The organism is Bartonella sp. MM73XJBT.G, from assembly GCF_028618435.1.
Taxonomy (GTDB): domain Bacteria; phylum Pseudomonadota; class Alphaproteobacteria; order Rhizobiales; family Rhizobiaceae; genus Bartonella.
The window spans coordinates 230,686-311,957 of the sequence record NZ_JAQISW010000001.1 but is presented as its reverse complement, the minus strand read 5'-3'; the positions used below and the strand labels follow the sequence as shown (position 1 = coordinate 311,957).

At 38.2% G+C, this 81,272-nt stretch carries 70 protein-coding genes, 1 tRNA gene and 2 pseudogenes (1 of these 73 running past the window's edge); 23 read left to right on the top strand and 50 right to left on the bottom strand.

Annotation, left to right across the window (positions count from 1 at the left end; all coding sequences use genetic code 11):
- From PVV59_RS01240 to virB11, 6 genes are all read left to right on the top strand, one after another.
- Positions 1-248, top strand: a 248-nt coding sequence (locus tag PVV59_RS01240) for a type IV secretion system protein (RefSeq protein ID WP_342753205.1), incomplete at its 5' end; no start/stop codon positions are given.
- 242 nt (positions 249-490) lie between these two features.
- Positions 491-634, top strand: coding sequence for a TrwH protein (locus PVV59_RS01235; protein ID WP_241439200.1), 144 nt, complete (start codon positions 491-493; stop codon positions 632-634).
- The gene (locus tag PVV59_RS01230; RefSeq protein ID WP_273754060.1) at positions 631-1,332 is read left to right on the top strand and encodes a virB8 family protein; all 702 of its coding nucleotides are present in this window, start codon (positions 631-633) and stop codon (positions 1,330-1,332) included. Before PVV59_RS01235 ends, PVV59_RS01230 begins: the two co-directional genes overlap by 4 nt.
- A 13-nt stretch (positions 1,333-1,345) precedes the next feature.
- On the top strand, positions 1,346-2,152 hold the full coding sequence (gene virB9 / locus PVV59_RS01225; RefSeq protein WP_273754058.1) for a P-type conjugative transfer protein VirB9: 807 nt from the start codon (positions 1,346-1,348) through the stop codon (positions 2,150-2,152).
- Positions 2,152-3,297, top strand: a complete 1,146-nt coding sequence (gene virB10, locus PVV59_RS01220; protein WP_273754057.1) for a type IV secretion system protein VirB10 — start codon at positions 2,152-2,154, stop codon at positions 3,295-3,297. The genes virB9 and virB10 overlap by 1 nt, the downstream gene beginning before the upstream one ends.
- A complete protein-coding gene (virB11, locus tag PVV59_RS01215) occupies positions 3,272-4,333 on the top strand; it encodes a P-type DNA transfer ATPase VirB11 (protein ID WP_273754055.1) in 1,062 nt (353 codons plus the stop codon). The genes virB10 and virB11 overlap by 26 nt, the downstream gene beginning before the upstream one ends.
- 2,649 nt (positions 4,334-6,982) lie before the next feature.
- Here the strand turns inward: virB11 and PVV59_RS01210 are convergent.
- From PVV59_RS01210 to rimM, 7 genes are all read right to left on the bottom strand, one after another.
- The gene (locus PVV59_RS01210; protein WP_273754054.1) at positions 6,983-7,762 is read right to left on the bottom strand and encodes a succinate dehydrogenase iron-sulfur subunit; all 780 of its coding nucleotides are present in this window, start codon (positions 7,760-7,762) and stop codon (positions 6,983-6,985) included.
- A 14-nt stretch (positions 7,763-7,776) separates the two neighbouring features.
- Positions 7,777-9,621: a succinate dehydrogenase flavoprotein subunit gene (gene sdhA, locus PVV59_RS01205; RefSeq protein ID WP_273754053.1), complete on the bottom strand. Its 1,845-nt coding sequence runs from the start codon at positions 9,619-9,621 to the stop codon at positions 7,777-7,779.
- 6 nt (positions 9,622-9,627) lie between these two features.
- The gene (sdhD, locus tag PVV59_RS01200) at positions 9,628-10,014 is read right to left on the bottom strand and encodes a succinate dehydrogenase, hydrophobic membrane anchor protein (RefSeq protein ID WP_273754052.1); all 387 of its coding nucleotides are present in this window, start codon (positions 10,012-10,014) and stop codon (positions 9,628-9,630) included.
- 18 nt (positions 10,015-10,032) lie between these two features.
- Positions 10,033-10,434, bottom strand: a complete 402-nt coding sequence (sdhC, locus tag PVV59_RS01195) for a succinate dehydrogenase, cytochrome b556 subunit (RefSeq protein WP_273754050.1) — start codon at positions 10,432-10,434, stop codon at positions 10,033-10,035.
- Between the two features lie 474 nt (positions 10,435-10,908).
- Positions 10,909-11,349, bottom strand: a complete 441-nt coding sequence (gene rplS / locus PVV59_RS01190; RefSeq protein WP_273754049.1) for a 50S ribosomal protein L19 — start codon at positions 11,347-11,349, stop codon at positions 10,909-10,911.
- 210 nt (positions 11,350-11,559) lie between these two features.
- The gene (gene trmD, locus PVV59_RS01185; protein WP_273754048.1) at positions 11,560-12,258 is read right to left on the bottom strand and encodes a tRNA (guanosine(37)-N1)-methyltransferase TrmD; all 699 of its coding nucleotides are present in this window, start codon (positions 12,256-12,258) and stop codon (positions 11,560-11,562) included.
- A 302-nt stretch (positions 12,259-12,560) separates the two neighbouring features.
- Complete coding sequence (gene rimM / locus PVV59_RS01180) at positions 12,561-13,106, bottom strand: ribosome maturation factor RimM (RefSeq protein ID WP_273754046.1); 546 nt, start codon at positions 13,104-13,106, stop codon at positions 12,561-12,563.
- 131 nt (positions 13,107-13,237) lie between these two features.
- Between rimM and PVV59_RS01175 the strand changes: the two genes are divergently transcribed.
- Both PVV59_RS01175 and PVV59_RS01170 read left to right on the top strand, forming a co-directional pair.
- The gene (locus PVV59_RS01175; protein WP_273754045.1) at positions 13,238-14,059 is read left to right on the top strand and encodes a SapC family protein; all 822 of its coding nucleotides are present in this window, start codon (positions 13,238-13,240) and stop codon (positions 14,057-14,059) included.
- A gap of 3 nt (positions 14,060-14,062) precedes the next feature.
- Positions 14,063-15,031: a tyrosine recombinase XerC gene (locus PVV59_RS01170; RefSeq protein WP_273754044.1), complete on the top strand. Its 969-nt coding sequence runs from the start codon at positions 14,063-14,065 to the stop codon at positions 15,029-15,031.
- A 33-nt stretch (positions 15,032-15,064) separates the two neighbouring features.
- Here the strand turns inward: PVV59_RS01170 and PVV59_RS01165 are convergent, their stop codons facing one another.
- Positions 15,065-15,337, bottom strand: a complete 273-nt coding sequence (locus tag PVV59_RS01165) for a BolA family transcriptional regulator (protein WP_273754043.1) — start codon at positions 15,335-15,337, stop codon at positions 15,065-15,067.
- Between the two features lie 123 nt (positions 15,338-15,460).
- Here PVV59_RS01165 and PVV59_RS01160 point away from each other — a divergent pair, with 123 nt between their 5' ends.
- The 3 genes from PVV59_RS01160 to cobT all read left to right on the top strand — a co-directional run bounded on the left by PVV59_RS01160 (position 15,461) and on the right by cobT (position 19,194).
- Complete coding sequence (locus PVV59_RS01160) at positions 15,461-16,081, top strand: J domain-containing protein (protein WP_273754042.1); 621 nt, start codon at positions 15,461-15,463, stop codon at positions 16,079-16,081.
- 218 nt (positions 16,082-16,299) lie between these two features.
- Positions 16,300-17,280 (top strand): cobaltochelatase subunit CobS, encoded by a 981-nt coding sequence (cobS, locus tag PVV59_RS01155; RefSeq protein ID WP_273754041.1) that lies wholly within the window; start codon positions 16,300-16,302, stop codon positions 17,278-17,280.
- 15 nt (positions 17,281-17,295) lie between these two features.
- Positions 17,296-19,194: a cobaltochelatase subunit CobT gene (gene cobT / locus PVV59_RS01150; protein ID WP_273754040.1), complete on the top strand. Its 1,899-nt coding sequence runs from the start codon at positions 17,296-17,298 to the stop codon at positions 19,192-19,194.
- Between the two features lie 49 nt (positions 19,195-19,243).
- Here cobT and PVV59_RS01145 read toward each other — a convergent pair whose 3' ends face one another.
- From PVV59_RS01145 to rpmB, 5 genes are all read right to left on the bottom strand, one after another.
- On the bottom strand, positions 19,244-19,690 hold the full coding sequence (locus PVV59_RS01145) for a HaeIII family restriction endonuclease (RefSeq protein ID WP_404978352.1): 447 nt from the start codon (positions 19,688-19,690) through the stop codon (positions 19,244-19,246).
- Positions 19,671-19,937 carry a HaeIII family restriction endonuclease gene (locus PVV59_RS09900; protein ID WP_404978351.1) on the bottom strand — a complete coding sequence of 89 codons (267 nt, stop codon included), beginning with the start codon at positions 19,935-19,937 and terminating at the stop codon, positions 19,671-19,673. The genes PVV59_RS01145 and PVV59_RS09900 overlap by 20 nt, the downstream gene beginning before the upstream one ends.
- A gap of 1,640 nt (positions 19,938-21,577) precedes the next feature.
- Complete coding sequence (locus tag PVV59_RS01140; protein ID WP_273754039.1) at positions 21,578-23,362, bottom strand: MFS transporter; 1,785 nt, start codon at positions 23,360-23,362, stop codon at positions 21,578-21,580.
- 1,083 nt (positions 23,363-24,445) lie between these two features.
- On the bottom strand, positions 24,446-25,129 hold the full coding sequence (locus PVV59_RS01135) for a VUT family protein (protein WP_273754038.1): 684 nt from the start codon (positions 25,127-25,129) through the stop codon (positions 24,446-24,448).
- A gap of 130 nt (positions 25,130-25,259) precedes the next feature.
- Positions 25,260-25,577, bottom strand: a complete 318-nt coding sequence (rpmB, locus tag PVV59_RS01130; RefSeq protein ID WP_120121428.1) for a 50S ribosomal protein L28 — start codon at positions 25,575-25,577, stop codon at positions 25,260-25,262.
- 311 nt (positions 25,578-25,888) lie between these two features.
- Between rpmB and PVV59_RS01125 the strand changes: the two genes are divergently transcribed.
- The 3 genes from PVV59_RS01125 (at position 25,889) to PVV59_RS01115 (ending at position 29,683) form a co-directional block, all read left to right on the top strand.
- Entirely contained in the window at positions 25,889-26,671 is a 783-nt protein-coding gene (locus tag PVV59_RS01125; RefSeq protein ID WP_273754037.1) for an SURF1 family protein, read from the top strand.
- Positions 26,672-27,553: 882 nt separating this feature from the next.
- Positions 27,554-29,173, top strand: a complete 1,620-nt coding sequence (gene purH / locus PVV59_RS01120; RefSeq protein WP_273754036.1) for a bifunctional phosphoribosylaminoimidazolecarboxamide formyltransferase/IMP cyclohydrolase — start codon at positions 27,554-27,556, stop codon at positions 29,171-29,173.
- 357 nt (positions 29,174-29,530) lie between these two features.
- A complete protein-coding gene (locus PVV59_RS01115; RefSeq protein ID WP_273754035.1) occupies positions 29,531-29,683 on the top strand; it encodes a DUF1127 domain-containing protein in 153 nt (50 codons plus the stop codon).
- Positions 29,684-30,511: 828 nt separating this feature from the next.
- Here the strand turns inward: PVV59_RS01115 and PVV59_RS01110 are convergent.
- The 3 genes from PVV59_RS01110 to htpX all read right to left on the bottom strand — a co-directional run bounded on the left by PVV59_RS01110 (position 30,512) and on the right by htpX (position 34,763).
- Complete coding sequence (locus PVV59_RS01110; protein ID WP_273754034.1) at positions 30,512-32,227, bottom strand: heparinase II/III family protein; 1,716 nt, start codon at positions 32,225-32,227, stop codon at positions 30,512-30,514.
- A 64-nt stretch (positions 32,228-32,291) separates the two neighbouring features.
- Positions 32,292-33,656: an RsmB/NOP family class I SAM-dependent RNA methyltransferase gene (locus tag PVV59_RS01105; RefSeq protein ID WP_273754033.1), complete on the bottom strand. Its 1,365-nt coding sequence runs from the start codon at positions 33,654-33,656 to the stop codon at positions 32,292-32,294.
- Positions 33,657-33,716: 60 nt separating this feature from the next.
- Positions 33,717-34,763, bottom strand: coding sequence for a zinc metalloprotease HtpX (htpX, locus tag PVV59_RS01100; protein ID WP_273754032.1), 1,047 nt, complete (start codon positions 34,761-34,763; stop codon positions 33,717-33,719).
- A gap of 83 nt (positions 34,764-34,846) precedes the next feature.
- Here htpX and PVV59_RS01095 point away from each other — a divergent pair, with 83 nt between their 5' ends.
- Positions 34,847-35,062: a DUF1674 domain-containing protein gene (locus PVV59_RS01095; protein ID WP_273754031.1), complete on the top strand. Its 216-nt coding sequence runs from the start codon at positions 34,847-34,849 to the stop codon at positions 35,060-35,062.
- Between the two features lie 153 nt (positions 35,063-35,215).
- Here the strand turns inward: PVV59_RS01095 and rpsP are convergent, their stop codons facing one another.
- The 4 genes from rpsP to PVV59_RS01075 all read right to left on the bottom strand — a co-directional run bounded on the left by rpsP (position 35,216) and on the right by PVV59_RS01075 (position 38,428).
- A complete protein-coding gene (gene rpsP, locus PVV59_RS01090) occupies positions 35,216-35,593 on the bottom strand; it encodes a 30S ribosomal protein S16 (RefSeq protein ID WP_273754030.1) in 378 nt (125 codons plus the stop codon).
- Between the two features lie 15 nt (positions 35,594-35,608).
- On the bottom strand, positions 35,609-35,938 hold the full coding sequence (locus tag PVV59_RS01085) for a chorismate mutase (protein WP_273754082.1): 330 nt from the start codon (positions 35,936-35,938) through the stop codon (positions 35,609-35,611).
- A gap of 24 nt (positions 35,939-35,962) precedes the next feature.
- Positions 35,963-37,525, bottom strand: coding sequence for a signal recognition particle protein (ffh, locus tag PVV59_RS01080; protein ID WP_273754029.1), 1,563 nt, complete (start codon positions 37,523-37,525; stop codon positions 35,963-35,965).
- A 246-nt stretch (positions 37,526-37,771) separates the two neighbouring features.
- On the bottom strand, positions 37,772-38,428 hold the full coding sequence (locus tag PVV59_RS01075) for a carbonic anhydrase (RefSeq protein ID WP_273754028.1): 657 nt from the start codon (positions 38,426-38,428) through the stop codon (positions 37,772-37,774).
- A 275-nt stretch (positions 38,429-38,703) separates the two neighbouring features.
- On the opposite strand from PVV59_RS01075, the gene PVV59_RS01070 reads away from it, so the two are divergent.
- Entirely contained in the window at positions 38,704-43,413 is a 4,710-nt protein-coding gene (locus tag PVV59_RS01070; RefSeq protein ID WP_273754027.1) for an NAD-glutamate dehydrogenase, read from the top strand.
- Positions 43,414-45,390: 1,977 nt separating this feature from the next.
- On the opposite strand, the gene PVV59_RS01065 is transcribed toward PVV59_RS01070, so the two are convergent.
- The 12 genes from PVV59_RS01065 to argH all read right to left on the bottom strand — a co-directional run bounded on the left by PVV59_RS01065 (position 45,391) and on the right by argH (position 62,328).
- Positions 45,391-46,365 carry a DUF2125 domain-containing protein gene (locus PVV59_RS01065; RefSeq protein WP_273754026.1) on the bottom strand — a complete coding sequence of 325 codons (975 nt, stop codon included), beginning with the start codon at positions 46,363-46,365 and terminating at the stop codon, positions 45,391-45,393.
- A 942-nt stretch (positions 46,366-47,307) separates the two neighbouring features.
- Positions 47,308-48,054: a glutamine amidotransferase gene (locus PVV59_RS01060; protein WP_273754025.1), complete on the bottom strand. Its 747-nt coding sequence runs from the start codon at positions 48,052-48,054 to the stop codon at positions 47,308-47,310.
- 157 nt (positions 48,055-48,211) lie between these two features.
- Positions 48,212-49,783 carry a heme biosynthesis protein HemY gene (locus tag PVV59_RS01055; protein ID WP_273754024.1) on the bottom strand — a complete coding sequence of 524 codons (1,572 nt, stop codon included), beginning with the start codon at positions 49,781-49,783 and terminating at the stop codon, positions 48,212-48,214.
- An 11-nt stretch (positions 49,784-49,794) separates the two neighbouring features.
- Positions 49,795-51,111 (bottom strand): COG4223 family protein, encoded by a 1,317-nt coding sequence (locus tag PVV59_RS01050; protein WP_273754023.1) that lies wholly within the window; start codon positions 51,109-51,111, stop codon positions 49,795-49,797.
- Positions 51,112-51,881: 770 nt separating this feature from the next.
- Entirely contained in the window at positions 51,882-52,562 is a 681-nt protein-coding gene (locus PVV59_RS01045; RefSeq protein ID WP_273754022.1) for a response regulator transcription factor, read from the bottom strand.
- 757 nt (positions 52,563-53,319) lie between these two features.
- Positions 53,320-53,754 (bottom strand): EVE domain-containing protein, encoded by a 435-nt coding sequence (locus PVV59_RS01040; RefSeq protein ID WP_273754021.1) that lies wholly within the window; start codon positions 53,752-53,754, stop codon positions 53,320-53,322.
- Positions 53,755-54,437: 683 nt separating this feature from the next.
- Entirely contained in the window at positions 54,438-55,532 is a 1,095-nt protein-coding gene (tsaD, locus tag PVV59_RS01035) for a tRNA (adenosine(37)-N6)-threonylcarbamoyltransferase complex transferase subunit TsaD (RefSeq protein WP_273754081.1), read from the bottom strand.
- Between the two features lie 399 nt (positions 55,533-55,931).
- On the bottom strand, positions 55,932-56,702 hold the full coding sequence (locus tag PVV59_RS01030) for a class I SAM-dependent methyltransferase (RefSeq protein WP_273754020.1): 771 nt from the start codon (positions 56,700-56,702) through the stop codon (positions 55,932-55,934).
- 165 nt (positions 56,703-56,867) lie between these two features.
- Positions 56,868-59,294: a TIGR02302 family protein gene (locus PVV59_RS01025; protein WP_273754019.1), complete on the bottom strand. Its 2,427-nt coding sequence runs from the start codon at positions 59,292-59,294 to the stop codon at positions 56,868-56,870.
- Between the two features lie 116 nt (positions 59,295-59,410).
- A complete protein-coding gene (lysA, locus tag PVV59_RS01020; protein ID WP_273754018.1) occupies positions 59,411-60,685 on the bottom strand; it encodes a diaminopimelate decarboxylase in 1,275 nt (424 codons plus the stop codon).
- A 9-nt stretch (positions 60,686-60,694) separates the two neighbouring features.
- Entirely contained in the window at positions 60,695-60,874 is a 180-nt protein-coding gene (locus PVV59_RS01015; protein ID WP_273754016.1) for an LPS translocon maturation chaperone LptM, read from the bottom strand.
- Positions 60,875-60,927: 53 nt separating this feature from the next.
- A complete protein-coding gene (argH, locus tag PVV59_RS01010; RefSeq protein ID WP_273754015.1) occupies positions 60,928-62,328 on the bottom strand; it encodes an argininosuccinate lyase in 1,401 nt (466 codons plus the stop codon).
- 32 nt (positions 62,329-62,360) lie between these two features.
- Between argH and PVV59_RS01005 the strand changes: the two genes are divergently transcribed.
- On the top strand, positions 62,361-63,059 hold the full coding sequence (locus PVV59_RS01005; RefSeq protein WP_273754014.1) for a TlpA disulfide reductase family protein: 699 nt from the start codon (positions 62,361-62,363) through the stop codon (positions 63,057-63,059).
- Between the two features lies 1 nt (position 63,060).
- On the opposite strand, the gene PVV59_RS01000 is transcribed toward PVV59_RS01005, so the two are convergent.
- The 7 genes from PVV59_RS01000 to PVV59_RS00970 form a co-directional block, all read right to left on the bottom strand.
- Positions 63,061-63,537: a YaiI/YqxD family protein gene (locus PVV59_RS01000; RefSeq protein ID WP_273754080.1), complete on the bottom strand. Its 477-nt coding sequence runs from the start codon at positions 63,535-63,537 to the stop codon at positions 63,061-63,063.
- Between the two features lie 33 nt (positions 63,538-63,570).
- The gene (locus PVV59_RS00995; RefSeq protein ID WP_273754013.1) at positions 63,571-64,422 is read right to left on the bottom strand and encodes a YihY/virulence factor BrkB family protein; all 852 of its coding nucleotides are present in this window, start codon (positions 64,420-64,422) and stop codon (positions 63,571-63,573) included.
- Positions 64,423-65,534: 1,112 nt separating this feature from the next.
- Positions 65,535-66,467, bottom strand: a complete 933-nt coding sequence (locus PVV59_RS00990) for a prephenate/arogenate dehydrogenase family protein (protein ID WP_273754012.1) — start codon at positions 66,465-66,467, stop codon at positions 65,535-65,537.
- Positions 66,468-67,416: 949 nt separating this feature from the next.
- Positions 67,417-68,457, bottom strand: a complete 1,041-nt coding sequence (holA, locus tag PVV59_RS00985) for a DNA polymerase III subunit delta (protein ID WP_273754011.1) — start codon at positions 68,455-68,457, stop codon at positions 67,417-67,419.
- Between the two features lie 4 nt (positions 68,458-68,461).
- The gene (locus PVV59_RS00980; protein ID WP_273754009.1) at positions 68,462-69,256 is read right to left on the bottom strand and encodes an ABC transporter ATP-binding protein; all 795 of its coding nucleotides are present in this window, start codon (positions 69,254-69,256) and stop codon (positions 68,462-68,464) included.
- Positions 69,249-70,145, bottom strand: coding sequence for an ABC transporter permease (locus tag PVV59_RS00975; protein WP_273754008.1), 897 nt, complete (start codon positions 70,143-70,145; stop codon positions 69,249-69,251). The genes PVV59_RS00980 and PVV59_RS00975 overlap by 8 nt, the downstream gene beginning before the upstream one ends.
- Positions 70,146-70,206: 61 nt before the next feature.
- On the bottom strand, positions 70,207-71,184 hold the full coding sequence (locus tag PVV59_RS00970) for an ABC transporter substrate-binding protein (RefSeq protein WP_273754007.1): 978 nt from the start codon (positions 71,182-71,184) through the stop codon (positions 70,207-70,209).
- Positions 71,185-71,362: 178 nt separating this feature from the next.
- Between PVV59_RS00970 and PVV59_RS00965 the strand changes: the two genes are divergently transcribed.
- Positions 71,363-71,437, top strand: a tRNA-Gly gene (locus PVV59_RS00965).
- Positions 71,438-72,054: 617 nt separating this feature from the next.
- Here the strand turns inward: PVV59_RS00965 and PVV59_RS00960 are convergent.
- Both PVV59_RS00960 and PVV59_RS00955 read right to left on the bottom strand, forming a co-directional pair.
- Positions 72,055-72,201 carry a hypothetical protein gene (locus PVV59_RS00960; RefSeq protein WP_273721122.1) on the bottom strand — a complete coding sequence of 49 codons (147 nt, stop codon included), beginning with the start codon at positions 72,199-72,201 and terminating at the stop codon, positions 72,055-72,057.
- Positions 72,202-72,241: 40 nt separating this feature from the next.
- Positions 72,242-73,180: a contractile injection system protein, VgrG/Pvc8 family gene (locus tag PVV59_RS00955; protein WP_273754079.1), complete on the bottom strand. Its 939-nt coding sequence runs from the start codon at positions 73,178-73,180 to the stop codon at positions 72,242-72,244.
- 139 nt (positions 73,181-73,319) lie between these two features.
- Between PVV59_RS00955 and PVV59_RS00950 the strand changes: the two are divergent.
- Positions 73,320-73,496 (top strand): annotated as a pseudogene (locus tag PVV59_RS00950) (Arm DNA-binding domain-containing protein); the annotation flags it as partial.
- A gap of 5 nt (positions 73,497-73,501) precedes the next feature.
- Here PVV59_RS00950 and PVV59_RS00945 read toward each other — a convergent pair.
- From PVV59_RS00945 to PVV59_RS00920, 6 genes and pseudogenes are all read right to left on the bottom strand, one after another.
- Positions 73,502-73,789 (bottom strand): annotated as a pseudogene (locus PVV59_RS00945) (DNA-binding protein); the annotation flags it as partial.
- Complete coding sequence (locus PVV59_RS00940; RefSeq protein WP_273754006.1) at positions 73,786-74,244, bottom strand: hypothetical protein; 459 nt, start codon at positions 74,242-74,244, stop codon at positions 73,786-73,788. The pseudogene PVV59_RS00945 and the gene PVV59_RS00940, both read right to left, overlap by 4 nt.
- Positions 74,241-75,188, bottom strand: coding sequence for a ParB/RepB/Spo0J family partition protein (locus PVV59_RS00935; RefSeq protein ID WP_273754004.1), 948 nt, complete (start codon positions 75,186-75,188; stop codon positions 74,241-74,243). The genes PVV59_RS00940 and PVV59_RS00935 overlap by 4 nt, the downstream gene beginning before the upstream one ends.
- Complete coding sequence (locus PVV59_RS00930) at positions 75,188-75,586, bottom strand: hypothetical protein (RefSeq protein ID WP_273754003.1); 399 nt, start codon at positions 75,584-75,586, stop codon at positions 75,188-75,190. Before PVV59_RS00930 ends, PVV59_RS00935 begins: the two co-directional genes overlap by 1 nt.
- Positions 75,570-75,707 carry a hypothetical protein gene (locus PVV59_RS00925; RefSeq protein WP_273754001.1) on the bottom strand — a complete coding sequence of 46 codons (138 nt, stop codon included), beginning with the start codon at positions 75,705-75,707 and terminating at the stop codon, positions 75,570-75,572. The genes PVV59_RS00930 and PVV59_RS00925 overlap by 17 nt, the downstream gene beginning before the upstream one ends.
- Before the next feature lie 73 nt (positions 75,708-75,780).
- On the bottom strand, positions 75,781-76,086 hold the full coding sequence (locus tag PVV59_RS00920; RefSeq protein ID WP_005864619.1) for a helix-turn-helix transcriptional regulator: 306 nt from the start codon (positions 76,084-76,086) through the stop codon (positions 75,781-75,783).
- A gap of 153 nt (positions 76,087-76,239) precedes the next feature.
- Here PVV59_RS00920 and PVV59_RS00915 point away from each other — a divergent pair, with 153 nt between their 5' ends.
- Entirely contained in the window at positions 76,240-76,770 is a 531-nt protein-coding gene (locus tag PVV59_RS00915) for a helix-turn-helix domain-containing protein (RefSeq protein WP_273754078.1), read from the top strand.
- Positions 76,771-76,853: 83 nt separating this feature from the next.
- Here the strand turns inward: PVV59_RS00915 and PVV59_RS00910 are convergent, their stop codons facing one another.
- Positions 76,854-77,012: a hypothetical protein gene (locus tag PVV59_RS00910; protein WP_273754000.1), complete on the bottom strand. Its 159-nt coding sequence runs from the start codon at positions 77,010-77,012 to the stop codon at positions 76,854-76,856.
- Between the two features lie 666 nt (positions 77,013-77,678).
- Between PVV59_RS00910 and PVV59_RS00905 the strand changes: the two genes are divergently transcribed.
- Positions 77,679-78,281 carry a GNAT family N-acetyltransferase gene (locus PVV59_RS00905; RefSeq protein WP_273753999.1) on the top strand — a complete coding sequence of 201 codons (603 nt, stop codon included), beginning with the start codon at positions 77,679-77,681 and terminating at the stop codon, positions 78,279-78,281.
- Positions 78,282-78,743: 462 nt separating this feature from the next.
- Here the strand turns inward: PVV59_RS00905 and thiD are convergent, their stop codons facing one another.
- Positions 78,744-79,598: a bifunctional hydroxymethylpyrimidine kinase/phosphomethylpyrimidine kinase gene (gene thiD, locus PVV59_RS00900; protein WP_273753998.1), complete on the bottom strand. Its 855-nt coding sequence runs from the start codon at positions 79,596-79,598 to the stop codon at positions 78,744-78,746.
- 131 nt (positions 79,599-79,729) lie between these two features.
- Between thiD and PVV59_RS00895 the strand changes: the two genes are divergently transcribed.
- The gene (locus PVV59_RS00895) at positions 79,730-80,539 is read left to right on the top strand and encodes a 1-acyl-sn-glycerol-3-phosphate acyltransferase (protein ID WP_273753997.1); all 810 of its coding nucleotides are present in this window, start codon (positions 79,730-79,732) and stop codon (positions 80,537-80,539) included.
- A gap of 359 nt (positions 80,540-80,898) precedes the next feature.
- Here the strand turns inward: PVV59_RS00895 and PVV59_RS00890 are convergent, their stop codons facing one another.
- Positions 80,899-81,075, bottom strand: coding sequence for a hypothetical protein (locus tag PVV59_RS00890; protein ID WP_273753996.1), 177 nt, complete (start codon positions 81,073-81,075; stop codon positions 80,899-80,901).
- Positions 81,076-81,172: 97 nt separating this feature from the next.
- On the opposite strand from PVV59_RS00890, the gene PVV59_RS00885 reads away from it, so the two are divergent.
- Positions 81,173-81,272, top strand: partial view of a D-alanyl-D-alanine carboxypeptidase family protein gene (locus PVV59_RS00885; protein WP_273753995.1) — the 5' end (the start) only. It continues 1,007 nt past the right edge of the window; only the first 100 of its 1,107 coding nucleotides appear in the window; its start codon is at positions 81,173-81,175; its stop codon lies beyond the right edge, outside the window.

Genomic DNA, 81,272 nt, shown 5'->3' with positions numbered 1-81,272 from the left:
TAGCGCAGATCTTGAGCTATACATTCCTCTTCATACTCTTAGCAACCGTGTTTAAGCTAATGATGAATATCTTCTCAAACTATTTGAGCGATATGCAGGTCGATGCCGCACAAAATATAGGCTATATGTTTGGTGGTGCTCTCATCCTGTCCATTATATCCATCATGCTGTTACTCAAACTGTCAAATATTGCCAATTCTCTCGCAAAAGGAATCACTGTCGCTCATCTATGGAGATATAGAGACTAGATAATATAAAAAGCAGTGATTCTCGTAACGGATATTCCTTAATATCCGTAGGACAAAACAACCAGCTATCCAATCCTACAGTAAAAAATATTTACACTGAAATTGAGCTATTTTCATAAATTTAAAAATGAAATTAAAAAAGTAAAATAATTATACACTATGCACTTTACTTTATCATTAAAATTATAATAATGATAAAAAATGTTGGACTTTATTTAATTATCAAAAAGAGTAATATTAAAATGAAAAATATCATTCTTATGATTTTGATTGTAAATATATTATCGGCTTGTGCATTAGCGCCAAAGCTAAAACAACCAAATGATAGAAACCGGGTGCCTATTAATAAAACAATCCCTGCCGAGATTAAGCGAGGAGACAGATGAAAACAAAACAAGCAAAACCAGTGAAAGCCGAACAGCTTAGCAGTTATTATGAAGAAAGCCGCGGTCTAGAGCGGGATCTCATAAACGAATTTATAAGGTCGCGTAGAACGGCATGGCGTGTAGCAGGTGCTGTTGGTCTTTTTGGCTTATTCGGTATGATATGTGGCGTCATTGGGTTTTCTCAACCAGCGCCTACACCTTTAGTGTTACGCGTTGATAACACAACAGGTGCTGTTGATGTTATCTCAATTATGCGTGAGAACGAAGAAAGCTATGGTGAAGTTGTAGATAGATATTGGCTCAACCAATATGTACTTAACCGCGAAACTTATGACTACGATACCATTCAACTAAACTATGACACAACAGCACTTTTAAGTGCAGCAGCGGTTCAACAAGAATATTATAAAATCTATGATGGGGAAAATGCACGGGATAAAGTGCTTTCCAATAAGGCACGTATCACAGTTAAAGTACGATCAATCCAGCCTAATGGACTAGGTCAAGCAACTGTACGTTTTACGACTCAACAACATGACAGCAGCGGTGCAGCTACTGGGCCAAAGCAGCACCAGATTGCAACAATTGGTTATACCTATGTCGGTGCGCCCATGAAGTCATCTGATCGATTGCTTAACCCCCTCGGTTTTCAAGTAACAAGTTATCGTTCTGACCCGGAAATACTGTTGAATGATTAAGGAATTGATTGTTATGAAAAAACTTGCATTCGTTGTTCTATTATCTTCATTTTCTTCTCTTTATACGATACCTGTGCAGGCACTCAAAAGTCCATCAAATTCACAATATGATCACCGTATTCGCTATATAACATATAACGAAGCCGATGTAGTTCAAATTGAAACAGTTCTTGGTGTAGCAACACATATCATTCTTGAAGAAGGTGAACAGTATATCACTCATGCCTTTGGCGATTCAGAAGCCTATGCCTTTGCTCATAAAGGGCGGCATATCTTTATTAAACCAAAAGCAGAACTTGCTAATACCAATCTTATCGTTGTAACTGACAAACGGAGTTACAAATTCCGGCTACAGTTTCGAAATGACCGTGCGGGATCAACCTATGAATTGGCTTTCCATTATCCCGATTCAACCGATGAAAAGTCAGAGGAAAACCTCAGACGTCTTGCGATTGAACGTGGTTTTCACCAAAGCGTAAAGGGCTATAATCTCAGTTACACCATGAGCGGTCATCAAGATATTGCTCCCATCAATGCTTGGGACAATGGACGTATTACTTACTTCAAGTTTCCCGCTAACATGGATATGCCATCGATTTATGTCGTAGATGCTGAAGGGAATGAAAGCTTAATACCACGCACCGTTATCGGTAGTTCTAATGATATTATCGCCGTCCATAAAGTTAATCCTAAATGGCTCATACGACTTGGTAAGCGCGCTCTCGCTGTTTTTAATGAAGCCTATGACCCCAATGGTATACCAAACACGACAGGAACAGTATCTTCGGTGGTTTATCGCATCAATAAAGGAGGAAAATAATGTTTGACAATAAGAAAGGAGATGAAAAAGGTAGAAAACTGGATAATATAGAGCAAAAACATATTGAAGATGCCTATGGAAGCTCTGAACTAGGTTCAGAACAACGTCCAAAAATTCCAGGTGCCCGTGCATTGTTAATCGTAGGACTTATTATCATAGTAACGATACCGATTGCTCTAACTTGGAAAGCTCTTAAAATGAGTAGTACCGTAGAAGTTGAGGAAGACAAATCTCAACAAACGGTGCAGCAAGTTATACCAAGCTATACCCCTCGGATTATAGAAGAGCCAAAACCTGTAGAAGAAGTAGAAAAACCAATACAAACAGAAGAATCAAGCCTAGATATTTCACCAGCCTTGGCTAAACTTCTCCAAACAACTGTTCCCCCACATATGCTCCAAGATTCTGAAGAATTAGCGCGCAAACGTATGCTCAGTTCTAGTCTTAACAGTGGTGGTAGTGAAGGATCTACAGAAACAAACAATAAAGCCTCCAATGATAACAGTGGGGCATTAAATCTCCAACCTGTACGTTTGGGCCAATCACATGCGATGCAACTTCGCAACCGTGACCTCTTAATTACGCAAGGAACGCAAATAGATTGTACATTGGAAACAAAAATCATCACGTCACAACCAGGAATGACGACATGTCATTTAACACGGGATATTTATTCTACAAGTGGTCGTGTTGTTTTACTTGATCGTGGTTCTAAAGTCGTTGGTTTTTACCAAAGTGGCTTACAGCAAGGACAAACACGTGTATTTGTGCAATGGTTACGTATTGAAACCCCTTCTGGAGTTATTGTCAATCTTGACTCACCCGGTACAGGTCCTCTTGGTGAAGCAGGTATCGGCGGCTGGGTTGATAAACACTTTTGGGAGCGATTTAGTGGCGCAATTATGGTGAGTATCATCGGTGATTTAGGAGAATGGGTAAGAGGTCAAATTAATAAAAGTAGCAAAGAGAATAAAGAGAACGCACAATCTCAAGGAGCTCATAATGCTGAATCAGTAGTAAGTGATGTTCTTCAAAGTTCCATCAATATCACACCAACTCTTTATAAACACCAAGGCGAACGAGTGAATATTTTTGTTGCTCGTGATCTGGATTTCAGCGATGTCTACAGTCTCGTCACACGTTAACCCGATACAAAAAGATCAAGCAGTTTCTCAACTTTTGCAACCGCTTGATCGTTTCTTAGAAGATCCGAAGATCACTGAAATATCGATCTGCCGCCCCTGTGAAGTATGGACAAAAAGCTTCAACGGGTGGCAGGTCCATAGCGCACCTGAGCTAACAACAGCTTTTTTACAAACGCTTATTACAGCTATTATCGTTTATAACGGTATGGCTCCCAGAAGTATTAATTACGTGCTCTTGCCTGGTGGACAACGTGGTACAATTATCCAAACGCCAGCTGTCGTTGATGGTACTCTTTCCTTTGTGATTCGTAAGCATTCTCTTATCGTTAAGACGTTAGAAGAACTCAAAGAAGAAGGAACATTTGATGATTTTTCCGATGTAAGTTTTAACAAGCCTTCAGCAAAAGAAGCCAATAACTTGTTATCGAAGCAGGACTTCACGCGATTAGAACCATTTGAAGTTCAGCTCTTAAAACGTAAACGTGAGGGAAAAATTCTTGAATTTTTGGAAGAATGCGTCCTTTACAAACGCAACATCATCATTGCAGGCAAGACAGGATCTGGTAAAACAACATTTGCCCGCTCCCTCATTGAAAAAGTCCCTGTAGAAGAGCGGATCATCACGATTGAAGATGTTCATGAGCTTTTTCTACCCAATCATCCTAATCACGTAAATATGATTTATGGTAACAATGTGGGGCGTGTTTCAGCTGAAGAATGCTTAGATGCCTGTATGCGTCAATCGCCTGACCGAATTTTTCTTGCTGAATTACGAGGCAATGAAGCATGGGAATATCTCAATTCACTCAACACAGGTCATCCTGGATCGATTACAACAACACATGCCAACAGTGCCTTGCAGACATTTGAACGATGTGCCACCTTGATTAAAAGATCAGAAGTTGGCCGCCAACTTGAGATAGAAATGATAAAGATTGTTCTTTACACAACAGTTGACGTCGTATTGTTCTTTAAAGATAGAAAACTTTCTGAAATCTTTTACGATCCAATTTTTGCTAAATCAAAAATCGCCTAACAGAGGCTATCTTTTCAATAATAGCATACAGACAAAAAAAGCCGTAACCAATTGTTACGGCTTTTTCATTGAGCATCGTTCTCTTTGCCTCTCCAATGTATTTTCTGCACTCTTCATGACAAAAAACAAAATCGCATATGAGATTCTATCAATCATTCTTTCTATTTATCTTTTGAAAAGATATATTTAATGCAAAAAAAATTTATTTGCCTATCAATAAGAGCTTCATGAAACAGATACCAATCAACACCAATAATTATCGTCATCAAGACAAAAACTTATTTTAAGTGAGCAATAAACATGTTTTTTACCCAAACAATCTTCAGAAACAGAAAGCCTCATAATACACGATCATTCTGATTGAGCATTTATAAATCACATTTTATTCAAGAATAGAACGTATAGCGGCCTATCGGTTTCCTTCCTTAAACAAAAAAAGATTCTTATTCTACATCAACTTGTAAACAATAAAATTTCTCTAAAGAAAGCTTTGCTAACCATATCAGATGAGGTTTCATATTCCCACCCTCAAAAACAATGTCTATAAGCTATATAGGTAAATCCTACGCACGAATACTACCCTTTTCTCAATAGTTCAAAGAGCAAAAGTTCCGACAAGTAAAGATCTATAATTACACTTCTTAAAGCACCTAACATTGATTTATAAAGAGTGTTCATTGTCTTGTAAGTTGGATAAAAGATCTTAATATTACAGGGTTTTCTCATCCCAAATCTGTTTATATTGAATTAACCAAAACAGCTTGCTTGAATGTTACAAGCGAGAAATTCTGCGTGGACAAAAACTGTATAAGAAAGCATTAAAAATACCTCTTATGAACTATCTCAAACGCTCAGGACTTTAACAAAGTGTGTGATAATGCTGACTTGCTCCTTCATAAGCCTAAAAATGGTGGTGCTCTATAAATTTTATACTATTTCCATGAGGGCTTTATCGTTATCCCATTCACTGGCACCACCGAGAAATGGCTAGTAACAAGTGTGAGCAGTGTCTTTTAAAAACAAGCCCGTGAATTGGCAACACAAATGCATTCCTTTTGAGTCATTCTGTGTTGCATGAGGACCAGCCCATCTTAAAGAATATAAGAAACAAGCAAGCTTGATTTTTCACAATGATTTCTTTTTTTGTAACTGATCCTAGTCATATTCATGTGAATTCTCTATCATAATATATAAAAGAAACGGAATTAAAAGTCTGTCCCCATGGATTTCATTCTAGTTTACGGGATTGTCTAGCAGGCTTCACCAAACACTATTTCAAAGGAGAAAGATTTTTAACCCGCGCCGATCTGTAATCCATCTCCTTTCCTAGCAGATTTCACCTTTTAAACACTTTATAACCACATCTCAAATGAATGGTGTTTTACGGAATAACAGCATAAACACCCAAGCAATGAAAAATTATACCGTTAATATGTGGCGAACTTTCTTTCATGTGCAGAAATATTTCTTATACCGAAAAATAAAAAAAGCGCTTTGACAGCTTAAACAAATTTATTTAACCATATATGTAAGCAGCAATGAAATTCAGTAACCTAAAAATAGAAGTTAAACTTAGAATATTCTATATTTTTTATGGATAAAAACATATAAAATGAGGCTCTACAAATTTCATCAAAATAAAACACATTTTTTTGATGATTGAATTCTTTCGGCTTCAAACAAATCTACAAACATCACTTATTTTATATACACAATACATTTTTTTAAAATTTCGACGACCGTTTTCTAAAATTTTAGAGAAACTATAAACTTGATATTTTCTTAAAAATCTTTTTAAGCTCCCTAATAAATTAAAATCGTTTGATATCACGATAGTTTTAAACCACAGCCTTCCTAATTATAGGACATCGCAATAAGAGAGAGTGATTTTACATTCTCTAATTTTGAGAACTATCAATTTTATTTTTTATGCGACTAACAATGGAATCTCTGAAATACAATATATTCTTTAAATACTTTTAAATATATGTGATGGTGATATCAAAGCGCCCAATCACTAAATATCAGCAGTATTTTCGATATTATAATAAACGTATCGTAAAATTATAGACTATCGTCACTCATTTGTATTTTATTTGAATGAGTTACATACATTATAACGTTGATAGTATTCCTTGTTTTTTTATGCTGTATTGATATAAGCTAGCCTTCTTTTATAAAAAACGATCAATCAAATCATGCATTAAAATAAGAACTTTAATACGAATTTAATGAAAACAAAAACACATGGCATAGTGTTTTTACATAGAAGGCTATTTTAAGTATTTATTTTACCCACAAAACTTATGCCTTTTTAAAACAATAATAAATAATAATTGTGTTAACTATTTTATGAAAACCCATAAACTTTTAGAGATTAAATCTCAAGAAGGATAAAAAACACTATTTGCTGTGTTTTACTTTACTTTTTATGAATTAATCAACGGGATAGTATTTAATCATGAGTTTTTTCCAGCCATTAGCAAGGATTGCTTCTAAAAGAATAACTTGTTTTTAAGACGATGACTTCGCTTTTAAAATGATTATCGTTACGGCCTCCTTATAAGAAATCCATGCGCTTTTAGAGATTAATCTCCAAAGGCTATAGCATTCTCGCCTTAACCTTTATTTTCATGAATGAGAAACTCTTTAAAGGCGGCGTTCAACCATGAGTTTTTTAATTTCAGCAATTGCTTTTGCTGGATTTAATCCCTTTGGACAAGTCTGTGTACAATTCATAATCGTATGGCATCGATAAAGGCGAAAAGGATCTTCTAAATTATCAAGACGCTCACCACACATCTCATCGCGTGAATCAGCAATCCAACGATAAGCTTGAAGCAGGATGGCTGGTCCCAAATAACGATCACCGTTCCACCAATAACTCGGGCATGATGTCTGACAACAAGCGCACAAAATACACTCATAAAGACCATCAATTTTTTGCCGGTCAGAGTGACTTTGTAACCATTCTTTAGCAGGTTCAGGTGAAACGGTTTGCAACCAAGGTTCAATCACACGATGTTGTGCATAAAAACGCTTCAAGTCAGGAACCAAATCTTTCACCACCGGCATGGAAGGCAAAGGATAGACCTTAATGGGGTGTTTTACATCATCCATACCTTTGGTACAAGCCAACGTATTGAACCCATCAATATTCATGGCACAGGAACCACAGATGCCTTCACGGCAAGAACGACGAAGTGTTAAAGTTGGATCAATATGGTTTTTAATAAACAAAAGCCCATCAAGAATCATAGGACCACAAGCAGAACGATCCACATAATAGGTATCCAAATGTGGATTTTCCTCATCATCAGGCGACCAACGATAAACATGAAATTCTGTCAGTTTTGTCGCACCTTCAGGTTTAGGCCAAACCTTTCCTGGTTTTACTTGAGAATTTTTGGGAAGTTTAATTTGTACCATATTTCATTCTCCCCTTAATAAACCCGTTTTTTAGGTGCAATGCGCTTTAAATCGATTCCACCATCAGCTTCAGATGTTAGTGGATTCACATGGACAGGTCGATATGATAACGTCACCTTACCTTCTTTTGTCAAATGTGAAAGCGTATGTTTTCGCCAATTTTTATCATCACGCTCTGGATAATCTTCACGGGCGTGAGCGCCGCGGCTTTCTAAACGTGCTGCCGCAGAATGAACAGTCATTATCGCATTTGCCATGAGATTTTGAAGCTCCAAAGTTTCAACCAAATCAGAATTCCATATCAAGGAACGATCTGTGACTTTAAGATCAGACAATTCCCCCCAAATTTTATTCATCCGTTGACATCCCTGTTGCAAAGAACCTTCTGTACGGAAGACAGCAGCATCTTCTTGCATTGTGCGTTGCATTTTTTCACGCAAGACAGCTGTTGGTATCGCTCCTTGCGCAAAACGTAAACGATCAAAACGCGCCATAATTTCGTCAACAGCTTCTTCATTCAAAGGCGGAACTTCTGTATTCCGATCAATAACTTCACCCGCACGAATAGCAGCAGCACGTCCAAACACAACAAGATCAATCAATGAATTTGATCCCAAGCGGTTAGCACCATGAACAGAAGCGCATCCCGCTTCACCTACCGCCATTAATCCTGGTTGAATACGATCAGGCGAATCAGCTGTTGGATTGAGAACTTCCCCGTAGTAGTTGGTAGGAATCCCGCCCATATTATAATGAACCGTTGGAAGGATGGGGATAGGTTCTTTTGTTACATCCACCCCTGCAAAGATTCGAGCAGACTCGGAAATTCCTGGTAAACGCTCATGCAAGATTGCAGGATCAATATGATTGAGAACCAAATGAATATGATCCTTCTTAGGTCCAACGCCACGCCCTTCACGAATTTCAAGCGTGATACAACGCGAAACCAGATCACGTGAGGCCAAATCTTTAAAGGAAGGTGCATAGCGCTCCATAAAGCGTTCACCTTCAGAATTGATTAAATAGCCCCCTTCTCCACGAGCACCTTCAGTAATAAGACAGCCAGAACCATAAATCCCTGTAGGATGGAATTGCACAAACTCCATATCCTGAAGGGGTAATCCAGCCCGTGTGATCATTCCACCCCCATCACCCGTACAGGTATGCGCCGATGTCGCAGAAAAATAAGCACGTCCATAACCGCCGGTTGCAAGAACAACCATTTTAGCAGAAAAACGGTGTATTGTACCATCATCGAGATTCCACGCCACAACCCCAGTACAAACCCCATCGGTCATGATGAGATCGAGTGCAAAATATTCAATAAAAAATTGCGCATTATGCTTTAAGCTTTGTCCATAAAGCGTATGCAAAATGGCATGTCCTGTACGATCCGCTGCTGCACAAGTCCTCTGCACAGGTGGACCCTCACCAAATTGTGTCGTATGTCCACCAAAGGGGCGTTGATAAATTTTTCCTTCTTGCGTTCGAGAAAAAGGAACGCCATAATGTTCTAATTCATACACAGCAGCAGGGGCATTACGCACCAAATATTCCATTGCATCGGTATCCCCCAACCAATCAGACCCCTTTACGGTATCATATAAATGCCACTGCCAATTGTCAGGTCCCATATTTGAAAGCGATGCGGCAATTCCCCCTTGTGCTGCAACGGTGTGTGAGCGCGTTGGAAAAACCTTCGTGATACAAGCTGTCTTTAATCCTTGTTCTGCCATACCCAATGTTGCACGTAATCCTGCACCACCTGCCCCAACAACAACAACATCAAATTTATGATCTACAGTGCGATAAGGGGCGTTACCTGCTTTAGCGCCCAAAGATGATCTTGTACCCGCCATATTTGTTTACCCCCCTAATGCAATTTTCAAAAGAGAAAAAATAATGACACCACCCATGAAAAAACAAAATAAAATATTTAATGTCAAAAAGAATAACCGGAAGCCTTCGCGTGGGATATAATCTTCAATCACCACCTGCATACCAAGTTTCATATGATAAAGAACTGAAAGAGTCATCAGTACCATCAAAATAGCAACAATAGGATGTGCAAGCCTTGCACGCACAATAGTATAGTCCTTGCCCACAAACGAAAGAATAAGAACAATAAAAAATATCAAAAGCGGTAGATTGATAAACCCTGTCAAACGTTCTCGCCAAAAATGCTCTGTTCCCTCATGCGCGCTCCCCCGCCCCCGTACTTTTCCAAGTTCCGTTCGAAAATCTTTTTTCATGGCTCTTTTCACCCCCAGCTAAACAACGATATACCCAATAATCCAAATCGCAAAAGTAACAATAAGAGAAATAAACACTGTCGCCCAAGCAGTGACTGTTGCCTTTTCTTTCGCCAAAAGGCAAGGTTTCAGATCCCAAACAATGTGGCGAACACCACCAACCATGTGATGAACCCCTGCCAAGGTATAAAGAAACAAAATACACAATCCAAACCAAGAACTATAAATCTCGTGAACTGTTCTAAATGCTTCCTCTCCACACGCAATAGCACCTAACCAAACAGCAAGAAAAACCGTTCCAACATAAAGTGCCATACCCGTAATGCGGTGTGCAATGGACATGGCCATAGTAATTGTCCAACGATAAATACTTATATGAGGGGAACGTGGGCGCTCTTTTATCCTAGTTGTCTCTGTCATAAAATATCCTGACCTGGTTTTTTGCAACCGCAATGAACGAGAAAACTCACACAAAATGACCAAATATATTTCTCATTTTTACTTGTTTGGCATCTGAAGATACCGATTACAGGTCGGTTGTCTCAAATAACGGATTAAAGGTCACGCATAAAAAAAACCGATTACTCCACGGATATGATCCGCAAAACTTGCCTTAATCTAATACACTTTTATCTTAACGTCAAAGGTCTAACATCTTTTATCAAATATAAACAGATATTTTTTCAAATGATACTTATTCCGTTTGAATATCCACGACATGTGCAATGATACCCTGCACTTCACCTATTACTAAGAATAAAAAAGGGATAAAATTTGGATATATTAAACATTTTTATGTCTCCTCCTAGACTTTTAAATGACAAAACGAATCACTAAAGACACAAATAAGCGGCATAAAAGCCGCTTTTGTATAAAGTTCAACCGATATAATTTTTACTCAGAAACTTGTATTTCAACATCTGCGCTTACAGGCGGTGTCTCTACTTTCTCAACGCCCTTTTCACCCTTTTTTCGATAATCTCTCTTTTCAGCAATACGGGCGGCTTTACCTCTCAAGCCACGAAGATAATAGAGTTTTGCCCGACGCACTTTACCACGACGCACCAGCTCAACAGCTTCAATCAAGGGAGAATAAACAGGAAATACACGTTCGACCCCTTCACCATAAGAAATCTTGCGGACTGTAAAAGTCTCATTCAACCCACCGCCTGAACGGGCAATACACACGCCTTCATAAGCTTGAACACGCGTCCGCGTACCTTCCGTCACACGCACCATGACACGGACAGTATCTCCCGGTTTAAAGGCTGGAAATTGGCGCTTTTCTTCAATTTTTGCACATTGTTCAGCTTCAAGCTGTGCGATAATATTCATTTCTTTATCCTTCATGTTCTTTATCGAACAGTCAGAGCGCCCAACTCTTACCCAAAAAGCCTTGTTTTACGAAAAGATGCTCTTTAGGTTATGCCTTAACACAGGAGCGAATACACCATTCCTTCATTTTACTTTTGGAACTATAGAAAACCTTTTATTCAAAATTCTCTCAAAAAGAAAGTCATGCCATACACCACCTTATCCTATGAATCAAGTTTTCTGACGATTTTTATCATAACGCGCATAAAGATCAGGACGACGTTGACGTGTTAACAATTCGGCCTGTCTTTGACGCCAATCTGCAATCGCTTTGTGATGACCTGAGGTTAACACGGGCGGAATACCCCGCCCTTCGAAAAGAGAAGGACGCGTGTATTGGGGATGTTCCAGCAAACCATTTTCAAAACTTTCACACTTTGCAGAAGCTTGATTTCCCATTACACCAGGGAGAAGACGTATAATAGTATCTAAGATAACCAGTGCGGCAGTTTCACCCCCTGAAAGAATATAATCACCAATAGAGACTTCTTTTAATTCTCGTGCTTCTATGACTCGCTCATCAACGCCTTCAAAACGTCCACAAACCAGTGTTAAACCCGAATCACTAGCCAAACTCCGCGCATAAGCTTGGTCAAAAGGGCGCCCACGTGGACTCATCAATAATCTTGGCGAATCCTGTGGACAATAATCCAGCGCAGCTGCTAAGACATCCGCCCGCATCACCATACCAGCCCCCCCACCAGCGGGTGTATCATCAACGCTATGGTGTTTATCCAAAGCAAAATCTCTAATCTGCACTGTCTCCAGTGACCAAATTCCGCGTTCTAAAGCTTGCCCTGCTAAAGAATATCCTAAAAAACCAGGAAACATTTCAGGATAAAGAGTTAAAACGCGCGCCTGAAACTTCATTGTTATTTTTTCATCCTCATTTTATTCAACAAACTCTTTTAAGTCAAAATAGCATAAGCAAAATCAATATAACGCTATAGCGTTAATTAGAATCTTCTTAACCTGTGACCTGTTCAACACTGTACTTTTCGTACTTACACTTTCAAAAAAGACTCTAAAACTCAGGAATATTTTGAGATAAAATGCTACAATATCTGCTCAAAATGTTCTCTTAATCTTTTCATACTGTTCACTTTTTATTGACAAAATTCACCAGTTATTTTTCACTTTCACCTTTATTTTCATAGATTCAAGCCATTTCTTTACTGATCATTTTCTCTCCCATCACTAAGGCCAGCGGCCATGGGATCAACAATAAGAAAACCAGAATCCATACAAATTTCTGGTACCGCTACCTTACTAAAGGGAATAAGCACTCTTTTGCCTGTATTCAAACCTATTTCAAGCAAATCACCAGCCCCAAAATTATAAAAACCACATACTTTTCCTAAGATTTTTCCCCTGTATTCTTGAACACGCAAGCCTATTAAATCAACTTGATAAAACTCATCCTCATCCAAATCATCAATTAATTGATTACGCATCACATAAAGGCGAATTCCTTTTAAAGACTCAGCATCATTACGATTATCGATCCCTTTAAAACGCACAATGGCGTTATTTTTTTGTGTGCGAAGAGTTACAATTTCATAAGAACGCCCCATATCATCATAAAGAGTCCTGTAAGACTTAAAACGTTGTAGCTCGGCACTTAAAATTTTAACAAAAACATCTCCTCTTATACCGTGAGGCACACCAATAATGGCAAGATAGACTTTATTTTTAAGCTTTTCTTTATTATACTTCATGAAAAAACATTATCTCTCAAAAATGAACCATCAATTTTAATCATTTCTACTCAATCTTGTTGCCATATAAGACAATCTTCCCAAAAGACCTTTCTTGGTAACAAAAACAAATTAATAAAGGAGAAAGTCTTATGGCAAATATTATGCTATTTTACAAAGATATCACGCCAATCAACAAAGTTTCACATAAAAATCTAAAATTTGCGCCACCAAGTGATATGTCTTTTGCCAAAGATACGCACTGGGTTCCTTTAGCCAGTACTGAATATTTTCAAGCAGCCCTAGACTATCCTATTTTATTTATGTGCGCTGAAGATGAACAAAAAAAACGGCACTATACATCCGCCGCTCTTGTTGGTCTTTCTAACGACGAAAATGACTATATCTCTTCTGATAAAAGTTGGAAAACCAATACTTATGTTCCGGCTTTTGTTCGTCGTTATCCTTTTGTTTTAGCACAAATTAGCAATGAAAAAGAACTTTCTGTTTGCTTTGATCAACAGTCAGGAATGTTTAATGAAGTTGCAGGAACAGAACTTTTTAATTCTGATGGCTCTATTTCTCCTTTTATGGAAGAACGTATTCATTTTCTTGAAAGTTTTAAAATCGCGATGGAGAAAACCTCTGAATTTATTGATGCTCTTGTGGAAATGGATCTTCTCAGTCAAAAATCAATCAATGTGAAAAACGATAAGGGGCTTTCAGCGCAATTGGAAAATTTTTGGGTTGTTGACGAAGAAAAATTGAATAAATTATCAGCCAGCCAACTTGCCAAACTTCATAAAAATGGCTTTTTAGGATTAATTTTTGCGCATTTAATGTCAACGCATAATCTTTTAAAAATACTCTCTCTTAAAGGTGAAAAACAACTTATCAATCGTGAAGAGCAACCTGAAAAGAAGAATGGTCACGTCGACGATAAAAAATCTACAAAGAAAGAAACTCTCAACTAGATAATGCCAATAAAAAACGACAAGAGAAAAGATGAAAATAGTCCTCTCATTCCAGCCGACCATGCGGTTTTAACTGCAAGGAAAAACTGGTTAGAGCATCTCGTAAAAAACCGTCGTATGTCCGTACAAACAGCACAAGCCTATGAACGTGATACGCGGCAATTTTTATCTTTTCTCTGTCAACATTTAAGCCAAGCACCAACTTTCACAGATCTCGCTCATTTGCGCGTTAGTGATTTGCGTGCTTATCTTGCTTATCGGCGTACAAACAATGTCAGTGCGCGCTCTTTAAGCCGCGCAATAGCGGGCATCCGTTCTTTTTTCAAATACCTATCTCGCGAAGGAATCGTCAATATTCCCGCAGCTCAGCTTATCCGAAGCCCCAAACATCCAAAGTCGCTCCCAAAACCTTTAGCGATACAATCAGCTCTTCACGTCGTCAAACAAGAAAATCAGCTAGAAAACGAAGCTTGGATTAACGCGCGCAATGCCGCTGTCCTTATGCTTCTCTATGGCTGTGGAATGCGCATATCAGAAGCCTTAAGTCTCACACCAGAACAATTTTCTGACCCTGAAAAAGTAAGTTTATTCATAACAGGAAAAGGGGGAAAAACACGCCTTGTCCCTCTCATCAAAATTGTTTACGAGGCTGTACAAAATTATCTCAAATGTTGCCCATATCCTTTAAAAGATAACCAACCCATGTTTCGCGGTGCGCGAGGTGGTCCCTTACAGCCAGCTATTATTCAAAAAACTGTACGCAACTTACGCACAAGTCTTGGTTTGCCAGAAACAGCCACCCCCCATACACTACGTCATTCTTTTGCCACCCATCTTTTATCACGAGGAGGAGATTTGCGAACGATTCAAGAACTTCTTGGGCACGCGAGTCTTTCCACCACACAAACCTATACCCATGTTGATACAGATCATTTGTTGAAAATTTACCAAAAAGCCCATCCTCGTTCTTAAATCCTCGTTCTTAAAAAAGTCTCATCAAAAAAATTAAAATGTTTCAACCTCAAGTGCCAAGGCATGGACACAAGTTGCTAACTCTTCTTGTAAAACTTTATAAATCGCTCGATGGATTTCTACGCGCGTCATCTTGGAAAAAGAAGAAGATAAAATTTTCACGCGAAAATGTGTTTCTCCTTTACCATCAAAAGCATGTTCATTATGAGGATGTCCATCATGAAGATGACTCTCATTAATCACTTCAAGTTTCTGCGGATGAAAAGCATCCTGAAGCTTTCTCTTGATTATTGTTTCTATAGACATTTTTCATTCCTTAACAAAATGAAAGTGTAAGAATACACCTTTTCCATAATTAAATAAGTGTGAAAACAAATTTTTTAAAAGTCAATTCTTGTAAAATTAATCAATTTTGCATAAACCAATAATATGGCAATAACATCTAAATTATTCGATTCAATTCGCATAAGCTCAAATAAAAAACAAAAGTCTGAGCCAGAAGCGCAACAGTGTCAGTGGGAAGGGTGTGAAAAGACAGGAACCCATAAAGCACCGGCAGGTCGAAATCACGAAGGACAATATCTACATTTTTGTATTGAGCACGTGCGTGCTTATAATAAAAATTTTAATTACTTCTCGGGTCTTAGCAATCAAGATATCGCAAAATTCCAAAAGGACGCTCTTACAGGGCATCGACCAACATGGCCTACAGATCTTAGCAATGGTACATCGAAAAAAACTGCTGCCAATTATGCAAAGATTCGCTCTGGAACAGCAGCCTATCAAAATCGTATGCGTGATCCCTTCTCGCTTTTTACGGGACGGCATTCAAGCAATAATTTCTCACGAAAATTAAAGCCCTTAGAAGCAAAAGCTTTTGATACATTGGGACTAAAAGCAAACGCTTCAGCAGAAGATATCAAAATGAAATATAAAGAGTTGGTAAAAAAACACCATCCTGATTCCAATGGTGGTAATCGTGCTTCTGAAGAGCGCTTTCGCGATGTTTTGCATGCTTATAATTTGCTCAAAAAATCTGGTTTATGCTAAAAAATATACACTGATATGAACCCATTCTCATTGAGATCATCACTCTTTACATAAAACATTCTTGTCTTCACAAAACATGATAGAATAGATAAAGACGATCTTCTTTCATCTCATCTTCCTTCATCTCTAAGGCTCTCGTTAGAGCATTGCATAAATGCTCTAACTCTTGTATCGTTTTCTCATGAAATAAATAGCGTTCTTTCCTAGCCATAAACATCATGACAAATCTTAACCTTGAAAATACACCCGATATTACACTTTGCGCTCGTGACTTATTTCATATTGAAACAGATATGAATGTTCCTGCTTTTAGTACAAAAAATTCACATGTTCCTGATATTGATCCCGATTATCTTTTTGATCCGCAAACAACTTTAGCGATTCTTGCAGGTTTTACTTTTAACCGTCGTGTCATGGTTTCCGGCTATCATGGTACAGGCAAATCAACGCATATTGAACAAGTTGCTGCTCGTCTTAATTGGCCTTGTCTTCGCATTAATCTGGACAGTCATGTAAGTCGTATCGATCTTGTAGGAAAAGACGCTATTGTTTTAAAAGATGGCTTACAAGTCACTGAATTTAAAGAAGGCATTTTACCATGGGCTTATCAAAATAATATTGCTCTTGTTTTCGACGAATATGATGCGGGACGTCCTGATGTTATGTTTGTTATCCAACGTATTCTTGAAACCTCTGGCAAACTCAGCTTACTTGATCAAAGCCGCGTTATCTCTCCTCACCCAGCATTTCGTCTTTTTGCAACGGCCAATACTATTGGGCTTGGTGATACAACAGGGCTTTATCATGGTACCCAACAAATCAATCAAGCCCAAATGGATCGCTGGTCTATTATTACGATACTTAATTATTTACCCCATGATAAAGAGGTTGATATTGTTTGTTCAAAGGTCAAATCTTTTCAAACGGCTGAGGGGAAAAAGACAATTTCACAAATGGTTCACGTTGCTGATATGGTCCGCCAAGCTTTTATCAATGGGGATCTTTCAACAGTCATGAGCCCGCGGACTGTCATTACTTGGGCAGAAAATACCACAATTTTTCAAGATATTGGCTTTGCCTTCCGATTAACCTTTCTCAATAAATGTGATGAACTCGAACGTGCCAGTGTCGCAGAATTTTATCAACGCGCCTTTGGACAAGAACTTCCCGAATCACTCATGCAAGGTGTCTTGTCTTAAAGGAATATGTCAATTATGGCGATCACCCCTGACGACAACAGCAAAAATCAAATAAACAATCCTCCCCTCAATACGCTTGATAGTGGAACGTTTAAGAAAGCTCTTTCTACTTGTATGCGTGCCATTGCAGGTACATCCCACCTCGAAGTTTCCTTTAGTCATAACCGTCCATCTTTAAGCGAAAATTGTGCACGTTTACCAGAATTACCACAACACGCTACAGATAAAGATATCACCATTACCCGCGGCTTAGGTGATTCTATGGCTCTGCGCAAAGCATGGCATAATAACCGCATTCACATGCAATTTTCTCCACGAGAATCAGAAGCACAAGCTATCTTTGATGCCCTTGAACAAACACGTGTTGAAGCAATCGGTACTTTAGCCATGGAGGGGCTTGCAAAAAACCTTGATGTCATGCTCGCCGATAAATACAAAAGAGCTCATTATGAAAAGATTAATAACCAAAGTGAAGCCCCTATCCAAGAAGCGATTGCCCTTTTATTGCGCGAAAAAATAACAAAGCGTACAGCCCCAAAAGAAGCAGGTCCTGTCTTAGAATTATGGCGCCAAGAACTTGAACAAAAAGCTGCAGCAGAGCTCAATGAACTCACACATCATATTTACAATCAACAAGCTTTTGCACAGATCGTTCGCCAAATGCTTGCTACCCTCCAAATGACAGTGCAAGAAGATGAAACTTCAAACAGCGAAAATGATAAAAAATTAAAAAACGAATGTGAACCTCAAGATCAAACAGAAGAAGAAAGTAAAAACGAAAAACATACTCAAAGTGAAGAACAAACCAGCACAGAACAAGAAAGTGATGTACAAGACGAAGGAAAAACACAAGCGACACAAACAAACGACATTGATCAAACTGACGGTGAGCAAAAAAATAGCTCTTGGCAAGAAAAGCCAGACAAATTCAAACGTCTTTTTTCCGATTCAGAGCAAATGGAAAAACTTGGCAATTATAAAATCTTCACCCGTCAATTTGATGAAATTTTGGAAGCAACCGATTTTTGTTCTGAAAACGAGTTAGATCACTTACGCCGTTGTCTTGATAAGCAAATTAATCATCTTCAAAACATTGTTGGACGTTTAGCCAACCGCCTCCAGCGACGCCTTATGGCACAACAAAATCGCAACTGGAACTTTAACCTTGAAGAAGGATATCTCGATACAGCAAGGCTTCCACGCCTGATTATTGATCCCATGCAGCCCCTTTCTTTTAAAATGGAAAGCAACACCCAATTTCGAGATACGGTTGTTTCACTCCTCATTGATAATTCTGGTTCAATGCGCGGGCGCCCCATTAGCGTTGCCGCAAGTTGTGCTGATATTTTAGCACAAACGCTTGAGCGTTGTGATGTCAAAGTTGAAATTTTAGGTTTTACCACCAAAACTTGGAAAGGGGGGAAATCACGCGAAAAATGGCTCGAGCAAGATAAACCTCATCATCCTGGGCGTCTGAATGATTTGTGTCATATCATCTATAAAAGTGCTGACACCCCATGGCGTCGCGCACGCCGCAATCTAGGTTTGATGATGCAAGAAGAATTACTCAAAGAAAATATCGACGGGGAAGCTTTAATTTGGGCACATCAACGCCTTTTATCACGCCGTGAACAACGCCGCATTCTCATAGTCATTTCTGATGGTGCCCCTGTTGACGACTCAACACTATCGGTCAACGCCAGCAATTACCTAGAAAAACATTTACGCGCCGTGATTCAAGAAATCCAAACATATTCCCCCATCGAACTCATTGCCATTGGCATTGGTCATGATGTCACCCGTTATTACCAACGTGCTGTAACAATTATGAATGCCGAAGAGCTTGCAGGTGCCATAACAAAACAACTAGAAGCACTTTTTAGTGATAAAACACCTCAATTTTATAAGAAATAAACCTGCCTTAAATCAGCAACAGTTACATTTAAAAAAACCATTTCTATCATTAAACCATCGGAATTTGATAGCTAACAAGCTGAGAAGATAATCCCACAAATTGAATATCAAACTTTAAGGACGCTTCTACTTTACTAGACGCATTATGAATTCTAAAAGAAATACTCCATCCATCTTCAAAAATTATAATAAGCTTGTTTTTACTTTCTGGTTTTATTGAAACTGATAAAATTTTGCTTGGAATTTTCCATTTACGACCACATCCTAGAATAGCATTCAAATTAAAAGACTGAATAATCACCCGTTTTTGTTTAGATCTTGTATTTATCATAATCTTATAAAAATCATAAGAACCTATAACATACTGAAACAATAGCTTAACAAATTTATCTTGATAATCTAAACAAAGCCTTTGAAGTTCTTTAGAGAAAGATTCTAAGATTGGTAAATAAATTCTCTCTTTATCATCTATATCTCTAAAAAAACATTTTCTTATCTCTAAGCTCTATTAAATAATCAAAAATAGGTCTAATTTCATTAAAGTAAATGCTGTTACAAGGATAACCTGTCCATTCTTTACCAAAATCTATTTTACTGGAAAGGCGAGGATGTTTGATAGCGCTATGATTATGTTTTGCAGAAATACCAATAGGATTTTCAAGAACTTTTAAAATAATATCACGGACATCTCCTTTGACCCCAACAGAATCTTCTTTAAGAACAATAGTTTTCGTATTTCTAATATTTTTATCATGTAACTATAAGAAAACAGCTGCCTCAATAGAAGCAAGATTTAAAAGTCCTTTGTCAGTGTCATTAAATAAATTATAAAAAGATTCTGCTACTTGAAAGGATGAATTAAATTCTATAGGAGCGTTCGCGGCTTTTTTTAAATCCCATGGACAAAGCATATTCAAAGGCTTTTCCATTTTCTACTTAATTCATGTGATTTCCTAAAGATCCTTACTCAAAATTACAAGTTCATTTGACTTCTTATTGTTTTCCATGCCGTAAGTCCATTCAGGATTAAGTATTTTATGTCCTTTATAAAGTTCTCTAACTTCTACACAATCATTATAATATAAAACCCATTCTTGGCGCTTTCTTAAAAGTTCAGCAAGAGCTTGATGATTAAAAGAATTATGTTTATCGCCTTTTTTAACCGTAAAGTTTTTGATTAATAAGATATGGAGGATCACAATAAAGAAAATCATTAAAGTGTTTAGGAATACTTTCTATAAAATCTCTGTGTTCCGCTGTAAAATTTTCAATCTTAAAATCCTTAAGCCGTTTCAATAGAACGATAATTGAATCGAGGATATCCTTGAGACATACCGCCAGAAAGTGTTGTTCCAGAAAAAGAAGAACGACTAAGAGTAAAAAACGGCAGAAATTTCTAATTGATTTTTAATACTGCCAAAAGTTTTTTAGAGATTATAAAACATTGTAGAAGTCATATCTTCGTATTCTCTTACTTTCTCTGCAAGAGCTGAAGCATCTTTCAAAAGCATCTGCCAAAAAATAACAAGCGGCTTAAAAGCATCATAAGTATAAACTTTTGTTCCTATTTTTGCTAAGGTTAATTCAATTGAACCGCCTCCCTTAGCTAGCCCCCTTTAAGTAAGATAATAAGGCCACCTGCTATACTGTTCTGATTGGGGTTGAGCTCAGCTTTATAATAAACATCAAGCTTAAAAATACCGTTCGCTTATTTTGAGTTACCTCAAGCTGAAATACCTATAATTCTTTTAACACACCAGAAGAACTGTGAAAAGAATCCGATAGTTTATATTTATTAGTGTAAACTCTGATGCGTATATCCATATTTTATCTCACAGCCAAAAAAAATCCCGTATCATATTAACTGAAATGTATTCTCGTACTTTTTTCTATTTTCAAAATTAACTAAAATAAACTCGGGAGGTGCGATACATATTAGAGCTAACACTTCTGCCAAATCGAATCTCTCCGATAAAGTAATCGTCACACTATATGGTACGCTATTTTTTTCATACATTCTATGTTACGCACCCACTTTTGTTTATATTTTTTACTGTCTAGATTTCTTATCTCTGAAATAACATCTGTGCCTATTTGTATCCCTAAAAAGAATGGATTGCTCTTTAATAGCTTCAAATATGGTTGAATATAGATGTGCCCCCCCTGTTGCAATCTGAAAATATTTTTTACAAATGAGACACATACAAGTATATTTATGAAGTAAATCATAATCGGGCTCAAAAGGCTCTCCACCAGAAAGAATAATAAAATCAGATTTTATGTCATTTATTATATATAAAGATTCAGGCAACGCGTCATCTCTCACCACACATTCGGACAATGATTGCAGACCGCACTGCAATTTTCATTACAAATTACAATATTATCGCTCATGAAATTTCCTATTCAAGTTCATATAATCCAATAGTAATTGTTTCATGAAAATATTTTGGTATAGAGAAAGATCAGAAATTTTTTTAGCTACAAACGCTTTTATCATTGGTAAAGCTTCATCCTTTGATAGAGACAGCAAATGAGAAATATAGTCTATCCGTTCTTCTAAATTGAGAGATAATCTTGGACTGGTGAAAAATGTTAAGATATCCAATTCCGGACTGGCTTCTTGACATAAATCCCAATCCACTACCATAAAAGAGTTATCAGAAGTAACAATGATATTATCAGGATGTAAATCTCCATGTGATAAGGTTATATTCCTGCTTAATCGATCTTGAAAGATCTTATTGATTTGATCAATAATCACCTTTTGATGTAGAAAATCCATTCGGCTCAATACAGTACCCCGGATAAACTCCCATTCGACGACTTCATCGCAAAGTGTTATCAAATTTGGTGCAGGATAGAGACTTTGTCGAAAAGAGCCATTCTTAATGTTTTCATTAATGCATGATGCTTCCGGATAAATTTGCCCATAGCAAAACTCTTGATGTTTGCGTTTCAAGAAATGTTGTTTTGACGATTGTGCATTTTCAGGCTGTAACCAAATGATTTCTTGTTTTCTGAGAAAAATAATTAAAGCAGACACCCCAAAAATCACAGCCATAACCACTGCCAACCACAAATTAGCTTGCCAGAATGTTGAAAAAACATGACCGTATAAAAAACTGAATGCAAAGGATACAATAGCTGTAATAATGGCTGTAAATGATAAAACAGTCGCGATAGCTTTGGGATCAATCAGTGAATTTATAAGAAGAGACGACAGATAAGATCGATAAGCAGACTTAAAAACACATAGCAGTAAAAATCCTAATATAAGAGCCGCAATGATTTGAAATGACATGAGAAAAAAAGCAATGGTTACCATACAACCAATCATTAAGACGGGAAAAATAGGATTTTGAAACTTTGAAAAATATTTCTGAAACAATATATTGGAACTTGCTGAAAAAAAATTCCCAATGATAAAAATAATCGAAACCAAAATAGCAGGTTGAAATGGCAAAAAATCAGAAAATGCGATAGAAACAGTTCGATTATTAACCAAAATAGCAAAAGCTGAAACTGCACTTAAAAAAATAAGAGTGAAGCGATAAGGATTTTTGACTTCTTTACGGCTGGCGCACATAACTGTGAAAATACTCGGATGAGCGTTGATATGAAAACTATCTAATCCTTTCGTCAGTTTTGAAAACATAAAAATAGCAAAAATTAATGAAAGGACTTGAAAAATCACAGGCAATGCAGGATGCACATAATAAAGTATTCCCCCTAAAAAAATAAGTACCGTTGTCACACTATAGGTAACAGCAGCCACTTCGGACTTAACGGAAAACAGTGTGCGATGCTTTGGTACTACAGAAAAGAGTAAACTATCTTCCGCACCTGAAAAACAAGCGGCTGCTAATGTGATACACAACAAATAAGTGGCGTAAGAAAAATATGCATAATTCATAAAAAGAGCTAAAAAACCGCAAAGAAAGAAAAACAGCCCAGTATAAATAATGCGTTTACTTCCATAAACATCTGATAATAAACCCAAGGGGACTTCTAAGATCAAAGGAAGCAATAAAAAATAACTACCGATTAAAACAATATCCGCTTGCGACAAATGCAATTTTTCTGACAAAAAAAGTGGTAAAACAGCAACCACTAGAGCAGTAGACTTGCTAACACTATAAATCTTAAATTGCTTAACCTTATCCACAAAATACCTTCCCACGACATCCGCTACATGCGCCAGATTCTTTCAAAGATTTTAAAACGCTTTGAGCAGACCAATCTATTGCCTCATAATTTTGTAGATTCCCAAAAGCTTCTGAATAAAAGCAATTTTTTAAATCTCCATTATAGTCCAATACCAAGGATAAAAATGGAAATAAACACATTAACGGCGACGAAACGTACGTAGAATTTTCGCCTAAGTAATAATTAATACAATTTACAAAATTTTGTGACGTCCATGCGATTTTCCTTTCTTGGAACTTTTTATCTATATAAATCTGGAGGGGGATTCTTTCCTTGATAATTCATCTCTCAAATGAAAAAGTGAGGCGTTTGGTGGAAGAGTTTTGTTTCTTAAAGCCTTAGATCGATCTTTTGTATTATTTTTTCTAGAAAAACTAAATGACAACGTATCGAGCGGGCTGAATCCGATATAATCGACATCTTTGCTTATACAAAAATCGATAAAATTAATAATATTTTCTAGAATCTCTTTGGTAACTGTCGCTCTTATTCCTATACTTTGCAGAGGTTGAAGATTCTTTTAACTATTTCAATGTTTTTCCACACGCGATCAAATTTATTCGCCCCCGTATATCGTAATATCCTTGGACACTAGTCGAATCCATAAAAATAACAATTTCTTTTATGTCATACTGTGAAATTCATAAATTTTTATGCAATAAGATGCCATTGGTATTTAATTCAAACAGGCAGATCTAGTTCATTCAACCTTAATAAAATATCTTCAAGCTCCAGATGCATTAAAGGTTCTCCCCCAGAAAGCATCACTGAGGCTGCTCCTTTTTCTTTCAACATTCTAAATAAGGATATTAAACTTTCTGGAGTATGGCAATTTTTTCCTTAATCTTCCAGCAATCGCACATCGTAGAAGAGCTATTGCAATTCTGGATAATATGTATAATAGGTGTTACAGGTGCCCATAATTTTTTAAGATCAAAAATCGAATCTGACGCACTAATCAAGTTTTCCTTCTTTAAAAGACGCCATTATAGAATATAATGTACATTGTCTTTCCTTTAGAAAAACAAGAGAACAAAGATTATTATTTGTTACAAGCAAAAGAGGAATCGTCTTTTGCATGATTTTGATAAAGAGGGAGTTTCACAATGTTAAGAATTGTTCCATAAGGAATCAACATCAATAGGCTCATAATAATTTTTACGGAGAAATCGCCAAAAGCAAGCGAAAGCCAAACTGGCATGCCTATCCCACCCAAAACAGTACTTCCGACCAGTGAACTATCAGCATAGCCTGTCATCTTATCAAGAAGAGCAAAAGAGCTCGAAAAGGCAAGAGAAAAAAACAACAATGTATCCAACGCCGAACCAACCAACGCCGCTGCTAAAGGTGCTTTCCACCATGTTTTCCGTCGCAAAGGCGTAAAAACAACGATATCAAGGAGTTGCCCAAATAAAAATGCTAAACTAGAAGCGAGTGCAAGCCGTGGTGTTGCCAATATCCAAGAAACAAAAACACCAGCAAAAAAACCAGCATAAACAACACGCCGCGCAGCAGATGGACCGTAAAAACGATTGGTCAAATCATTGATGAGAAAAGCAAATGGATAGGTAAAAGCCCCATAAGTCAAAAGTTCATTTAAATCAAACCAATAGACGGGATATTGAACCAAAATATTAGAAGCAGTGACCGCAAGGCACATTGCTAAAATAGAAAAAACAACATATCTTCTCTTTTGCTTTTCTAATAAAAGACCGCTTGAAAACATTTTTTTAACCTGGGGTATGGAACCAATAAAATAATAGAGCGATCAACGAGAGAAAAGCCCCAAAAGCGAATTTCTGGAACAAAGATCGGTGATTAAAAAGTCAATCCACCAAAGATAACGATACGAACAATCACGCTGCCTGTTCAGCCTTTTGCTCACTTTCTTGCTCAGCCTTTTTCTTAACGATTTGGCGCTTTAACAAACGCGCACGTTGTGACAACTCTTTATCGTCTGCCTTGACCAAAAAACCATCAAGACCACCACGATGCTCAACAGAACGCAACGCACTCGCTGAAATACGCAAGCGATAACTTTGCTGCAACACTTCTGAAATTAATGTCACATTGCAAAGATTTGGTAAAAAACGACGCCGAGTCTTATTATTCGCATGGCTAACATTATTACCATACAGAACCGTTTTCCCTGTCAATTCACATGCACGAGACATAAACTTCACCCTTAAACTCTTAAGAAACTTTCAAATCCCTATACCCAAAGAACACAATGAATGCAAAACACGCACAATGCGACCTTGAACGGGCACCATTGGGAAGTTTCTTTCTAATAGGGGGTCGACAACAAAAGGTCAAGTCTTTTATAAATCTTTTATAAAACCTTTTTCATCTCTTGGCTGACTCATCCTTCATCTTTTTCCAAAATCAAGGCGTGCAAATTCCGCTAAAAAGCGTACAAAATGCTTTTTTAAAAAGCATACCGTGTTAGAATAAAAATCTATTGTCCTGAAAGGAAGCATACATCATGAGCAAAAAAGCCCCCTCCATGACAAAGCTTCAAGGAAATTCTTGCCGTTTTTCTTTTATTTTGTTTGGAACTTTATGCGTTTGTTTTATTCTTCTCTTTAGTGCATTAGGCATATGGCAAGTACAACGGTTAAACTGGAAAAAAAATCTTATCACGAGTGCCAATCAGCGCGTTCACTTAGCCCCCATAAAGGCCCCTAGGAAAGATCAATGGGCAGAGGTTACTTTTGAAAAAGATGAATATCGACCGGTTGTGATCACAGGAAATTTTTTAAAAAATAAAAATATTTTGATCACTGCTGCTGCTCAAAATACCACGGGGTACTGGGTTTTGACTCCTTTAAAAACCGCAGACAACACACTGATCTTTATCAACCGTGGCTTTATCCCCATGGACGAACGTAACAATTTTCAACACCCAGAGCCATTGCATACACATGTCTCATCTCAACAAAATTCGACCACAAACACAGAACAAACGACAATTATCGGTTTATTACGCATGAGTGAAAAAAATGGATTTTTTCCACGCAAAAATAATCCTGACAAAAATGTATGGTATACGCGTGATCTTCCCGCCATGGCACAAAAACTTGGGTTATCCACTGTTGCCCCTTATTTTATTGATGCCAGAAAAACATCTCCACAAGCAAACCTTCCCGTTGCTGGTCTTACGATGATCCATTTTCGGAACAATCATCTTGTTTACGCAATCACGTGGTTTATTTTAGCTGCTGGTATGTTAAGCGCTTTTCTCTTTCTGCTACGGCAAAAAGCTTAAAAAATAACAAGTAAAATATCCATTCCCAATATAGTTTTCATTAAACTGTCTGGCCTTTTCATAATAAAGAAGATCTTAACATTGTTATATTGAACGTTTACACAACACAAAATTTGTTTTTTAAGAATTAATTATTTGATTTATAACGGTAATCTTATCATTTTCTAACTTTGAAAAAAACCTCAAATATCTGTAAAACGCTCTTTTTCTTCAAATCTTCTGATCAAAACCAGCAAAATCATTCTCGTACTTCCTCCACAAGCAGAGAGAACCGTACAGAAAAAGTTATTGAAAATAAGAAGATCAATACTTCCTTCCTATCAAATGTCAAATATTGTTAAAGCAAGCGTTATTAAAGTATAAAGAGAATGAGCGTCCCAACCTAGCACCTTTAATTATAGATCATGGGCCTAAAGGATTTTTATACTATTCACGAAGGATTTACACGACACACTCTTCACAAGACAACCATAAAATGAAAGGTAATTCATTGAAAAATGATTACTTTAAAATAAACGCGCGTTTCAACTATTACAATTTCATATTTTTGCTGATTATTTCCCATCTCTCAAAGATAACTCAAACAGGTGTGTGGAACATTCTTGCCTTTATCTCACAGACAAAAGCAAATACAATAGAAAATATACAAATGCGTTTTGTATTTCAAGCCTGCTATGAAGATGTAAAGATTGAATTAAATGAGACTTTATTCCCATCATAACACCTCCCATGACGGTATTTTACAGTATAAGAAAAAAGGAGAGACATCGTATATTTTAAAAAGGCAGTTTATCCTTTCAGTGTATTTTGCTAAAGGCTTGTGCTATAAATGTATCAACTTTTTCTGGAATTTTAACTTTTTCATTGTTTAAGGCTTCTGTTATGAGTGTCGTTGCCAAAAATTTTCCTATACCTGATCTTCATCAGGTTCGTCGTGTTCTTCTTTCTGTGTCTGATAAAACGGGGGTAGTTGCCTTTGCAAAAGCCCTTCATACGACTTACAATATTGAATTGATTTCAACAGGAGGAACAGCCAAAACTCTCATAGCTGCTGGTTTACCTGTAAAAGATGTTGCTGAAGTTACTGGATTTCCTGAAATAATGGATGGGCGTGTAAAAACACTCCATCCTTTGATTCATGGTGCTTTGTTAGGGGTAAGAGAAGATCCTAGCCATAGGGAAGCTATGGAAAAGAACAACATTCATGGAATTGATCTCTTGGTGGTAAATCTTTATCCTTTCGAAGAGACACTCCAATCAGGAGCTGATTCACAAACAATTCTTGAAAATATTGATATCGGTGGACCGGCGATGATTCGCGCTGCGGCAAAAAATTATGCTTATACGGGTGTTGTAACAGCGATAAATGATTACGATTCGATTCTAGAAGAATTAAAACAGCATAATGGATGTTTAAGCTTATCCATGCGCCATCAATTAGCAATGCGTGCGTATGCGCACACCGCTGCTTATGATACAGCAATAGCAGCATGGTTCGCACGAGATTTACAAATTGAAACACCATCATGGCAAAGTTTTTCTGGTCATCTTGAAAGTGTTATGCGCTATGGAGAAAATCCACACCAACAGGCAGCATTTTATCGCAATAATGAAAAACGTTTTGGCGTTGCAACAGCAAAACTTTTACAAGGTAAAGCACTCTCTTATAACAATCTGAATGACACAGATGCAGCCTTTGAGCTTGTGGCAGAATTTAATCCGCAAAAAACTGCTGCTGTTGCTCTTATTAAGCATGCCAATCCTTGTGGTGTTGCAGAAGGAAAAAATTTGAAAGAAGCTTATTTGAAAGCTCTTATGTGTGATAATGTATCAGCATTTGGTGGAATTGTCGCTTTAAATCAAACCCTTGATGAGGAATGTGCAGAAGAGATTGTTAAAATTTTCACGGAAGTGATTATTGCGCCTGATGCAACAATGGCCGCACGTGAAATTATTTCCAAGAAAAAAAATCTTCGTTTGCTCATTACAGGTGGCGTTCCTAATCCCCGTTGTGGAGGACTGCTTGCAAAAACACTTGCAGGAGGCTTTTTAGTGCAATCACGTGATAATATGGTGGTTGATGATCTTAAATTGCAAGTGGTGACAAAACGAGCACCAACTCAAGATGAAATGCGTGATCTTCAATTTGCTTTTCGTGTAGCAAAACACGTTAAATCAAATGCTATTGTATATGCAAAAAATAGTGCAACAGTTGGTATTGGCGCTGGACAAATGAGCCGCATCGATTCAGCAAAAATTGCTGCAAGTAAAGCCGCAGAAAGTGCAAGGAGAGCAGGCTTAACAGAAACTCTCACAAAAGGATCAGTGGTTGCATCCGATGCATTTTTTCCTTTTGCAGATGGTTTATTAGCAGCAGCTAAAGCCGGTGCAACGGCAGTCATTCAACCAGGAGGTTCCATGCGAGATGAAGAAGTTATCACTGCTGCGGATGCAGAGGGTTTAGCGATGGTTTTTACAGGAATACGACATTTCCGTCATTAATATAACTGGAATGATCTCCTCTTCATATAAGAAAAACGTTATATAAAACAGACATTTCAAGAAATTTTTCATAGATCATATATCGACTGATAACTGTTAAAATAGGAGAAGTTGTTCAATCGAGGGAATCTACGCGTAATAAAGAAGTTATCATTACAGAAAATACATATAATTTAGCCATTGTTTTAGGAGTAAGATATCACCGTTATTAATAATTTCCCTTTTACATGAAACCCGTATTAAAAAGGCTCTGTTCTTGTATGTAGATGCATACCTGTTATGACATTATAGCACAAACTATTTTTAGCAATATACTCTATCTTAAGCAGAAGAGTAAACAAAGTTTGAGTACAGGATATGAATATTCTACGTTCTTATAGTAATTGGCGCCGTTATCGCCGAACTGTTAATGCGTTGAGCCGTCTTTCAACATATGAACTTAATGATCTTGGTATTTATCGAGGTGATATTGATTCCGTTGCGCGGCGCTATTCGCGTAAATCTTTCTAAGAATTTTTTCTAAGAGTTGTTTGAAGAATGTTTGAGAGAGTACTTTACGATACAGAAACAAACGTTTTTAAGCTTGTTGTTATGACTTCGTTTTTGGTGTAATAATACTTTCGTATAATAACACAAAGCAGAAGTTTTTTGCTCCAGTGTCTTGCTGTAATGTTGTTTCTAAAACTCTCAATGTTTCTATGACGGACGGCTTTTCATTTACCAAAAATGTTCATTACATTGCGTTTTTGATGAAAGACTTTACTGGAGGGGTATCTTATTCCAAATCTATTTATATTGGATCAACTAGAGCCCTGTCTCTTGTACATGACAAGCAAGGAGAATCTGCGTAGAATGAAATTGTAAAAAAGACACTAAAAATACCTATAATGAACCGTCTCAAACGCCTAGGAAAGTGTCGAAACATTAAAAGCGGGCCTAGAGTGTGATGGTGTTAGCGTATTACTCTATAAGCAGCCATAATGTGATTAAAACAAAGAATATTAGGTAGTATCCTCCAGAATTTTTTGACGATAAAAAACCATTTAACTTTCTCTTAAGACCTTTAAAAGAATGAAGATTCTTAAAACGAGGACCGATCTGTCAATAATGATCTGTCAACACTCCCATTTCCACTAGAGAATCCGCCTCTTAGCACGACCACATGAGATTCTATAGGCAAATTTTTCTTCAAAATATTCATCCCACACTTACAAAAAAATACTTCCGTGTAAAAGTTTACACAGTCCTTAAATAGGATATACCACCCAATAAACGATGATGTTTTAGGACATGAAAATAAAACGTTATAGATGATAAGAACAATGTTTTGATTTTTTATCAAACGGCTTTACGAATAAAACGCCAGCGAACCTTTTCCTGAAATGCAGGGCGAAAATATAAAACGATCTGCTGTGTCCGTTGTGGACCTGCTAATTCCGCAAAATCAACCGAATCTTCAAGACAAATATCCGCATCAGGCGAAATAAAATACCATACTTGCTCGCCCGCTACATGCCCATTCTTTACCGCTAAACACACACGCTCACCATCGTAGTTAACATCCACTTGTGGATGAAGATGAAACCGAACAGCAACATGATCTTGTTCACTTTGTGCTCTTTTATGTCTCTTTCCCTCTTTATTGGGCATAAAAAAACGATCAAAACCTTCGATCATATCTCCATTTGTCGCCAAAATAAGACCGCGCTCATGAATAAGATTAAAGGGTCGTATATAACCATTATGGCTCGCAATAAAACCTGTTTTTTCTGAATCCTCTATACGGCGTACTTGAACTTCCCTGGGTCCATCAAACAAAAGAGAAGCGCTATTTTTCTTTTTTTTGTAAAAAACGCCCACCGAACAATCATTAAGCGTCGCTGTTGAATGCGCTGCGGTAACACGTCCTAAATGTCGATAATCCTTCCGTCCATCAGGGTTAACACCGGTATTGATAATAAAACGGTGTCCTTGTGAAGACATTTCAAAAGACAAACATCCCGAACAAGCCTGCTGTGCTACAAAGCGTGGTGGAAATTTTCCCGTATCGGCAATAATTGTTGTTTGATTGGCTTTTAAGCGCTGAAACCCTGAATAACGAGCATAACTAAAAGGATGTCCTCCTGTTTCATCAAGCTCCAAAAGTGTCGATAACCGTTCCGATGCGAGAGGTCCAACCCCATTAAAATGCGCCAGTGTTTGATCCTCATGGATAAAGAATCGCAAAGCTGGTAACATACGCTCAACAGAATCAATCAAAATACGGGGTGCCGTTTCATTGCTTCGCATAAAAAAGTAACGTAAAGATAATAAATCTGATAATAAATTAAGCAAAATGATAGGGCTACGGGAAATATGCCCACCATCAATCAAAATCTGAAGCGAAAGTTCTTCTATAAGCGTGTTTTGTACCTTTTTTTTCACGGTTGCAGAAATAGGTAAAGCAAGAGATGCGAACGTCAAAGCTGTTGCTGCTTGTAACCGTTGATCATTGTGCTCCATACTGCAAATTATTACGCGCAAATAACGAAATTGCAAACCAAGTGCACGTAAAAAGCGTTTTTCAAACCGCTCGCTTGCCCCTTCTAACAACATTTTTGAGTGACAAATCCACGAGATCAAACGCCGCGCTACAACAGGACCACTCCAAGCAAGCCCTTTTACCTTTTTGCCAGCATGGTCTAGCCAATCTTCTAAAAGAGAACGTGCATGCGCTGCAGCTAAATCACTTTCTGCTGCTTCCATATGGCGCAACCAATGAAAATCATGTAGAGCCGCTTCCCATTCCAGTGTTGGCGAAACCAATGAAAAGGGTGAAACAGCACCAGAATGAACAGTATGACCCGCAAAAGCAAAACGACCGTGATAAAATTCATGCGCCATCATCGGATCAGCCACATGCAAATCAATGGGATGGGCTAAAATTTTATGAGGACGAAACCCTGAAAACCGCCAACGAAACAATGGACCAACCCATAAACGCCGCATAACATGCTGTAACGCATCAATACAGGCTGCTATTTTTACCTGAGGAGCTTTTACTGCAACCGCCAAAATTCTATCTCCATCTATGCTGAATCAGATACAATTTCGACCATTTTTGTAAATGAAGCGTTAATTAAGCAATTTTTCGTAAGCGCGCGGCAAAAAAACCATCCATTCCTAAAAATGCAGTTTTCTCAGCATCAAAATTTTTATGACAAAAATCCGCCGGCGTCGTGCGCAACATCCCCTCACCAAGCAAATGTGTAAGCTCCCCCATTTCTTCTGGATCAATAGGGTCTAAAACAATATCATTGCGTATTGATAAAATTTTCTCAATAAGATCTTCGCCTTCTTCTCGAGCCAATGAACAATTGGAAAAAACAATCCGTCCTCCCTCCTTTACCAAGGCAATGGCGGCGATAAGCAAATCATATTGCAACGCCGCTAACTTGACGACATCATCCCTCGATTTCGTCCATAAAATATCAGGATGACGACGGATCGTTCCTGTAGAAGAACAAGGAGCATCAAGAAGAACCGCATCAAAAAGCTGTGTGGGATGGAAATTTCTCACATCTCCTTGCCAAATGTGAACGGAAAAATTGAGCCGTTCCATATTTTCTTTTAAACGCTTGACGCGGTTAGCAGAAAGCTCAATGGCGGTCACCTCTGCCCCCTGCAAAGCCAATTGTGCTGTTTTCCCCCCAGGGCTCGCACAAAGGTCAGCAACATCTTTACCCCGAAGCTCTCCTAGTAAACAAGCAGGCAACGCTGCGGCAAAGTCTTGAACCCACCACGCCCCCTCACGATAACCTGGTAAATCAGAAACAGAACACGCCAAATGATTCAATCGAACAGAACCATTGGGCAACACCACACCGCCAAGCCTCTCAGCCCATCCAACACAATCAGACTTTACTGTCAAATCAAGCGGAGGTTCCACACTTTGAATTTCTATAATTTGACGCGCCTTTTTTATTCCATAAGCTGATACTAAAAGCTGTCCAAACCACGCTGGAACACCTTCAATGCTCGCAACCTGTTGACGTAAAAGTACCGCCTCACGCGCAACATTGCGCAAAAGAGCATTTACCACCCCTGAAAAACGGCGCATACGAGGATCAAATTTTGCCACACGCACAGCTAAATCAATAGCTGCATGATCAGGAATATCAAGATAAAGAATTTGCGCCACACTAATATGCAAAAGATGCTGAAGTGAAAGTGCTTGTGAAGGTAAAGGGCGCTCTAAAAAGCGTAAGAGAGCCTCCGCAATCGGCCCTCGATGACGCAATGACGTTGTCAAAATAGCCCGACACAATAAACGATCTCGTTGTGAAAGTTTTAAATATTGTGGGTGTCCGAGTTCATTATCAGTCAAACCAGAAAGAGGCGTATTCTTATCAACAACCGCCCCTAAAAGACGTACACACACCTGTCGAACAGCCAATCCTGGAACATCTTTTTCAGACACATACCCCACTTTTTTGTGTTTCAAAATAACACCTTTATATCACTACTTCTTCAAGAGATCCGCCTAAAAATCTCCTCAAAAACTCTATGAACGAGAACTTTTTGAATTTTCATAACGAAGCCAAGAAGGACGTTTTGTAACCCGCTGAAAAGTATCATCTTCTTTCTTACCTGATGCATGAGCCTGACCACTGCGAAAATCTTCATAATTCATCCAGTTGCTTTTTTCATTTATAGCATCTTCTCTATTCCATCCGCCACTTTCAGCAAGAGCCCCTTTCATCTCTTCTGCTTGCCGATAAAGAGCAGCAATACGATTTGCCGTTGCTGGATGTGTTGAAAAAAGACTATCCGCTCCCTTACCGCTCAAAGGATTGATAATAAATAGATGCGCGGTTGCTGGATTATGCTCTGCTTCTTCATTGTAAACCCCATGCCCCCCATCAGCAATTTTACGCAATGCCGAAGCCAACCATAAAGGATTACCACATATTTCAGCACCTCTCCGATCCGCAGCATACTCACGCGTACGGCTAATAGCCATTTGTACGAGCATTGCAGCAAAAGGTGCTATGATGAGTGCAATCAATCCTCCAATTGCCCCCGCACCATGAGAATTTTCCGAAGAGCTACGCTGTCCTCCCATAAAGAAAGCAAAATTACCAAGCATTGAAATTGCCCCAGCAATCGTTGCTGTTAGAGTCATGGTTAAGGTATCACGATGCTCAATATGTGCAAGCTCATGCGCCATAACGCCAGCAATTTCTTCTGTACTTAATCGCTCTAACAAGCCGCGGCTCGCAGCCACAGCAGCATTTTGAGGATTACGTCCTGTTGCAAAAGCATTCGGCTGTGCACTATCAAGCACATAAACCTTTGGTTGAGGAAGAGAAGCTTTTTTAGCTAAATCGCTCACGATTTTATAATAAACGGGTGCAGAATGTTGATCAACCTCACGCGCCCCGTACATACGTAAAACGATTTTATCTGAATTCCAATAAGAAAAAAAGTTTAAACCACTCGCCATTAAAAGAGCAATGATCATGCCACTGCCCCCTCCAACAAGATAACCAACCCCCATAAAGAGAGCCGTTAAAAAAGCCAAAAGCATGGCTGTACGCATTATGTTCATTACTCAAAAAACTCCATGATAAAAGTCTACCAATACTATATGATGGTGTTTTCTTTCTGCTTCTTCAATGGAATAGGTGTAAAATGAATAAAAAAGATGAAAAAACAAGCCTAAAAAATTCAACTGTCGTTCAACAGAAATCTCTTCCTCCCGCAGCGCAACGCGCCCTTAAAGAAGCTGAAGAACGGCGAAAAGACGAAGCAAAAAAAGAACAACCGTTGGAAAACGGTGGACGCGGCGGCAAAGACCCTTCACGTTATGGAGACTGGGAAATTAAAGGCCGCGCCATCGACTTTTAAAGCCATCGACTTTTAAAATTAAACTTTAAAAAAAACCAACACCGTTTTAAATAAACATCCTTTTAAAGAAGATCCGTTTTTGATTGGCAAAAACGGATAATATTTATTCTTCTAGAAGTTTTTTAAAAGGCGTTAATTAAGCAATCACGCTTCTTATTCTGACGCAGATTCTGCTTCAGCAGCAGCTGCTGCTGCTTCCTCTGCTGCCTGCTTTGCTGCAGCTATACGTTCTTGTGCTTTTTTACCCGGTTCACCTTTATGTGGGTTATTGCGGGTTGGACGCTTTTTTAAGCCAGCCGCATCTAAGAATCGTAGAACGCGATCTGTTGGTTGAGCCCCTTGCCCAAGCCAATATTGGATACGTTCTTCATTAAGTTTCACCCTCGGTCCATCTTTAGGCAACATTGGATCCCATGCACCAACACGTTCAAGAAATCGCCCATCACGCGGACTACGAACATCCGCAACAACGATATGATAATAAGGACGTTTCTTTGAACCTCCACGGGACAAACGAATTTTCAATGCCATATTTTTCTCCTATTGTCAGCTCTGGCTTTCGTTTAAATTGACTTTTTTTGTTTTTTGCTCTTCAGCAATAACTTCATGATGACGCACAACTTCTTTAATAATAAACTTTAAAAATCTTTCAGCAAAATCAGGATCAAGATGACTTTCCATAGCCAATTGCCGCAAACGCACGATCTGATGTTGCTCACGCAGAGGATCTACTGTAGGCAAGTCATAACGGGCTTTTAAGCGTCCAACAGCCCTTGTACAACGAAAACGCTCTGCTAAAATATGAATCAAAGTTGCATCAAAATTATCAATAGATGCTCGTAAATGTGCCAATTCGTTTAATATTGTTTCCTGCATCATATTCCTTTCCCTCTTTGCATCTTATTTTTTCTTAAAATGCTGAGGAAGTTTTCCCCTATCGGTAATGCCATTGGAAAGACCAGGAAATGTAGGATCACGTCCGGGAAGTCCGGGCAAGACCTTCCCTCCATGCTCATTTTCAATCTGTTTTTGAAGCGTTGAAAGTTGCTTCAGATCCAATCCCGATAAATCAGGCACAGCTGAAGAATCTGCACCTCCCATCCCTCCAAAACCCATTTTGGACCCAAGTCCTCCTAACATTTTTCCCATCAAACCACTTTTTCCTTTACCACCCATGGCTTTCATCATATCAGCCATTTGGCGATACATCTTCAAAAGTTTATTAATATCAGCCGCTGTTGTCCCCGATCCCTTAGCAATTCGTTGTTTGCGGCTATGTTTTAAAAGCTCTGGATTCGCACGCTCTTGCGGTGTCATGGATGAAATAATAGCCAATTGACGATTAAATAAACGATCATCAAGACCCGCCGCCGCAATCTGCTCTTTTACCTTTCCCAATCCTGGCAACATGCCCATAATACCGCCCATTCCACCGAGTTTTTTCATTTTCTGCAACTGTTCTGCAAGATCATTCAGATCAAATTTTCCGGCCTGCATTTTTTTTGCAAAAGCAGCAGCTTTCTCATGATCCATTGTTTCAGCAGCTTTTTCAACCAAAGAAACAATATCCCCCATTCCGAGAATACGATCAGCAATACGACTGGGATGAAACTCTTCCAAAGCCTCTATTTTTTCACCAGTTCCAATTGCTTTAATTGGTTTGCCTGTCACAGCACGCATGGAAAGAGCTGCCCCCCCACGCCCATCACTATCCATTCGTGTTAAAATAATCCCTGTAATCCCTACACGCTCATCAAAAGAGCGCGCAAGATGAACAGCATCTTGCCCCGTCAAACTATCAGCCACCAACATAATCTCGTGAGGAAGAGAACATGTTTTAATTTCAGCTAATTCAAGCATCAGAGCTTCATCGATATGATTACGTCCTGCAGTATCAAGAAGGAGTACATCATAACCACCCAATTTAGCAGCTTGCACAGCACGTGATGCAATATCAACGGGCAATTGTCCTGCAATAATAGGCAAAGTTGCAAGTTTTGCTTGTTCTCCCAATTGGCGCAATTGCTCCTGCGCAGCGGGACGACGTGTATCTAATGACGCCATGAGAACTTTTTTATTGTGCTTATCAGTGAAACGTTTTGCAAGCTTTGCTGTTGTGGTTGTTTTTCCGGAACCTTGCAAACCAATCATCATAATAACAACGGGCGCTGGTGCATTCAAATCACTCAGAACACTTTCACTTCCAAGAATACGAACCAGTTCATCATGAACAATTTTAACCACCATTTGGCCTGGTTTAATTGATTTAACAATCTCAGCCCCAACGGCTTTTTCTCGCACCCTATCGGTAAAAGAACGAACAACATCAAGAGCAACATCAGCTTCCAATAAAGCGCGCCGAATTTCACGCAGCGCCTCTGCAACATCCTGATCCGACAAAGCGCCACGCCCCGTCAAATGAGACAGGATAGAACCAAGTCGTTCTTGCAAGGATTCAAACATTATTTACCTCATCGTTGCTTAACAAAATCATTGCCTAACAAACAAACCAAAAGAGCATCCGAGAACGCATCGCGCCGTCGAATGTTGACCTCTGAGATCTATTTATACCCTTAAACTGGGGTCTCAGTCGGTGGCTCCAAGTTAATTTTGTCACTGAAAGCTTGCTCCTTCAAACAATAAAACCCCAGCTTTGTCAAGTTTTATCATAAAATGCCTTTTTACACGAAGAAATAAAAACAGCAAATATTACACTTCAAAACTTTCAACTTCAACACACATAAAGCAGCCTGTTTCCTGTTCCATATTCCATAATTTCCCGCTAGAGATATCAAACCAAACCCCATGCAATGTTAAAATACCTTGATCTTTTCGGAACTTTATCCACGGAAACGTCTCTAAATTTCTCAACGAATGTCGAATAGAAAGCTGCTCTAAAGCCATTTGTTTTTCTGGCCAAGATAGTGACTTATTATTCAAAACAATTTCTGCGGCTGGCGCTAAAAGACTAATCCATTGACCAATAAAATCATTGGACGATAAAGATTTACACGTCTCCTTAAGAGCTGTAAGAACGCCTCCACAATGGGCATGCCCAAAAACAACAATATGTTTCACCTCAAGCAATTGTACAGCATATTCAAGAGCCGCTGATGTTGCATGATATTGATTATCAGGAGAAAAAGGAGGAACCACATTTGCCACGTTGCGCAGGGTAAAAATTTCCCCTGGTTTAGCATCAAAAATCATTTCTGGGACAGCACGCGAATCACAACAAGCAATAACCAAAACTTCAGGTTTCTGTCCCTCAATCGCCAATTGCTGATAATGTGCTGTTTTATATAAAAAATGATTATTTATAAAGTTTTGGTAACCATTTAAAAGTCTTTCTGGTAAACGGGTCATACTCTCTTTACTTCTAATTCTTTCTTTACTTTCATTTCGTATATTTAGAAAAACAAACTATTAACACACAAAAATACTAAAAAGTCCCTTTTGTTGATGCAAAATATTTCTTTAAAATGCAAATTATTACTAAAAAAGAGCAAAAACAAAGTTATTCTTTTCAAATAAAGAGCTATTTTCTTTAGGGAGAAAGTGTTACAGTATAAAGAATTATAATGGTCTTCTTTTAATGTGAAGACAAGGAAAGACCTCTAAGAACAAAAGGGAGAGTAAATGTGTTACAACAAAAAACAATAGAAACAAAAAACACACCAGACAAAATAGAAAAAATTCTTTTTACTCAAACTGATAAAGAAGATATTGCTTATTACGAAAATAAAGAACTTCAAAAAGCCGCAGCCATCGCCGTAAAAGCTTTTAATCTCCATCAAGCAGGAAAAAATACCATCTGTTTTGAACAAAATTTGACTCGCAATAACAAACCTATAACCGTTATCACTCTTGTCAATGATAATAAACCCTTTCTTCTCGATTCTATTTTAAATCTCGTCAATCAACACAAAAACCATATTTATTTAATTGCACACCCTATTCTTGATACTGCTTCTGGAAGACGCATCAGTCTGATGCAAATTCATATCGAGCCTTTAAACAAACAGCAGATACAAAAACTTGAAAATGAACTCACCTTAGTTCTTAAGCAAGTTAATGCTGCTGTAAAAGACTGGAAACCTATGCTTAAAGAAGTTGAAAAGCATATTCATGCCTATCAAACAAGCCTTCCCTCACGTTACAAACAAGAAGGCGAAAGGGCTATTGAATTTCTTCACTGGCTCACAGATGATAATTTCATCTTCCTTGGCATGCGCACTTACAACTTCGTCAAAGATCAGAAACCTATAAAATCTTTCACAGCAAGTAACGTTGAACTTGGTATACTCGCGGATTCTTCCATTGATATTGTTGACGATGAAAGTATGAAAGAACCACCCCAGGAAGTCTTATCCTTTATGGAAAGTGACAACCTGTTTATTGTGACAAAAGCGAACAGCCGCTCCAAAATTCACCGTTCTGTTTGGCTCGATTATATTAGCCTTAAAATCTTTGATAAAGAAGACCAGCTCTGTGGAGAATTACGCATTGTAGGGCTTTTTACCTCTTCAGCTTATACGCGCTCTATTTTGCAAATTCCTTTCTTAAAAGAAAAAGCCCAAACCATCATTCAACGCCTTGGACATAATCACGCTGATTATTCAGGAAAAGCCCTTATCAGTGTTTTAGAAACCTATCCAAGAGATGAAATGTTTCGTGTTGATGTTGATACACTAACGGAAAATGCCAAACTTATCCTACAACTCGACGAACGTCCACGTTTGCGGGTGCTCGTCCACACTGATTCTTTTGGACGCTTTATTTCTATTCTTGTCTATGTACCACGTGACCATTACAGCAGCAGCCTCCGTGAAAAAGTTGGCGAACATTTTGTTGAACTTTACAAAGGCGACTTTTTTGAATCCTATCCGCTATTTTTGGAAAGCACTCTCATCCGTGTCTATTACATTATTCATCGCAAAGTAAACGAAACTGTTCCACTTCACGAGCGCGCCACACTTGAACAACATGTCCGTTCAATCGCACGAAGTTGGGAAGATAGCATTCAGACCATCGCTCTTACCCACAAAACAACAGAACCACAAACCCGCCTAGCCAGTAAATTTCCCAACAGCTATCGTGATTTATTCTCAACGGAAGATGCCATTAAAGATGCCGGACATATTCTCAGTCTTCATGATGATAACCCCCTTTTCGTGACCTTTTATCACGCTCAAAACAAAGAAAAACAGAATATTTCTCTTCGTCTTTTTCACCGCCATGAAGCACTTGCTCTTTCCAAACGTGTCCCACTGCTTGAAAATATGGGGTTTCGTGTTATTGCTGAACAAACCCTTGAATTACCAGATGGCAACGGGCAATCTGTATATCTTCATGATATGCAACTAGAGAGTACTTTCCAAATTTGTCTGGATTTTGAAAAAGACGGTCAAAAGCTTGCTGAAACTTTTGAAGCTATTTGGGCACAAAATGCTGATAATGACGCCTTTAATGCGCTCACCCAAACAGCTGAGCTTGATTGGCATGAAATTGTTATTCTGCGCCATTACGGGCGCTATCTCCAACAAGCTGGAATTCCTTACTCGCAAGACCGCGTCGCCCAAACTTTAAATGCTTATCCTGACATTACCAAAGAGCTTTATGCTTTATTTCATTTAAAATTTCATCAAAGCCATACAAAAAAAGAACGGGAAAAAAACCAACAGATTATTCAAAAGCGCATTGAAGAAAAATTACGGAAAGTAACTGGTTTAGATGATGATCTTATCTTGCGCCGGTATTGTAACCTTATCGATGCGAGTTTACGAACAAATGCCTTTACACCTCTTAGCGATGGCAATCCAAGGCGTATTTTAGCCACCAAATTAAATCCGCGCCAAATTGAAGGTTTGCCTGAACCACGCCCTTATCGAGAAATTTTTGTTTATGGCCCAGAAGTTGAAGGAGTCCATTTGCGTTTTGGACCTATCGCTCGTGGCGGAATTCGGTGGTCTGACCGCGCACTCGATTATCGCACTGAGGTGCTTAGCTTAGTCAAAGCCCAACAAGTTAAAAATGCAGTTATTGTTCCTGCAGGAGCAAAAGGTGGATTCTATCCCCATCGCCTTCCTCAAACAAATGATCGTGCTGTCATCATAGAAGCAGCACGACGAGCTTATACGGACTTTATAACGGCTTTACTCTCCATCACAGACAATCTGGTTAACGGCAAAATAAGTGCGCCCCACAATGTCATCTGTCATGATGACCCTGACCCCTATTTTGTTGTCGCAGCCGACAAAGGAACAGCGACCTTTTCTGACACAGCCAACGCCATCAGCCAAGCAAACCATTTTTGGCTCGATGATGCTTTTGCCTCTGGTGGCTCAGCAGGTTATGACCACAAAGAAATTGGGATTACAGCAAAAGGTGCATGGGAAGCCGTCAAAAGACATTTCCGAGAATCATTTAATCAGGATATTCAAACAACGCCTTTCACCTGTGTTGGTGTTGGCGACATGTCTGGTGATGTCTTTGGCAATGGAATGCTCCTTTCCAAACAAACAAAATTGGTTGCCGCTTTTGATCACCGTGATATCTTTATTGATCCAGATCCGAACATAGAGGAAAGCTATGCAGAGCGTGCACGTCTTTTCAAACTACCTCGCTCAAGCTGGCAGGATTACGACCAAAGCAAGTTATCAAAGGGCGGTGGTATTTTCTCACGAAAAGAAAAAACCATTACGCTCTCCCCTGAAGCAGCAGAGGCCATTGGTTTCGAAAAACAAGCAGGAACTCCCTTTGAAATTATCTCTGCTCTTCTCAAAGCCCCTGTTGATCTTTTATGGTTTGGTGGCATTGGTACTTACATCCGCGCCACAACAGAAAGTGATGCCCAAGTAGGTGATCGTGCAAATGATGCAATACGCATTACCGGAGAACAAGTACGGGCAAAAATTATTGGCGAAGGGGCTAATCTTGGTGTTACGCAGCGTGGACGGATTGAATATATATCAAATGGTGGTCGCTGTAATACGGATGCGATTGACAATTCTGCCGGTGTGAATTGTTCTGATATTGAGGTGAATCTCAAAATTGTTCTTGCATCAGCACTTCGTGCTAAAACACTCACCCGCGAAGAACGCAATAAACTCTTGAAAAAAATGACTCCTCAAGTCGAACAACTCGTCTTACGCAACAATTATCTACAACCCCTTGCTCTTTCTTTAGCAGAAAGCCAAAGCACTGCTGATTTACCCTATCAAATACGCTTTATGCATGATTTGGAACAAAAAAAGCTCTTAGATCGCAGAGTTGAAGTACTCCCTGATGAGCAAATTTTACGGCAAAGAATAACCCAAGGCAAAGGTCTTATCCGTCCAGAACTCGCCGTTATTTTTGCCTATGCTAAATTAACGCTCAAAGAAGAAATTGCTCATAGCCCCATTGTTGATGATCACTATTTCAACGCAGCCTTGTTGAATTATTTTCCAACCCAAATTCAAGAAAATTTTGAAAAGGAAATCATTAACCACCAATTGCGTCGTAATATTATTGCAACACTGATTGCCAACGATATTGTCAATCGTGGAGGTCCTACTTTTGTTAAGCAACTCCACGATGCAACAGAACAAAAGACTGAAAATATTATTCGCGTTTTCATTGCCATCCGTGATGGTTTTGAAATTCCTCACCTGTCTGATCAAATTGATAAGCTTGATAATAAAATACCCGGTCTTGTCCAAAACAAACTCTACGCAGTAATGACCCCAATGCTCTTTGAAACAACAAGTTGGGGGTTACACAACATGGATCTCTCACGTCCATTAGAAGAAATTGTAAAAACAATAAAACAAGCCCGCAATGTTATTGAAAAAGAGCTTATGCATTCTCACGATAATGATATTAAGCAAAAGATTGAAGAAAAAGCACGACATTACGGTGAAGAAGGAGCTCCAAAAACATTAGCAAAACAATTAGCTCTCTTGGAAGCTGCTCCAATCATCTGTGACATTTCTTTAATTGCAAAACAAAGTAACAGCGATCTTATTAAAACCGCAGGGATCTATTTCTCACTTGCGCAAATCATTCGTATAAACCGAATTAACGAAGCAAGTCGTATCATTCCTGTAGTAGATTATTATGACAGTATGGCTTTAAGCCAAGCCAAAGAAAGTATTTCCGAAAGCTTACGGCAAATCGTCATTAAAATTCTTAAAAATTATGGAAAAAAAGAAGATCCTTTTACCACTTGGAAAAAAACAGAAGAAGATCATATTCACGATGTCACAAATCGTATTGGTGCCCTTATTGAAAATGATCTCAATATTTCTCGTTTTACTTTTGCAGCAGGGTTGATTTCTCAACTGCAAAATACTGGCTTTCAAACTTAAAATGAATATAAAACGATCCAGTTAAAAACTTCCGTTCCATCCCACCAGAGCAAACCAGTAAAGATGGAGCGGGAGTGTTCGTTTTGAGATACAGCACCCAAAATAAAAATCCTGCTCCTTATCATAACAGAATTACTTATAACAATTTCAAAACGATAACATGAATAGACTTAAACACTTAATTTCTCAACGTAAAAACATCAACTTTCAGATTTAAAAACAGGACAAAACGACTAAGATTTTATCCCTGTTCTATCCATCCATGACCAATATCAATGTAGTTCGACAGTAGATTTTATACCACGTAAAATTAGATAGAAATACGTAATAAATTATTGTTTTTTTTAACTATTTTTACCCTTAAATAGGCGTTTCGAAAAAATGATAAAAATGTAAAAAATGCCTATGGATTGAACCAAAAATAAATTCAAATTCTGCTATTAAATATCCTCCATAATAAAAATATAATGCCTTGATTTACAATCATAACTTTATCATTTTACCTATTCTATTAAAAGAGAAGTGCAGTATCCCAAGTTTCTCTCATTTCAAATCTGTTTATATTAAAACAATCAAAGTCCTCTCCCCCTTGTATGTTGCGCATGGAGCAAACCATATAGATTACTGATAAAGAAAGGTCTAAAATTCCTCTTATGAACCGTCTCAATGGCTGAAGAGCTTGTCACAACACACACGAGCTGACAAATAGTAATCGTATGATGATGCTGGCTTATGACACCATAAGTTATAAAAATGGTAGTGCTTAATGCACCTTATCGTTATACCATTTACGGGGCATTTATAAAATAATAAGCACTAGAAATATTTTTTTTAACAAATGTAAGAATATGTGATCAAATATATTTTACGTAGAAAATATGATTCCATTAAAGAACAGAAAAATAAGAGAGCACACATCATCCATTATTTAAAAGACATGGCTGTAGATAGTTTTGGAAAGCGTATAATCAAATTAAAAAATAACCGTAAAAATGAATGTCGATTTTTACCTTCATGATTTCATCTTCTTCTCCAACTAAACTTTTTACCTATTTTAGAGATTACCCAAAAAGATATACGCAATATGCTTTTTCCCTCATAAAAAAGTCCACTAATACGCACCCTACCACCTATGTAAAAAAACAATTCACCTTATTTTAAAAGTCTACTTTTTCCTAAGAGAGCGCATGCTTTTTCTGCTGCTTGCAAACTGACATTCAATCCTAATGCAGCAGCATGTTTTAGACAAATATTAGAAGATTCAGAGCTTTACGAGCTGTATCAACTTTTATTTATATGCTAAATTGGAGCAGAGAGAGATGCATATCTCTATTTGCGTAATCTCTAAAACAGGTAGACAAGCTAATTTAGGGAAAACATAAAGTTTTAAAATAAATCTGTTCCCATCCTTACTATCATTTTTTAATTCAGCTTTACGGATTTCAAAATATCTAGAGCAATATTTTTTTTAATAATAGAGATTTTTGATTGCCCCACACTTTTGTTTATCACATTCTTTAGGAGAATTACGACTTTCACGTAAAACAAAGCGCCCCAAACAAAGTCCACTGCATAGCAGATTTATAAGCTTGTTTTAAAGAGACATCTTTCAAAGCGCGCCCAAATCCATTTCGTGCCAGCGCTCGTGAATGATATAATGGTAAATCCACTAAACACAATCATCTTTTATACTTATGAAGTAAGTAAGGCGGCGCCATCACACACTTTTCAAGCCCCTAATGTGGCAATACCTTTAAACTATTGAGACGGTTTATAAGAAGTATTTTAGCCCTTTCTTGATCAGTAACCTATATAATTTTCCCATTTGTGACGTGCAAAGGAATGATTTTGTTTGATTCAATATAGATAGGATTGAAATGGGAGAGTCTTACGACATTCAAGATGTAAAACATGTGAACACTTTATTATAAAACAATACCTCGCCATACAGATATTCTTACTAATTTCTTCTCAAACCTAAAGTGGAGCAAGACGACCAAGCTTTAAAAATCCTAAGCTTACCCAGCCATGGCTAATCGTTAAGGTAAGAATGGGAGAGCCATCTGCATTTTTAGGGAGTGCACTCAAAATAAAAAACAACGCTTGAAAATTATCCGTTTCTTCAGGAAACAAATGTTGTAAAACTTCAAGAAACTTCACATGCTGTATACAAACAAGTTCAAATGTTGCTGACAAATATCCTTCATCATCAAAAGAAAAAGGTCCACTAATATGTACCCCACCACCTGTATGAAAAGTCAATTTACCATGCTTTAAAATACCACTTTTCCCATACAGACGCTGTTTCCAATTTTTTCCTTCATTTTCAGACAAAAGGGAGGCATCATTTAAAATCCATTCCAAATTGCCATCAATTTTCGGAATTTCAACAGAAGAGGATATAAAAATTGGAGAAACATCAAAACCATCAAAAGTCGTATTTCCTGAAAAATGATTCTTTTCACGTTTAAGATCAAGACGCAAAAATTCTGTCGTTATTTTTTGAGAGACATCTTTTGGCTCCAATGGCTGTGAAACCCCATCAGGAGTATCTTGCAACAAAGCTGGATCTTCAACATTTTGTTGTGTCACCTTTTTGTCTGTCGCTTTTAACCCCAATGCTTCTTGAAGTTTTTTATCCTCAAGAGGAGAGAATTCAAGCCCTTCAGCGATCAACTTCAATGTCTGACTTTTTTTCGAATAAGGCTCTGTTTCAATCACCAACTTACGCCAATGGGATACTATGGAGGTTTTCCCAGAGAAAATAATTGATGCAGGAGAATCAACATTAAACTCGACCAAATGAGGGGCATAAATTGGTGTACCAGCCGTCAAACGCCCCGTCGATAAAGAAACCCCGTATAAAGGCCAAGAAAATTGAAATTTGTCACAAACAACACCGATACGCAAAGGATAACCATTCTTGCGCACATTCTCACACACCGCGGTCATATTACCGGAAGATGCTTTTGCAGATATATCAGAAACATAATTTTCTATTTTATGTGAAAAAAAAACCAGAAAGCGCTATAAATGAGGATCAGAGCAAGACAAAACAGTCCACATAATAAATAGCGCAAAGAGAAACTTTTTCGTGATGATGGCATTTGAGAGGATGTAGACAACTTTAAAACTTTCTTTATCTTTTGATTTTCACCCCACCCTAAAAAGGATAAAGTTTCTTAAACATTCAACAAGTTTACAAACAACCCAACTTCTTAATCTAGCCAGCTTATATCTGCTGATCATGTTATGGAGGTCATAATTCACCGTCCTAAAGCACAGCACTCCATACACTCAAGAAGCAAAAAATTCTTAAGAAAACCCTTTGCACCTTTTAACAAAAAATACCTTATATGTAAAGCTTTACATGCGCTGTCTATCTTTAGCCTTAAACAACATTACTTTACAGTACAATAAGAATGACAATAGCAAAGTATTGATTTACAATGATAACTCACTGTTTTTCATATTGAATTGAGAGTCCCGAATATCGTAAGATTCTCTTATTTCAAACCTATTCTAGGTTGAATTAATCAGAAATCATTTTCTTACACGCCAAAAGCGGAGCTGACATAGAGGTACAACGGTGTAAGAAAGAACAAAAATGCCTTTTCATGAATTGTCGAGAAAGACCAAGGGTTGTCGTAATATTAGGGGCTGGAAAAGTTTGTGATGGCGCTACCTTACTCCTTCACAAGTATAAAAATGGTTGTGCTCTATAGATTTTATATTATTCCATGGGGGCTTTATCATTATACTATTCATGGTCGACGCCATAAAATGTTCTCGGGTGCGCTTTGAGAGATGTTTCTTTAAAACAAGCCTTTAACTCTGCAACCAAATGACGCTCTATTTTACATGAAGGTCATGAGCCCACTAAAAACCACCTCCTCACACAAGTGCTGGAGATGTACAAAAGATCTGCCGTAATGCACCTTCAAACCATTGGCTTAAAGCTCGATCATAAATCAAACGCCCTTTTAAATGTGCACAAGCAGGTTGGGCACCTTTTTCAGTCAATTTATGCGCTGAACGTGCAACCAAACGCCGCATCATAGCGCGCGTAAATTCAGCATGAAATTGTAAACCCCATGCATTATTCCCATAACGGAAAGCTTGTGTAGGATATGTATGCCCTGTTGCCAAAAGCATCGCCTCTTTTGGTAAATCATAAATACCTTCATCATGAAAATGATAGACCATTTTTGGCCAATTCATCAATTCCTTTCCTTGTGGGGTCACTTCGAGTGGATACCAGCCCGCTTCAACTGTCCCATCACTTCTTGTACCAACGCGTGCCCCTAAATTTCGCGCTAACATTTGTGCTCCAAGACAAATACCCAAAAAAGGCTTATTTTCCTTTAGCGATAACGAAATCCAATCAATTTCCTCACCAATATAGGCCTCACAGTCATTCACACTCATCGGTCCCCCTAAAATAACAACACCGGCATAATACTCTAATGTATCAGGGAGTTTTTGTCCAAAAATAGGACGATAAACATCAAGAACAAAACCATTTTTTTGTAAAATTTTTCCTAAACGACCAGTATAGGGAGACCACCGATGAATAACGACTGCAATCCTTGGTTTGCTATTTTTTTGCTTTTTATCAAGACATCTCTTATTTAAAAACATTTTTTAACCAACCACCTCTCTAAACAAGCAAAACTTCATTTTTTAAGCATACAAGCATAAGAGAATAATTTTATTGGACAAAATTAACGATAAATTTTTTCTTCTACATTCATTGTTTCTTCTGAGAAAACATTCCAATTACCCCTATCGACGCAATTTAAAATAAACGAAGTTTTTTCCTCGATAAAGACGTACTTTCTTCTTCTGTTTTAACCCCTGGATCATCAACATTTAAATGAATTTGGCTGAATGTTTTTGCATCTTGTTCTTTTATATCTTTTTTTTCCACCTGCATATTATGCAAAAAAGAATCGTCTATAGATGTTGATTCTTCAAGCTTCTTATCCTCAATCCCTTCAGTTTTTTTCTCAACATCCTTTTTATCTTGCTTTTTTGGCACAATATTGACCGCCTCTAATGTAAGAGAAGGTACACGGAGAGGTGCGGGAGGTGCTTTCCATTCAAAACACCCCAAACGTCCACTGATTGGAGAAACAGCTGACCAAGAAGAAAAAATGGATCCCTCACACATCCATACTGGATCACGTTCAGCACGAAGAGCTAAGGAAAGCCATTGACGCACAGCACCTTGATTGTTTCCCTGTGCTTCTTCAATATCTGCCAATAATAAATAAACACTTTCCCGTGGATGATACTGCAATGCTTTTTGTGCCTGCTCTCTTGCTAATATCGTTTCACCAGCATCTAAAGCAGCTTTGGCAATAAGGAAAGCCGACTCAAATGTATCTTTATTATAAGAAGCAAGTGCTTTAGCCCTTTTCAATCGCCCAATGGCTCCTTCTTCTCTTTCAAGATAAAGCGTCCCCAAATCAGGATGAGGATCCTTTTGCCAAGCCGCTATAATCATTTTATCCGCTTTACGCGTTTCATTTAATTTATAGAGAATATCAGCAGCTATAATCGTTATTGGAACAAAATCAGGCGCTAATTTATGAGCTTTCAAAATAGCTTCACGTGCTTGTACTGGATGTGTATCAAATAGATGAAGAGCTTTCCCACTTAACAGTAAAACCTGTATATGCTGTCGCTCTGGAGTCGCGCGCGCAGAACGCGGGAGAATTTTTTGTGCTCTTTCAAAAACAGTAAGTGCCCGATCCCATTTACCCTCAGCACCCAACCGATCAAGCACCGCCTGATGTGCCCATACAAGCGCTGGCGATAAAGTCAGCGCCTCTTCTGCATATTGTTGCGCTGCTTCATAAGCTTTACTCTTCATCGCCTCACGAAACAAACCGTAAAGTCCAACTAGTTTTGTTGGATCTTCCTTTCTCATCTCCTCAAAAAGACCGATAGCCCGAACAGAGTTATTTTGTAAAGACAAGGTTTGCGCTTTTAAGAGTTTTACCAAAGGCTCTTGTTTGCCTGCAAGATATTTAGCAACCTGTGTTTCCATTTTTTGCGCAACCATACCATCACCAGCAAAAGTTGCAAGAATCCCCTTTGAGAGAGCTTCATAACCGCGCTTTCGATGGCGTTTATAAAAATAATTGGAAAGAGCACTTGGTATGGAAAAAAAGAAAGAGAATAACCACCACAAAAGCACCAGCATTACAAAAAGCAAAGTCAGCACACTTAACACTGTAAGCAATGAAGCAGAAAATCTGAAATTCAAAAATGTGAGGACAAAAATACCATTGTGATTAGCAACCCACCCAAAAGCTAATCCAAGGACACAAACAACAAAAGTATAAATAAAAACACGTATCATCTGGAGCCTATTTACATCTTTGTTGCCTTAAAAGACCCTTGTTGCACAGACAACAGCAATTGCTGCAGCAACTGTTGAACAGCAATATGTCTTTCAAGCTGCTGAACAAAATCCTTTGAAATATCTTTTGCATTTTGAGGTAATGATCGCCATTCGCTCAAAGCCTTTTCATAATCACCCGCTTGAATAGCAACTTCCATGCGTGCTGTAATAGCCCCTAGCGTCATCCCTTCAACATTTCCAATTGGTCGCGAAACAACAAGCCCTTTTACCCACGCTAAAATTCGGTCAAAAAAACCAGCATCTGACGTAACCATATTTTGCGTACCAACAATTGCATCAGCAACACGTGCAAAATCAACAGAGAGTTGTGCTGAACTTGGAAGACCTATAGTAGCTGTCTTTTGCAACACATCAAGTCCATCAATCGAAGGTGATAATTGCTCTAACAGCTTTAATTCATTATTATAAGATCCACCCCGCTCTACAGCATTTTTTAACGAGCTGATTGCTGTAAAAAGTGCTGTATTTATTTCTTTTTTCTCATTATTTTTAACAAAAATTTCTTTCTGTAATGCCTCCAACTGTTTTTTTAATAAAGCAAGATCATGTGCATTGTTCTGCCCGACAGACAAAGTCGTTTCTATTTCTTTTGACTCTCCAACAAAAGTTTGTACAGCCTCTTCAAGAGCTTTTACTTTTTCCTCTAAAGTCGCAAAAGCTCTTCTGCTTTCCTTTTGCAAGAGTTCATCGTTTCTGATTGTTTGAAATTGTTGTGATGAAAAAGAAGAAAACGCTGTTTTTAACGCATCGATCTCCTGAAATACCTGCTCCAGTTGTTCTTTTGTTTCTTCACTTGTGTCTTTGGCAGCTTCAGCAATCTGTAAAACTTTTCCCCCTCTAACAGAATTTTCCTCAGAAGAAAACGCTGTTTTTAACGCATCAATCTCTTGAAGTACCTGCTCCAATTGTTCTCTTGTTTCTTCACTTTGGCCTTTTGTAGCTTCAACAATCTGTAAAACTTTTTTTCCTTCAGCAGAATTGTTCACAAAAGGAGAAGAAAACAAACCCGACCATTGAAGCCCCACAAAAATTCCCAAAGCAATGAATCCCCCTAAAATCCCTGAAAGAGGCAACAAAAGCCAACTTGTACGAGAAATACTTTGATCCTGATTTTGCATATTCTGTTTTTCTTGGACATGAGATTCTACAGAATTTTGTATTTTTTCTTCTGAATCATGGGAAACAGCTTCATGTTCAATAACTGGCTTCTTACGACGCGTACCAGCATAATGTGATTTAACTTTTTGTTTTGAAGAATCGATCATTTTTGTTACTTTTTGTGCACACTTTTTTCTAATGATAAAATAATAAAATGAAAAAAGTTTTAAAAATGAAGCTTTTCTCAAATATTTCTGTTCTCTTTATACACTTTTCCTAAAGTGTATAACTTTATTTATAAATCGTATAACTTTATAAAAATTTTCTAAATCACATTTTTCTCAATAATATTTACAATGATAAACTTTAATAGACAAGTTTTTAAAAACATATCTTCATTTTATACTGAAAAATACAGCTTCAGTTTTTAATTAACAATGCCATAAAATTCAAAAAAGTGCCAAACAAAATCATTCTCTCATAGAAAAATCAGTTCTCAAGAAGAGATAAGTAAGGGATGGAGGAAAAATAACTCTCAATGTAAGCCCAAAAATGTATGGTAAAGCAGTGAAGGAGAGCGGTATCTTTAAAAATAATTATAAATATCAATCTTCTAAAAAAGATGGTTGTGATAAAGAATGTTGCTAAAAGATAGTATGATTATTTGTATGCGAAACATATTAAAATTTTTAAAGAGAGCAAAAGCATATAGCAGAAGTTGCCAAATATATAGTGAGGGTTGAGAGCATTTCTATTGTGTGCTTTTGTATTGGGATATTTTCAGAATAGTTTTTTTGTATTTTGTCATAAGAGTGCTGATAGGGGAAAACTCTATACGCTACCACCCAAATTGCATGTAAGCGTTTTTTCATCTTATTGCTGTTTTAATGCAAAGGAAGGCTGAAGGTATTAAAATTATTTTTGAAAAAATCCATATTTAGAGGTTTAAACGATAACCATTTTGATCAGTCATGAGAATTTGTGCATTGGAGGGATCATTTTCGATTTTCTGTCGTAAACGATAGATATGGGTTTCTAAAGTATGTGTGATAACATTTTCATTATAACCCCAAACTTGTTCTAACAATGTTTCACGGCTGACAATTTTATCGTTAGCATAATAGAGACATTTGATAATCGCTGCTTCTTTTTCTGTGAGGTAAATTTTATTGTTGCATTGATCAAGAAGAAGTTTTTGTCTTAGTTTAAAAGTATAGGGGCCAATATGAAAGGTTGCGTCTTCATTTTGTTCATATTGACGCAACTGGGCTCGAATTCGCGCTAATAACACCGCAAAGCGAAAGGGTTTTGCCACATAATCATTGGCACCTGTTTCAAGATCTAAGATACTATCGCAGTCTGTATCATCATTCGTTATCATAATAATGGGAGCACGAAATCCTTGGATACGTAATTGTTTAATGGCTTTTCGACCTTCAAGATCAGGAAGTTCAAGTTCCAAAATGGTGAGATCAATATTTTCTGCTTGGATTATTTTCATTCCTGCTTCAGCTGTTTTTGCTTGGAAAATTTCAAACTCTTGATGCATTTGCAATTGTTCTACCAAAATGGGGCGTAGATCATCATCTTCAACGATTAAAAGAATATGGTGGTTCATATTTTTCCTTATAGGCATGTTGATGCACTTATTGATAAAAAGCATTTTCATGAAAAATAAGATTTCATGCAAGAAAAATTAAAAGAGGAAAGTTAAAAAAGAAAATCTTGAAAAAATAAACTTTTATGATTTCTATGGTTGCTTGCTAAAAAGAAGATATATTTTTCGTGTGCAGAATATTTATACATTGATTGGAAGCGTTGTTTTATACTTTAGGGTGTGTTTTTTCCATGGAAGACCATCATCGTTACGTTCATAGAGCAACAAGCCGGTGCCATTATATTTGAGTTTACTTCCAATATTGCTTATCCTTGGTATTTGAGATTCTTCATAAGAGGTATGTTTTTATCTACGCAGTCTTTTCTGTTTTTAACATATAAAAGACATGATTTTGATTGATTCAACATAGAATAGGTTTGGAATAAGAAAATCTTACGGTATGAGGAGCTCTCATCCACATGTAAAACAATGAACACCCTTTATAAAGCAATATGGTGCGTTTTTAAATGTGAAGAGAGCTATACAACATTTTAGTAAAGGTGCACTGTTTAGGAGTATTTCACGATCGTTTTTGTTGTTTTTTTGATTCACATTTGTTTTTTCGGCGCATTTTTATGCGAAGTAGTTGGTTTAGTGCTCGTGGTGTTATCCACTATAATTGTTGAGTATTCTGAAAAGATGCATCATGAAGAAAGTGTTTGTCAATTTGGGGAGAGCCTATCTTGAGAAAGGATGCATAATAAAAAAAATTATTGTTTTAAGATAAAAGCATTTCCTTCTTAAGATTGCCCATCAAACACACTTCTTTCCATTCATCTTCTGTAACGGGTTGTACTGATAAGCGGCTGGCATTGACCAGCACCATATTTGCTAATTTTGGATTGGCTTTAATTTGTTTTAGTGAAACAGGTATTGGCATATCACAAAGTGCGCGGATATCCACACATTCCCAGCGTGGATCAGAGGTTGTAGAATCAGGGTGTGCTTCAGCACATATTTCTACAATGCCTACAATTTCTAAACCTTTATTTGAGTGATAAAAAAAACCTTTATCACCATATTTCATGGCACGCATATGATTACGGGCTTGATAATTGCGGACACCATCCCATTGTTCACCATCAACACCTTTTTTCTTCTGCATCTCCCATGACCATTTATGAGGTTCAGATTTAAAAAGCCAATAAGCCATGCATTCACCTTTTTCATAGATTGTTATGTATTTTTATAAGCATTTTGGTAACATCATCAATGACGATTTTTAAAATGGCGTAAAGAATGAGCATTATCTGTTTTTTGTTTCGAAGTAACATGTCGTAGAGAAATACGCTTCATTGATAATAAAATATAAAGGTACTTTGCTCTTTGTTTATCTTTTAGCAGAATAATATAGTGATGTATCAAAGAATAGACTGAAAATTGCTCAGCAATGGAGAGGCTAATCATCTTTTCAGCTATGGTTTGAAACGCGCTCACTATGAGAGCATAGTGTTAGAAAAAATTGGGTAAGAAAACTGATTTTGAAAAATTATAACAATAGCAATGAAACAAATGGAGGGTTCAAAGGTGAAGATGTCAAAGGATGCTTCATATTATGCTTTGGTAGTGTATGGTGTATCTTATTATGTCGTAAAATACTTTCGTTTAAGGTGTAGTGATATAAGGTAGTTTTCTTTGAAATATCAAATGCTTTTAAAATATGTGGTGAATATTTAAGTTTGTGTATCAAGCTTTGGGTTAAATGAATCGTGTGAAATGAGAGACAGATGGAATCATCGGCGGGTGAGAAATTGATTCAATAACTATCTGGATTGTTTACAGACCGGATTGAGTGAAAAGCTTTGTTCTTTAAAAAGGTGCGGGAAAGCAATTTTCTTATGCTTTTGTTCCACGGCGTCCTGTCCCGATTAAGGGGGAGGCTTTTTCATCTAAGGGCCAACGTGAGCGAGGGGCGATATCGAGTGAGCTTGTTTCTCCACGTGCGAGCTTTTGCGCACCGGCAAAAGCAATCATTGCTGCATTATCCGTACACAAGGAAAGAGGAGGTGCGATAAATTCGAAACCATGTTGATGAGCAAGTTTTTGCAATGTCAAGCGAAGTTCTTTGTTTGCGGCAACCCCACCCGCAACAACTAGAGCAGGAGGATACTTTTCTTGTTCATGAGAGAGAGGATATTGGTTAGTAAAGTGTTGTAGAGCCAACTGAACGCGATCACGCACCGTATCAGTTACAGCGGCTTGAAAACTTGCTGCAATGTCAGCAACATCATTTTCTGTAAGAGGAGCTATAGCTGTTGCGGCTTGTCGAACAGCCGTTTTAAGGCCTGAAAAAGAAAAATCTAACCGTTTTTCACCTTTTAAAGGTCGTGGAAGAGGGATGCGATTTTTATCGCCCAATAAAGCTGCTTTTTCAAGTGCTGGTCCACCAGGATAAGGAAGACCTAAAAGTTTTGCGGTTTTATCAAAAGCCTCTCCTAATGCATCATCAATGGTGGTTCCCAAACGCTGATAGTTTCCTACTCCATGAACAAGGACTGTTTGTGTATGTCCCCCTGAAACTAAAAGTAATAAATAAGGAAACTTGACATTGTGCGTTAATACAGCTGTTAAAGCATGTCCCTCTAAGTGATTTACGGCAATAAATGGTTTTCTAGTGGCAAGAGAGAGTGCTTTTGCGCTCATAACACCTACCAATAATCCCCCTATCAAACCAGGTCCACTGGTGGCTGCAATGCCATCAATATCTTTTAGTCTTGTGTTTGCTTCTGTGAGGGCTTGCAGAATTAAATGATCAAGAATTTCAACATGGGCACGAGCGGCAATTTCAGGAACAACACCGCCGTAAGGTGCATGATGATCAATTTGACTCCAAACAATATTGGAAAGAATTCGGCTGTTTGATTTATTGTTGTATTCAATGACAGCCGCTGCCGTTTCATCACAACTTGTTTCTATTCCCAACAGACGCATTTTAAACAAAACCTTATTTGAACCTTCTTTCCTGCGTGCGTATCATGAACAGAAAAAGATGCAAAGCATTTCTCTTAAGAGACAGGATAATGAATTATAAAATGCTAAATGTTTATCCTAACGATAAAGAAAACCATTAAACACCACTCTCTTTACACTTAATAAAAGAGCAAGCCAGCACCACCATCACACCCTTGGACCTACTCTAAAATATTGTAACAGCCCTACAGTCCCTGAGGCAAGTCCATATGAAGCATGTCCTTTCTTGTCTAATTTTGATCTACATGACCCACCCGCTTGTGATGTACAAGCAAATGATTTTATTTGATTCAATATGAAAGAAATTTGAAATGAAAAAAGCCTCATATATTTGCAGTTCTTATATCAATGACAAAATGATTAATGATCTTTATAAATTAAAATATTTCTTGTCTGTGGGGATAAAGCAGGAATAAAAACACGTCGTGACTGACGACGTTGTACGAGTAATCCTTGATAGATACGTTTTTGCGCCTGACAGATTAAAAGTCCACCAAAATAAGGAAAAAGATAGCGTGCAAATGGCTCATAAAAAAATGAGAACAATCGCGAAACATAACTTGTAGAAGGCATATAATGGATAATTTCTTGTATTGGCCCAGAGACAAAATTTGTCTTTTCAAGCAAACGAATAATCTGTTGTCGAGTATAAGGTTCGCCGTAACCAAAAGGCGTTGTCGTATTACGTGCCCAAAAGCCAGAGCGATTAGGAACAATGACAATCAAATGACCATTGGGGGCTAAAACACGCCATATTTCATTCAACGTTTCAAATGAATTCTCTGTATATTCCAAGGCATGGACCAATAAAATACAATCAACCGATGCATCAGAAAGCGGCAAATCTTCTTCAAAAACAAGCGCTGTAGCAACTTTCTCACCACAAGGCCAAGACGAAGCACCTTGTCTTGCTGGCATAAAAGCAAAACATTGTTGAGTACGTTTACGCAATGCAGAAAGATAAGGAGGTGCATAACCCAACCCCATAACCCGTTTATCCGAAAGATCGGGCCACCATAAATTCAATTGGTCACACAGCGTCTTTTGCACACGCAATCCAAGTGCAGAAGCATAAAAATCTTTCAGTGTAATGATATCCAACTTAATATACCATGTAGAAATAAATTTCAAAATACTACAGTTTTTATCTACTCAACCTATATGGACTTCTACGCTTTCTCCGCAATAGCGAACATTTTAATATTTCACATTTTAAACTTAAATAACCCTAAAAAACGTACAATAGGTGATTATTGTACCACAAGCGCTTTAATTAAGAAAAAAGCCAACAATTTATTAATTAAAATGTAGTAATCTTTCAAGATAGTTTTTTTCTACTTCTGGAATATGATCCTTACCAAGGCGTTTTCGAATTTCATCCAAAATTTGCCGCGTACGCATTTGATCACTTTCTTGTGGGAGAGCCTCACCTTCTTGTCCTTTATCTGTTTTTGAAGAAAGTGGACGCCCTAACGGATCTTTGGGACTAGAATCAGCGTTTTGAGCATTTCCTGTTTCTTTGAGTTTTTCACGCATTTTTTTCAAAACACTTTGGGCACCTTGTCGCAAAGATTCCAAAGCATCAGACTGATTTTGTATAGATGCCTGATGATTTTCATGATCAAGAGCATCTTCTGCAGAATTCATTTTTTCTTCCGCTTTTTTCAATGCACCACCTGTTTCAAATCCCTGTTTTGATAATTCTTTTTCTAATGTTGATAATTCAGACTGCAATTCAGCCTGACGTTTTTTTAAAGATTTTTTTTGTTTTTCCAGTACACTTTCCCCGCGTTTTTGTTTCATCTCTAACTGATGTGTTTCATTGAGAATTTCTTGCTGACGACGCATTAAATCACCAAGTTTGTCCATCTTTTCTTTCATTTGCGCAGATTGACTTTTTTCTCCCTCATTTTTATTGCCTTTTTGTACATGCAAGTGGTCAAGCGTCTGTTCAATTTCCGCCAAGAGCTGTTCCGCTGCTAAAGAAGAGCCCATTTTAGCCATTTCTTCAATGAGATTCAATTTTTCTTGTAATGTATCTTCAGAAAGATTAGGGTGTTTTGAACTTTTAGAATTTTTAGAAACTTGACTATCTAGCTCTTTTTCAGCCAAAGCTTGAATATACGCATCCATAGCTTGACGTAAATCTGCCATAAGCCGTTCAATTTCTGCCGGTGGAGCACCATATCGCAGTGCATCGCGTAAAGCAGCTTGTGCTTGTTTTAAATTTTTTTGCGCAGATTCAAGCTGATTGCCTTCAAGGCCTAAAGCAATCTGCCATAAATAATCCACCACACCACGCAAATCTTCTTCTGTTTGTGCCAAAGAAAGCCTTGTCCACGCACTCTGTAAAACAAGGAAATGCGTTACATTTTGAAGCCCCTTTTCTGGACGTACCAGCAAAGCAGAAAGCATATCCAATACACGTTCTCTCGCAGCAGCATCAAGAGCAAGTAAACGACGCAATTCACTAACCGCACGCGCAACAGGATTTGAGAAAACACGCTGCGGTAATATCATAACAAAAGTTTTACTATGACCTTTCTGTCCTGCGCCATCTTCTGCCACCAAAGTAATTTTGACTTGCGAACCCGCCCATGGATGCGCTGAGACATCATGCACTGTCCGCATTTTGCCTTTTCCACCCCGTGGGAGAAGAAGCTTTATTTCTGGTGCTTGATAAAGAGAAGAAGCATTTTTATGCTGAAAAAGAGGCTCTATTTCAACAAAAGCCTTTGTCACACCATAATCATCATCCAACACATACCGCAACTCTAACGACCCCGTTAAAATCCGCCCTGGTTTTTCCAGCCAATCAATTGTTGGTTTCTTATCTTTTATCACCAGCAAATGCCACTGCTGTTTTTTACGACGTGATGAGATAAACAAATCCATTGAATGCTCTAAATGGGTTTCAAAATGAATGATTGGATCATTGAAAGCCGTTTGTTCCGTTTTCTCTGAAAACACAACTTTCTGCCCATCTTCTACATTTTTTGCTTTAACTGTAACACCAGCCCCATTGACAACACGCACAACCACATCACTTCCTTCAGGAATTTCCAGTTGTGTCTTCTCATCTTTTGTCAAATAAATTGGCGCCACGCCGGTATAAGCAGGTGGTGTTACCCATGCATCAATCCGCATGAGTTTTTCATCAATCACAGGACGAAAATCAAAAGCATCAGCCAAACGTCCCCCACGTGAACCAAAAGAAAAGCTAAAGGCACACACAAAAAGGAGGACACACAAAGCCCTCAAAGCCAAAGGATCATAAGCTGCACTATTAAGAGAAATAAATCCAGTTTTTAAATGGTATAATTGTTTTGCCATTCGGCGTTGATGCTCACGCCAAATAACAGCACTAAAATCTTCTTCAATTTCAGAACATATGTGATCTGTCTGAATATTCAAAGGCTTGTGTTTAAGATTATTAACACGTTCAAGACGGTGATCCACTTCCCGCATTGTAGGAAACCGAAAACCAATAAGAAAAAATAAACTCGCCCCAGTAAAAACAAGTAAAACCCCAAGTAAGAGCCAATGGGACCAATAGCCTAAAACGCCAAAAAGCCCTAACCAGCTAAACGAACAAAAGAGACTGAGAACAAGGAAAAATGGCAATAACCGTATCCATATCCGTTCAAATGAAAGAATCCCCCACATCAAAATGCGCACACACAAAAGCTTTATTTCAAAGCTCCTGATGTTTTTATTTTTCATAAACAAGCATTTTTCCCCTTTTACCGTGATGTATTAAAATCATAAAATCCATATAAGACAATTTCCAGAAAATAAATTGTTTCATCAAAGTTTAGTAAAAATAAGACCAAAAACATTTAAGAATTTTCGATCCAACTAGGAATATGATCACATTCCATCAATTGAGCATAATCAAGACGCGGACGAATAACCGCATAACGCGTATCTTGAACGAGAACTTCAGGGATCAAAAGTCGACTATTATAAGTACTTGCCATCACAGCACCGTAAGCCCCAGCCTGCGTAATTGCCAAAAGATCACCGGATGTCAAAATCGGCAAACGGCGATCTAATGCTAAATAATCACCAGTCTCACAAACGGAACCCACAATATCTGCACGAATAAGAGGAGCGTCTTTTACTGCTTGTTTCACAAGGACGACATTCTGCCAAGCATCATAAAGCGTTGGACGCATCAGGTCATTCATCGCCGCATCCACAATAACAAAATTTCGCCCTTGTCCCTTTTTTAAATAGAGAACAGAGGTTACCAACACACCAGCTTGACCCACAATGCTGCGCCCCGGCTCCACAACAATATTAATCCCCAAAGGAGCAATATGCTTCTTTACCAGCGCAGCATAATCAAAAGGAGAGGGTACGCTATGTTGTTCACAACCATAGGCAATACCAAGCCCACCACCAATATCTATATGCGTTATTGCATAACCATCGCTCCACAATTGACGCACACAATCTGCAATAAGAAGGAATGCCTCCTCAAACGGCTTTAAATCACAAATTTGACTGCCAATATGCATATCGATACCGCAAACATGCAATCCAGGTAAAGAGACAGCCTTTTTGTAAGCCTCTCTCGCCAATATCAATGGAATACCAAACTTATTTTCAGATTTCCCTGTTGTAATTTTCTTATGAGTCTTTGCATCAACATCTGGATTAATGCGCAATGAAACACGCGCTGTCTTTGACAAAGCAACAGCACGTTGTGACAACTGTTCAAGTTCTGGTTCTGATTCAACATTAAAACAATAAATATTCTGAGAAAGAGCAAAATCTATCTCTCTCACGGTTTTGCCAACACCAGAATAAACAATACGATGTGCCGGAATACCAACAGCAAGGGCGCGCCGTAATTCACCTTCTGAAACCACATCAGCGCCCGCCTCATTTGCTGCTAAAAGCCGTAAAATTGCTTGATTAGAATTGGCTTTAACCGCATAAGCAATCAGACTGGGCATCCCTTGAAATGCCTTTTGATAGTCCTTAAAACGTGTAACCAATGCATTAGCCGAATAACAATAAAAAGGAGTTTCTACCTCCTGCGCAAGAGCCGCAAGCGAACACCCTTCAGCATGAAGCATGCCTTGATGGTAGGGGAAAAAATTCATATTTTCCTCCTACTTTATCAAACGATCAAGAATAAACGGTTGATCATCTTCACTTTTAACAGCAGATGTTCCCTGCACAGACTTTCCCAAACTTGCAGGAGGTTCCTCCAATGATCCTTTACGCCCACACCCAACAACACCAACGCCCCCCAAAAGGACAATCATAAACCCCTTTATTATAATTTTCATCTGCCCTCTTTCCTTATCTTCATCTCTTTTTTTTACCTTTAAAATACAATCACTCAAGCGCTCACAAGGCGTTTTTTCCAATAGGCAATTTGCCGAAGGATCTCTAAAGGCGCTGTTCCTCCAAAGCTTTTGCGACTTTCAACAGATTTTTCAACAGTCAAAACATCAAAAAGTGTCACATTGATATCAGGACATATTGTTTGAAGCTCATCCAATGATAAATCCTGAAGACGGCACTGTTTTTTTTCTGCCAATGCCACAGCTTGCCCTGTCATGTGATGTGCTTCACGAAAAGGAATTCCTAATTCGCGAACAAGCCAATCAGCAAAATCTGTCGCTGTTGCATATCCCAAATCTGCGGCTTGTTTCATGGCTTCTTTATTCACGTTCAAATCAGCAATCATTCCTGTCATTGCCGCCAGTGATAATTCTAAACTCAAAGCCCCATCAAACACATATTGTTTATCTTCTTGCATATCCTTTGAATAAGCAAGCGGTAACCCTTTCATCACCGTTAACAGTCCCATAAGCGCACCATTTAATCGACCTGCTTTTGCCCGTACTAATTCGGCCGCATCAGGATTTCTCTTTTGTGGCATAATAGACGAACCCGTTGAAAAAGCATCTGACAAACGAATAAAACAAAATTGTTGACTTGACCAAAGAATGATTTCTTCTGCTAAACGCGAAAGATGCATGGCACAAAGAGCACCAGCGCTTAAAAATTCCAAGGCAAAGTCACGATCAGAAACACTATCTATTGAATTGCGTGTAGGTTCTCGAAAACCTAGTGCTTGTGCTGTCATAAAGCGATCAATCGGAAAACTTGTTCCTGCCAAAGCCGCAGCCCCCAAAGGTGATTCATTCATTCGTTCAATAGCATCACGCATCCGCGATAAATCGCGACCAAACATTTCAACATAAGCCATCATATAATGACCAAATGTAACGGGCTGTGCCGATTGTAAATGTGTAAATCCAGGCATAAAGGTATTGACATGTTTTTCTGCAAGAGCAAGTAACTGTTTTATCAACTCCTTTAAAGCTTGTGCTATTTTCTGTAATGCCTCACGAACCCACAACCGAAAATCAACAGCCACTTGATCATTGCGTGAACGCGCCGTATGCAAACGCCCAGCAACAGGACCAATCAACGCACTCAGCCGCGCTTCAATATTCATATGAATATCTTCAAGCTTTCGTGAAAAAACAAATGTCCCTTCTTCAATTTCTTGAAGAATAATTTTTAAACCATGAGAAATTTTTTCATAATCAGACTGTAAAATAATCTTTGTTTGCGCTAACATCGCAGCATGAGAGAGCGAACCTTGAATATCTTGCCGATAGAGTTTTTGATCAACATCAATTAAGGTGTTAATTTCTTCCATAACTGTAGCAGGTCCTGCGATAAACCGTCCCCCCCACATTGGATTCTTTAACTTCTCATCTGTCATATTCTAAAAACACCCATAAAAAGGACAAAATCATGATTCTTCAAAATTTTAATAGTCCAAAAAAGAAAAACAAAAAGAGGCAAAGTTTCATAGCATCCTTTTTTGTGGCCATTATCTTAGTTGGTATCAGTTTATACGCAATAAAAAATCATCATGACAAGACAGTCTCCTCTTTTGCCAACACCATTTCAAAAGAAAAGACAGAAAAAATACAAGACAAAAAAATGATGACAATCCAAAAAGCCGCAACAGGTTTTTTTGCTCACATGCGATTTACGGATACACCCTTAGATATGAATACCCTCTCTTTTAAGGATATTCAAGGAAAAGACCACACAATCGCTGAATTTAACGGAAAACCGATACTCATCAATCTATGGGCTATCTGGTGCGTGCCCTGTCGCACAGAAATGCCTGAACTTGCAGCATTAAAACGCGAACTGGGTGGAGAAAACTTTGATGTTATAGCGATTAATATCGATAAAGCCGCTTCTGTGGAAAAAATTCAGCAATTTTTGCAAGACATTCATGCAGATAATTTAGTCTACTATCGCGATGAAACCATGAATATCTTTAACGACATGAGAAAACAAGGACTTGCTTTAGGACTCCCCATTACATTTCTCATTGATAAAAAGGGGTATCTTATTGCTTCCTATAATGGAGCAGCGCCATGGGCCAATAATGAAGCCAAAACACTCATAAAAGCTGTCATGAAAGAAGCACAATAATCTAATAACCACATCTTTTTAAACGTTGGATTTGACAATCCAACGCTGACAAAAAAGTAGAACGATCTTTTCTACAAAAAGGACGTGGTCCTCCTGTGATATGTCCCTGTCCTCGCAAATCTTCCATCAAATTGCGCACGACTAGAGCTTGACCGATTGAATTGTTATCAAAAATACGCCCCGTTGGCGAAAGACAAAGCCCACCAGACCGTACAACCCGTTCTGCCAAAAGGATATCACTAGTAATAACGATACTCGCCTCATGTACATGTTCTACAATCCAATCATCAGCCCTATCAAGCCCATCAGAAACAACGATTCTTTCAATGAGCTCTTCCTGGGGAAGAGAAAGAAAACGGTTTGCAACAATAAATGTTTTAAGCTGATAACGATTCATAACACGATAAATTTCAGCTTTTACAGGACAGGCATCCGCATCAACCAATAAAGTAATAGCTGGTCTTATTCCTTGCCCCATCTTTTGGCTTTCATATGATCTACATTTTTTCATTCACCGAGGCGATTGCCAACAATTGCGATAAAACATTATTGCAGCATTTATTTCACCCCCGAAAATAAAAATTGCGCTTAATATGTAAAGAAAAATAATGGCAACCATAATAGATGCTAACCCCGCATAGGTTGAAATATAATCAAACATCGTTAAATAGTGCGCAAAAGCAAGAGAAGCCATAAACCATACAAACATTGTCACCACGATTCCCGGTAAAATATCTATAAACTTCCGCTCTCCTGCTGGAAGCCATTTATGAACAATCAAAAGACTGATAAACAAAATAACGACAGCAATTGTATAACGCCATAAACGAATAATCCCAATATATTCAGTCATAAAAAAAGAATGATTTTGCATAATTTTGATCAGCAAAGGCGCTAAAATCAATAAAAAACTCATCACAACAAGACCAAAAGCTCCAAGGATGACAAAAAACAAACTTTGAAAACGACAAAATAACAAACTCCGTCGATCAGTCACACGGTACGCTTTATTCAAAGCTGTACGCAAAGCCTCTATTCCATTAGAAGCAAAATAAGCCGCTCCAATGACAGAAAGCGTCAACACACCTCCTTGATGAAGGGTTAAAACATTGACAATTTCCTGAGATAAAGGCTCAGCAATGACATCAGGCAATAGCTGTACGAGCGCTTTAATTTTTTGCGGTGTATAGGTAAAAGCCCCGAGAAAACGAGCAAAAGATGTTCCAAAAATAAAAAAAGGAAAAAATGCTAAAAGGCCTGACAGCGCAACATGGCTTGCAAAAGCACTTCCACTATCACGCCAATAATGACTTATTGCGTCACCAAAAATACGATAGCCATACCAAAAGATACTTCTTAACAAATCTCAATACTTTCTGGTAACATCCTTTTTTTAGTTATCTCATGCTGTATAAAAGCATCAAGACTTAAAAAAACATTTTTTAGTATAAAGGGCAATAATCCATGTGGTCAAGCCTCACCCTATTCAAAAACTGAAAAGCCAACGAATTTTACCAAACAAATTATCTCCTATTTAGAGCTTTTTATTTTATATTGAAAACTGCTCTCTATTAAAGAACACAAAAAAATAAAATCTGAAACAAAGATATTTCCATGAGTGCTTCTTTCCTTTTTAACGCTTAAATTAAAAGAGAATAGGCGGAAATGAGTTTTTATATTTACGCCTTTATATATTGTTCTCAAATAAAGTTTTTCCCTGCTTTAAAAGACCAATCAAGCAGATAGAATATTCTCACTCCAAACAAGCACATAAAAGCTAAAAAACGAGTACACTAAATCATATGAATATTTTTCTCAAACATGTTGCTTTATGAGATTTGAATATTCATTTACAATTGCCAGAAAAAATATACTGACCATCGATTGAAGAATGCGCCTCTGTTTTCATAAAACATTTTTTACGAGACAGCACCCATAATACAATCTAGCTTTGCATTGATTTACAGACATTCATACAAATACCCTGTCCCTAAAAAATCCCTCATCAATCTCTTGGTTATATTCGTAAAAATCAAATTTATAGGGCTATAATTCTTAGCTCGATAATGTGAATAATAACACCATAAAAGCATTTTATAAGTCTTTACCCTCAGCAATACAAAAAATTATTGAACAAAGCTTTTATCTTTCAAAAAATGACTTCTTTCCTTTTACAGACATGACTAATAAGAATTACATGTCCATTGATATGAAATAAATTGAATTTGAAGTCTATCTCTTTTCTCTCTCATTTACGCGAATTGGCTAACCAAAACAACAAGCCCCCCTCTGGGAGGGCAAAAACCATTTTGGAGCACAGGGTTGGAGATAAAGGTAAGCAATGCCACTTATCATACACAAACGACTGAAAACAATACCATATCTTCATTACAACAAACAATTTAAAAGAACAGATATCTAAAGGCGTGATAAGAATAAGCAAAACAACAGCACAAAATTCAAAAATCTCTTATTTTACATTCCCTCTTTAGAAACGCTATGACGCCCAAAATCAGGGGCATCAATTTCCTGGCCCGCTGCAATGATATTACGGCGCACAGCACGCGTACGCGTAAAAAAATTAAACAGTGTTTCACCATCACCTATACGAATTGCCTGTTCTAAAAAAGCAAGTCCTTCACCAAAACGACCCAACATTTCTAAAATAGCCTCTTTATTATGCAAACAAATATCGCGCCACATGACAGGATCAGAAGATGCCAAACGCGTAAAATCACGAAAACCGGAAGCAGAATAAGCAATCACTTCTGAATTGGTTACTTTTTCTAAATCACTCGCTGTCCCAACAGTATTATAAGCGATCAAATGTGGCAAATGTGAAACAATTGCTAAAACGAGATCATGATGCTTAGGCTCCATCTTTTCAACACGCGCCCCACAAGCTTCCCAAAACGCTGTCAACCGTGCAACTGCCGCTGCATCACTCTCCACAAAAGGCGTTAAAATACACCAGCGATTCATAAATAAATCAGCAAAACCAGCATCTGGTCCCGAATATTCCGTTCCAGCAATGGGATGTCCCGGAATAAAATGAACCGTTTTTGGCAATAAAGGCGCCATTTCTGTAATAACCAATTCTTTTGTAGAACCAACATCACTCACAATCGCTCCTGACTTTAAATGATTGTGAATGTTTTTTGCCACCTCTGCACTCGCTCCAACAGGAACAGAAATAATAACGAGATCAGCGCCTTCAACAGCCTTTGCATTATCCGTTGTATAAAAATCTCCAAGTTCTAATTCACGCGCTCTTTCCAGTGTTTCTTGTCGACGCGTTGCAATAGAAATCTGAGCTGAAAGATTTTTCTTTTTAATCACTCTTGCTAAAGAAGATCCAATCAAACCGATTCCAATGAGTGCTATTTTTTCAAATTGAATATGGAACATCTTTCACCTTTAAAGATTTTTTTCAATGGCAACAAAGATAGTTGTAAAAAAATCACGACTTTTTTGTTTGTTTATTCAAGAGTTATGCTCAAAATATTAAAAAACTACAACGAGAGAATAACGCTGTTTACCCATCATCACCTACGCAAACGAACAACAGATCATTTTATCTAGAAAATGCAAAAAATATGTAACGAAAAATTTAAAACCAAACTTCTAAATTCTTATTTCATTGCTTAATAAAATTCAACACTTTGATTTATAAAGATAATTATATTATTTTATATTATATATTGAAAGAGACCTCTTAAATACCGCAGAATTATTTCATTTTAAGCCTTCTTATGTTAAGTTTAATCAAAATCACGTCTTTTGCACCTCACAAGATGGATAGTATATGTATAAAAATACTTAAAAGAAGAAATAAAAAGCCTCACACTCTCTAATTTCAAGAACTAACGCAACAGTAGAAGTTAGCAAAGTACGCAATGAGTTCCGGTACACTTTTATTAAACGTAAAGACGATAGTGCCTACTAATGGCATTTACGAGAAGCTTTACCATTATCCTATTTATGAGCACCGTTGTGAAGTAGATATGACACGCATTGAAAAATGTTTTTAAGAAAGCGCATAAATTCGTAAGATAAATACATTCTGTCATATTTTTTTGTATGAAGAACGCGACATCTTCAAACCCTCTAATATCCACCCCATATTCTCATAAAAAATACCGAATATGCAAGATTTATCTGCCCTCTTATACCACTCACCACCCGTATGATTCACTTCACTAAAGGTTCTATGAACAATAAATATGAGAACGCATTTGATAAATCACCGTAAAAAGCGATTTTCCTTCAACCTCTACCTAATAACACAAGAGCTGTAATTGCTGAAAATGCCCTTGTGCTATACGCAAAATAAAAAATTATCATATTTTTAAATATGTTAAGCTGCCATTTGGCGTCGTGCAATAATTGTGAGTCCTAACAAAGCTTGACGAATAATGGCTTCACCCAAAAGCGGATTTTTACGGCTTTCTAAAACAGCCCTCTGAATTTTTTCCATTGCGTAAGAAATCTGTTCTAATTTCCAATATTTTAAAGCTTGTTCAACAATTTTTTTCCGTTGAAAAAAAATGGGAGGACGCGCTTGAGCAATCACCGTAAAAGGCGATTTTTCTTCAACCTCTACCTGATAACGCAAGAGCTGTAATTGCTGAAAATGCCTCTGTGCTGTACTTAAAATAAAAAAAAGCGCTCCCTGCAATGCTGCATATCGATTAAAATGTGCTTCAAAGCCTGATATATCGCCCAACAAAAGGGCATCAATGACTTCATCTTGAGAAAGAGCACTTACATCGCTTACAACAGCTTTCACATCTTCAAGGGTAATATGAACATTTGAAGCATAAAGACAAAGCTTTTCTAATTCACCTCGTGATACAAGACGATCTACCCCTAAACTTTCATGCAACCATCTACGTGCATCTAAAGAAAGAGTCTTCTTAAACTGTCCTAAAACCTCATCAATCAAACCGTCAAGAGAACGCATATCATCAGCAAAACAGGGCAAAGCCATTGCATTTTCTGCCGTTTCAATAGTATTGCGCAATCCTGTTCCTTTTTTTAAATCGCCTGCCTCAATAAGAATAAAACTCTGCTCTGGTGGTTTTTCAATTAAAAGTTTCAAGGCGGCAAGAAAACCTTTTTGGTTAGCAGCATTAGAGATCCATATCAAACGGTCTCCCCCAAAAAGCGAGAAAGTACGCGCTTCATTTTCCAAACGTGCGGGATCTTTATCAATTTCAGCAGCATCCAAACGGATTGTCGAAAATGGATCTTCTATTGCGACCTTTGTAAGCCTAGCAAAACGTTTGGCACGTTCACAAATAAGACCACGATCTAGCCCATAAATGAGAACAATAGGAAAAGAACGTGAGAAACGCGTTAGAAATTGATCAACCTCATGTGCTTTTTTCTGAGCCACATTATTAATCCATTAACAGTTCATCATTATCAAGAACGTCCCCGCGAACTTTCTGAAACATATGAATTAAATCATTAACATTCAATCCCTTACGTTCTTCATGACAGACATCCAAAATCACTTTTCCACCATGCAACATCAGAGTACGATCGCCATAATCAAGAGCTTGACGCATAGAATGGGTTACCATAATAGTCGTTAATTTTTTCTCTTCAACGATTTTTTCAGTCAACCGCATCACAAAATCAGCCATTCCAGGATCAAGTGCTGAGGTATGTTCATCAAGTAATAAAACATCTGCATGAGCTAATGTTGCCATCACAAGACAAACAGCTTGGCGTTGTCCACCGGATAAACTGTCCATAGGATTTTGAATATATGCTTCAAGACCAATGCCTAATTGAGCAATTTTCTCTCGAAAAAATTGTCTTTTTTCATGGTTTAAAGCTGAACGCAAACCACGACGATTTCCGCGAAGAGCGGCAAGAGCTAAATTTTCTTCAATTGTTAAAGAACCACAACTTCCCTTTAAAGAATCTTGAAAAACACAGGCAACCTTCCCAGCGCGTTCGCTAACTGATTGCCTAGAAACATTTTGTCCATTGATAACCACTTTTCCTGTCGAGGGAAGTGTTGCTCCCGCCAAAACACTGAGCAACGTTGATTTACCTGCACCATTTGAACCAATAACCGTAACAAAGCTACCCTGATCAATTTTGAGGTTAATATCAATTAAAGCCTGTTTTTCCAAAGGCGTTTGCGGTTTAAATGTGACCCCAACATGAAAAAGCTCAATCACGTTTACGCCTCCTCCAATAGCGTGGTACAATAAGAGTTAACACAACCAACAGTGACGTAATCAACTGAAGATCTGTCGACGTATCAATACCAATTCCATTAGCCTCAAATGCAAATTGCACGGCCACACGATAAAGAACTGACCCCACAATACAGCTGATTATAATCCAAAAAATATTGCGCGTACGAAAGAGCGTTTCCCCAATAATCACAGCAGCCAACCCAAAAACAATTGTACCAATTCCACCGGTAATATCTGTTGCAATTGCAGTTTGAATATAAAGAGAACCACCAAGCGCAACACAAGCATTAGAGAGCCCCATACCAAAATAAATCAATGCTGAAGTATGAACCCCTTGCGCCGTCGCCATCTGTGGATTAGCTCCCATTGCACGCATAGCAAGACCTATTTCACTTTCCAAAAAGCGCCAGATCAAGAATGCCACCACCAGCAATACAGCACCAACGAAAAGAGGACGCACAAAGATATCAGGTAACCCAAACAAATTATAAAAGGGTGTTAAAGCCGTATCAGAAAGCGCCAAATTAATATTAGAGCCTCCCATAATCCCCATAATACGGAGATTCACTGTATAAAGTGCTGACATTGTCAAAATAGAAGCCAAAAGATTCAAAATGCCAAAACGCAAATTCAACAGAGCTGTTAGCAAACCTGCTACCATACCCGCACAAAAAGCACATGCCATAGCTGTCCATGCATTAAAACCTAAAAGAATCAAGACGCCACAGACACAGGATCCAAGAAGAAACGAGCCATCAACTGTCAAATCCGGAAAATCCAAAACACGAAATGAGAGATAAACTCCTATAGCCACAAACGCATAAATAAGACCTAATTCCACAGCGCCAGAAAAGGCAAATATATTCATGTAAAGCAATCCCCAAGAAAACTAAACAGTTTTTATTGTATTAACACCCTATCAACAAAAGTTATTGAATCACTTTTGTTGCACGGTCAATAACGGCCTGCGGAATAACAATCCCCGCCTTTTCTGCTGCTTTCAAATCAATTCGAATGTCATTATTAGCTGCCTGCACAACATCAATATCACCAGGCTTTTCACCCTTTAGAATACGCACAACCAACTTCCCAGCATCAACCCCAACATCATAGAAATTCACACCTTGCGTCATAAAAGGACCACGTCCTATCGTATTCGCATCAACAGTAAATACAGGCATATTGGCTTCCTGGGTGACCTTTATGGCTCCCTCTAAAACAGACAGAATCGTATTATCAGCAGGAACAAAAATAACATCAACCTTCCCGATTAAAGCACGTGTTGCAGCTTGAACATCTGAAGGCTTTGGTGCCGATGAAGGAATGATTTCAATTCCAGTTTTTTTTGCGACATCCTTTAACGTCTTAAGGGTTGAAACAGAATTTGCTTCAGAAGCATTATAAAGATAACCAATTTTTTTCAAATCTGGTTTTACTTCCTGCAAAAGTTTAACACTTTCAGCAACATCGATACGATCAGAACTCCCCGTCATATTGCCGCCAGGCTTAGTCAGCGAAGAAACGATTTTAGCTCCGATAGGATCAGAAATCGCCGCAAAGACGATAGGTATTGTTTTTGTTGCTGCAAGCATTGTTTGTGCTGAAGGCGTGGTAATCGCTACAATAACATCGGGTTTATCACCAACAAATTTACGTGCAATTTGTGTTGCTGTTGAAATGTTTCCCTGTGCTGATAAAAAGGTCAGTTGAAAATTTTCACCTTGCTTATAACCATTTTCTGCAAGAACATCTTCCACACCTTTACGAACAGCATCCGCCGCAGGATGGATCATAATTTGTGTTAAAGCAACTTTAACGTGTTTAACTTGGTCATCCGCTTTTACAGCACTGTTCATCATAAAAACAGCTGCAACGACAATCCCTAATATACTTATTCTCTTCAACATTATATTCCACCCCTCTCCATGCAAAAATTAAAAAGGGGGTAATTTATTACTAAAAAATCTTCTAAAATCAATCTTTATTTTATTACATAGACAAAATAAATCAAACTGAGATGATATTTTTTTGTTGCAATTCATAGAAGCCTAAGCCATACAAGCAAAGTATGTATCGAATCAGTGAGCGGGTGTAGCTCAGGGGTAGAGCACAACCTTGCCAAGGTTGGGGTCGTGGGTTCGAATCCCATCGCCCGCTCCATTAAGTTTTGATTATTGAATTTTGATTTATTCGTTGTAGCTTGTCAGCGGGTTTTGTATATTTTGACACCAGGTTTTGTACCAATTTATTTTCTTTTAAAGGGTTTTTAAGGTGTTTTCAAAGGGTCTTCAAAGACCTTTCAAAGATCATTTAGAGCCTCTTTAATGAATTTCTTTCTCTTCTCCTAAAAATTATGATTTTTAATGATCAGTTCTTTTGCCAGAATCGTATTACAATCGCATTATTTGAGAAGCAGCATGCATAAAAAGGTATCTCTTCTTTTAACATAAAGTGAGTGACAGCTTTTCAGTTTTCTGAGGCATTATTAAAACAAAAGAAGCTTTGAGGAATTCGGTCAACTTGACCGAATTACACTTCGATATGCAATTGCGCAATTTTTGTACCATTACTTGTTTGAGGAATTGGGTAAACATTACCCTATTGCTGAACTCATGCAATTGGATCAACTTGATCCTATTCTTTAAGGAATAGGGACAAGTTGTCCCCATTGCTCTCCCACCCAAAGTGCAAACATTGCACGTTGATCTCAGAAAGCATTACAACCGATCAAAGGAGCAGGTTGCACTTTTGATCTTCCATTTCCTTCACATAAAATTTCATTGTGATCTGAATATTTCAAAAATAGGATCAACTTGACCCAATTTTTCTTCATCATGCAATTGTGCAATGTTTGCACTATTGCTCCTTTTAGCAATTGGTGCAAGTTGCACCAATTGCTCTAAATGTTCATCATCACCGATCAAAGGGTCAAGTTGACCCTTTGATTTTATGTTTCTCGAAGGTTTATTTTTCCCCTGCTTCTTTTCCCTTGTCTGGTGCTTCGAGTGTGATTTCTGTGGTGTAACCACTTTGCTTTTCATAGCGATGGGTAACGGTAGCGGCTTTCCATGGTCCATTGATTTCGCCTCGAAACCCTTGAAGCAGCAGCGGTTGACCCGCCATGATTTCAGGGCGCCCCTCAAGGCTTAAAGAACCACTGCCCACAGCACGGCAAAGTCGGTCTGATTCTGATGCAGCAGCAGCTTGTGCTTCTTCTTTACAAGTGTAACAACCACGCAGACAACGCACGGGACCACTAAAACCTGTCTGATGCTTGACTTGGCATTGCTGCCCTTTTGAGCGATCAAAATAAGCAGCTTCAATAGTGCCATATTGCGTGCGTGGCTCGAGACTAAATTCCCAATGGGAACATTCCTGTTGATGAATGGTCTGGAGGGGGAGATTGTCCCCGCTTAAAAATAAAAACTTATTGTCTTTGATTAAAAAACGCGCCTGCATCCGATCAGCAAGGCGGGTTAAAAAATCAATCGCCGATTGATCGGTGCGTACCACATAAGGCAAGGTTTGTTTGGTAAATTGTGGACTGACCTTTGCTTGATAACCATGACGTTTGGCAAGGGTCTCAACAATCTCAGCAATGGTTTTGTGGTCAAAATGTTCGCTTCCCTGTTCTTTGAGTTCTTTACGCATCGAGGCGCTTTTGCCACAAAGACGCAAGATTTCTCCATCACTGCCCCCACAACTGATCACCGATTCCACAACAAAACACCCCATAAAAGCACTGATGCTGTCCTGATAACCAAAGGTAACATGGAGCGCGCTGTTACTGGAGGGAATCTCTAAATCATTGCCGCTATCATCAAACTCTGCCTCGAATGTATCAGTTTCATTTCCCGCATGGTCTGTACAAGATATTGATTTATAATGATAATTTAGCGTTATTCATATTGAATTAGAACACCGAATAACGTAAGATTCTCTCATTTCAAATCTCTTTATCTTGAATCAATCAAAAGCACTCATTTGCACATCACAAGCGGGATGAGTGTGTGGATCAAATTTGTATAAGAAAGGAGTAAAAATGGTCCTTATGAACTGTCTTAATGCAAGATCTGTCGCAACATTGGGGGCTGGCAAATATAATGATGGTGCCGGCTTGTTACTCCATAAGCGTAAAGATGGTGGTGCTCAATGGATTTATCGCTATACCATTCACGGGCGCCGTCGCGAAATGGGTTTGGGTGCCTTAAGAGATGTCTTGCCTGAAAGCCCCTCATAACGCACCCAAACACTTTCCTTTTGCATGCTCTGTTCTGTCTTTTGCAAAACATCAACACCACCCGCCCGCAACAACAATGCTGCCCGCGCCCCTTCCGGCAATAAAGAGATGTGATACTCCCAAACCGGCTTGGTTTTGCCTAATGTTTGGCGAAACAATTGTGTATTCAAACGCCATTTCTTAAGCGCAAGATTGTTGAGACCGATCTTTGTTTTTGGCAATCCCGGCAAAGCCGCTTCAGCCAACTCAGCAATACTAAACCACTCTTTCATGGCTGCCCCCGTCTAATACGAACCGGAACCGCACGCATCGCTTTCAACCGCGCCGCAATCTCACGCTGTTCCTGCTGCAATCTTGCAATTTCTGCCAAACGCGCTTCATCCCCTTGCAACAGCAACAATCCATCTTCACTCACCACCTCATCCCAAAGCCAAAAGGCGCCCGTCGCCCGCACAAAAGCTTTAAAGCGTGGCAGGGAAATATCCACCTGCTTACTTTCCGCTACATAAGCATCCAAACTCGCCTTACTTAAACAACCAATGCCTAAATAATGCGCCATACGCTCTGCAATCACACTGCGCTCAACCAGACATTCACGCAAAGCTCGTGCCATCGCCCGCTTAATGCGAGAACGAAACCGCTCTAAATCAATCTGCGCAACGGGTTCACGGCAAGGAAAAACCGGACGTTGAAAAAAATCAAGCTGTTGGAAACCATGCCTCTTCATGCCTGCCCCTCCCCCGATTGTTTGTTCAAATAATCATAAAACCACGCCCGTGTCTGTGCATCCGCTCTCTGCCACACACTCAACAATTGAGCAAAAACCCGCTCTTGCTCATTAACTTTCGGGGGTATATTAATCCCATTGACCAAATCAACAGCCCGCCGTAAATCCCCTTCAACCTGTTGCAAAGCAATCGCCACCCGCCGTTGCGCAACCGGCTCCATCTTTGCCAACTTCAACAACTGCGCTTGGTTATCCGCCAATGCCGTCCCCCGCAAAACAGACCGCAACTCCGGCTGTAAATGCTGAGCAATGCGGTTGAGTCGTCTCACTGACTCTTCAGACAAACCAATGCGGTCCACCACATGTTTGGCAAAGTGCAAACCTTGCACTTTGCCATTTAAGTCACCATCATTTGGCAAAGGTGCAACTTGCACCTTTGCCACTTTGTCCCCTGCACCTGCGGTTTCATTGTCATTTGAAGAGGCACCTTCGTTTGTTTGAGCAATTCGGTCAACTTGACCGAATTGCTCTTTTTTAACCTTATATTGATTACTACCATCTCCACCACGTTGAATCTCCCCATACTTCTTTTCCCACAATTCGCGGTAAATCTGGACAAAAAGCGCACGGTCAATCACTGACAATTCATTGCGAAAGAGGTTTTCCGCTACTTCTAAAAGCGCAGCATTATCCTTATCAGCCTGCACCACAACGGCATCAATGTCACTATAGTCCAAAAGCTCCGCAGCACGCAGCCGATGCGCACCAGCAATAAGCGTGTAATTGCTTTCCTTAGCATTGGGGGTATGGCGCACCGTAATCGGATTCATCAATCCCTCCCGCGCCATCGATTGTGCAAGTGCCTTGGCATGCTCATCATCTACAGGGCGTATACGCTCCGGCACCACAATCACATCAAGAGCAAGCTTCTGAAACTGTGCCATCACGCCCCCGCCTTTGCCATTTCTTTAAAAAATAAATCCATCGCACGCCCCGCCCACCTTTGATAGGCTCTAGCAAAGACAGGCTCTTCCAAACGCAGATTAATTGTACGCAAAGAGCGAGCAACAGCAGTGCGTTCACGCTCTTGCATAGCGACAAGACGCCGCCGCGGAACTTCAAACTGATAATGCAAAATATGAATAACAATCTGTCGTGCTAATGCCGCATCAAATAAGCCATGCGGGGGGTCAATAATATATCGGATTGGCAAATGCCTAAATCCACCACTCACCGCCTTAAAAGAACAAGTCACCATAATGTGCAACCGTTCAGCTTCTGAATAAGGATTAAAAATTTCTTTTTTGGCATCGAGAGTCCATAAATTATAAGCCGCAACCATAACCACCCCCGATAAAGAAAACTTGACCCCCTAATCGCCAAAACCAACCCATCCAATCGGCTGTTCCATGATGCAACTCTGTGCAATTTTTCTTGCCTATTTCGTATTGATCTTTAGACATTGATAAACCTTTTTATCTTATGGTATCTAAATACATGGCAAATGCGCAAAAACGCAAAGCCGTGTAACGAGGTTTAAGCAGCATTACCGCGCAAAGCAGAATGCGCACGCGAATCTGTATTGGCATGTTTTGCTGCTTTAAAAATGCGACGGCGACTTTTGGGGTAGCGGTCACTAAAAACCTGCTCGACGGGCAAACCGATAAAATCGGCAATAGCACGTTCAGCTTTCTCGTTAGACCGTGTCCAAATGTGTTGAACACTGGATGACGAGAGTTGATAAGCTTTCGCGAGCTCCGCCAAGGTCATATTACGGCGGCGTAGCTCAGCTAAAATACTATGGCGATCCCATACTTGAATGCATGTTTGTGTGGTTGTCATAAACTTTCGCTCCTGCTTCAAACGGATGCTCAAACCATCCGTTTTTTGTGGGGTTAATTGTAAAATATCTGCCCTCTATATCGGGCGGTAATTAGATGTATAATGCCAAATTCGGCTTTTGTAAATACCGAAAATGGATTTGGAGTGATTTTTTTGGCACGCCCTGAAAAAGAACCTACAACAGAACTGGCAAAACGATTGCGTGAAATACGGCACACCCTTGGTTTTACAGAGCGCAAACAATTTGCTAAACATTTTGAAATCCCCGAAACGACTATGCGCAATTATGAAACGGGTTTGCAAGAACCCCCTGCATCTATAATGCGAATATATAAAGATCGCTGTGGAATATCCTTAGACTGGCTTGTCACTGGTGAAGGCGAAATGTTTAGTGACATGTCAAAAGCGAAAGCAGCAGGTTTTAAAGCACCCACCATTCCTGCTGGTCTCATGAAAAAGCTTGGTCGCATAGCTTATACAACCTATCGCGATGCTAAAATAAAACTCCCCCCTGAAGATATAGCGGAACTCGCGGCGGAACTTTATAAAAAACTGCAAGAGCTTGTTCAAGACATTAACGACACGGAAGAAATAGAGCTTACTTTGCCTCTCCTAAAATTGCATTTAAAGCGTCAAATAGAAGCTGAAAGAGCACATCTAGAAACTACACAAAATACGGCTTAATGCCTCTCTAAAATGAAAAATACAGGCGCGTTTCTCTTTACATTAAGAAACTTAAATAACACATTGTTTTTAAATAATTATTTTTACAAAAAATAGAAACGCGCCATATGGCGCATATCTTTTTTGCTTTTTTGGTCATTTTTGGCTGATTTTGGAGTCAATTGAACTTTTGGATTGATTTTTTTCAAAGGGTCTTCAAAGGCGGTTTTCTGGGCTTTCACAGACTTTTCAAAATTTTTCACAGGGTTTTCAAAGACCTTTCAAAGCCTTCTCTCATTTTTACCATGAAAACGCACTTTTTTCTGATTTTCGGTAATTTTCGCAATTTTAGGTGTCAAAATCTATTTTGACAAAACACACATTTAATACTAAATTTTATACATAAAAACAATAAATTATCACGTATTCCTATCTAATCCCACCTTTTCCCACTTAGTACAAAACCTACTGTCAAACTACACAGAAAAAATGGTCATTACTTATATGAAAGTGATTTAAGCGGCATTTCTCTAAGAAATCATTGTAATTTGCTAGATCCTTCGTGTAAAATAAGCTTGAGACAATTCCCACTGGTTTATGACGCTATTTGGCAACGATAACTTGTAACTTTGCTAGGATTATTTTTCCCAAAAGTATTTTCCCAACAATATTTTGTATTGCCTCTTACCATCCTGAAGATAATTTTTTAGTTTTAGTATTGGCGGCAGATCTTTTGCGGACTTGGTTATAGAAGCTTATGCAAAAGAATTTTGGATTGCCTTTAAGCCAACGGACTTTTTACAGCCCCAGTATTAACAGATCAATAAGAAATGATAAGGAAAACAAATGTTAGACAAGTCAAAAGTTGACTTATCATTAGAGAATAATTTTGTTCAAAGGTGCGTTTTTTACCAAAATTGTGTCCTCAAATGCAGGTTATTGATTTTTCAAATGGCGTATCTTCTGTTAATTCAACATGTGCTTCAGACACATTCAACATTATCTCTGCTAAAAATTTACAAGAAACTATACCTGTAGACCAAGAAAAATCTATAATCGATTCCTTTAATGCACAAAAACAACCTTTAGCTTGGTGGGTTGGACCTCATTCGTCTCACTATAACATCAATGAAGTTCTCTTGTCTGTGGGCTTAGAGCATGTTGAAACAGAAGTAGGAATGGCGGCTTTAGCGCAAGATATAAACTCACATGTTACTTCTATGCCGGATAACTTCAAAATCAAGGAAGTTGAATTACTTCAAGATTTCAGAGATTACGGAAATGTTATGGCATCCGTCTTCGAGCCTTTTGATGAAGAGGCGGTAAGATTTTATGAAACCATAGGTCATTTTTATAAAAAAGATCCCAATGTAGAGATGTTCGTTGGGTATATAAATAACAATCCTGTAGCCATATGTTTTTGTATAAAAGCGGATGGCATGGATGGTGTGTATGATATTGTCACCAATCCAGATTTTCAAAAAAGAGGTATTGGAACATTCATGACAAAAATTGCTATTAAGCATTTATAAAAAATTAGGTTTTATAAACTTTGGTGAATTTAAAGTTTGTTCCAATAAACACATGGTCATTTAACGGAAGACTCTTTTTTACGCATCACTTAAGAAAATTTATTACTTTCAGCAGAAATCAAATATAACCAACCAATCGATCAATAGCAAATATGATGGGATAAACGAGCTCTCGCCTTGTAAAAAGCCTTACCCTCTACCCTTTTTACCATCAAATTTTGACTTATAAGAGTCTCACACTCTCTTTTTTCACTTAAAGTTGCCTTTTATACACGATATATTAATCGTAAAAATATGTATATATGTATAAAAGCAATAAATATAACTTTTCTCTCTCATTTTTCTAAATACAAAACAACTGTTAAGTTACAATACGCTAACATTTATCAGTCATAAATCGCAAACAGGATATAATGACGAAATAAATCTACAGAGTGAAAATTTTCACAATAAACTGTTGTATCAATCTTTCCACAATGCATAAAAATGGTGAAGTGGACCTCGTCCTTTCCCTACTTTTAAAGCATTTGAGGCCGTTAAAGCGCCATGTAAATAGTTCTTTGCTTGTTTCACAGCGCAGTCTAAAGGCTGTGTAGGCAATAAAGCTGCAATGGCAGCAGAAATGGTACACCCTGTCCCGTGATCATGTGTGGTTGAAAAACGAGAAGCTTCAAGCATAACAAGATTTTCACAATCACAATAAAGATCTGGACTAGAATAATCATAATTTTCTATCCTATTTCTGGTAAGCCTATTCAAATGTCCACCTTTTAACAAAACCGCATGACACCCTAGCGCTAAGAGTCGTGGAGCATATTGATACATAGCCTCTAAAGACCATTGCACGTCACATCCCAATAACAGTGCAGCTTCAGGCAAATTTGGCGTGATCAAAGTTGACATCGGCACAAGAATATCACGCATAATTTCAATGGCGTCAGACTTTAAAAGAACATCACCACTTTTTGCAACCATAACCGGATCAAAAACAATGAAACGCGCTTTATGATAAGCAAGACGTTCTGCAATAACCTGTGCAATTTGGGCATTTGCAACCATACCAACTTTAACGGCATCAACGTGGATATCTTCAAAAACAGAATCAATTTGATCTGCAACAAAAGAAGCATCTAATGCCTGAAAAGAACGCACACCCTGAGTATTTTGTGCAACAACAGCTGTAACCACACTCATACCATAAGTTTTCATGGCTGAAAAAACCTTCAAATCCGCCTGCATTCCAGCGCCACCAGAAGGATCTGTTCCCGCAATAGATAAAATCCGTGGAATAAAAAGTTCACCTTTTTGTAATTCCATCAACCTCTTTCCTTCTGTTTTTAAATATCAGAAAATGAACTACCGAAAAAATAGATGCTCGAAAAAAAACATAAAGAAGATGTTTTCTTCTGTAAATTATATTATATACAAAGTCTTCTTATAGATATAAAATGGAAAATATAGTGCTTATCCTTCGTTCTATTCTTTTTACATTCGCTTTTTATACCACAACTTTCATACAAATGATTCTTTACGCTCCCGTTTATTTTCTCATGCCCCGAAAAAAGGCATGGATTGTTCCTAAAATATGGGCGCGCGTTACACTCTTTTTGCAAAAATACATCGCGGGTACACATTATGAAATTGAAGGATTAGAAAATCTCCCCAAAGGGGCCTATATCATTGCTCCAAAGCATCAATCTGCATGGGAAACTTTCAGCCTTGTTCCCTATTTTGATGATCCCACTCTCATTTTAAAACGTGAATTGATGTGGATTCCATTGTTCGGCTGGTATATGGCCAAAACACAAATTATCCCCATTAACCGCACAACGCCCATCAAAGCCTTAAAAACAGTTATACAAAAAGCAAAAGAGAAAGTAAAACAAGGGCGTCAAATCCTCATTTTTCCCGAAGGAACACGCCGACAACCCGGTCAGGAACCAGATTATAAATCAGGAATTGTCGCACTCTATAATGAATTAGAACTTCAAGTGGTTCCGATTGCGCATAATGCCGGCCTATATTGGCCCCGCAATAATTTCCGCCGCTATCCTGGAACAATTCGTGTTCGTATTCTTCCTCCAATAGAAGCTGGTTTAAGCAAACGTGACTTTCTAAATCAACTGATCCAAAAAACTGAAGAAGCGTGTGATGAACTGCTTCTCTTAGCAGCCCAAGATTCTAATCCTCCACCGTTACCCGCTTGTGCTATTAAAAAGATCCAAGCACTAAAATATCACGATAAAAATATTGACTGATAAAATAATAATCTCTTTTTAGATGAAACTCAAAGTAACAAATACAGGAGCATTTTTCCATCTTACTTAACCTATAAGGAAACACTAAAAATTTGCTTGCAGCTTATTCCAGAAAAAGAGAGTAATGTGTGAAACACAAAATATTGTTTAATATACTGATTATAAACCGTATCAAGAGAAGAGCAGTTGCAATATTAGAAGTTAATCAGTAGAATACGGTGGTTGTCTATACATCTATAAGCATAAATATAAGCACAAAAATTGTAATACCTAATGGACTATAGATGATATATTACAAGCTGTGCAAAGATATGGGGTGGGAGATAAAATAAAAAAATCTCTTTAAAAGAAATGCGTAGCTAAACAATAGCATGCTCTTTTTCAATGAAGAACATGATCAACGAATAAGGCATAGCGCAATATCCATGATTGAAAAGATATTGCATGAGGGGCTTTTGCAAGCCACGAAGTTGAACACAAAGGGGAAAATTAAAGAATGATCGTCTTTTTATCTCAGCAAAAAACGCATACGGCATTAACCATTTCCCCTCTTCTATCATAGACTTAAAAGCTTTTTGTGCTAAATTAAAACAGTTCTAAATCACTGATAAGAAGATATTGGATTTAAACTTAATGCAACGACTCTTTATTAATCTTTTTTTGTCTCTTATTTTGATCTTGACAAGCACTTTTGCTCTGTCTCAGCCTTTTATTTCTGTTGATGTTACAACGG

Coding starts and splice junctions, on each gene's coding strand:
- cobS (WP_273754041.1), top strand. CDS start 16,300: ATGACAAATCTTAACCTTGAAAATACACCCGATATTACACTTTGCGCT.
- purH (WP_273754036.1), top strand. CDS start 27,554: ATGAGTGTCGTTGCCAAAAATTTTCCTATACCTGATCTTCATCAGGTT.
- rpsP (WP_273754030.1), bottom strand. CDS start 35,593: ATGGCATTGAAAATTCGTTTGTCCCGTGGAGGTTCAAAGAAACGTCCT.
- PVV59_RS01095 (WP_273754031.1), top strand. CDS start 34,847: ATGAATAAAAAAGATGAAAAAACAAGCCTAAAAAATTCAACTGTCGTT.
- cobT (WP_273754040.1), top strand. CDS start 17,296: ATGGCGATCACCCCTGACGACAACAGCAAAAATCAAATAAACAATCCT.
- PVV59_RS01160 (WP_273754042.1), top strand. CDS start 15,461: ATGGCAATAACATCTAAATTATTCGATTCAATTCGCATAAGCTCAAAT.
- sdhC (WP_273754050.1), bottom strand. CDS start 10,434: ATGACAGAGACAACTAGGATAAAAGAGCGCCCACGTTCCCCTCATATA.
- virB10 (WP_273754057.1), top strand. CDS start 2,152: ATGTTTGACAATAAGAAAGGAGATGAAAAAGGTAGAAAACTGGATAAT.
- PVV59_RS00905 (WP_273753999.1), top strand. CDS start 77,679: ATGCAGGTTATTGATTTTTCAAATGGCGTATCTTCTGTTAATTCAACA.
- PVV59_RS01125 (WP_273754037.1), top strand. CDS start 25,889: ATGAGCAAAAAAGCCCCCTCCATGACAAAGCTTCAAGGAAATTCTTGC.
- PVV59_RS00930 (WP_273754003.1), bottom strand. CDS start 75,586: ATGGTTGCGGCTTATAATTTATGGACTCTCGATGCCAAAAAAGAAATT.
- lysA (WP_273754018.1), bottom strand. CDS start 60,685: ATGAATTTTTTCCCCTACCATCAAGGCATGCTTCATGCTGAAGGGTGT.
- thiD (WP_273753998.1), bottom strand. CDS start 79,598: ATGGAATTACAAAAAGGTGAACTTTTTATTCCACGGATTTTATCTATT.
- PVV59_RS01170 (WP_273754044.1), top strand. CDS start 14,063: ATGCCAATAAAAAACGACAAGAGAAAAGATGAAAATAGTCCTCTCATT.
- PVV59_RS01230 (WP_273754060.1), top strand. CDS start 631: ATGAAAACAAAACAAGCAAAACCAGTGAAAGCCGAACAGCTTAGCAGT.
- ffh (WP_273754029.1), bottom strand. CDS start 37,525: ATGTTTGAATCCTTGCAAGAACGACTTGGTTCTATCCTGTCTCATTTG.
- PVV59_RS00890 (WP_273753996.1), bottom strand. CDS start 81,075: ATGCCGTATGCGTTTTTTGCTGAGATAAAAAGACGATCATTCTTTAAT.
- PVV59_RS01040 (WP_273754021.1), bottom strand. CDS start 53,754: ATGGCTTATTGGCTTTTTAAATCTGAACCTCATAAATGGTCATGGGAG.
- PVV59_RS00970 (WP_273754007.1), bottom strand. CDS start 71,184: ATGTTGAAGAGAATAAGTATATTAGGGATTGTCGTTGCAGCTGTTTTT.
- PVV59_RS00940 (WP_273754006.1), bottom strand. CDS start 74,244: ATGAAGAGGCATGGTTTCCAACAGCTTGATTTTTTTCAACGTCCGGTT.
- virB11 (WP_273754055.1), top strand. CDS start 3,272: ATGTCTACAGTCTCGTCACACGTTAACCCGATACAAAAAGATCAAGCA.
- PVV59_RS01135 (WP_273754038.1), bottom strand. CDS start 25,129: ATGTTTTCAAGCGGTCTTTTATTAGAAAAGCAAAAGAGAAGATATGTT.
- PVV59_RS01165 (WP_273754043.1), bottom strand. CDS start 15,337: ATGTCTATAGAAACAATAATCAAGAGAAAGCTTCAGGATGCTTTTCAT.
- trmD (WP_273754048.1), bottom strand. CDS start 12,258: ATGAAGTTTCAGGCGCGCGTTTTAACTCTTTATCCTGAAATGTTTCCT.
- PVV59_RS01005 (WP_273754014.1), top strand. CDS start 62,361: ATGATTCTTCAAAATTTTAATAGTCCAAAAAAGAAAAACAAAAAGAGG.
- PVV59_RS01055 (WP_273754024.1), bottom strand. CDS start 49,783: ATGATACGTGTTTTTATTTATACTTTTGTTGTTTGTGTCCTTGGATTA.
- virB9 (WP_273754058.1), top strand. CDS start 1,346: ATGAAAAAACTTGCATTCGTTGTTCTATTATCTTCATTTTCTTCTCTT.
- PVV59_RS01065 (WP_273754026.1), bottom strand. CDS start 46,365: ATGACCGCGGTGTGTGAGAATGTGCGCAAGAATGGTTATCCTTTGCGT.
- PVV59_RS00935 (WP_273754004.1), bottom strand. CDS start 75,188: ATGGCACAGTTTCAGAAGCTTGCTCTTGATGTGATTGTGGTGCCGGAG.
- htpX (WP_273754032.1), bottom strand. CDS start 34,763: ATGAACATAATGCGTACAGCCATGCTTTTGGCTTTTTTAACGGCTCTC.
- PVV59_RS01025 (WP_273754019.1), bottom strand. CDS start 59,294: ATGAAAAATAAAAACATCAGGAGCTTTGAAATAAAGCTTTTGTGTGTG.
- PVV59_RS00975 (WP_273754008.1), bottom strand. CDS start 70,145: ATGAATATATTTGCCTTTTCTGGCGCTGTGGAATTAGGTCTTATTTAT.
- PVV59_RS01115 (WP_273754035.1), top strand. CDS start 29,531: ATGAATATTCTACGTTCTTATAGTAATTGGCGCCGTTATCGCCGAACT.
- PVV59_RS00920 (WP_005864619.1), bottom strand. CDS start 76,086: ATGACAACCACACAAACATGCATTCAAGTATGGGATCGCCATAGTATT.
- sdhD (WP_273754052.1), bottom strand. CDS start 10,014: ATGAAAAAAGATTTTCGAACGGAACTTGGAAAAGTACGGGGGCGGGGG.
- sdhA (WP_273754053.1), bottom strand. CDS start 9,621: ATGGCGGGTACAAGATCATCTTTGGGCGCTAAAGCAGGTAACGCCCCT.
- PVV59_RS01045 (WP_273754022.1), bottom strand. CDS start 52,562: ATGAACCACCATATTCTTTTAATCGTTGAAGATGATGATCTACGCCCC.
- PVV59_RS01175 (WP_273754045.1), top strand. CDS start 13,238: ATGGCAAATATTATGCTATTTTACAAAGATATCACGCCAATCAACAAA.
- PVV59_RS01000 (WP_273754080.1), bottom strand. CDS start 63,537: ATGGGGCAAGGAATAAGACCAGCTATTACTTTATTGGTTGATGCGGAT.
- tsaD (WP_273754081.1), bottom strand. CDS start 55,532: ATGCGTCTGTTGGGAATAGAAACAAGTTGTGATGAAACGGCAGCGGCT.
- rpmB (WP_120121428.1), bottom strand. CDS start 25,577: ATGTCTCGTGCATGTGAATTGACAGGGAAAACGGTTCTGTATGGTAAT.
- rimM (WP_273754046.1), bottom strand. CDS start 13,106: ATGAAGTATAATAAAGAAAAGCTTAAAAATAAAGTCTATCTTGCCATT.
- PVV59_RS01050 (WP_273754023.1), bottom strand. CDS start 51,111: ATGATCGATTCTTCAAAACAAAAAGTTAAATCACATTATGCTGGTACG.
- PVV59_RS00895 (WP_273753997.1), top strand. CDS start 79,730: ATGGAAAATATAGTGCTTATCCTTCGTTCTATTCTTTTTACATTCGCT.
- PVV59_RS00925 (WP_273754001.1), bottom strand. CDS start 75,707: ATGTCTAAAGATCAATACGAAATAGGCAAGAAAAATTGCACAGAGTTG.
- argH (WP_273754015.1), bottom strand. CDS start 62,328: ATGACAGATGAGAAGTTAAAGAATCCAATGTGGGGGGGACGGTTTATC.
- PVV59_RS01060 (WP_273754025.1), bottom strand. CDS start 48,054: ATGTTTTTAAATAAGAGATGTCTTGATAAAAAGCAAAAAAATAGCAAA.
- PVV59_RS01085 (WP_273754082.1), bottom strand. CDS start 35,938: ATGCAGGAAACAATATTAAACGAATTGGCACATTTACGAGCATCTATT.
- PVV59_RS01075 (WP_273754028.1), bottom strand. CDS start 38,428: ATGACCCGTTTACCAGAAAGACTTTTAAATGGTTACCAAAACTTTATA.
- rplS (WP_273754049.1), bottom strand. CDS start 11,349: ATGAATATTATCGCACAGCTTGAAGCTGAACAATGTGCAAAAATTGAA.
- PVV59_RS01210 (WP_273754054.1), bottom strand. CDS start 7,762: ATGGTACAAATTAAACTTCCCAAAAATTCTCAAGTAAAACCAGGAAAG.
- PVV59_RS00990 (WP_273754012.1), bottom strand. CDS start 66,467: ATGTTCCATATTCAATTTGAAAAAATAGCACTCATTGGAATCGGTTTG.
- PVV59_RS01015 (WP_273754016.1), bottom strand. CDS start 60,874: ATGAAAATTATAATAAAGGGGTTTATGATTGTCCTTTTGGGGGGCGTT.
- PVV59_RS01235 (WP_241439200.1), top strand. CDS start 491: ATGAAAAATATCATTCTTATGATTTTGATTGTAAATATATTATCGGCT.